Below are 114,436 nucleotides of genomic sequence, written 5' to 3'. Positions count from 1 at the left end.
GGTCAACGGCCGGTCCGACGGCCGGTTCTGGAGAGTCTGCCTCGACCCGGTCGAGAACCGCTCAAGGAACGCATGACGTCCGCACGAGAGGGGCCGGGAACCGGTGGCAAAGGTTTGCCCGCGTGTTGCCGCCGACCCTACGCTCGGTGCCGGTTACCCGACAGAATTGTTTCCCCGCGACCCCAGGGATGCCCATGCTGCGACAGCCCGCGTTCGGACACCGCCTCAGGAAGCTGCGGACGGCCCGGGGCCTGTCACAGACCGCGCTGGCCGGCGAGGGCATGTCCACCAGCTACCTCTCCCGCCTGGAATCCGGCGCACGCCAGCCCACCGACCGCGCCGTGGACTACCTCGCCGGCCGGCTGGGCCTGGAACCCGGCGACTTCCGCGAACAGGCCGCCGGCTCCCTCACCCACGCCCTGACCCTCGCCGCGTCCACCGGCTCCCACGACGCCGTCGAGGACCTGCGCCGGGCCCTGGCCGCCGAGGGCCACGAAAGCCCGCTGCTGCGCTGGCAGGCCCTGTGGCTCCTGGCCCGCGCCGCCCGCCTCCAGGGCGACCACACCGCCGAACGCGACCACCTCACCCGCCTCGTCGCCGCCGGCGAGGAAGTCGACGTCAGCGAGCTGCGCGTCCGCGGCCTGACCCGCCTCGCCCGCTGCCTGCGCTCCATCGGCGAGATCACCCCCGCCCTGGACGCCGCCGTCGAGGCCCACCGCATCGCCCTGGGCGAGCAGCTGGGCGTCGAGGACCGGGCCGCCGCCCTGCTCGCCCTGGTCTCCGTACAGGCCGAAGCCGGCCGCGTCGGCGACGCCCGCGTGTACGCCGACGAGCTGACCGCCCTCGTCGAGGGCCGCACCGACGCCCTGTGGGCCGAGGCCATGTGGACCTCCGCCGCCGTCCGCGTCCGCCAGGGCGACTACGCCGGCGCACAGGCCTGCCTGGACGAGGCCCTGGACCGCTTCGGCAGCCAGGAAGACCTCGTCCTGTGGATCCGGCTGCGCCTGACCACCGCCCGCCTGCACCTGCAGCGGCTGCCCGCCGACCCCGTCCGGGCCGGCCGCCGCGCCGCCGAGGCCGAGGCCGCCCTCGCCTTCGCCGGGACCCCCGCCCTGCGGCAGGACCTCACCGCCCTCAAAGCCGACCTCGCCTTCGCCACCGGCCACTACGACCAGGCCCGCACCCTGCTCGCCGAACTCGCCGCCGACCAGCTCCGGATGACCTACCGCGGCCGGGTACGGCTGGAGATCCTGCGCCACCAGCTGCTGATCCTGGGCGGCGACCCGGCCGGCGTGCAGGGCCTGCGGACCCTGGCCCAACAGGCCCAGGACGACGCCAACATCGACCTCGCCGCCGAGATCTGGCGGGTCCTGGCCGACGCCCTCACCCAGGCCGCCACCCCCACACCCCCCGCCACCCCCACACCCGCCACGCCCGCCGCGGCTCCCGCTGCTCCGGCTGTCTTCGCGCCGGCCGCGGCGCCCGCCGCCGGGGGTTGAGGAAGCCTCGAGTGCCCCGGTGCAGGCTGGAGCACAGCCGCACCGACGACCAGGAAGGGCCGGTCCATGTCCGCGCAGCGCGTGCACACCAGCGAGCAGACCGTGCCCGTGGCCGCCCCGGCCGGCGTGGTCTACGGCCTGCTCGCCGACGCCGTGCGCTGGCCGCTGCTGCTGCCCTCACCCGTCCACGTCGAGCGGATCGACTTCGACGGGGTCCGCGAACGGCTGCGGCTGTGGGACGTGACCGGCGAACGGGTCCGCTCCTTCCACCTGCGCCGGATCCTGCACCCGCACTCCAGGACCGTGGAGTTCGAACGCGAGGACACCGCCCTGCCCGGCACCCCCACCACCGGCACCTGGACGGTCCGCGCCCTCGACGACGCCCACTGCGTGCTGACCCTGCGCCAGGACCGCACCCTGGAACACCTCCCGGCCGCCGAGAGCGCCCGCAGCCGCCACCAGTGGCAGCAGGAGCCCGCCGCCGAACTCGCCCACCTCAAGGACATCGCCGAACGCTGGGAACACCTGGACTCCACCCTGCTGTCCTTCGAGGACAGCGTGCACCTGACCGGCCCCGCCGAGTCGGCCTACGACTTCCTCTACCGGATCGCGGACTGGCCCGAACGCCTGCCCCACGTGGAGGCGGCCACCGTCGTCGAGGACACCCCCGGCGTGCAGCTCGCCTCCGTCGACACCTGCGCCACCCCCGACGGCCGCACCCTCGCCACCCGGGCGGTACGCCTGTGCTTCCCCTCCGCCGCCCGCATCGTCTACAAGGAACTGGTGACACCCCGCCTGATCGCCGCACACAGCGGCGAGTGGTCCCTGATACCCGACGGCGACGGCGTACGCGCCGTCTGCGCCCGGCAGGTGATGCTCCGCGAGGAAGCCGTCGAAGAGGTCCTGGGCCCCGGCACCGGCCTCGCCGAAGCCCGCCGCTACGTGCGCACCTGGCTGGGACGGGCCGGCGCCCAGACACTGACCCTGGCCCGCTGGCACGCCCAGAACACGGTCCGCCGCCTGCGATGACAACCCGCGGACGGACACGGGCGGACGCGACACCGCGCGGGCACGCCCCACCGCGCGGACACACCCGCCCGCGCCGCGGTCCGCGCACCCGCGGGCACGGACGAGGAGACGACGGGTACGTGAGGGGCACGACGGTACGCGCAACCCAAGGAGGCCGCGGATGAACCCCGCCCGCTCCGGCCCGCCCGGAGCCCCCGCCGCACACACCCCCGCGCCCGCCGCACCCGCGCCCGGCGCGCCCCTGCACGTCCCCGGCCCGGACGGGCCCTGGGACGAGGCCGGCGACCGCCTCGACGACACCGGCCGGGCCGTGGTGTGCACGACGTGGGGGCAGTGGATGACCGCCGTGCTCCTGGACCCCGCGCTGCGCGAGCTCCTCGGCGAGGACTGGCCGCGCTACCGCCGCAGCCCGGCCGCGGCCGGGCGGATGCGGTTCGCCGTCTCCCGCGCCGTCGCGAAGTACGCGGCCGCCACCGCCCTGAACGTGCCCGCGCACACCCTGGACCCGGACCGCGGCCCCGGCGCACGGCACGTCCTGCGCGGCCCGGACGGGCAGGTCGACGTCGCCCTGGCGCACGCGGGCGAGCTGATCGTGGTCGGCGTCAGCCGCACCGGCCCGATCGGCGTCCACGCCCGGCACACCGACCGCGACAGCGACTTCGGGCCGCTCCTGGAACGGGTGTGCACCGCGCAGGAGGGCGCGGCGCTGGCCGCGCTGCCCGAGCAGGAGCGCCGGGCCCGCCTGCTGGCGCTGTGGGGCCTGAAGGAAGCCTGCGCCCGCGCCCTGGGCCCCGGCGCCGGGATCCCCCTGACCGGCTTCGGGTTCACCCGCGACGACCGCGGCCGCCTCACCCCGGCCCCGCTGGCGGGCACCGCGGGCTTCGCGCCCGGGCACTGGAGCGTGGCCGGACACCTCGTCCAGGACCGCTACCTGGTCAGCGAAGCCCACCACCACCGCCCCACCACCCCCGCCGCCGCCCTGCCCGCCCCCACCGCCCCGGCCGCCCCTGCCGTCCCCGCCGGTCCGGACGGGCCGCCGGCACCGGTCGACACCGGTTCGCGGGACGCTGCAGGCCCGCTCGAGGAACAGGGGCCCGGACCCGGCGCGCTACTACGCTTCCCGCGACCGGTCACCTCCGGCCGGGGCGAGGGAGGGCGTACGCCGTGAACCCGAGGAAACCCGCCGCACCTCCCCACCCGCACACCCCGCACCATCCGCCCGGCCCGCCCCACCTGCCGTGCCCGCCGGACCGTGTCCGTGCCGGGGCCTGAGGGGCACGGCCGCACCCGCCCGCCGGCCCGCACCGCCCGGAGGACCGGATGAGCGGTACGGGCACCGCGGACGGTCCCGCAACGCTCCTCGCGGTGGTGCACGAGGTGCTCCCGGGCGCGCCCGCGGGCGCCCTCGCCCTGGAACTGCGCGGGCTCCCCGACGACGCGCACGCCGAACGGTTCGCCGCGTGGATCGCCGGCCGCCACCGCCGCACCCACCTCACCCTGGAGAGCAGCGGGCCCGGCCGCCACACCCTGCGCCTCCTGCCCGGCACCCCCCTGCCCGGCAACCCCCCGCCGGACACGCCCCCCACCGCCCCCGCCCAACCCGCCCCGCTGCGCCCCGGACTGCTGGCCGACCTCCTGGGCCCCGGACCGGGAGCCGGCGACCCCGTCGCCCTGACCGGCCACCAGCGCGAGCTGCTCCTGGACTGCGCCGCCGGCCCGCCCGGCCGCGGAGGCGACCTGGAACAGGTGTACTGGAACTGGTCCGGCCCCCTGGACCGCGACCGTTTCCGCACGGCCTGGCAGTCCCTGTCCGCACGCGAGTCGGTCCTGCGGGCCGCCTTCGACTGGACGGCGCTGCCCCGCCTGGTCCTGCACCCCCGCGCCACCGTCGACATCACCCACCACACCCGCACCACCACCGCCTGGCAGGACCTCCTCGAAGCCGACCGCCGCCGCGGCCTGGACCCCGCCCGCCCGCCCCTGCTGCGCCTGAACGTCCTGGAAGGACGCGCGGCCGAACCCGCCCGGATCCTGCTGACCTGCCACCGCGCCCTGCTCGACGAACACGCCGTCCACCTCCTGCTCCGCGAGTTCTACCGCGCCTACCTGGCCGGGGGCCGCCTGCCGGGCGGCGAACGCCGCCCCGACCTGCGCGACCACGCCCGCTGGCTGGCCCGCCAGGACAGCACCGGCGCCCGCGAGCTGTGGACGCGCACCGCGCCCCCCGCCCGCCCGGCGACCGCCGCGGGCCGCCCCGGCCCCGGCACCGGCCAGAGCGGCGCCGGCCGCCTGCACACCCGCCTCGAAGAACCGCACAGCTCCCGCCTGCGCACCTGGGCCGCCGACCGGGGCGCCGGCGAGAGCAGCGCCCTGCACGCCGCCTGGGCCCTGCTGCTGTACCGGGCGGCCGGCCGGCCCGGCCCCCTGCGCGTGACGTTCGCGGTCCGCCTCCACGGCCGGGACACCGCCCTGCCCGGCGCCGCGGGCCTGCCCGGACCACCCGCGGGCCCCCTGCCGGTGACGGTGCGGGTCGACCCCGCCGCGCCCCTGGGAGAACTCCTGCACCAGGTACGCGACGCCCTCCTGGACCTGGCGGCCTACCCGTGGGTCAGCGCCGACCTCATCCGCGCCTGGACCGGCCGCCCGGGCCCGGCCCGCCTCGCCGACAGCGCCGTCTCCTTCACCACCCCGGCCGAACTCCCGCCCGCCGTACGCGCGGAACTCGCCGACCGCGGCGTCACCGCCGGCCCGCCGCGCACGACGGGCACCGCCACCGCCCTGCCCGTCACGGTCGGCGCCCGCCACGACAGGGGCGGCACACTGCTCCTGGACGCCGTCCACGACCGGGCACGCCTGGCCGACGCCGACGCCGCGGCCCTCCTGGCCCAGTGCACCACCCTGCTGCGGGGCCTGCCCGGCCTCACCGCCCCCCACTGCACCGTCGGCCGGGCCCTGGACCTCCTCGCCGGCACCGACCCCCCCGTCATGGCCCCCCGCCCGCCCGCACCCCCGCGCCCCGCCCCGGACACACTGCGCCCGGGCCGGCCCCCGGCCGCCGTGGTCTGCCTGCTGGCCGCCCCGGGCGTACCGGCCGGCGCCTACGCCCTGTTCGCCCGCCGCCACCGGGGCCCCGAGAGGATCGTCGTGCTGGAGTGCGACGGGCCGCCGTACACCGCCGTCCCCGCGGCGCTGGCAGGCCTGCGGGAGCCCGGCGGGCGGCTGGTGCTGGGCGGGTGCGGCCCCGGAGCGGGGGCGGCGTACGCGCTCGCACGGCTCCTCGCGGACGCCGGGGGCGCCGCGGTGAGCGTGCTCATGACCGGCCTGGCCGGCCCCGGGGACAGCGCGGACGCGCTCGCCCGCGGCCTCGCGGCCCTGCCGGCCGGGCGCCCCTGACCGTGCCCGGCCCGCCTGCGGCGCCCGGCCGGTCCCGGCCGGGCGGGGGAGAGGCGCCGGGGACACTCCCTAGGCGGCGAAGAGGTCGAAGGTGGAGGTGCGCCGCGGTCCGGCGAGGACGTCCAGGGCGGGGTCGACGGCGAGCATCGCCTGGTGGAGGCGCTGCAGTTGGGGTGAGGGCTCCACGCCGAGGTCTTCTATGAGGCGGGCTCTGAGTCTGCGGTAGACGTCCAGGGCGCCGGCCTGGCGTCCGGCGCGGTAGAGGGCGACCATGATCTGCGAGTGGAGTCCCTCGTGCTGGGGGTGGCGGGCCGTCAGATCGGCGAGTTCGGCGAGGAGTTCGCTGTGGCGGCCCAGGCGCAGGTCGGCGTCGATGCGGCGCTCCACCGTCACCAGGCGGCTCTCCTGCAGCCGCATCACCTCGATGTCGAGGATCGGCCCGACCCGTACGTCGACCAGCGCCGGGCCCCGCCACAGGTCCAGCGCGGCCCGGAAGCGGTCGGCGGAGACCCGGCTGTCGCCGGTCTCGAAGGCGGCCTGGCCCTCGCGCACCAGACGCTCGTAGTCGTGCACGTCGACGCTGTCCTCGGGGATCTGCAGCAGGTAGCCGCCGTGCCGGGTCGCGAGGACCTCCTTGGCGCCGCCGGGCGCGTCGGGCCCCATCGCGGTGCCCAGGCGCCGGCGCAGCTGGAGGATGTACGTCTGCAGGGTCGTCAGCGCGCTCTGCGGCGGCTGCGTCCCCCAGATCTCCTCCATGAGGGTGGGCACGGGCATGACACGCCCGGGATAGAGCGCGAGAAGCGACAGCACCTGCCGCGGCTTGCCCGCGGTCGGGACGATCGACCCCCCGTTGACCTCGGCACTCAACGGACCCAGCACCCGAATCCTCATGGTCTCCTCCGTACTCGTCGAGTCCCCTGGCTGTTTTTCCCAGATGGCCAGGGAACTGCCCCCGTTGCGGGCACGCTAGCCGGGGTGGACGCCGCCCATCCCCTTCCTGTAGCGGGCCTCAAGTCGCCTTCCAACCAGAGGCGTTGAGCGGACGGCGGCGTACGGAACACGCGGGGCACGGGCGGGCGCGGGCGGGTACGGCGGACCGGAGCGGCCGTGGCCGCGGAAGAGAAGCGGGGGAGCGGTCCGGGGGGAAGCGGGGGAGCAGGGAAGCAGGGGAGCAGGGGGGCGGGGGAGCGGGCCTGGTGGGGCGGGCCGGTTACGGCCAGTCGATGCGGCCGGCGGCCGGGGCGGTCACGGCCGCGGCCTGCGGGGCGGCGGAGACCGAAACCGGCGCGACCGGCCAGTCGATGGAGCCGCCGCCGTCGGCAGCGGCCACGCCGCCCGCGGTCAGGACGGCGGCCGTGGCGAGAGCGGCAGTGGCGACGACGCGGGCGATGTTCCTCATGGTGACCCCTCCAGGGCAACTTCGTGATCCTGCTTGGCAAGTCTTCTGCCAAGAAGATTGGCAACATCCGCTCGGAATTCACTCGTCAATCACTGGAGAAACGCTGGAGCACGGGCCGGAACACCCCCCAAAACCATCCCCGCACACCCCAGGAAAATCATCCCAACCACCCTGACCTGCACAGATATTGACGTGCCAGGAGTTGTTCCCCGTCTTGCCGGAATGTGCCAAGAACCCCCGGCTGGAGTTTCACCGGAGCGCGCATTGCCAAAGTCCCCGACGCCTGGGCAATGTATTGCCAAGCGTGATGGCAATACGTGGAACAACGGGGTCGTGGACGTGCCGCGGCCGACAGCGGGGGAGGCCCCTCATGAACGCGCCGACGCACCACGGACAGCGAACGGCCCACCTGGACACCGCCGGCACCGGCCCGATGCCGGCCGCCGTGAGCGCCGTCCTCGCCGACTGCACCGCCCGCGACGACCGCTTCGGGACCCGCGCACTGGAGGAACACCTCGCTGCCGCCGGCGGCCCCCCGGTCCGCGAACGCCTGGGCCGCCTCCTGGGCGTACCGGCCGCCGACACCCTCCCGGTCACCAGCGCCGCCGACGCCTTCGACGCCTTCGTCTCCCGCCTGGACCTCGGCCCCCGCGACCGGATCTGGACCACCCCCCACGAGGGCGTCGCCCACCTCGCCACCCTGCACGCCCTGCGCGACCGCACCCGCTGCCGCCTGGACGTCGTCCCGCTGCGCGCCGACGGCGACCTCGACCTGGACTGGATGCGCGCCCGCATCGGCCCCGACGTCGCCCTCGTCAGCGCCGTCCACGTCAGCGCCGCCTGCGGAACCGTCAACCCGGTCCGGGAGGTCGGCCGGATCCTCGCCCCCCACCGCGCCCGCTACGCCCTGGACGCCTCGCACTCCGCCGGCCGCCTCCCCCTCGACGCCGCCCGCATCGGCTGCGACCTGCTGACCGCCGACGGCTGGAGGTTCCTGCACGGCCCCCAGGACACCGGATTCGCCTACCTCCGCCCCGCCGCCCGCACCGCCCCCGGCCTCCCCGCCACCCTCCCCGCCCTCCCCACCGCCCCGGGCGGCTACCGCCGCCCCTCCCGCGCGGGCGGGCCGGCGCCCGCCGCCGTCGCCGCACTGAACACCGCCCTGGCCCACCACGCCGCGGCGCCCCCGCCCGCCGAGGACCTCCTGCCGCGGCTGCGCGCCGTCCTGGAACGCACCCCCGGCATCGCACTCCTCCCGGCGGGCCGCGACCGGGCCGGCATCCTGGCCTTCCGCCACCACGAGGTCCCCGCCGCCCGCCTGCGCCGCGCCCTGGCCCGCCACGGAGCCGTCCTGGCCAAGACCGTCGCGCAGGAACACCCGCTCCACCCGGCCGCGTCCGCCGGCCCCGCCGTCCGCGCGTCCGTCGGCTCCGCCACCACCGCACAGGACATCGACCACTTCGCACGGGCCCTGCGGGACGCCCTGCGCGAGGAACGCCGCCCCCGGACCCCCGCCGCCCCCGCCCCGGCCCTCACCGCCGCAGCCGCCGGCGGCGGCTCCGGGCGGCCGTCGCCGTACGCGGCGCGCACGGTCCGGCGCGGCCACCTCACCCTGCACCGCACGCCCTGAGACCCCCGCCGTCACCCCGAAACCGACCAACGGGCGGCCCGCCGCGGCCGCCGGACACCGAACAGCCGACCGCGGGGCCGCCCAACCCCCCTCTCGTGCCGGGCTCGAGCGGACTTCCACGATGTCTTGAGCCCCGCGCGCGACGGTGGCCGGATCCGGCCCCAGACCTGGAGGAGCCACATGACCACGAGCGACGCGCCACCCCTGCCGGTCCTGGACCGCGCGGCCGAACTGGCCGGAATCAAAGCCCTGGCGCTGGCCGGCCCGGACGTGCGGGCCACCGAACGCCAGCACGCCAAGGGCAAGCTCACCGCCCGCGAGCGGATCGACCTGCTGCTGGACCCGGACTCGTTCCACGAGATCGAAACCCTGCGCCGGCACCGCGCCAGCGGCCTGGGACTGGAGGACAAACGCCCCTACACCGACGGGGTGATCACCGGATGGGGCACCGTCGAGGGCCGTACCGTCTTCGTGTACGCGCACGACTTCCGCATCTTCGGCGGAGCCCTCGGCGAGGCCCACGCGGAGAAGATCCACAAGGTGATGGACCTGGCCGAGTCGACCGGCGCCCCGCTGGTCTCCCTCAACGACGGGGCCGGCGCCCGCATCCAGGAGGGCGTCTCCGCCCTCGCCGGCTACGGCGGCATCTTCCAGCGCAACACCCGCGCCTCCGGCGTCATCCCGCAGATCAGCGTGATGGTCGGCCCCTGCGCGGGCGGCGCCGCCTACTCGCCGGCGCTGACCGACTTCGTCTTCATGGTCCGCGGCACCTCGCAGATGTTCATCACCGGCCCCGACGTCGTCAAGGCCGTCACCGGCGAGGAGATCACCCACAACGGCCTCGGCGGCGCCGACGTCCACGCCGCCGTCTCCGGCGTGGCCGCCTTCGCCTACGACGACGAGGCGAGCTGCCTGGAAGACGTACGGCACCTGCTGTCGCTGCTGCCCGCCAACAACCGCGAGACCCCGCCGCGCGAACACGGCGGCGACCGGCCCGGCCGGCGCACCGACGCCCTGTCGCGGATCGTGCCCGCCAACCCCCAGCAGGCCTACGACATCCGCAAGGTCATCGAGGAAGTCGTCGACGACGGCGACCACTTCGAGATCCAGCCCGCCTGGGCCACCAACGTGGTCTGCTCCCTGGCCCGGATGGACGGCCACGTCACCGGCTTCGTCGCCAACCAGCCCGCCAGCCTCGCCGGGGTCCTGGACATCCACGCCAGCGAGAAGGCCGCCCGCTTCGTGCAGTTCTGCGACGCCTTCAACATCCCCCTCGTCACCCTCGTCGACGTCCCCGGCTTCCTGCCCGGCGTCGACCAGGAACACAACGGCATCATCCGCCACGGCGCGAAACTGCTCTACGCCTACTGCAACGCCACCGTCCCGCGGATCTCCCTCGTCCTGCGCAAGGCCTACGGCGGCGCCTACATCGTCATGGACTCCCGCTCCATCGGCGCCGACCTCGCCCTGGCCTGGCCCACCAACGAGATCGCCGTCATGGGCGCCGAAGGCGCCGCGAACGTCATCTTCCGCCGGGAGATCGCCGCCGCCGCCGACCCCGACGCGATGCGCGCACAGAAGATCAAGGAGTACACGGCCGAGCTCATGCACCCCTACTACGCCGCCGAACGCGGCCTCGTCGACGACGTCATCGACCCCGGCGAGACCCGCTCGGTCCTCGTCGACGCGCTGGCGATGCTCCGCCCCAAGTACGCCGACCTGCCGTCGCGCAAGCACGGCAACCCGCCCGTATGAGCGCCCCCGCCCCGCCGCCGGCCACGCCGGCCACCGCGGGTACCCCGGCGGGACCCCCCCCGCCCCCCGCCGCCCCCGCCCCGCCCCCCGCCCCGGCTCCCGGCCCCGGAACGGCGTCCGGTGCGGCGCCGGCCTGGCGGATCACCCGGGGCCGGCCCGCCGCCGAGGAGACCGCCGCCCTCCTGGCGGTCCTGACCGCCCTCCTCGACCGGCCCCCGCCCCCGCCCCCGCCCCCGGCCCCCCGCACCGAACCCTCCGTCTGGGACCGCACCCCGGCCGCCCCCCGCCCCGGCCGCCCCGGCTCCTGGCGCGGCCGCTGAACCCCGCCCGGCACACCCCCACCCGCCGGACGGCCCCCCCGCCCCGCCGCGGACACCCCCGGCGGGGGGCCGCCCGCCCCCCGCCCCCCCCCCCCCCCCCCCGGGGGCCCGCCCCCCCCCCCCCCCCGCGCCCCCCCCGGGGGGGCCGCCGCCGCGCCCCGCCCCCGCAGCCGCCTCCATCCGCCTTCCGCCACGCCCCGAGTGCCCCCCGGCACGCTCAGAGCGTCCTGGCGACGATGAAGGGATACGAGGAATGACGGTGAAGGCGATCGACAAGGCCCCCGAGAGGCCCGTGGCACTGGTCACCGGGGCCACCAGCGGCATCGGCCTGGCCGTCGCCCGCGACCTGGGCGCCCGCGGGCACCGGGTGTTCCTCTGCGCCCGCACCGAGACCGCGGTCAAACAGACCGTGGCCGACCTGCAGGCCGAGGGCTTCAGCGTGGAGGGCGCCGCCGCCGACGTACGCGACGCGGCCGCCGTACGGGCCCTGGTCGCCGCGGCCGTCGCGGCGTACTCGGACCCCGTCAGCATCCTGGTCAACAACGCCGGCCGCAGCGGCGGCGGCGCCACCGCCGGCATCACCGACGAGCTGTGGGACGACGTCATCGACACCAACCTCAACAGCGTCTTCCGCCTCACCCGCGAAGTCCTCAACAACGGCGGCCTGGGCGCCGAACCCTGGGGCCGCATCATCAACATCGCCTCCACCGCCGGCAAGCAGGGCGTCCTGCTCGGCGCCCCCTACTCCGCCTCCAAACACGCCGTGATCGGCTTCACCAAAGCCCTCGGCAAGGAACTCGCACCCACCGGCACCACCGTCAACGCCGTCTGCCCCGGCTACGTGGAAACCCCCATGGCCGCCCGCGTCCGCAGCGGCTACGCACAGGTCTGGGACACCACCGAGGAGTACGTACAGGAGCAGTTCGAGGCGAAGATACCCCTGGGCCGCTACTCCACCGCCGAAGAGGTCGCCGGCCTCGTCGGCTACCTCACCACCGACCTCGCGGCCTCCATCACCGCCCAGGCCCTCAACGTCTGCGGGGGCCTGGGCAACGCCTGAAACAGCCACACGCACACGCACACGCGGCGGCACGCACGAGGGGCCCCGGACGGCGACCGCCGCCCGGGGCCCCTCACCCGTGCCTCACAGCACCGTCACGGCCCCCGACACGTCCCGCACCACGGCACCCGGCGCGATCCCCGCGGACCGCCAGCCGGCCACCACACCCGCGTCCGCCGCCCCGTCCGCCAGCAGCACGTGCCGCAGCCGCGGCAAGCTCCCCGGCCGCGCCGCCGCCGCCAGCCGCGCGAACGCCGACGGCAGCTGCGTCACCACCGTCACCTCCCGCTCCGCCAGCAGCCGCGCCAGGCCGACCGCGTCACCCGCCGTGTCCCGGTCCACCACGACGGCGCACCCGCCCGACAGCAGCGGACCCCACAGCTCCCGCATCCCCACATCCAAACTCAGCGAGTGGACGTAGGCCCACACGTCCTGCGGACCCACCCCCAGCACCGGCACACAGCCGTCCACCCACGACAGCACGTCCAGGTGGGACACCGGCCGCACCGCCACCGCCCGGCCCGGAGCACCCGCCGACGGCAGCGCCAGGAACGCCGTGTCCGCGGCGACCTCCCGGCGCACCGCCGCATGCGGCCGGACCGCGATCACGAACCGGCCCGCCTTCGCCACCGGGATCTCGTCCCGCAGCAGCCCGCCGTCCGAGACGACCACCCCGGCCCCCGCGTCACGCATCAAGAACTCCTGCAGCCCCGCGTTGTGCCCGGGCTCCAGCGGCAGCACCGCCGCACCCGCCCGCAGCACACCCACCACGGCCGCCGCCGCCTCACACGAGCGCAGCACCCGCACCGCGACCGCCCCACCGGGACCACAACGCCCCGACAGACGCCGCGCGATGTCGTCCGCCAGCCACTCCAGTTCCAGATACGTCGCCTGCCCCTCCCCGTCACGGGCGGCGACCCGCCCCGGATGGCGCGCGGCCGCAGCCGCGAAACGGATGTCGATCCGGTCCCGGCGCACCGGCCACCCGTCGGCCGGGTCGAGCCCGATCCGTCCGAGCAGACCGGCCAGGTCGGCAGACAACTGGTCGAGCTCCGGATGGTCCGGAGTGGCGTTCATACGGCCTCCAGCGAGCGGGTCGGTACTCCGGCGCCGATCGTGCCCCGCCCGACCGGAGAACCGCTCAAGTCTCGCCGTACAGGACCGCTCGGCACCCGCTCGCAGCCCGCTCAAGACCCCCTCGAAGGCCGCTCCACGAAGAGTCGAGGACCGCTCGGAAGGCTATGGCCCGACCCCGCGGGGCATGCCTACGATTCCCTGGCTCATGCCGAAGCCACACTCTCCCCGTCCGCGCTCCGGGACACCACCCGTAGACGCACGCACATGGAACTGAGCTTTGTGGCTATGGCCCGTCTCACGAGACTGGACTTGACTGTACTCATGACTCAGAACACGCAGATCACCCTCGTCATCGGCGGACACGGCAAGACCGGCCGCCGCGTCGCCGACAAGCTCACCGCCCAGGGCCGCCAGGTCCGCATCGGCTCCCGCACCGGCGAGCCCCCCTTCGACTGGCACGAGCCCGCCACCTGGGACGCCGCCCTCGAAGGCGTCGACCGCGTCTACGTCACCTACTACCCCGACCTCGCCTTCCCCGGCGCCGCCGAGCAGGTCGGCGCGTTCTCCAAGGTCGCCGTCGCCAAGGGCGCCCGCCGCCTGGTCCTGCTCTCGGGCCGCGGCGAGGAGGCCGCCGAGGTCAGCGAGGACAACCTGAAGGCGTCCGGCGCCGACTGGACCATCGTCCGCTCCAGCTGGTTCAACCAGAACTTCTCCGAGAGCTTCTTCCTCGAGCCCGTACTCGCCGGCGAGATCGCCCTGCCGACCGGCGACGCCGTGGAGGCCTTCGTCGACGCCGACGACATCGCCGACGTCGTCGTCGCCTCCCTCACCGACGACAAGCACATCGGCAAGACCTACGAGCTCTCCGGCCCCCGCCTCCTGAGCTACACCGACGTCGCCGCCGAACTCTCCAAGGCCACCGGCCGCGACATCAAGTACATCTCCGTCACCAACGAGGAGTACCGCGCCGTCCTGCGCGAGAACGACCTCCCCGAGGAGTTCGCCGACCTGTTCACCATGATCCTCGACGGCCGCAACGCGCACCTGGTGCACGGAGTCGAGGAAGCCCTGGGCCGCAAGCCCAAGGACTTCGCGGAATTCGCCCGCGACGCCGCCGCCGCGGGAGTCTGGAACGTCTGACCACACCACCGCCGGCACCGCCGGCAGCACCCCCGTCACTCCCTGACCGGGCGGCGACTCTGGTACGGCCGCCGCCCGGTGCTCGGAAACGACCCAGGGGACGCACACGCGCACCGCGCACGACCGACCGGCAGGAGGCTGCCATGCCCGCACCCCAGTCGTACTCCAGCGAACACGGCCTGGACACACTGCCCCCCTACTTCCACGGCTTCGCCCTCATGCACATCGCGATGCGGCGCGACGCGGCCCGGCTGCGCACCGCCGCCCCCGCCTGGAACACGGCCGGCACCCCCTGGTGGCAGCGCCTGCGCGAAACCATCGAATGGCACCACACCAGCGAGGACGACGTCCTGTGGCCGGGACTGCGCCGCAAGGACCCCGACTTCGACGCCCAGGCCCGCGAACTCCACGAGGACCACGAGGAACTCGACGCCGCCATGGACGCCGTCTCCACCGCCATCGCCCACCGCGGCGACGGCCTGGTCCGCGCCTCCCACACCTTCGAGTCGGTGCTCCGCGACCACCTCCGCGACGAGGAACGCATCATCTTCCCCGTCTTCGAACGCCTCGGCGAACGCGCCTACCTCGCCGAGGAACGCAAAGTCGTCGCCAGCGCCCCGATGCGCGTGATGACCCACCTCCAGCCCTGGATGTTCGACGGCGCACCACGCCGCTCCGTCGCCCACGTCTCCGCCACCATCCCGCCGCCCGTCCGCCTCATCGGGGCGACGCTCCTGCACAAGCGCTACGAGCGCACCCTGAAGGGAATCCTGAAGTGACAGCCACGACCACCCAGTCCGTCACCCTGGTCGCGGCGACGGTCGGCACCGGACTGATGGCAGGCCTCTACTTCGCCTTCGACATCTCCGTGATGCCGGGCCTGGGCCGCGGCGACGACCACACCTACGTCACCGCCATGCGCAACATCAACGAAGCCATCGACAACGGCCTGTTCGGCCTCCTGTTCCTCGGCGCGTTCCTCGCCACCGGCCTCGCCGCCGTCCAGCAGCAGCGCGGCGGCCGCCCCGACGCCGCCCGCTGGGGCTGGGCCGCGTTCGCCCTCTACGGCCTCTCCCTGGCCGTGACCGCCGCCGTCAACATCCCCCTCAACAACCAGCTCGCCCGCGCCGGCGCCGACGCCGCCGCCGCCCGCACCCGCTTCGGCGGACGCTGGGCCACCGGCAACCTCGTACGCACCGCGGCCTGCACGGCGGCCCTCGCCGCCCTCGGCCGCGCCCTGACCCTCCACGGCCGCGGATCGGCATAACCCCGCCCGCCGGCGCCCCCCACGCCGCCACGGCCACCGCACCACCCGCACCACCCCCGTGAACGGCGCCCGCTCTCTATTCTCCGTCCCCCGCGGGAGAGCGGGCGCTTCGCCGTTCCCCCGGAGAGGATGTACGCATGGACACGCTGACCGGCCTCCTCGAAGGCCCCAAAGCCCGGGGCGCCTTCCTCCTCAAATCCGTCTTCAACCCGCCCTGGTCCCTGCGCGTCGAAGACCGGGCCCCGCTCTCCGTGGTCACCATGGTCCACGGCGACGCCTGGCTCATCCCCGACCACGGCGACCCCGTCCCCATCCGCCCCGGAGACGTCGCCGTCGTCCGCGGCCCCGACCCCTACACCGTCGCCGACACCCCCACCACCCCCGTCCAGATCACCGTCGGCCCCGAACAGCGCTGCAGCACCGAAGAGGGCCAGGACGTCACCGACACCATGGCACTGGGCGTCCGCACCTGGGGCGACACCTTCCAGGACGCCGGCTCCGCCGTCATGCTCAGCGGCACCTACCAGGCCCCCAGCGAGATCGGCCGCCGCCTCCTCAGCGCCCTGCCCTCCCTGCTGGTACGCCCCGCCGAAGCCGCCGACAACACCCTGGTCACCCTCCTCACCTCCGAGATCTCCAAAGACGAACCCGGCCAGGAAATCGTCCTGGACCGCCTCCTGGACCTCCTCCTCATCGGCGTCCTGCGGACCTGGCTCGCCGCCCCCGCCAGCGGCGCCCCCTCCTGGTACCGCGCCCAGGGCGACCCCGTCGTCGGCCCCGCCCTGCGCCTCCTCCACGAGAACCCCGCCCACGGCTGGACCGTCGCCGAACTCGCCCTGAAAGTCGGCGTGTCCCGCGCCTCCATGGCCCGCCGCTTCACCGACATCGTCGGCGAACCCCCGGTCGCCTACCTCACCGGCTGGCGCCTCGCACTCGCCGCCGACCTGCTGCGCGAACCCGACGCCACCGTCGCCACCGTCGCCCGGCGCGTCGGCTACAGCTCCGCCTTCGCCCTCTCCACCGCCTTCAAACGCGTCCGCGGCGTCAGCCCCCAGGAATTCCGCACCGGCACCGGACCCGACACCCCGCAGGAAGCCCCCCGCACCCCGCGCACCGTCGTCCTGCCCGCCCCCTGACACCCGCCCGCCCCGACCCCGCGGCCCTGCGCGGCGGGCGGGGCGGGCGGGGCGGGTGCGGCCGCTACCGGGCCGGCCCGCGGACCACCGCCGTCAGCACCAGCCCGCCCCCCGCCAGCCAGCGGCCCCCGTACACCGGATCCACCGGCGCCGGCACCGGCGGCCGCATCGTCACGGCGAACGTCCCCGCCGGGGACAACACCAGCGAGGCGTCACGGAACCCCAGCCAGATCCCCGTCGCCGGATACCACGCCTTGTACGCGGCCTCCTTCGCGGAGAAGAACACCCGCTCCCACGGCACCGACGGGTCCGCCGAGGCGAGCGCCGCCAGATGCGCACGCTCCGCCGACGACGCGATCAGCCCCAGCACCCCGGCCGGCAGCGGCCCCGCCGGCTCCGCATCGATGCCCACCGCCGCCGCCACCGACGCCGGAGCCGCCACCGCCGCCCGGTAGCCCTCGCAATGGGTGATGCTCCCCACCACCCCCGCCGGCCACCCCGGCGCACCGCCCGCCCCCGGCAGCATCGCCACCGGACGGCGCCGCAGCTGCGCCAGACACCGCCGGGCACACGCCCGCGCCGTCGCGAACTGCCGCCGCCGGCCCTCCCGGCGGCCCTCCATCACGGCCGCCTCCGCCGCGAACAGCACAGCGGGCGCCGCGTCGTCGAAAGCCTCCGACGACGTGACGCCCGGGGGGAGGAGTTCCTCGATCATCGCGAAGCGAGCTCCGACACGGCCGCGACCGCCACCAGCGGACGCTCCAGCGGCAGCATGTGCCCCGCACCGGGAACCCGCTCGAACCGCGCACCCGGCAACACCTGCGCCAGGACCTCGGCCAGCTCGACAGCGATCACCTTGTCGCCCTCACCGTGCAGGACCACCGCCGGAACGCGCACCGACTTCAGTGCCTCGCGCACGTCCCAGCCCCGCGTGCAGCGGAAGAAGTCCGCCCGCACCCGCGCCGCCGTCGCCGCGAACAGCTGCCGGTTCACATCCAGCACCACCGGATCCACCCCCTTGCCCATCGTGGAACCCAGCAGCTTCCCGCCCAGCCACGGCCGGCGCAGCGCCCACGAGAACACCGGGTTGCCCATCATCTTCACCTCGCTCTCCGGCGTGTCCTGACCGTGCGCCGCCGTCCCCAGCAGCACCAGACCGCGCAGCCGGCCCGCCGACGGAGACGTCGCCGCGTACGCCAGCGCGGCGAACCCGCCGCCCGAATGACCCACGACCACCGCCTCCCGCGCACCCGTCTCGCCCAGCACCGACGCCAGGTCCGCACCCAGCCGCTCCACCGACACCGGCGTACGGCCCAGCGTCGAGGCACCGTGCCCGCGCTGGTCGTACAGCACCACCCGGTGCCCGGCCCGGATCAGCCGGTCCGCGACCGTCCCCCACACCCGGCGCGAATGCGCCCAGCCGTGGACCAGCACCACGTCACCGGCCGCCGCCGTGCCCGCCAGCGGCGCCAGCACCGTCACCGCCAGCTCCGCACCGTCGTCCGTACGGACCGTCACCTCGTGCGTGACCTCCGAAGCCGTACTCACCGCCGCACCCCCGACAGCTGCCGGTTCAGCGACTCGAACGCCGCCAGCGTGCCCTTGGAATGCTCCGCACCCAGGTCCGCGACCTTCGCCAGCACCTTCAGCCAGCCGTGCGGACTGCCCGTGAAGTGCATCGCGATCCGCGTCCGGCCGTCCGCCAGCGGCTCCAGCACGAAACTGCTCGGACCGCGGAACACCCCCGACACGTACTCGATGTCCAGACGCCGGCCCCGCTCCACCGCCACCGTCCGCGACGTGAAGCGCAGCTTCAGACCCCCCTTGTCGGAGCCCTTGGTGTGCACCGTCACACCGACCTCCCCGCCCACCGCGTCCGGCGCACCGGACACCGACGTGAACGTGTTGTGCGGCACCCACCACTGCTTCGCGCCGCGGAACTCCGAGACCAGCGCCTCCCAGACGTCATCCGCCGGGGCGTCGATCACCGCCTCGTCGATCAGGTCGTACGTCGTCATCTCCAGGCCTCCAACTCGCTACAAGGGGACAAAAAACGGGACGGCGGGGACGGGGATGCCTCACCCCGCCCCCGCCGCCGGGACCACACGGCCGCCACAGCAGCCGCCGACCGCCACCGTCAGGCGAAGAAGCCCTGACCCGGCGTGAACATGCTGTTCGGGTCGTACTTCCGCTTCGCGTTGACGAACCCGGTCCACCGGTTGCCGAAGTGCTTCTTCCAGTCCGCACCCGACATCGGGATCGAACCCACCAGGTAGCGCTTCGCGCCCAGACCCACCGCGATGTCGTACAGCCGCCGGTTCTGGTCGATCATGCCCTGGATGTTCGGCTCACCCGGGTTCGGGAACCGCAGCAGGTCGAACAGGTAGACCACCGACTCGTTCGGCATCACCGCCAGCGGCCGCTTGATCTTCGACGAGAAGAACGGGTAGAACAGCAGGAACCCCCCGCCCAGCGAACTCGCGTCCAGCTCCTGCTCCACCCGCTTCATGAACGCCTTCGTCTTCGACGCCGGCAGGAACATGCTCAGCCACGGCTTGGGCGTGTACCAGTGGCCGCCCTCCTTCAGGTACGCCTCGTACGCGTCGAGCCGGAACATGTAGTCCCGGTACGTCACGTCCTCGATGACCGCCTCCGCCCGCACGTCCTTCAGGTCGCACAGCAGCCGCGTCCGGTTCGGCGGCGTCGTGTTGTACGTCGCCCCGACCTCCAGCTTGTACCGCCAGCCCGAGTTGTCCGGAGTCCGCTGCATCTCACCCGCGTGGACCTCGAACCGGCCGTCGGCCAGCACCCGCTCGGAGTCGATCAGGTACTGCTCCACCGTGTTGTAGTACAGGCTGAAGATGACGGCCCGCTTCGGCGCCGGAATCAGCTTCACCTTGGCCCGCACGATGATGCCGACCTGACCGCCGCCCGACAGCGCCGCGTTGAACAGGTCCGCACGCACCGACGCCGTCGCCGTCACCAGCTTGCCGTCACCCGTCACGATGTCGATCGACTGCACCGTGTCGCACAGCAGACCGTACCGCTGCACGGTCCCGCCGATCCCGCCGATGCTGATCGTCCCGCCCACCGAGATGTACAGGTAGTCGGGCAGCGCCGGCGGCGTCTTGCCCACCTGCAGCGTGGCGTCCGTCAGCTGACCCCACGTCACCCCGGCCTCGACCACCGCGTGGTCGCTGCCGATGGACACGATCCGGGACATGCCCTTGGCGTCGATCGAGATGCCGCCCGGCACCCGCGCCTGGCCGTACACCGAGTGCGACTCGATGTCGTCACCCGTACCGCCCTGACCGTTGACGGCGACCTTGATGCCGTTGGCACGGGCGTAGTTGACGATCGTCACGATGTCGTCGACACCGCCGGGACGCAGCACCGCCCACGGCTTGCTCGGCGCACCGTCGAAGAGGTGACCGAAGTCGTTGGCGAAGGCGTCCACCGTGGCCGGTGTCGTCTCCAGGGTGCCGGTCAGGCCCGGCACCGGAACCACATCGGGGTTGCCCGCCGCCTCCGCGGCGGTCGCCCACGTCTGGTCCACCACGTTCCAGCCGACGACGGCCACGGCCGTCGCCGCCATACCGCCGAGGACCCGGCGGCGGGAGGGCTCGGCGCTCGCGCCGGCGTCGGTTCTTGGGGTGCTGCTCATCTGCGTGCGTCTCCTACTGGTGAGGTACCGGCTGGGTGCTGCGCACCCGGGAAGCGAGCTGGTACTCGCTCAGGTCCAGGCGCTTGGTGCCGCGGCGGAAGCGCCAGGTGTACGTCGGGAAGATCGACGTGTTGCGGCCGTTCGCGTCGAGGTACCAGCTCTTGCAGCCGCCCGACATCCAGACCGTGCCCTCCAGATGCCCGTCGAGCTTGCGGTTGTAGGCGTCCTGCGCCTCCCGGCGCACCTCGATGCTGGCCAGGCCCCGCTTCTCGGCCTGCTTCAGCGAGTCCACGACGTACTGGACCTGCGCCTCGATCATCACGGTCTGCGAGGAGTGCCCCAGCGCCGTGTTCGGGCCCAGCAGCATGAACAGGTTGGGGAACCCGGCGATCGTGGTACCCCGGTGCGCGGACATGCCGTCCTTCCACGCATCGCGCAGCCGCACCCCCTCCCGCCCCCAGATCCGGCGGGCGACGGGCCGGTCGGTGGCCGTGAAGCCCGTACCCAGGATGATCGTGTCGACCTCGCGCTCCACACCGTCGGTCCCGACGATCGACTTCGCCCGGACCTCCGCGATGCCCTCGCTGACGATCTCCACGTTGGGCTGCTGGATCGCCGGGTACCACGTGTTGGAGAACAGCAGCCGCTTGCACGCCACCAGGTAGTCGGGCGTCAGCCGGGCCCGCAGCGCCTCGTCCGGCACCGACTTCGCCAGGTGGTCGCTCGCCATCTTCTGGACCTTCTCGGCGAGCTTGGGCCGCTTCCAGAAGAACGCCAGGACCTCCCGGCCCCACTGGTTGAAGCCCCGCCGGAACTGCTGGTAGCCCGGCAGCGAACGCAGCATCTTCGTGTGCAGCTCGCTGTTGGCCTTGTCGGGCTTGGGCCCGACCCACGGGGGAGTGCGCTGGTAGAGGTCCAGCTGCCCGACCTCGGGCTGGATCGCCGGCACGAACTGGATCGCCGAGGCGCCCGTACCGATGACGGCCACGCGGCGGCCGGACAGGTCGTGGTCGTGGTTCCAGTTCGAGGAGTGGAAGACCGTCCCCTCGAACCCGTCCAGCCCCTTGATGTCCGGCACCGCCGCCTCACTGAGGTAGCCCGTACCGGTGACCAGGAACTGGGCCGTGTACCGGCCCTGCGAGGTCTCCACGACCCAGTGCCGCTCGCCCTCGTCCCAGCGGGCGGCCTCCAGCTCGTGCCCGAACCGGATGTGCGGACGCACGCCGAAGCGGTCGGCGGTGTCCCGCAGGTAGGCGTACAGCTCGTCCCGAGAGGCGAACGTCGACTTCCACTCCGGGTTCCGGGCGAACGAGAACGAGTAGAGGTGGGACATGACGTCGCACGCACAACCCGGATAGCTGTTGTCGCGCCAGGTGCCGCCGACCTCGTCGGCCCGCTCGAACACCAGGAAGTCGTCGATGCCCGACTGCAGCAGCCGGATGGCGGTGCCCAGGCCCGAGAACCCGGTGCCGATGACCGCGACCCGCAGATGCCGGGTCGGGCCGCGGCCGCCGGGAGCCGGCTCGGTGCCCGTACGTGCCCCGCCGTCCTTGGCCGGCTCGAGAATGCTCGTCACGTCTGGCTCCTTAGCGGCGCGTGATGGTGACGCGGAAGTTGTTGAAGAACTTGTCTTCGAGCGTGTACGCGAAGATGTCCAGGTAGCGCTCGAAGCGCGAGACGACCTCCTCGCCCTCCAGGGCCACGGCCTCGTCCCGGCGCTCGGCCAGCAGCACCAGCCACGCCCGGCACGCCATCGCGAACGACTCGCGCTCGTTGACGACCTCGTCGATCTCGAAGAGACCCTCCGCCGCCGCGCTCAGCTCGCTCAGGTGCGGGATGTGGCAGCCCTCGAACTCCGAGCGCTGCAGGAACTTCAGGTCGTCCAGCAGCGCACGCGTCATCGGCAGCGCCTCGGCCGTCATCGTGTGCAGCACGAACTTCGCACCCGGGTTGAGGGCGTTGGCAACCTGCTGGAAGAAGAACCGGTAGCGCTTGGTGCGCTCCTTCGGCGGCAGGTTGGAGGACACGAAGTGCTCCAGCGCGTTGATGCAGAACGCCGCGTCGTACTTCTCGCTGTCGTCGGCGACCTTGTAGTCCGCCCAGCTCTGCACCAGCGTGGTGATCCGCGGGTTGTCCAGGCCGGCGATGAACGCCTCCTGGGTCCGCGACAGCGTCAGGCCCACGGCCTGCCCCGCACCGTGCACGGTGGTCAGACGGTTGAGCATCGTGCCCCAGCCGCAGCCGATGTCCAGGACACGCCCGGTGGCCGGGCTGACGTTCGCGAGCTCGGCGAACTTGTCGAGCTTGCGGTACTGAGCCTCGTCGAGCGCGGCGTTGAGGTCCTCGCCGGCCTCCCAGTAACCGCCGGAGTACATCATCGAGGGGCCCAGCAGGAGCCGGTAGAAATCGTTGCTGACCTCGTAGTGGTGCCTGATCGCATCGACCTCGGGGTCCACCGACTTGGGGGCGACCGTTGTCATCCTGATCCTCTTTCCTGCGTGTCCGGCGGGCCGTATTTCCTAATTCGCGTCCGAGGAAACCCGATGCCCCGCAAGGCCCGCGCAAGACGGGCCGCATTCAAGACAGCAGGCCGTGTTGCGCCTTCCTTGCGGGGGCGGATATTTCATCGCTATCGAAACCAGACACGCACTGCCGAGTTGCATTGCCGAGAGAGGACCGACCCCATGTCGCTGCCCACCATCGAAGAACTGGCGAGCCAGCTCGAGGCCGTTTCGGGTGCCGCGGAGGTCAGCCCCGACGCCCCGCTCCAGCACATCGCGGACGTCGACTCGCTTGACCTGATGGAGTGGCTGTACGGATTCCAGAACCAGTACCCGCACATCCCGGCCGACGAGTCCCTCTTCGCCGACCTCGACGACACGACGACCCTGCGCGACGTGTACGCGAAGATCGTCGACCTCGTCCCGGCTCAGGCGTAGCGAGGGGTGACGTGACCGGCTTCGACATCACCGGGTGGGGCATGTCCGTACCCGAACGCGTCGTCACCAGTGCCGAGCTCGCCACGCGCTTCGGCGTCGACGAGCACTGGGTCGTCAGCCGCTGCGGCATCCGCGAGCGGCGGGCGGTCAACCCGGGGCAGACCACCGCCTCCCTGGCCGTCGAGGCCGGCCGGCGCGCGCTGGACAAAGCGGGCCTGACCGGCGCCGACATCGCCCACCTCATCGTGGCGACCGCCACACCCGAGCAGCCGTCCCCGGCGACGTCCGCGTTCGTCCACCACGAACTGGGCATCTCCGGGAGCGCGCACGACGTCAACTCCGAGTGCGCGGGATTCGTCTACGGGCTAGTGTCCGCGATGGCCCTCATCGCCATCGACCCCCGGCCGATCCTGCTCATCGGATCCGACACCCACACCCTGACGGCCAACCCGGCCGACCGGGACCTGTCCATCCTCGTCGGCGACGGCGCGGGCGCGATCGTCCTCCAGCCGGGCCCCGAGAACCGCGTCAAGGCGTGGAACCTGGGCGCCGACGGCGCCTGCACCGGCTCCCTGAAGGTCCTCGCCGGCGGCAGCCGGATGCCCACCACCCAGGAAACCCTGGACGCGGGCCTGCACTACGCGCAGATCAACGGCAACGAGATCTACCTCAACGCCGTCCGCTACACCGTGCGCACCGTCCGCGAGACCCTGGAGAGCGCCAAGGTCGACGCGGCCGACATCGACCACGTCGTACCCCACCAGGCGAACATCAGGATCATCAACTCGATCCTCTCGCACACCGGGCTGCGGCAGGAGGCTCTGATCACCAACCTCCAGAAGTACGGCAACACGGCCTCGGCGTCGATCCCCATCGCGCTGACCGAGGCCCTCGAAGAGGGCCGCATCAAGGCCGGTGACAAGGTCCTGCTGGCCGGCTTCGGAGCCGGCATGACCTGGGGTTCGATCCTCATGGAATGGGGCGGTGTCGCCGCATGAGCAAGAAGAGCACCGGCCGGCGCCCGGACTCCCCGGTCGCCCTGGTCACCGGCGCGTCGGGCGGCCTCGGCCAGGCCCTGGCGCTGGAACTGGACGCACTGGGCTGTCGGGTCGCCGTCCACTACAACAGCTCCAGGGAGGCCGCCGAGGCCGTCCGGGAGAAGCTGTCCAACCCCTCGGCGCTGGTCACCGGCGACGTCGGCTCGTGGGAGGCCACCCAGGCCCTCTACGAGCAGATCTCCGCCGAACTCGGCCCGGTGGACGTCCTCGTCAACAACGGGGCCATCCGCAAGGACAGCCTCATGGCGATGCAGAACCCCGCCGACTGGGCGCAGGTCATCCAGACCAACCTCATCGGCTCGTTCCACACCGCCCGCGCCTCGGTGCCGTACATGCTGCGCCAGCGCTGGGGCCGGGTGATCAACATCGTGTCGCCGTCCGGCATCATCGCCACCGCCGGCCAGACCGCCTACTCGGCCTCCAAGGCGGGCCTCATCGGCTTCACCCGCACCCTCGCCGCGGAGTGCGGCCGGCGCGGGGTGACGGTGAACGCGCTGTCACCCGGCTTCATGATCACCGGTATGACGAACACCCTCCCGGACCGGGTGATCGAGGGCATGGAGGACAAGGCCCCCATTCCCCGCTTCGTCACCGTCGAGGAGGTCGCCCGCAGCGCCGGCCTCTTCCTCGACCAGGACTGCATGACCGGCCAGGTCATCAGCATCGACAGCGGCGTCTCCATCACCTGACCCCCGCCGCACCCCCGGCCCCGGCCCCCCACCCCCCAGGGAGGCCGGGGCCGCCCCACGTCCCCGCCCGGCGCCGCACCGGCGTACGGGCGCACCGGCGTGTGCGGCCGCCCCCCGGCCCGGCGCCGCACCCGCACCCGCACCCGGCGCCGCACCCGCCCCCGCACCCGGCGCCGCACCCGGGCCGCGCCCGGGTCCGGGCGTGCGAAGGCCGCCGCCGCGGACTCCGCGGCGGCGACCCCCTGCCCCCTGCCCCCTGCGACCGCTCAGGCGGCGGGGGAGGAGCGCACCGGGTGCGTCACGCACCCGTGGTCGGCCAGCGAGCACGGCCGCGGCGCCGGCGCCCGGTGGTCCACCTCGAAGACCCCCATCAGCACCGGGTCCAGACACGTGAACGACCGCAGCGCCGGCCGCGGCTCCGGCGTCCGCAGCAGCTCCAGGTACGCCGCCTCCGTCTCCGGAGCCGGATCGATGCCCAGCTCCTCCGCCAGGACCTCCCGCAGCTGCTGGTAACTGCGCAGCGCCTCCGCCCGGTTCCCGGCCCGCGTGTGCGCCGCCATCCGGCAGCGGTAGGCGCTCTCCCGGAACGGAGCCCGGCGCACCGCCTCCTCCGCGTACCGCAGCGCGTGGTGCTCGTCGCCCAGCGCCGAGGACGCCAGGCTCGCCGTCTCCAGCGCCTTCAGCCGCAGCTCCTCCAGCTGCTCGCGCATCGCGTTGACCCACTCGCCCTCGTGCGAGGGCAGGAACGAACCGCGCAGGTTCGACACCGCGCCGGCCGCCAGCTGCTGGGCCACCGCGAAGGCGCCCGCCGCGTACGCCTCCGACGCCTCGGCCACCGCGATCTCCGCGCACTCCACGTCCACGGCCGCGTCCTGCGGGATCCGCAGCAGGTACCGGCCGCTCTGCGCGACCAGCGGAATCACCCCCGGCTGGTCCTGCGGCGTCGAGACGAACGTACGCACCCGGCTCACCAGGCTCCGCAGCGCCGACGCCCAGGTGTCCGGCAGCCCCTCGGGCCACACGGTTTCGGCCAGCTGGTCGCGGTCCGTCCCCCCGTTGCGCTCGATCAGCAGCCGGGCGAACGCCACCTGCGCCTGGGCGCTGGAGAGGTGCTGCGGCGGTGCTCCGTCCGGCTCGATCGTGACAAGACCTATCAGTCTGATCAGCACTATGCACTCTCCGAAACGGTCGGCTTCCGGCCGTGTCCCCCTAGTTCGTGCGATTCAGAGGATACCGGCGGGCCGTCTCCGCATGTCAACAGCGGTCGGCAAACATTTCCCCGCGAATGAAACCCCAGGTCCGGGCAATCCCTTTGCGTCTTCGAGTGCCGCTGTAGCCCCGCTGTGGTTCCACTGTGGCCCCGCTCTTGCGCCGCTATTGCGCCCCACGAGCCTTAATGGAATTCCACTAGAGCCCCGCCGGAACAACGGCGGAGTACAGATGGAGTTCCGGGTCCGCCGGACGATCGCGAACGAGGAGAAGAACGTGAACGCATCCGCTGCCTGGAGCCGACTCGAGCCGAAGCTGGCCTATTTCAGGGACCGCGTCCAGTCCCTGGAGTACGAGCCCAACCGCAAGAACAGCTTCGTCGCCTACACCGTCGAGCGCGACTCCGCCTACGCGGACCAGGACGGCCAGCGCCTCCTCATGATGTCCGGCTACAGCTACCTCGGCCTGGCCGGCGACGAACGCGTCGTCTCGGCCGCCAAGGCCGCCGTCGACCGCTACGGCACCGGCAACCACGGAGTGCGCGCCCTCGCCGGCTCCACCCCCCTCCACGAGGAACTGGAGGCCGAGGTCGCCAAGTTCGCCGGCCGCCAGCAGGCCCTCGTCTTCGGCTCCGGCTACGCCGCCAACGTCGGCACCGTCGGCGCCCTGGTCGGCCCCGGCGACACCGTCTTCATCGACAAGTACGACCACGCCAGCATCGTCGACGGCTGCAAGCTCTCCGGCGCCACCGTCACCCGCTTCCGCCACAACGACGTCGCCCACCTGGAGCGCCGCCTGGCCGCCGCCCCCGACACCGGCGTGCGCCTCGTCATCGTCGACAGCGTCTACTCCATGGACGGCGACATCGCCCCCCTCGTCGACCTCCGCAAGGTCTGCGACGCCCACAACGCCCTGCTGATGGTCGACGAGGCCCACGCCCTCGGCGTCATCGGCGCCACCGGCAAGGGCATCGAGGAGCACTTCGACTACGAGGTGAAGGTCGACGTCAAACTCGGCACCCTCTCCAAGGCCATCCCCTCCATGGGCGGCTGGGTCGCCGGCTCCGCCGAACTCATCCACCACCTCAAGTACGCCGCCCGCCCCTTCCTCTTCTCCGCCGCCCTGGGCCCCGCCCAGTCCGCCGCCGCCCTGGAGTCCCTGCGCATCCTGCAGCGCGAGCCCGAGCGCGTGGAGTTCATCCAGCGCGAGTCCGAGCGCTTCCGCACCACCCTCCACGACGCCGGCATCAGCACCGTCGACAGCGAGACCGCCGTCGTCCCCGTCATCGCAGGCTCCGACACCGCCGCCTACGACTACGCCACCGTCTGCCGCAAGAACGGCGTCATCGGCCTCCCCGTCGTCACCCCGGCCGTCCCCAACGACCTGGCCCGGCTGCGCATCGCCATCACCGCCGCCCACACCAAGGCCGACCTCGAATTCGCCGCCGAGGCCTTCATCAAGTCGGCACGCGAGTGCCGCATCATCTGACGCCCCACGACGACCCCACACCCCCAAGGGAGCACACATGCCTGGACCGTCCAGGGGCAGTTCGGCGCGGCCGCCCGTAGCCATCACCGGCATGGGCGTGGTCACCCCCGGCGGGTGCACCCCCGACGACCTGTGGGACACGCTGCGGGCCGGCCGGTCCACCGCCGCCACCCTCACCCACTTCGACCTCAGCCGCCACCGGGTCCGCATCGGCTGCCGCGTCCGCGGCCTGGACGGCCTCGCCGGCCTCGTCCCCGCCAAGGAAGCCCGCCGGATGGACCCCTTCGCCCACTACGGCACCGCCGCGGCCCTGGCCGCCCACCGCGACGCCGGCTCACCCACCGCGGAGCCCGGCCGCACCGCCATCGTCGTCGGCAACGCGGTCGGCGGCCGCGCCACCAGCGACCTGGAGTCCGCCCACTTCACCGAAGGCGGCCCCGCCCGCGTCAACCCGCTGATGCCGCTGATGACGATGCCCAACGCGGCCGCCGCCCACATCGCCATCCGCCTCGGCTGGACCGGCCCCGCCCTGACCGTCGCCAACACCTGCGCCAGCGGCGCCGACGCCATCGGCCACGCCCTGATGCTGCTGCAGACCCACCGCGCCGACCTCGTCATCGCCGGCGGCGCCGAACACACCCTCACCCCCGTCACCCTGGCCGGCTTCGGCAACCTCAACGCCGTCTCCTTCCGCAACGACGACCCCGAACGCGCCTCCCGGCCCTTCGACAAGGACCGCGACGGATTCGTCATGGGGGAGGGCGCCGGATTCGTCGTCCTGGAACGCCTGGACGACGCCCGCGCCCGCGGCGCTACCACCTACGGCCTGGTCGCCGGATACGCCGCCACCGCCGACGCCCACCACCTGGCCATGCCGCTGCCCGACGGCGCGGGCGCCGCCGCCGCCATGGCCGGCGCCATCGCCGACGCCGGACTCGACGCCCACGACATCGTCCACGTCAACGCCCACGGCACCTCCACCCCCCACAACGACCGCTCCGAAGCCGCCGCCCTCACCAAGGTCTTCGGCACCGCCCAGCCGCCCGTCACCGCACCCAAGTCGGTCATCGGCCACCTCATCGGCGCCGCCGGCGCCGTCGAACTCATCGCCACCGTGCAGGCCATGCGGCACTGCGAGGTGCCCCCCACCGCCAACCACGAACAGCAGGAGCCAGGAATGCACATCGACGTCGTCCACGGCGCCCCCCGCGCCGTGCGCTCCGGACCCGCGATCACGAACTCCTTCGGGTTCGGCGGCCACAACTCCTCCGTGGTGGTGGTCCCCGCATGACGCTCCTCACGCTCCCCTCCCCGGTCCGCACGCTGACCGTCACCGAACCGCAGATCACCGACTACCGCGGCGCCGCCCGCCGCGGCCTGCCCACCGCCCGCCCCGGCCAGGCCTCACCCGTCCACACCTTCGTCCTGGCCCACACCCTCGCCGAACAGACCGTCGCCGCCCTCACCGCCGGCGAACCCGGCCCCGTCTCCGTGGTCCACCTCGGCCAGGACATCCGCACCCAGCGCCCCGTCCGCCCCGGCGAGGAGGTCACCGCCCGCCTCGACGTCGCCGGAATCCGCAAGGAACCCCGCGGCGCCCGCATCGCCCTCAGGATCCGCCTCACCGGCGAGGACGGCCCCGAACCCTTCGCCGAACTCCTCATCTCCGCCCTCCTCGTCGGCGCCACCACCCTCGAACCCTTCGGCGACATCACCGGCGGTACCCCCGCCGCCCCCGCCCCCGACGGCACCGGCACCCCCCACAGCGCCGTCCACACCCTGACCACCGACTGGATCAGCACCTACGCCCACGCCTCCGGCGACCTCAACCCCATCCACCTCGACGCCCGCGCCGCCCGCGCCGCCGGCTTCGACACCGTCATCGCCCACGGCATGAGCGTCGTCGCCCTCGCCGTCGAAGAGGCCGCCGACCGCTTCGCCGACGCGGACTCCGCCCGCGTCCGCGGCCTCGGCTGCCGCTTCTCCGCCCCCGTACCCCCCGACGTCCCCCTGGAGATCACCCTCCAGCCCGACGCCGCGGCCCGCGTCATCCGCTTCACCTGCAAGACCCCCGCCGGCACCGCCGTCAAGAGCGGCTGGATCGAACTCGACCAGCCCGCCCGCCCCCAGGGAGGCGACCACCCGTGACCACCACCCCGGCCGTCGAACTCGGCCTCCTCGGCGGATTCCTCACCCAGGTCCGCGACCGCCCCCACGCCACCGCGCTCCTCTTCAACGGCGAGGAGACCACCTACCGCGCCCTCTACGAACTCGCCGGCCGCGAACGCGAACGCCTCGCCCGCCTGAACCTGCCCCCGCACACCCCCGTCGGCATCCTCGCCGACAAGTCCCCGGCCACCGTCGCCCTCGTCCTGGCCTGCCTCCTCGCCCACCGGCCGCTGCTCCTGCCCTCACCCGCCCTCGCCGACACCCTCCTGGCCGACCTCTTCGCCCAGGCCGGCGTCGCCCACGTCCTGGCCCCCGGCGGCGAACCCGCCCGCCTGGCCCCCAGCCCCCACACCCCCGCCCAGCCGCTCCCCGCCGACGAGGCCGCCGACACGGCCCTGATGCTCACCACCTCCGGCTCCACCAGCCTCCCCAAGATCGTCCCGCTGAGCCTGGACGCCGTCGACCGCTTCACCCGCTGGGCCGGCCACGCCTTCGACATCGGCCCCGGCCGCACCGTCCTGAACTACGCCCCCCTCAACTTCGACCTCTGCCTCCTGGACGTGTGGACCACCCTGGCCCGCGGCGGACGCGTCGTCCTCGTCGACCCCGCCCTCGCCGCCCACGGCCGCCACCTGCGCGACCTGGTCCTGCGCCACGACGTCGACATCGTCCAGGCCGTCCCGATGGCCTTCGGCCTCCTCCAGGACGCCGCCGCCAAGACCGCCGACACCTTCCCCGGCGTCGACCACGTCATGTTCACCGGCGACGCCATCCCCGACCGCACCCTCGCCGCCCTGCCCGTCCTCTTCCCCACCGCCCGCATCCACAACATCTACGGCTGTACCGAGACCAACGACAGCTTCATCCACGAACTCGACACCACCACCACCCCCTTCCCGCCCGTCCCCATCGGCCGCCCCCTGCCCGGAGTCCACGCCCTGGTCCTGGACCCCGACACCCAGCGGCCCGTCGAAGGCCCCGGCAGCGGCGAGCTCTACGTCTCCACCCCCTTCCAGACCCGCGGCTACCTCGACCGCACCCGCCACGCCGACAAACTCACCGCCCACCCCCTCGGCCTCGACGACCGCCGCTGGTTCCGCACCGGCGACCTCGTACGCCGCGACGCCACCGGCACCCTGCACCTGACCGGACGCACCGACTTCCAGGTCAAGGTCCGCGGAGTCGCCGTCAACACCGCCGAGATCGAACGCGTCCTGCAGGAACACCCCGACGTCCTGGAAGCCGGCGTCGCCGCCCTGCCCGACCCCATCGCCGGCCGCAAACTCATCGCCGGCGTCCAACGCGCCCCCGGCTCCACCCTCACCGGCCTGCAGCTGCGCACCCACTGCGCCCGCCACCTGCCCCGGGCCGCCGTACCCCACCAGCTCACCCTCACCGACACCCCCCTGCCCAAGACCGCCACCGGCAAGGTCGACCGCAAAGCCCTCGACCGCCTCGACCAGCTCACCTCCACCACCGCACACGCCACCGCACCCGCCGCACCTCTCGTCTAAGGAACCCGCCATGAGCAACGTCACCACCATCAAGAACTTCGTCATCACCGAGTTCCTCCCCGGCACCCCGGCCGCCGAGCTCGCCGTCGACCACGACCTCCTCAACGACGGCGTCATCGACAGCCTGGGCGTCCTCAAGCTCATCGCCTGGGTCGAGGACCGCTTCGAACTCGCCATCGGCGACGCCGACCTGGACCCCAACAACTTCCGCAGCGTCGAGGCCATCGACGCCTTCATCGCCGACTCCCGCCGCACGGCGGCCGCCTAGAACCACCGAACCACCCACCCGCCACCACACCGCACCGCACCGCACCGCACCACACCATCCCGACGCAGACGAGACGGAGAGCGACCGTGCACGACGCACTCACCACCCTGCTGGAACAGCAGGCCCCGGTCGGCCGGGAGGCCTGGCGGTCCTGGTGGGACCAGCTCGGCGACGGCAGCCTCGACCGGGCCCAGGTCCTCGCCCTGCTGGCCTCCCTGACCAGCCGCCTGCCCGACCACCAGACCCTGCGCCACCTCCTGGACTCCCTCGCCGAGCGCAGGCCCGCCCCCCAGGCCACCACCCCCTGGGAGAACACCGTCAACGTCGTCGGCACCGGCGGCGGACCCCGCACCTTCAACATCTCCACCGCCTCGGCGTTCGTCTCCGCGGCCGCCGGCGTCAACGTCGTCAAGACCGGATCCCGCGCCTACACCAGCTCGCTCGGCTCCGTCGACCTCCTGGAACGGCTCGGGATCCGCCTGACCTCCTCCCACACCCAGACCGAGGACACCCTCGCCGCCCACGGCATCGCCTTCGCCGGACCGTACGTCTACCCCACCCAGCTCACCCGCCTCGCCCGCACCACCGCGCCGCTGAGCATGAAGCCCTTCGGCCGGTTCCTCAACGCACTGGGCCCCTTCCTCGCCGAACTCCCCGTCACCGCCCAGCTCACCGGCGTCTCCGCGGCCGCCCCCCTGGACACCCTGCGGGAACTCGCCGCGACCACCACCACCCGCCGCATCTGGCTCGCCACCAACGACACCGGAGCCGACGAGCTCCTGCCCTTCGCCACCAACACCATCCACACCGAAACCGGCCACACCCGCACCATCCGCCCCGGCGAACTCACCCCCGCCGACGGCTCCTTCGGCGACCTGCGCCCCGCCGCCGACCCCACCGGCGCCGCCGCGCACTTCCGGTCCGTCCTCGCCGGCACCGCCGGCCGGGTCGCGACCCGCACCGTCAGCCTGGGCGCCGCCGCCCTCATCGTCGCCTCCGGCACCCGCCGCGACTGGCCCTCCGCGGTCTCACTCGCCGAGGACGCCGTCCGCTCCGGCGCCGCCCACGACCTCGCCCGCCGCCTCGCCGCCACCCCGGCCCCCCGCACCCTGGCGGCAGCCCGTGCCTGACACCACCGCCCCCACCGCCACGACGGCCCCCGCCCCCTTCTTCACCCGGCGGACCCCCGGCCGGGGACCCGGACTCGCCCTCTTCCTCAACGCCGGCGACCCGCCCCTGCCCGTCCTGCGCGACCTGGTCCTCATGCTCGACGAGGAGAAGGTCGACTGCCTCGAACTCGCCGTCCCCTTCCCCGACTCCGTCACCGACGGCCCCGTCATCCAGCGCTCGGCACGCCGCGCCCTGGACCGCGGCGGCGCAGGCCTGGACGACGTACTGGCCTTCATCGCCGACGTACGCCCCCACCTGGCCCACCTGCGGATCGCACTGCTCGCCGACTGGAGCCACTCCCTCAAACACCGCGACCTCGCCGACGCCACCCGCGACATCGCCGCCGCCGGCGCCGACGGACTCCTCATCCACGCCCTGCCCCCGCGCCTGCGCCAGAGCCACCTGGAGAGCGCCGCCGCCGCAGGACTGCCCGTCGTCACCACCTGCTACACCAAGAGCCCGCCCGACACCCAGGCCCAGGCCGCCGCACACGCCTCCGCCTACCTCTACCTCGTCGCCCACTACGGACGCAGCGGGACCGCACCCGCCGCCGGCCACGCCCAACTCGCCCAGGCCGTCACCGCACTGCGGACCCACACCAGCTCCCCGATCGCCGTCGGCTTCGGGGTCAGCACACGGCAGGACGTCCAGGCCGTCGGCGCATCCGGCGCCGACGCCGCGATCATCGGCTCCGCCGCCGTCGCCGCCGTCGAACGCGCCCAGGAAGCCGGCCACGACGTGACCGAAGCCTTCCGCGCCTTCGTCCGCTCGGTCCTGCCCCCCGCACCGCACCACCCCTGACCCACCCGCACCCACCCGCACCACCCAGGAGCTCCACCCCTCATCCGCACCATCCGCGCACCACCACACACCGGGAGACCGCCATGATCGTTCGCGACATCGAGTCCGTGAAGACCGTCGAGTGGGGCAACGGCCTCAGCCGCCGCTTCCTCCTCGCCGAGGACGGCCTGGGCTACTCGCTCACCGACACCACCGTCCTGGCCGGCACCAAGTCCCGCCTGGAATACGTCAACCACCTCGAGGCCTGCTACTGCATCGAGGGCTCCGGCGAGGTCATCGAACTCGACGGCACCTCGCACGAGATCGTCCCGGGCCGCATGTACGCCCTGGACCAGCACGACGCCCACTTCCTCGTCGCCAGCCCCCACGAGGACCTGCGCCTGGTCTGCGTCTTCTCGCCGGCCCTGCGCGGCGACGAGGTCCACAGCCTCGACGCCCACAGCTCCTCCGCCTACTGAGCCACCCCCCGGGCGCCCCCGGCGCCGCCAAACCGCCAGCAACCGACACAAAGGGGTCCGTCGTGATCCGTTGGAACGCCGACCAGGCAGATCTGCGCGAAGGCCTGGAGCGGTGGGGAGACGCACTCAGCGCAGACCACATCGAACTCGACGAGCAGTCCGCCTTCTCCGAGGACAAGTGGAAGCTCGTCCAGAAGACCGGAATCCTCTCACTGCCCTTCCACGAGGACTACGGAGGCCTCGGGCAGTCCCTCCTCACCACCATGTACGTCCTGGAAGGCCTCGGCGAGTACAACCGCGACGCCGGCCTCAGCTTCTCCGTCACCACCTCCATCTGCTCCACCGGCATCCCCGTCCAGCAGTTCGGCACCGTCGAACAGAAAGAGCGCTACCTGCCCCAGATCTGCTCCGGCGAGGCGATCGGCGCCCACGCCATCACCGAAGCCGAAGGCGGATCGGACGCCATGGCGATGGGCACCAGGGCCGTCCGCGACGGAGACGACTTCGTCATCAACGGCAGCAAGGTCTTCGTCACCAACGGACCGGTCGCCGACGTCATCGTCGTCTACGCCCGCACCCACCCCGACGGAGGCCCCCTGGGCACCACCGCCTTCCTGGTCGACCGCAACACCCCCGGAGTCAGCGCCGGCCGCCCCATCAAGAAGATGGGCCTGCGCACCTCACCGCTCAGCGAGCTGTTCTTCGACGACGTACGGGTCCCCAGGACCGCCGTCCTGGGCCGCGTCGGCGGAGGATTCATGGTCCTGGACCACGTCATGAAGCGGGAGATCCTCCTCTCCTTCATCGTCAACGTCGGCGAGATGCAACACCGGCTGCAACGCTGCGTCGACTACGCCAAGACCCGCACCTCCTTCGGAAGGGCGATCGGTTCGTACCAGACGATCGCCAACAAGATCGTCGACACGAAGATCCAGCTGGAAACCGCCCGCAAGTGGCTCTACGACACCGGCGAGAAACTCGAAGCCGGCGAGAACATCACCGCCGACCTCGCCATCGCCAAGATCGTCACCAGCGAGTCCAACCTCGCCACCAGCCTCACCGCCGTACAGATCTTCGGCGGCCACGGCTACATGTCGGAATCCGGACTGGAGCAGGACGTGCGCAACGCCGTCGGCGGCACGATCTACTCCGGATCCAACGAGATCCAGTACAACCGCATCGCCTCGACCCTGGGACTCGGCAAGTGAGCACACACCCCCTGTCCCGGACACTGCTGAAGGTCTGCGGGGCCACCACCCCGCACGACATCGAGGCGGCGGCGGCCGCCGGGGCGGACTGCGTCGGCCTCTGGCACGGCGTACCCGGCGGCCCGTCCGAGCTGGAACCGAACGCGGTCGCCGCCCTCGCGGCGGCGGCCCGTTCGGCCGGCCTCCTGCCGGTCCTGGTGACCTTCCTCGCCGACCCCGCCCACCTCGCCCACCTCGTGCGGGCCACCGGCGCCGGCTGGGTCCAGCTCCACGCCTACCAGCCCCCCGCCACCGTACGGGCCCTGCGCGAAGCCCTCCCCCCGGGCGTCGGCATCGTCAAGGTCCTCCACGTCCAGGAAGACGGCGGCTGCGTCGAACGCCCCCTGATCGGCGCCTACGACCGCGCCGGCACCGACCTGTTCCTCCTCGACACCGCCACCGGCGACGGCCGCATCGGCAGCACCGGCCGCACCCTGGACCCGGCCCGCCTGACCGCCCTCCTGCCCCGCCTGACCCGCCCCTTCCTCCTGGCCGGCGGCCTCACCCCGGCCCACCGCCCCGCCTACGAGGACATCGTGCGCCACCCCGGCTACCGCGGCATCGACGTCGACACCGCCGCCCGCGACCACACCACCGGCGCCTTCGGCGTCCCCGAGATCACCGCCCTCGCCCGCGCCTGGCGCACCGGAACCACCCCCGACCCCGACCACCGCCCGCTGGAGCTGTCGCGATGACCAAGCAGAACCGGACCGGCTTCCCTTTTCTCGAGGCCCTCCTGGCCTCCCCGGCCCCCGTGGTGATGGAGGTGAAACGACGCGACGCCCACGGCTACGACATGCTCGGCGGCCGCACCCCCGCCGCGATCGTCGGCGCCTACGAAACCGCCGGCGCCCCGTGCGTCTCCGTCGTCACCGGCCGCTGGTTCGGCGGCTCACCCGCCCTCCTGCGCGACGTCGCCGCCCTCACCGACCTCCCGATCCTCCAGAAGGACTTCATCACCCGCAAGGACCAGATCCACACCGCCCGCGAACTCGGCGCCTCCGCCGTCCTGCTCACCGCCGCCCTCCTGCCCGCCTCCAGCATGCGCACCCTGGTCACCGAATGCCTGCGCACCGGCCTGACCCCCTTCGTCGAGATCACCCAGGAATCCGAACTCGCCTCCGTCCACCACCCCCAGGAATGCGTGATCGCCGTCAACAACAAGGACATCAAGACCCGCGAACGCGGCGCCGGCGACCTCGGCCGCTCCCTGGACCTCCTGCCCGCCCTCCAGAGCGCGGGCACCGCCTGTCCCGTCAGCGCCAGCGGCATCGACAGCCCCGCCACCGCCGCCGGACTCCTCGACGCCGGCTTCCGCGGCCTCCTCGTCGGCACCTCCCTGCTGCGCACCGGATCACCCGCCCACTGGGTCGACACGATGGCCGGCGCCCGCCGAGGGCTGGCCGTACGGTGACCCGCCCGCCCACCGTCCACGCCCACACGCTCCACGCGGCGGGCATCGAACTGTCGGCGCTCCTGGCGCTCCCCGGGACCACCCCGCCCCGCTCCACCATCCTGGCCATCCACGGCCGGGGCATGCGGGCGGCGTACTGGAACTCCTTCATCCCCCTCGCCACCGCCGCCGGCCACGCCGTCCTCGCCGTGGACCGCCCCGGCTACGGCGCCTCCGCCGGCCACCTCCCCGACGGCCAGACCCTCGCCGAACAGGCCGAAACCCTGCACGCCGCCCTCAAGGAACACGCCCGCACCCACGACACCGGCGCCGGCTTCCACCTCCTGGGCCACTCCGACGGCGGCAAGGTCGCCCTCCACACCGCGGCCACCGCCGGCGCCCTGCCCCTGCTGGGCCTGGACACCTCCGGCACCGGCTACCAGTACGACCCCCAGGCCCTGCACTTCCCCTCCACGCTCGGCGGCGGCGCCACCAAACTCAACTGGGGCCCCCTGAACCTCTACCCCCGCGGCACCTTCCAGGCCAGCCGCGCCCTCCTCGCCCCGACCCCGCCCCGCGAATCGGCGGAAACCATCCACTGGCCCCGCCAGTTCGAAACCCTCGCCCCCGACGTCCGCATCCCCGTCCGCCTCACCTTCGCCGAACACGAAGCCTGGTGGCACCTGGACGACACCACCCTGACCGCGATGACCTCCCGCCTCACCCGGTCCCCGTCCGTCACCGTCGACCACCTGCCCGCCGCCGGCCACAACATCAGCCTCGGCCACACCGCCGACACCTACCACCAGCGCGCCCTGGCCTTCCTCGACACCTGCCTCACGTCCGCCGCCCCGGCCCACCGGGCCCCCTCACACGACTGACCGCACCCCCGTGGAGCGGGTGCGGTCAGCCGTCGGTCACCGGGCCGGGGGAGCGGTCAGACCGCCACCACCCGGCTCACCAGCTGGTCCCGGATCCGCGACGGGATCCCCGGCGCGAAACGCTGCAGGTAGTGGTCCAGATGGGCATCGTCACCCACCAGGAACGGGAGGTCGAACACCAGCAGCTTGCGGACCGCCAGCAGCGGCAGCGGAGCCCGCAGCGGCCGGAACGCCTCGTTGTACAGGCCCGGCTCCTCGCACACCGGATGGAACTGCCCGATCATCAGCCCCTCCGCCACGAACTCGTCCTTCGCCTTGCGCTGCAGCTCGTCCAGCTCCACCGAGTCCGTCGGATCGAACCCCGGCAGAACCAGCAGGATCGTCAGCAGCTCGCGGTCCTCCGGCGACAACGGCTCCGAGAGAACCGCGTGCCGGGTCCGCAGCGAATCGACGGCCAGCGCCAGGTTGTCGCAGTCCGCGGACGGCAGCGCCAGATGGAACAGCTCCTTGCGCAGCGAGGGCTGCGTGTACGGGCACACCGGGCCGGTACGGCCCAGCTCGGGGTGGCTGGACACCAGGAAGTCCCGGCTCCACAGCAGCACCTGTAACAGCGGGCCCAGGGCGTCCGCCGGGACGTCGCCCCGGGCCACCTCGCCGGTGGTCCAGGAACGGATCAGGTCGTCGCCCCTCATCGGGGATCCCTCCACATCGGTCGCAGGACGGGCCCGCCGCCGGGCAGCGCCAGGTCCCCGCCGAGGCGGGCGAAACCGGCCCGCCGGGTCGCGGCCTCACCACCCGGCGAGCTGGCCTCGGTGTACAGGCCGACGCCCTCGGCGTCCGCACGGCCCGCCATCACGCCCAGCAGTCCGGACATCAGGCCGGACTGCTGGCGGCCGGGACGGACCGCCCCGAACGACACGTAGTAGTGCGGGCCGTGCGGGTGCGCCTGCGCCTGGAGGGCGGCGATGGTCCGCAGCGCCTCCACGTGCCCGCCCAGGGCCGCGGCGAACGCCCCGTCCAGGGCGGCCTCGTCGGGCTCCGCGCCCGGCGGCAGGAACAGGAGCACCGCATCACCGCCGGGGCTGGTGAGGACCCCGTCGTAGGAGGCGGACAGATCGACGAACACCCGGAAGAACCCCGGCAGCAGCTCGGCTCTGCGCTGCTCGTCGGGGATCATCCAGCGGGTCAGGGCGTCCTCCTGGAACGAGGACGCCAGCAGGGCGCACAGGCGGTCGGCCTCCGGCCGGCCCAGCCGGCTCGCGGCGGGCGGATCGGTCGGCGTCGGGGGCGGCGCGGTCGGGGACAAGGCAGGACCTCCGGATCGGAAAAAGGGGGAGACGGAACAGCGGAAAAGGGAAGGGGGACGGGAGCCGTTCAGGAACGGGAGAGGAACCGGGACGGGAAGCGGCACGGGGAAACCGGGGGAGGGGCCGCAGCCCACCGGGGAAACCCGGAACAGCGCAGAGGCAGGGACAGGAGCGAGGGCAGGGGGCGGGGGCGCGGCACGGTACGGGGCCGGTCCGGTCCGGGCCGGGTCAGGCCGGGACGCGGCCCAGCGCGGCCAGCTCCGCCACCCGGGCGTGCAGCACCGGCAGGTAGTGCTCCGACTCCGGCTTGATCAGCACGCTGCGCACCAGCCGCGCCGCCTCCGCGTCCCGCACCACCCCCGGATGGCGCACGGCGAACGCCTCCGCGTCCGCCCGCAGCACGCTCAGGAACACCGGATCCGACTCCGCCGTCATCCCGTCGCGCAGCAGCCGGTCACTGGCCGCGTCGATCGAGGACAGCGAACCGGCGGCCGTCACCGGGAAGTACGTCACGATGTCCAGGTCCGGCCGCTGGTACAGCTCCAGCGCGTCCGACGCCTCCAGCAGGTCCGCCCACCGCAGCGCGGCCCGCCGGTTCGCGGCGAGGATCCGCCCGAAGCCGTCCACGGTCAGCGGCAGCAGCTGCAGCGTCAGCCACAGCCCGGCCGCCGCCGCCCCCGCCCGCGAGCACTCCAGGCTGATCTCGCCCAGGTGCAGCTCGGCGTCGGTGAAGTACGTGTACGGCGAATCGTGCGCGAAGTGCCGCCCGGCCCGCGGATCGGGGAACAGCACCGCCCCGCAGCCGTACGGCTGCAACCCCTGCTTGTGCGGGTCCACCACCACCGAGTCGCACTCGGCGATCGCCCGCCACGGGGCCGCGTCCAGACCCCCGGCACCCGCCCGGCCCAGGATCGCGTAGAACCCCCCGTACGCCGCGTCGACGTGCACCCGGGCCCCGTACCGGCGCGCCAGCGCCAGCACCTCGTGCACCGGGTCCACCGCCCCCAGCCCCGTCGTGCCCGTCGTCACCACCACCGTGCCGATCCGGCCGCCCCGCAGCGCATCCTCCAGCGCGCCCAGGTCGATCCGCCCGCGGCCGTCCGCCGCGATCCGGTGACCCTCCATGCCCAGCACGTGGCACATCCGCTCGTGCGTGTAGTGGCACTCGGAGCTGTAGGCCACCCCCCGGTCCGGGTGCAACTGCCGGGCGACGTACAGGGCCTCCAGGTTCGCCATCGTGCCGCTCGTCGTCAGGTGCCCGACGTGCGACGCCAGACCGAACATGCCGGCCAGCTCGGCGACCGCCTCCCGCTCCATCTCCGTCGTCGCGGGACCGCCCTCGGCGGCATGGTTGTTCGGGTTGAACAGCATCGCGGTCAGATAGCCGGTCACGGCCGCCGGATGCGGCGGCTTGACCATCTGCCCGGCGTAACGCGGGTGGAAGAACGGATAGTTGTGGTCCATCCGCTTCGCGAGACGGTCGAAGGCCTCGGTGAACGCCTCCGGACGGACCCGGTGCGCCTCATGGGACTCGTACGGGCCGAACTGCCCGCCCCACCGCTCCGCCACCCCCAGCGCGCGCGGCAGCCAGTCGCGTAAGTCGTGCAGGTCGTGCAGGTCCACGGGAGCCTCCCCAGCACCGCCCGGGGGCGGCGCGAGTCGCGCGTACGCGGTCGTACGTACGCACGAGGAGCGTTGCCCAGCCCCCGCAAGGCCCGCGCAACGCCGCACCCCGCACACCATCCCGGCTCGAGCCGTCCGCAAGCCGCGTCTGGTGCACTCGCGGCCCGACACCCGCGTGGAGCCTTCCACCGCCGGCCGCCCGCGGCACCGGCCCGCCGCGGCCGCCCGCGCGCACCCACCCCGCCCCTTCCCAGGAGGACACCCCATGGTCACCAGACGCAGCCTGCTCAGCGGCGCCATCGCCGCGACCGGCGCGGGTCTGCTCACCACCGGAGGACTGACACCGCTGCTCAGCACCGGCTCCGCGCAGGCCACCGCCCCCGCCGGGACGAAGCCGGTCACCCTCCCGCCGCCCTTCACCGTACGGATGCCCCTGACCCCGGTCCTCGCGCCGGTCTCCACCCTCGGCGGCCAGGACACGTACGCCGTCACCATCAAGGAAGCGGCCCGGGAGATCATCCCCGGAGTGCAGACCAAGGTCCTCACCTACGACGGCCACTTCCCCGGACCGGTCCTGCGCGCCCGCAGCGGCCGCAAGGTCGTCATCCGCCACCGCAACACCCTCACCATGCCCGTCTCCGTCCACCTGCACGGCGGCAACGTCTCCCCGGAGAACGACGGCGGCCCCATGGACACCTTCGCCCCGAACACCTCGCGCACCTACACCTACCCCAACCAGCAGGCCGGCGCGGGCCTCTGGTTCCACGACCACGCCCACCACATGGAGTCCGAACACGTCTTCCGCGGCCTGTCCGCGACCTACCTCCTCTCCGACGACACCGAGCGCTCCCTGCCGCTCCCCGCCGGCCAGTACGAGGTCCCCATCGCCCTGCGCGACGCCCGCTTCGACGAGAGCGGACAGCTCGTCTACGTCATGGACGACGTCTTCGGCCGCACCACCGTCCTCGCCAACGGCCGCCCCAGCCCCTACTTCGAGGTCGCCGCCCGCAAGTACCGCTTCCGGCTCCTGAACTCCTCCAACATGCGCTTCTTCCAGCTCCGCCTCTCCGACGGCGGCCCCCTCACCCAGATCGGCACCGACGGCGGACTGCTGGAGCGCCCCTTCACCACCGACACCGTCGGCCTGTCCCCGGCCGAACGCGCCGACGTCGTCATCGACTTCTCCCGCTACCCGGTCGGCACGAAGATCGTCCTGGAGAACACCCTGGGCCCCGGCACCCCCGACCAGGTCGGCAAGGTCCTGCGCTTCGACGTCGTACGGACCGCCCCCGACCCCAGCCGGATACCGGGCCACCTGCGCACCCTGCCGGCCCTGCGCCCGGCCACCGTCCAGCGCTCCATCGTCCTCAGCATGGACGAGGACGGCCGCCAGGAGCCGCGGGGGTTCATGGACGGCCAGGTGTGGGACTACCAGCGCATCGACCAGACCGTCGCGCACGGCAGCTCGGAGATCTGGACCGTCACCAACACCAACAAGCTCGCCCCGCACAACTTCCACATGCACCTGGTCCAGTTCCGCGTCCTGGAACGCAACGGCGCCCCCGCGGGACCGGCCGAGTCCGGGCCGAAGGACACCGTGCGCCTCTTCCCCGGCGAGAGCGTCAAACTGCACGTCACCTTCGACACCTACCGCGGCACGTACGTCTACCACTGCCACCTGCTGGACCACTCCGCGATGGGCATGATGGCCAACTTCCGCATCCGCTGACGCGGCCCCGACCGCGAAGGCGGCCCGGCCGGGACAAGCGGGCCGCCGCGGGGGCGGGGGAGCGGCCCGCCCCGCTCGACGCGCGCTCAAGGACGAGCCGAGGAACGAACGGAAGGATCCTCGACAACAGACCATGTCCGGCCGTGTCCCCCACGAGTCCCCGCATGAGTCCGAGCACCACCCCACCGCGCCAACGCCCCGCACCACGACCCCGGGAGGCAGGTCAGAGCCCTCACCCCGCCCGTCCCGTCTCTGCGCGCCGCCCCGGCGGCGCGCCCCCCTCAAGCGGTTTTCTGGCCGTCCTAGGGCACCGGACGCGATCATCGGCACCACCGGGACACGGCTCCGCCCGCGCGGCGGACCCGCCCCCGCAACGCCCACGACCCGCCCCGCACTGCAATTCACGACCCGCGACTCACAACCGCAACTCACGACCCAGGAACCGGATGCCGAAAGGGAAGAGGAGGGAAGCGATGGCCGCCACCGTGGCCATGACCGTGGTCGTCACCCCCGGCCCCCCGCCCTCCCTCGACCTCCACGGCACCCTCACACCCGCCGCGCTCAGGGCCGCCCTCGCCGCCCTCCCGCCGTGCACCCCGACCCTGCACCGGCACACCCCGCACCACCACACCCTCACCCTCCCGCCGCCGCCCTTCCCCGCCGGCCGCCTGTCCGACCTGCTGACCGGCGCACCCGCCGGACACCCCCGCAGCACCGCGGACCACCCGGCGCACCCCGCCCGCCGCCCGGCCGGCCCCGGACCCCGCACCGCGCTGCCCGCCACACCCCTGCAACGCCACGCACTGCTGGACGCGATGACCCACCCCGGCGCCGGCCTCCACGTGGAACAGCTCCACTGGCGCTGGCACGGACCCCTGGACGCCCGGCGGTTCACGGCCGCCTGGCAGACCCTCTACGACGGCGAAGCGGCCCTGCGCACCGCACTGGCCGCACCCCCCGCACCCGGGACCGGCCCCCTGATCGCCGTCCACCCCCACGCCGTACCCCAACTGGAACGCCACGCCCGCGGCAGCGCCGACTGGCACGCCCTGCTGCTGAGCGAGCGCATGCGCGAGTTCGACCTGTACCGGCCCGGCACGGCCCTGCGGATCGCCCTGCTCGAAGAACCGGACCGGGTCCACCGCGTCCTGCTCACCTACCACCAGGCACTCCTCGACGGCTGGAGCGCCCGCCTCCTCCAACGCGCCCTGTACCGCGCCTACCTCGCCGACGGCCGCCCGGCCGGCCGCGGCCGGCGGCCCGACATCCGCGACCACCTGCGATGGACCGCCGGGCAGGACCCGCAACCCGCCCGGGCCTACTGGTCCCGCGCCCCGATCCCCGCGGACGCGGCCCGCCTGCCGCTGCGCCCGCCCGCCCCGCCCGCCCGCCGCGGACACGGGCGCACCCGCCGCCGGCTCACCCCGTACGAGGCCCTGCGCCTGCGCAACTGGGCCGCCGACCGCGGCGCGACGGAGAGCACCGCCCTGCACGCCGTCTGGGCCCTCCAGCTCCACCACGCCGCCCCCCGCCCCGGCACGGTCGCCTTCGCGGCCGCGGTCTCGGGCCGCGGCATCCCCCTCCCCGGCGCCGACCGCCTCCCCGGACCGCTGCGCAGCGCCGTCCCCCTCCACGTCCGGATCGACCCGGCCGCCCCGCTGACCCGGCTCCTGGCCGACCTGACGGCCCAGGCCCTGAACGCCTCGTCCTACGAATGGATCGCCCCGACCCAGTCGACCCACTGGTCCCGCCCCACCACCCCGGCCCCCGCACCCGGCGCATGCGCCCCGGGCCGCCGGGCCCCCGACACCGCGTCGGCCTCCGGCACCGCGTCGGCCTCCGGCACCGCGTCGGCCTCCGGCACCGCGTCGGCCCCCGGCACCGCGTCGGCCCCCGGCACCGCGTCGGCCCCCGGCACCGCGTCGGCCCCCGGCACCGCCCCGGGCCCCGCGGCAGGCACCAGCCCCGCGGCAGGCGCCGGCCGCCCCGCCGTGCCCACCGGCTTCGCCGCGGGTCGCGGCGACACCGGCACCGCCCCCGGCCCCGCCGGGGCCTCCCCGCAGAGCCCCGCCGCAGGCGGACCGGCAGGCGGACCGGCAGGCGTGCCGGACGGTGGCGGTCCGCCCGGCGAGCCGGCCGTCCCCGAGTCCCTCATCGTCTTCGAAGCCCACGCACCCGCCGGGACCGCCGGCGACCCCGTCCACGCCGAGCTCGCCGCCGAAGGCGTCCACGTCGGACCCGCCGAGGCCGTCGCCGCGCACACCGCGCTGCCGTTCGCCGTCACCGCGCACCACGACGCCGACGGCGGACTCGTCCTCACCGCCGTCCACGACCGCGCCCGCGTCACCGACGCCGACGCCGCCGAAACCCTCGCCCAGACCGCCCGCATGCTGCGCGAACTGCCCTCCGCCGCACGGGAACCCGCCACCGTCGGCGACGCCCTGACCCTGCTCGCCGCCACCGGCGGCAGCCCCCTGCCCCGCGCCACCCCGCCCGCCGCCCGCACCCTGCGCATCCTGCGCGCCGCCGCCCGCGCCGGGGCCGGCACGATCTGCCTGCTCCCGCCGCCCGAGGCGCCCCCCGGCTGCTACGACGCGCTCGCCGCGGCCTACCCCGGACCGCAGGCCCTGGCCACCCTGCGGCCGCCCGCCGACGTGCGGACCGCTCTGGCCGCGCTCCGCCCCGCCCTCGCCCGCGGCGAACCGCTGCTGCTCGGCGGGTTCACCGGCGCGGGCACCCTCGCCTGCGAGGTCGCCGAACGCATCGCCTCGCACGGCTGGCACCCGCCCCTCGTCGTGATCGGCGCCGCCGCCCCCACCGCCCCCGGCGGCCCCGACCCCGTCCGGGCCCTCGCCCGGACCCTGGAGACGGCCGCGGCCGCCACCGCCCGACCCTGACCGCCCCGACGACCCGTCCACCAACCACCAGGAGTGACATGTCCCGCCGCCTGTTCACCTCGGAGTCCGTGACCGAGGGCCACCCCGACAAGATCGCCGACCAGATCAGCGACACGATCCTCGACGCGCTCCTCACCGAGGACCCGACCTCCCGGGTGGCCGTGGAGACCCTCATCACCACCGGCCTCGTCCACATAGCCGGCGAGGTCACCACCCAGGCCTACGCACCCATCGCCCAGCTCGTCCGCGCCAAGATCCTCGACATCGGCTACGACTCCTCCACCAAGGGCTTCGACGGCGCCTCCTGCGGCGTGTCGGTGTCCATCGGCGCACAGTCCCCGGACATCGCGCAGGGCGTCGACACCGCCTACGAGAAGCGCGTCGAAGGCACCGACGGCGGCGACGAGGACGCCCTCGACCAGCAGGGCGCCGGCGACCAGGGCCTGATGTTCGGCTACGCCTGCGACGAGACCCCCGAACTCATGCCGCTCCCCATCCACCTCGCGCACCGCCTCGCCCGCCGCCTCTCCGAGGTCCGCAAGAACGGGACCATCCCCTACCTGCGCCCCGACGGCAAGACCCAGGTCACCATCGAGTACGACGGCGACCAGGCCGTCCGCCTGGACACCGTCGTCGTCTCCACGCAGCACGCCGCCGACATCGACCTGGAGGCGCTGCTGGCCCCCGACATCCGGGAGATCGTCGTCGAGCACACCCTGCGCCGCCTCGCCGAGGACGGCATCAAGCTGGAGACCGAGGGCTACCGTCTCCTGGTGAACCCCACCGGCCGCTTCGAGATCGGCGGCCCGATGGGCGACGCCGGCCTCACCGGCCGCAAGATCATCATCGACACGTACGGCGGCATGGCCCGCCACGGCGGCGGCGCCTTCTCCGGCAAGGACCCCTCCAAGGTCGACCGCTCCGCCGCCTACGCGATGCGCTGGGTCGCCAAGAACGTCGTCGCCGCCGGCCTCGCCACCCGCTGCGAGGTCCAGGTCGCGTACGCCATCGGCAAGGCCGAACCGGTCGGCCTGTTCGTCGAGACCTTCGGCACCCACACCGTGCCCACCGACCGCATCGAGCGGGCCATCACCGAGGTCTTCGACCTGCGCCCCGCCGCGATCATCCGCGACCTGGACCTGCTGCGGCCGATCTACGCCCAGACCGCCGCCTACGGCCACTTCGGCCGCGAACTCCCCGACTTCACCTGGGAGCGCACCGACCGCGCCGAACGCCTCAGGACCGCCGCCAGCGCCTGACGCCGCCCCGCGGCCCCCGGGCCGCGGGCCCGCCCCGCCCTGCCCCCGCTCCACTCCGCCCCGCCGACATCAGTCCAGCTCACAGGAGTCCACGTGCGTATCGCGGTGACCGGATCCATCGCCACAGATCACCTCATGGCCTTCCCGGGCCGGTTCGTCGACCAGCTGCTCCCCGACCAGCTGGAACACGTCTCGCTGTCCTTCCTCGTCGACACCCTCGAGGTGCGGCGGGGCGGAGTCGCGGCCAACATCGCCTACGGTCTCGGCGGCCTGCGCCTGGAGCCCGTCCTCGCGGGCGCCGTGGGCCCCGACTTCGCCGAGTACGAGGTCTGGCTCAAGGAACACGGCGTCGACACCGGCGCGGTGCACGTCTCCACCGAGCACCAGACCGCCCGCTTCATGTGCATGACCGACCGGGACACCAACCAGATCGCCTCCTTCTACGCGGGCGCGATGGCCGAGTCCGGCCGCATCGACCTCGGCGCCCTGCACGCCCGCACCCCCCTGGACCTGGTCCTCGTCTCGCCCAACGACCCGGCCGCGATGGTCCGCCACACCGAACAGGCCCGGGAACTGGGCATCCCCTTCGCCGCCGACCCCTCGCAGCAGCTCGCCCGCCTCACCGGCGAGGAGGTCCGCAGCCTGGTCACCGGCGCCCGCTGGCTGTTCACCAACGAGTACGAGTCCGCCCTGCTCCTGGAACGCACCGGCTGGAGCCGCGCCGACGTCCTGGGCCGCGTCGGCACCTGGATCACCACCCTCGGCGCGCAGGGCGTCCGCATCGACGCCGAGGACCGGCCGCCGCTCACCGTCCCCGCCGTCCCCGACGCCCGCGTCGAGGACCCCACCGGCGTCGGCGACGCCTTCCGCTCCGGGTTCCTGGCCGCCGTCAGCTGGGGACTGCCGCTGGAGACCGCGGCCCAGCTCGGCTGCACGCTGTCGGCCCTGGCCCTGGCGGCCGTCGGCTCGCAGGCGTACGAGATCGACCCCGGCCGGCTCCTGCACACCGTCCGCACGGTGTACGGGGAGCGGTCGGCCGCACTGCTGGAGCCGAAGCTGGGACAGCCGGCATGACCACGAACGCGCAGACCCGGGCCGACGCCCTCCGTGAGGCGCTCGCGACCCGTGTGGTCGTGGCCGACGGGGCGATGGGGACGATGCTGCAGGAGCAGGATCCCTCGCTGGAGGACTTCCAGCAGCTGGAGGGCTGCAACGAGGTGCTGAACGCGACGCGGCCGGACATCGTGCGCACGGTCCACGAGGCGTACTTCTCGGTGGGCGTGGACTGTGTGGAGACGAACACGTTCGGCGCGAATTTCGCGGCGCTGGCGGAGTACGACATTCCGGAGCGGAACTTCGAGCTGTCGGAGTCGGGTGCGCGGATCGCGCGGGAGGTCGCGGACGAGTTCACGGCCTCGACTGGGCAGCAGCGGTGGGTGCTGGGCTCGATGGGGCCGGGCACGAAGCTGCCGACGCTGGGCCACATCGGTTACGCGCAGATCCGCGACGCCTACCAGACCAACGCGGAGGGTCTGATCTCCGGCGGCGCGGATGCGCTGCTGGTGGAGACCACCCAGGACCTGCTGCAGACGAAGTCCTCGATCGTCGGCGCGCACCGGGCGATGGCTGCGCTGGGCGTGTCGGTGCCGCTGATCTGCTCGGTGACGGTGGAGACGACCGGCACGATGCTGCTGGGCTCGGAGATCGGCGCGGCGCTGACGGCGCTGGAGCCGTTGGGCATCGACATGATCGGCCTGAACTGCGCCACCGGCCCCGCCGAGATGAGCGAGCACCTGCGCTACCTGGCGCGCAACGCCCGCATCCCGATCTCCTGCATGCCCAACGCGGGCCTGCCCGTGCTGACCAAGGACGGCGCGCACTACCCGCTGTCGGCCTCCGAGCTGGCGGACGCGCAGGAGACGTTCGTGCGCGAGTACGGGCTGTCGCTGGTCGGCGGCTGCTGCGGCACCACCCCGGAACACCTGCGCCAGGTCGTCGAACGCGTCCGCGGAGCCGTACCCGCCGCCCGTGACCCGCACCCGGAGCCCGGCGCCGCCTCCCTGTACCAGACGGTGCCGTTCCGGCAGGACACGGCGTACATGGCGATCGGCGAGCGGACGAACGCCAATGGTTCGAAGAAGTTCCGCGACGCGATGCTGGAGGCGCGCTGGGACGACTGCGTGGAGATGGCCCGCGACCAGATCCGCGAAGGCGCCCACATGCTCGACCTGTGCATCGACTACGTCGGCCGCGACGGCGTCGCCGACATGGCCGAACTCGCGGGCCGCTTCGCCACCGCCTCCACCCTCCCCATCGTCCTGGACTCCACCGAAGTCCCCGTCCTGCGCGCCGGCCTGGAGAAGCTCGGCGGCCGCGCCGTCATCAACTCCGTCAACTTCGAGGACGGCGACGGCCCCGAGTCCCGCTTCGCACAGGTCACCCGCCTCGCGCAGGAGCACGGCGCCGCGCTGATCGCGCTGACCATCGACGAGGAGGGACAGGCCCGCACCGTCGAGCACAAGGTCGCCATCGCCCAGCGCCTGATCGCCGACCTCACCACCGGCTGGGGCATCCGCGAGTCCGACATCCTCATCGACACCCTGACCTTCACGATCTGCACCGGCCAGGAGGAGTCCCGCAAGGACGGCATCGCGACGATCGAGGCGATCCGGGAGCTGAAGCGTCGCCACCCGGACGTGCAGACGACGCTGGGTCTGTCGAACATCTCCTTCGGCCTGAACCCGGCCGCCCGCGTCCTGCTGAACTCGGTGTTCCTCGACGAGTGCGTCAAGGCCGGCCTGGACTCGGCGATCGTGCACGCCTCGAAGATCCTGCCGATCGCCCGGTTCGACGAGGAGCAGGTCACCACCGCCCTCGACCTGATCTACGACCGGCGCGCCGAGGGCTACGACCCGCTGCAGAAGCTGATGGCGCTCTTCGAGGGCGTCAACACCAAGTCCCTCAAGGCCGGCCGCGCCGAGGAACTCCTCGCCCTGCCCCTCGACGAGCGCCTCCAGCGCCGCATCATCGACGGCGAGAAGAACGGCCTCGGCGCCGACCTCGACGAAGCCCTGGAGACCCGTCCCGCGCTGGACATCGTCAACGACACCCTCCTGGAGGGCATGAAGGTCGTCGGCGAGCTCTTCGGCTCCGGGCAGATGCAGCTCCCCTTCGTCCTGCAGTCCGCCGAAGTCATGAAGAACGCCGTCGCCCACCTCGAACCCCACATGGAGAAGACCGACGCCGACGGCAAGGGCACCATCGTCCTGGCCACCGTCCGCGGCGACGTCCACGACATCGGCAAGAACCTCGTCGACATCATCCTCACCAACAACGGCTACAACGTCGTCAACATCGGCATCAAGCAGCCCGTCTCCGCGATCCTGGAAGCCGCCACCGAACACCGCGCCGACGTGATCGGCATGTCCGGCCTCCTCGTGAAATCCACCGTGATCATGAAGGAGAACCTCCAGGAGCTCAACGCCCGCAAAATGGCCGCCGACTACCCGGTCATCCTCGGCGGCGCCGCCCTGACCCGCGCCTACGTCGAGCAGGACCTCCACGAGATCTACGAGGGCGAAGTCCGCTACGCCCGCGACGCCTTCGAGGGCCTGCGCCTCATGGACGCCCTCATGGGAGTCAAACGCGGCGTCCCCGGCGCCACCCTGCCGCCCCTCAAGCAACGCCGCGTCGCCCGCCGCGACACCGGGCCCGCCGAACCCGAGGAGGCCGCCGAGCTCGGCTCCGTCCGCTCCGACGTCGCCGTCGACAACCCCGTCCCCGCCCCGCCGTTCTGGGGCACCCGCGTCGTCAAGGGCATCCCGCTCAAGGACTACGCCTCCTGGCTCGACGAAGGCGCCCTCTTCAAGGGCCAGTGGGGCCTCAAGCAGGCCCGCAACGGCCCCACCTACGAAGAACTCGTCGAGAGCGACGGCCGCCCCCGCCTGCGCGGCCTCCTCGACCGCCTCCACACCGAGAACCTCCTCGAAGCCGCCGTCGTCTACGGCTACTTCCCCTGCGTCTCCAAGGGCGAGGACCTCATCCTCCTCGACGAACGCGGCAACGAACGCACCCGCTTCACCTTCCCCCGCCAGCGCCGCGGCCGCCGCCTGTGCCTCGCCGACTTCTTCCGCCCCGAGGAATCCGGCGAGACCGACGTCATCGGCCTCCAGATCGTCACCGTCGGCAACCGCATCGGCGAAGCCACCGCGAAACTCTTCGAGGCCGACGCCTACCGCGAATACCTCGAACTGCACGGCCTGTCCGTCCAGCTCGCCGAGGCCATGGCCGAGTACTGGCACGCCCGCGTCCGCTCCGAACTCGGCTACGCGGGCGAGGACCCCTCCGACGTCGAGGACATGTTCGCCCTCAAATACCGCGGCGCCCGCTTCTCCCTGGGCTACGGCGCCTGCCCCGACCTGGAGGACCGGGCGAAGATCGCCGAGCTCCTCCAGCCGGAGCGCATCGGCGTCCACCTCTCCGAGGAGTTCCAGCTCCACCCCGAGCAGTCCACCGACGCCATCGTCATCCACCACCCCGAAGCCAAGTACTTCAACGCACGCTGAACCCCGCGATCCGGAAAGGAGCCCGACATGCCGGCAGCCGTGGCCGTCACCGCCGAACGCCCCCGCACGTCCGCCCCCGCCACCCTCGGCGTCCGCGAGCTGCTGGCCCAGGGCCGGCAGACCTTCTCCTTCGAATTCTTCCCCCCCAAGACCGACGCCGGCGAACGCACCCTGTGGGCCGCCATCCGCCGCATCGAACCGCTCGCCCCCTCCTTCGTCTCCGTCACCTACGGCGCCGGCGGCTCCTCCCGCGACCGCACCGTCGAGGTCACCAAACGCATCGCCGCGGAGACCACCCTGCGCCCCGTCGCCCACCTGACCGCCGTCGGACACTCGATCACCGAACTGCGCCACATCATCGGCCAGTACGCCGACGCGGGCATCCGCGACGTCCTCGCCCTGCGCGGCGACCCGCCCGGCGACCCCAAGGGGGAGTGGACCGCCCACCCCGAAGGCCTCGACCACGCCCACGAACTCGTCAGCCTCATCCGACGGCTCGGCGACTTCACGGTGGGCGTGGCGGCCTTCCCCGAACGCCACCCCCGCTCACCCTCCTGGAGCCAGGACATCCACCACTTCGCCGCCAAGTGCCGGGCCGGCGCCGACTACGCCATCACCCAGATGTTCTTCCACGCCGAGGACTACCTGCGCCTGCGCGACCGGCTCGCCTCCGTGGGCTGCCTGACCCCGGTCATCCCCGAGATCATGCCCGCCACCGACTTCCGCCAGATCCGCCGCTTCGCCGAACTCAGCGACGCCCGCTTCCCCGACGCGCTCGCCCGCCGGCTCGAAGCGGCCCAGGACGACCCCGCCGAAGGCCACCGCATCGGCGTCGCCTACGCGACCGCCATGTCGGAGCGCCTCCTCGCCGAGGGCGCACCCGGCCTGCACTACATCACCCTCAACAAGTCCACCGCGACTCTAGAGATCCATCAGAACCTGAACGTCAGCCCGAACCCAGCCACCACCATCACGGAGTAGATCCCATGGACTTCAAGGTCGCCGACCTCTCCCTCGCGGACTTCGGCCGCAAGGAGATCACCCTGGCCGAGCACGAGATGCCGGGTCTGATGTCGATCCGCGCCGAGTACGCGTCCGCCCGGCCCCTGGCCGGCGCCCGGATCACCGGCTCCCTGCACATGACCGTGCAGACGGCCGTGCTCATCGAGACCCTCGTCGCCCTCGGCGCCGACGTCCGCTGGGTGTCGTGCAACATCTACTCGACGCAGGACCACGCGGCCGCCGCCGTCGCGGTCGGCCCGAACGGCACCCAGGACAACCCGCAGGGCATCCCCGTCTTCGCCTGGAAGGGCGAGACGCTGGAGGAGTACTGGTGGTGCACCGAGCAGGCGCTGACCTGGCCCGGCCACACCGGCCCCAACATGATCCTCGACGACGGCGGCGACGCCACCCTCCTCGTCCACAAGGGCGTCGAATACCAGAAGGCCGGCGCCGTCCCCGACCCCTCCACCGCCGACAACGAGGAAATGGCCCTCGTCCTGGCCCTGTTGGGCAAGACCGGCATCGACTGGGCGGCCCTGGCCGCCGACATCCGGGGCGTCACCGAGGAAACCACCACCGGCGTCCACCGCCTCTACGAGATGCACCGCGACGGCACCCTCCTCTTCCCCGCCATCAACGTGAACGACGCCGTGACCAAGTCGAAGTTCGACAACAAGTACGGCTGCCGCCACTCCCTGATCGACGGCATCAACCGCGCCACCGACGTCCTCATCGGCGGCAAGACCGCCGTCGTCTTCGGCTACGGCGACGTCGGCAAGGGCAGCGCCGAGTCCCTGCGCGGCCAGGGCGCCCGCGTCATCGTCACCGAGATCGACCCGATCTGCGCCCTCCAGGCAGCCATGGACGGCTACCAGGTCGCCACCCTCGACGACGTCGTCGAAACCGCCGACATCTTCATCACCACCACCGGCAACAAGGACATCATCATGGCCTCCGACATGGCCAAGATGAAGCACCAGGCGATCGTCGGCAACATCGGCCACTTCGACAACGAGATCGACATGGCCGGCCTCGCGAAGATCGACGGCATCGTCAAGGACGAGGTCAAGCCCCAGGTCCACACCTGGAAGTTCCCCGACGGCAAGGTCCTCATCGTCCTGTCCGAGGGCCGCCTGCTGAACCTCGGCAACGCGACCGGCCACCCCTCCTTCGTCATGTCGAACTCCTTCGCCGACCAGACCCTGGCCCAGATCGAGCTGTTCACCAAGCCCTCCGAGTACCCCACCGGCGTCTACGTGCTGCCCAAGCACCTCGACGAGAAGGTCGCCCGCCTGCACCTCGACGCCCTCGGCGTCCGCCTCACCACCCTGCGCCCGGAGCAGGCCGCGTACATCGGCGTCGACGCCGCCGGCCCGTACAAGCCGGACCACTACCGCTACTGACCCGCCCGCCCCGGCCCACGGGCCGAACAGATCGCGCCACCGGCTCTCGAACTTCCCTCGAGAGCCGGTGGAACCCCGTGGCCGGCCATCCCGGGGAGTGTCACGATCGGATGTCCGAGCCGAGGGCGAGCAGTACTCCCACCACCGCAGATGAGGATGTCCCATGAACACCAACCCGGCCGGTAGCCCCCCGCACCACCCTGCCGGCGGCCCGAGCCCCTACACGGCCCCTCCGGGCTACCACACCCAGCACCAGCCCCAGCCGCAGTACCAGCCGCCCGCACCGGCGGCCACCGCACCGCGCGGCAAGGCGGCCACAGCGCTGCTCCTGGTCTCCACGGTCCTCGTGGGCCTGATGGCGGGCCTCTTCTTCGCCTTCGACGTCTCGGTCATGCCGGGTCTGGCGGCGGGCGACGAACGCACCTACGTCACCGCGATGCAGGCCTTCAACAAGGCCATCGACGGCAACGGCCTCTTCGGCATGGCGTTCGTCATCGCCCTGCTGGCCTCCGCCGCCTCGGCGGTCGTCGAGTTCCGCAAGGGGCGCCGCGGCGTGGCGATCTGGGTCGCGGCGGCCACCGTGGCCTACTTCGTCGTCCTGATGATCACTTTCTCCGTGAACATCCCCCTCAACAACGAACTCGCCGACGCCGGCGACGCCGCGAAGATGACGGACTTCTCCGTCGTCGACAAGTTCAAGGGCACCTGGGTCTCCACCAACATCGTCCGCACCCTGCTGTGCACGGTGGCCCTCACCGCCCTGTCCCGCGCCCTGATCCTGTACGGGCGCGCCACCCGCTGACCCGCCCCGCCGGCCCCGACGGGGTCCTTGAGCCCCCCACCCGCGCCACCACGAAGTCCCCCGGCCCACCCGACCGGGGGACTTCGCGCACACCGCACCCACCGCACACCGCGGGGACGGTGTGCGCGCCGCCGCTCAGCCCGCCCGGCCGTGCAGGACCAGCGCCCACGCCAGGAACCCGACCGACGCCGTGCACAGCAGGGTCCGCCACACGTTGGCACGCGCCCAGGGCCCCTCGAAGGCACGGCGCACGGCGGCCGGATCGCTGATCCGCGCGACCGGGCCGGCCTTCTCCAGCACGTTGTTCAGGGGGATGTTCACCTTGTTGGTGACGCCCATCGAGACGACGTAGCAGACCAGCGCCGCGATCAGCGGCGGCAGCACCTCGCGCCCGTCGGACGGGATGTGCAGGGCCAGCGCCAGAGCGGTGAACAGGAACGCGCCGATGTAGCCCAGCACGAACCACCCGTTGAGGATGGCCACGTTGATGCGCTGCATGACCTCGATCACCGTACGGTCGTCGGTGCGCTTCAGGCCGGGCATCACGGAGACGGCGAAGCCGTAGAACAGGCCGCTCACCAGTCCCATCGAAACGGTCGCGGCGATGAGCGAGGCAAGGCGTGCGGTCTCCATCGGGTGTCCCCCTGCTCGTCCGTCCGCGGAGTATCTCGGTCATCGATTCTTCGGGAACGGGTCATCAAATCGTCAAGTCAGGGCGACTATACGGGCGGTAGCGCCCCGGCGGCCGGTCCATTCGAGCGATCCTCCACCGCCTCTTGAGCCCCGCGCACACCCGTCCCCGCGCCCGGCCGCCACCCGCACACCCCCGGCCCGGCCGCAGCCGCTTCCGCCCCGGCACCTCGGGACGCACCGCCGCCGCTCTCCCCGCTCCCGGCTCCGCACGTCGGCCGCCGACCCACCGGGACCGCCGGCGGCACGGCCCCGGAGCCCTCCCCGGAGCCCTCCCGGAGGCCGGCCGCGCAGCCATCCGCGCCGCCCGCCCGCCGAGCCCTTCCCGCAGCCGTCCCCGGGGGCCGTCCGCACCGGCCGGGCGGCGGTCACCGCAGGACCGGAGCACCCGCCCGCCGGACACCCCCCACCCGCCGCCCGGACACCCGGGCGACCGCCCGGCCCCGGACGGCGTCCATAATCTCCACCATGTCCCGCGAACGTGTACCCGACATATCCGTGATCATCGCCGCCTACAACGCGATGCCCTACCTGACCGAGTGCCTGGACTCGGTCGTGGGCCAGACCCTGGGCCTGGACCGGATCGAGGTCATCGCGGTCGACGACGGCTCCACGGACGGCAGCGGCGCGGAGCTCGACCGCTACGCCTCCCTCCACCCGCAGATCCGGGTGGTGCACCAGGCGAACTCCGGAGGCCCCGGCGGCCCCCGCAACCGGGCCCTGGACCTGGCCCGCGGCCGGTACGCCTTCGCCCTGGACGCCGACGACTACCTCGGCCCCGAGGCCCTGGAGCGGCTCCTGCGGATGGCCGACACCCAGAACAGCGACGTCGTCCTCGCCCGGCAGGTCGGCCTCGGCCGGACCGTCTCGGAGAAGGCACACCGCCACGCCCCCGAAGCCGACCTCTACACCTCCGAGGTCTACCGCTCGCTGCACAGCGCCAAGCTCATCCGGCGCGAGATCATCGAGGACGGGCCCGTCCGCTACCCCGACGACCTCTGGTACGGCGAGGACCAGGTCTTCGTCACCGCCGTCTACCTGGCCGCCCGCAAGATCTCCGTGGTCGGCGACTACGACTGCTACTTCCTGCGCCGCCGCGAGGACGGCCAGAACATCACCTCCCGCAGCCGGTCGGCCGGCGAGACGGTCCGGCACATCGAACGCGTCATGGCACTGGTCGCCGACCGGGTCCAGGACCCCGTCGGCCGCCGCCGCATGATCGGCCGCCACTTCCGCAGCCTGATCCGCACCGCCCTGCGCCCGGCGGTGACCGCCCGCCACGACTACCCGGAGTTCACCGCGGAGGTCTACGCCCGCGGCCGGGCGCTCGTCCAGGAGTACTGGACCCCCGACATGGGCGAGGAACTGCCCCGGATCGACTGGATCCGGCTGTACGCGTTCGTCAGCTGCCCGCCGGGGGCCTTCGAGCAGCTGATGGAGTACGACCCGGCGAAGGAGCCGCCGGTGGACCTGGCCGAGAACGGCAGGGTCTACCGGTGCTTCCCGCTGTTCCGCGACACGGCCGCCGGCCTGCCCGACGTCCTCTTCGACGTCACCTCCAAACTCCGGGCCCAGCACCACCTGGCGACGATGGCCTTCAAGGGCAGCCGGATGCTCCTCACCGGCCACGCCTACGTGGAAACCCTGGGCGCGGGACCGGCGCCCGGCGCACTCGTGCTCCGCGAACGCGACAGCGGCCGCGAGCACACCGCCGAAACCGTCCCCGTCGCCTCACCCGACCTGGGGGAAGGCCTGGAGACGGCCGGCTTCCGCACCGAGATCAACCTGGCCGCGGTCGACGCCGGCGGCCCGCTCGGACCGGGCACCTGGGACGTGTTCCTGGACGTACGGGCCGCGGACGTCACCCGCCGGGTACGGCTGGGCCGCAAGTACGCCCCCGACCTGGACCGCACGGCCCGCCGCGCCCGCGTCCTGGCCCAGGACCCGCAGGGCGGCACCGAACTGGCCGTGTCCCCGTACTTCACGGTCCACGACAACCTCACCGTCGAGGTCGTCCGGCGCTTCCCGCCGACGGCGGGCTGAGCCCCGCCTGCCTGGACCGGCAGTACCGTCCGGCAGGAGCCGGCGGCCGCGTACGGAAGGAACCCCATGGCCCGCATCACCCTCGTCCAGGGAGACATCACCGCCGAGCGGGCGGACGCTCTGGTCAACGCCGCGAACTCCTCCCTGCTCGGCGGCGGGGGAGTGGACGGGGCCATCCACCGCCGCGGCGGCCCGGAGATCCTGGAGGCCTGCCGCGCCCTGCGCGCCTCGCACTACGGCAAGGGCCTGCCGACCGGCCGGGCCGTCGCCACCACGGCGGGCCGCCTCCCCGCCCGCTGGGTGATCCACACGGTGGGCCCGGTCTGGTCCCGCGAGGAGGACCGCAGCGACCTGCTGGCCTCCTGCTACCGCGAGTCGCTGCGCGTCGCCGCGGAACTGGGGGCCCGCACGGTCGCCTTCCCCGCCGTCTCCACCGGCATCTACGGCTGGCCCATGGACGACGGGGCCCGCATCGCGGTCGAAACGGCGCGCGCCGCCGCGGCCGCGCCGGTGGAGGAGGTCCGCTTCGTGCTCTTCGACGCGGCGGCCCACGCGGCCTTCGCCGAGGCCCTGGCACACGCCGAGGGACGGTGAGGGCGTACGCGCCACCGGACGCGGCGGCTCGGTACGCCGGCGGCTCAGGGCGCCGTGGAGCCGCTCGCGCGGACGATGCCGTCGAGCTCGGTGTCGATCCACTCCTGGTCGGCCCCGCGCGCCCGGACGGGGGCGACGGAGTTCTCCACGACCGCCCAGCCCTTGCCGCCGTCGGGGGAGGTGACCTCGACCAGCCGGTGGTCGAGGTGGCCGGTGATCATCACCGCCATCAGGGACAGGTACTCACGCTGCAGTTCGGGGGCGAGCTCGCCGTCCCCGGGCAGCTCCAGCACGGCCTGGTGACCGTCCCCCAGCAGCCGGCAGGTGGTCTCCACCGCGCGGATGAGCAGAGCGAACCGCTCACCGCTCAGACGCGCCCGCAGAACCTCCAGGTAGGCACCCAGTACGTCGGGCCCCTCGCCGTCCCCCGGGTCCGCCGGATGGCTCTCGGTCATGTCCCACCCCTCCCCGGACGGCCGTGTCCCCCCGCAGTCTAGGCAGCCTCCGTCACCCCCAGGGCGGTCTTCGGCCATGCGCCCCGACCCCCGGCCCGGCCGCCGCGGGACCCCCGGGACGGAAGGGGCCGGGGACACGCGTGTGCCCTCCCGCGGCCCCCGCGCGCACGCCCACCGGCGTCGAATATGCCATAAAGATATTCGAAACGAATGCACTTTCGGTATTTTCGGGATGAATTAAGTATCATCCCTCGTCCCACATTGACAGCCCGCTGCGCTCTGAGAGTTAATTACTTCGCGGGTGGCCGGATGTGGTCGCGTGTCGGCGGGAACTGGTCGCTCCACGACCACATCCTTCCGACGGCGTCAGCGTGCCGCCGTGGCGATGCCGCAGCAGAGAGGTGTTTCCGGGGCGGGACGATCACGATTGTAGATTGAGCGGGTATTGGCGAATCAGATTCTTTTATGGGGGGATCAATGACCCAGCTCGACTCTTTCTCCGTTCCTGATTTCCACCTTCCGTTCGGGAACTCCAAGCACCCCCAGGCCGCGCGGGCCAACGCCGAAGCCACGTCCTGGGTGGTGCGCCACGAACTCGTCACCGACGCCGTGGAGCAGTTCGCCGGCATCGGCTTCGGCCACCTCGCGGGCCGCGTGAGCGGTGACGTCCCTTACGAAACCGTCGTCTTGCTCGCCGAATGGATGGCCTGGTCGTTCGTCCTCGACGACCAGCACGACCACCTCATCCGCACCGGGGAGGTCGCGGCCTGGCGCCCCGTCGCCGCCGCGATCACCGAGCACCTCCGGACGGGGCGGATCACCGGCACCGAGGCCCGCGGCAACCCGCTGGTGAGCGGGTTCACCGACCTGTGCGACCGCATCCTGGACGGGATGGGCCCGCTGACCGCGGCCCGCTACCGGGCCCACGTCCCCCTCATGCTCGGCTCCCTGGACCAGGAGGCGGGCAACCGCGGGGCATCCGGCGGCGCCGGCCGCCCGGCGGTCCAGGACTACGTCCTCATGCGCCGCCACAGCTCCCAACTGCTCCCGATGATGGACATGGTGGAGGCCGGCCTCGGCCTGGAGGTGCCGCAGCACATCCACGACCTCCCCGACTACCAGGCCCTCATCGCCAGCGCCGTCGACATCATCTCCTGGGGCAACGACGTGTTCTCCCTGCCGAAGGAGCACGCCTGCGGCGACAACAACAACCTCGTCGCCCTCATCTCCGCCTGGGAGGGCTGCTCGCTCGCCGACGCGGTCCGGGACGTCGAGGGCCGCATCCAGACCCGCATCGAGGAATATCTGGCCGGAGAACGACGCCTGTTCGAGGCCCTGGACGCCCACGGCGGGACGGAACCGTCGGTCCGCGCCGCCGTCACCCGCTGCGTGCGCAGTTACGAGGACTGGATGATCGGCGCGGATCTGTGGCAGCGTTACGAGTGCACGCGGTACAGCGACGAACGGTTCGCGGCCGGGCTGGAGTCTGCGTACACCCGCCCGGACCTGGTCTCCGTGGCATGACAGGGAGTCCGACCATGGCGCATCCGCAGCAGTCCGGCCCGGCGGTCCAAGCCCCCGTGGCCCCGGGGCGGTTACCGCTCCTGGGCCACGTACTGCACCTGTGGCGGGAGCCGATCGCGTTCCTGGAGTCCCTGCGGGACCACGGCGGGGTCGTACGCCTCGACATAGGCACCTGGCCCGTCCACGTCCTCACCAGCCCCGAGCACGTCCACACCGTACTGGTCCAGCAGGCCCAGAAGTTCGGCCGCGGCCGGGTCTTCGACCGGCTGCGCCCGATGTTCGGCAACGGCCTCGTCACCACCGACGGCGACTTCCACCGCAAACAGCGCCGGATGATCCAGCCGGCCTTCCACCGCACCCACATCGCCCGGTACGCCGAGGTGATGGGCCGCCAGGCGGAGGAGATGACCGCCTCGTGGACGGCGGGCCGGGAAGTCTCCATGGTCACCGAGACCCGCCGGTACGCACTCTCCTCCGTCGCCGAGATGATCTTCTCGGGGGACCTGAGCCGCCCCGCCGTCGACGAGGTGCACCGCTCGCTGCCCGTCGTCCTGGAGGGCATGCTCGTCCGCGCCGTCATGCCCAAGTCCCTGGACCGGCTGCCCATTCCGCTCAACCGGCGGTTCGACGCGGCCGCCGCCCGCCTGCGCGCCATCATCGACCAGGTGATCGCCCAGTACCGCGCCGAAGGACAGGACCGCGGCGACCTGCTGTCCCTGCTGCTGTCCAGCACCGACCCGGAGACCGGCGCGACGATGAGCGCCGAACAGGTGCGGGACGAGGTGATCGCCATCATGTTCGCCGGTACGGAGACCTCGGCGACCACCCTCGCCTGGATCTTCCACGAACTCGGCCGCCACCCCGAGGTGGAGAAGCGCCTGCACGACGAGGTCGACGCGGTGGTGGGCCAGGGCCCGGTCCGCCCCGCCGACCTCTGCCGGCTGACCTACACCAACAACGTCTTCCAGGAGGCGCTGCGCCTGCACTCGCCGCTGCTCTTCACCCGGCGGTCCCTGGTCCCCCTCACCCTCGGCGGGGTCGCCATCCCCGCCGGGGCCGAACTGGGCTACAGCCCCTACGCGTTGCACCGCGATCCCGCGCTCTTCCCCGACCCGACGGTCTTCGACCCGGACCGCTGGCAGGAGGACGGCGGCGACCGGCCGCGCGACCACCGCTACGTCCCGTTCGGAGCGGGCCAGCACAAGTGCATCGGCGACTCGTTCGCGGTGGCCGAGATCCTCACCGCGGTGGCGAGCGTCGCCTCCCGCTGGCGGCTGGCCCCCGCCCCGGGCGTCACGGTGCGCGAGGTCCCCGCCGGCATCCCGCAGCCCAGCGAGCTGCCCATGATTCCCGTCCCGCGACGCTGACGGAATCCGACCGATCGCGTTCTCCACCGGTGCGATTCCCGCCAATTGTTCAACACAACAGCGCAATGAAGTGGGCCGAGGGTACAGGATTGTCCCCGTACGAGTGGCGAGATACCGCATTAAAACGTTAAGACGCACCATCTCGCTCCCGCGCCGTACACTCGGCCGCACGCGCAGGAGGGGGCAAGCAGCAATGTCACATGTCACGGAACCCAGAGGAGGGGCTGTTCAGCCCCTCCTCGAACGGGAAGCCGAGATCCTGGCCATCCACCGCGCGGTGGACGACCTCTACGGCACCTCCGCCCGCGGCCCCGCCGCCCGCCGCGGGGGAGTGCTGACCTTCGCGGGATCACCCGGCATCGGCAAGACCACCCTGCTCGCCGAAGCCCGCCGGCACGCCGCCGCACGCGGCTGCACCGTCCTGTCCGCCCGCGGCGGCGAACAGGAACGCCAGGTCCCCTTCCACGTGATGCGCCAGCTCATCCAGCCGACGTTCGCCGCCATGAGCGAGGACGAACGCCGCGACGTCCTCGGCACCTGGCACAGCATCGTCGCCCCCGCGCTCGGCCTCACCGCCGCCCCCAAAGGCCCCACCGCACCCGACCCGCAAGGCGTCCGCGACGGCCTGGACTGGGTCGTCACGCACTTAACCGTCCGCAGCGCCCCCGTCGTCCTGGTCCTCGACGACGCCCACTGGGCGGACGCCGAATCCCTGGCCTGGCTCACCGCCTTCGCCGCCCGCGCCGAAGAACTCGCCATGCTCATCATGGTCGCCTGCAGGCCGGACGAGATCCCCGCCGACGCCGCCTCCCTGCGCGCCCTCATGGGACGCCAGGGCACCCGCCCCCACGAACTCGCCTCCCTCACCACGAGCGGCGTGGCACGCATCGTCCGCGACACCCTCGGCGAGAACGCCGACGACATGTTCTGCCGCGAATGCTGGGCGATCACCGGCGGAAACCCCTTCGAGGTCGTCGAGCTGGTCATGAAGGGCCGCGACCGCGGACTCAAGCCGTTCCAGGACAACCTCCCCCAGCTCCGCGACCTGGCCTCCGCCGTCAAGGGCAGCGGCCTCATCGACCGCATCGAACAACTCGGACCCTCCACCGTCCGCCTCGCCTGGGCCGCCGCCGTCCTGGGCACCGCCGTCCCCATCAGCATCGTCGGAAGCGTCGCCGCCCTCGGCGAGGCCCAGGCCGCCCAGGCCATCGAACAACTCCGCACCGCCCGCATCCTGACCGTCCTCACCAGCCTGCGCCGCAAGGAAGTCGTCGACTTCTTCCACCCCCTCATCGCCACCGCCGTCTACCGCTCCATCCCGCCCGGCGTCCGCGTCGCCATGCACGGCATGGCCGCCCAGGCCCTGGTCGACGACGGCCACGGCGCCGGCGCGGCCGCCCGCCACCTCCTGGAAATGCACCCCGAAGGCGACCCCTGGGTGGTCCAGCAACTGCGCCAGGCCGCCCGCGACAGCTTCTCCGCGGGCGCCCCCGACGCCGCCCGCCGCTACCTGGCCCGCGCCCTGCGCGAACCGCCCGAGATCGAGGACCGGGCCGAAGTCCTCTTCGAACTCGGCTCCGCCAACCTCCTGCACGATCCCCTCACCACCATCAACCAGCTCAGGACCGCACTGGAGGAGCCCAAGACCGAGCAGAACCTGCGCGAGGCGATCACCTACCGCCTCGCACAGGCCCTCGGCCACACCGGCCAGCTGGAGCAGGCCGCCGCCCTCCTCGCCGAGGAAGCCCGGCGCGCCACCAGCGCCCGCACCCGGCTGCGCATGCAGGCCGAGCAGTTCAAGTGGAACTCGGTCCGCGTCGACGAGGAGAACTCACCCGCCCGCTCCCGGCTCCTGGCCCAGTTCGCCAAACGCCTCACCGGCCGCGGCCTCGCCGAGCGGCACATCCTGGGCCTGCGGGCCTGGGACGCCGCCCTGCGCGGCGAATCCGCCGCCACCGCCCTGGAGTACGCGGAACAGGCCCTGGACGGCGGCATGAGCTGGACCGACCAGGACTTCGGCTTCGAGGTGCCCGTCGTCGTGGCCCTCACCCTCATGTACTGCGACCAGCCGGGCCGCGCCGAGGAACTCTTCAACAGCGCCATCGTCGACTTCGAGTCCAAGGGCTGGCGCGGCGCACACCTCTCCTTCGTCTACACCCTCCTCGGCTACGTCCGCTACCGCCGCGGACGCCTCGCCGAGGCCGAGGACTTCGTCCGCAACGGCCTGCAGATCGCCGACCGCATCGGCCAGGACATCCCCGCCCAGTGGTACGCGATCGGCACCCTCATCGAGACCCTCCTCGCCCGCGGCAACGTCACCGAGGCCAAGAAGGTCGCCCGCACCTACAAACTCGCCGACGGCTTCCCCAAAGCCGTCGTCTACCCCGACCCCCAGGCCGTCTGGGGCAAACTCCTCCTGGCCCAGGGCCGCATCGAGGAAGCCGAACACCACCTCACCGACGCCGGCAGGCGCCTCGACCTCCGCGGCACCCGCAACCCCTCCTGGAGCCCCTGGCAACTCGACCTGGCCCTCGCCCAGGTGACCCACGACCCCGAACTGGCCCGCGCCACGGCCACCGAAGCCGTCGCACGCGCCCGCGCGTTCGGAGCGCCCAGCACCATCGGACACGCCCTGCGCGTCGCGGCGACCGCCACCGACCCCGCCCGGGCGGCCGTCCTGCTCCAGGAAGCCGTCGAACGCCTCGAACAGTCCCCGGCCGCCTGCGAACTCGCCCACGCACTCGTCGACCACGGCATCGCCCTGCACACCATGGGCGACCCGCACCAGGCCGCCCAACAGCTCTACCGGGGCATGGAGACCGCCTCCGCCTGCGGCGCCGACGCACTCGCCGACCGCGCCCGCGCCCAGCTCGCCTCGGCCGGACTGCGCCCGCGCCGCCTGTACACCTCCGAACAGGACACCCTGACCGTCGCGGAGAACGTCGCGGCCCGCCACGCCGCCCGCGGTCTCGACAACCCGGCGATCGCCAAGGAGATGTACACCGACGCCCACACCGTCTCGGAGCTGCTGTCCGCGGTCTTCACCAAGCTGGGCACCGACCGCCCCGGCCTGCGCCGGGCCCTGGAGGAATGACCCCCGCTCCCGGGCGGCGGCCCCCGCCGCCCGGGAACGGCCCGGTCAGAGCCGCCCGGCCCCCGCGAACGCCCCGCCCGCGCCGAACACCAGGGCGGCGAACCGCTCGCCGATGCGGCGGTGCGCCGCCGCGTCCGGGTGCAGCCCGTCGGGCAGCGGCAGTTCCGCGAAGTCCGCCTCCCCGTACAGCGCCCGCCCGTCCAGATAGTGCAGGTTCGGGTCCCCGGCCGCCCGCTGCCCCACCAGGCGGGCCAGTTCCTCCCGGATGACGTTCAAGGTCAGCTTCCCCGCCGCCCGCTCCGCCGGGTCACCCGCGGCCAGGAACCGGATCCTGCCCTCCGCGAGGCCCCCGAAGTCCGGGACGCTGGGCCCCGGGGTGTCCTCGTGGACCGGACACAGCACCGGCGACACGACCAGCAGCGGAACCTCCGGATGGCCCTCGCGGACGGTGTCCAGGAAGCCGTGCACCGCCGGCCCGAACGCCCGCAGCCGCATCAGGTCGGTGTTCACCAGATTGATGCCGATCTTCACGCTGACCAGGTCCGCGGCCGTGTCGCGCAGGGCCCGCGCGGTGAACGGATCGAGCAGGGCACTGCCGCCCAGCCCCAGGTTGGTCAGCTCCACCCCGCCCAGGGACGCCGCCAGCGCCGGCCAGGTCGAGGCGGGACCCGCGGCGTCCGAACCGTGGCTGATCGAGCTCCCGTGGTGCAGCCACCTCGTACGGCCCCCCGGCACCACGAGCTCGACGGGCGCGTCGGTGCGCAGCGCCACCAGCCGGGTGACCTCGTTGTACGGCAGCCAGACCTCGACCTCCTTGACCCGGTCCGCGAGCCCGGAGAACCGGACGGTGCCGGCCGGCCCCGACCGGGTCCGCACCGACCCCGTGGTCAGGTCCACCGTGACGACGTCCCCGCCGTCCACCCCGGCCCGCCCCGCCGGCCGGCCGTCCACCAGCAGGTCGTACACCCCGTCGGGCCGCGGCGGGGCGCCCGCGTACCGGGTCACGGTGCGGTGCGCGTCCACCTCGACGGCGGTCGCCCGGGTACGGAACACCAGCCGCACGCCGGAGGGCTGGGACTCCGCCATGGCCAGCTGCCCGTCGGCGCACTGCGCGCGGGCCCGCGCGGGCAGCCGGTGCGGCAGCACCCCGCGCTCGGTGTGCTCCAGCTCCAGGGCGCCGCGCAGCAGGCCCTCGGTGATCGGCGTGGTGGTCCACCGCGCGGCCGGGGCCGGCACACGGGACTCGGGAAGATCGTCGGAACGCTCGCTCATGCCCGCATTGTGCTGGGCCGGTGCCCGGCCGGCGCAACGGCTTTCCGGCCGCAGCCCGCGACCTGGGACCGGCCCCCCGTACCGGGGCGCCGTCCACGGGCCGCGGCACGGGACAGGGCCCGGCGGGATGGGGGGGGGTATCCGGCCGGGCCCTGGTCTGGGGCGGGGGAGCCGGCGCCGCTGCGCCGGGGTTCGTACCCGCACCCACATGTTCGCCCCACAACGCGGTGCGGTGCCAGCCGGAGCGTGGCATTCGGCCTACCGCCCGCCGCCGGGAACTACGCGGACTGCGCCGGGACGGGGCCGGCGTCCGCAGCCGCCGGGGCGGCGGCCACCCGGGTGTAGTAGACGGAACGGCCCTGCTTGGAACGTTCCAGCAGACCGCGGGCCACACCCTGCTCCAGGGTGTTGCGGATGATGGTCGGCTGGACCTTGCGCCCGGGGTGCGCGGCGCCGACGGCGTCGGCCACCTCACCGACCGACTTGGGCTCCGACTCACCGGCGACGGCCGCCGTGACGAGGTCGAGCCAGGACGGCCCGCCGGCGTCCTTCTTCACCGCGTCCTTCTTCACGGCCTGCTTCTTCACGGCCTCCTTCTTCACCGCGCCGCCGGCCGCGTCCGCGGTCTTGCGCGTGCGCGCGGGCTTCGCGGCCACCGCGTCCTTCGGCTCCGCCGCCTTCCCCGCACCCCGCGGCGCCCTGCGCGCGGACGGCACCGCGGCACGCTTCGCACCGCGCTTCGCGGCCGGCGCGGACACCGGCTTCACCGAGACGCCCAGGGCGTCCTGCATCTTCAGGAGGACCTTCTCGCTGTCCTCCAGCTGCGCCAGCTCCTGCTGCAGCCGCAGCAGTTCGGCCCGTGCCTGCTCCTGGGCCGCGTGGTTGGCCGCGAGGTCCCCGGAGATCTGCTGGGCGTACCCGTCTTCGACGCGCGTGGCGTTGGTCGCTGAACTCATGTGTTCCTCGTCGTCTTTCGTGAGGGAGAAGCGTGACGCGATGGTACGCACCACACCTGCCCGTGACACGGGATCGCGCACACGGTGCACCGCGGAACACCCTCCGCGTCCAGCCACTATGCCCCGTCGGCCGCACACCCACGCACCCCGCACACCCTCCCGTTTCCCACACATGTACGGGTGGCGCCCCCCGCCTCCTGCGGCCGAACCACCACACACACCACAGCCCGTAGACCAACTCCGATGTCTCGCAACGGAATTGGCCACACCCCCGGCCCTCCGGCAGCGGCTCCCCGTTTCTGCGCGTCCGGCAGGCAGATGTCGTTCAACGTGAGGGAACAGACGCCGTGCGCATCGGGGGCCCACCACGGCCGCACCGCACAAGGTCCCCCGAAAAAAGAAGGGGGCAGGGAAGTGTGAACCCGCGGGGGCTCCGCACCGTCACACTCGTTCCTGCCGTGCGGGTGTACGAAACGACTTCGACGACACCCCCCCCAGGACGGTTCCGCCCGGCCGGCGAACCCTCGGCGCCGACATCCGCCGCGGCCCGCCCCCGCGGCCCCCCGCCGCTTCCGCCGTTCGCCGGACCTCCGGAGCCGGGGCGCAGGATTTCCGTCCGTACGGGGTGAGACCTGCGGCTCCGGGGTGACGTGAGGCGGTGCCGGATCGTTTCAGCCGATGTGAACGAGAGATTCCGCTTTTCTGCGGCCCGGCCCTGTCACCCGGCGACCCGGACGGCCGTCCGGCCACCCCTGCGCACCCCCGCCCCGTACCGCACCCGTCCCGCGGCGCCGTACGGGGGTACGGCATGAGCGCGCGGTCCTTCTACTGGTGCCAGGAGTGCCGCCTCCCGCTGTACGCCACCAGCTCGGGCGCGGCCCTTGGCGCACGCGACTGGGAGATCGACCACCAGGTGCCCGGCGACTGCGTCAACGGGCACCTGATGCCGCTGTCCGGCACGGCCGCCGGACCGGAGGACCTGCCCCACGCCGCACGCGTCCTGCGCCTCTTCGGCTGCTGAACCCCGGCGCACGGCCGGGGCCGGGGGAGGGGCGGGGCGTCCGGCACCGGGCGGCCCCGCCGCGGCGCCGCGCCGGGGCGGTGATGACGGAAGGATCACGGCCCGCCACGGCGGCCGGTTGGGGTCGTTGGGCCGGGTATGGACCAGAGAACCGTTACGCCGCAGGCGGGCCTCGCCGAGCTGCCGGCGCCCCGCCGGCCGGCCTCCGAGTCGCCGATCTACGACGCCCTCGAACGGCAGTGGCTCCGGGAAGGCCGCGAAGTCCCCCGCCCGGAGGGCCCTCCCCGGGGCGGCCGGCACCGGGCCGACGCCGGGGACCTGTTCCGCCGCGCCTGAGCACCGCACCGGGCCGCAACAGACGGATCCCCAGCCGCGTGATGACGGGGGGCGTCATCGCGCGGCTGGGGCCGCTGCGGGGACCGCGCCGCTCCTCGCCGTCTCCCGTACCCCGCGTATGACCCGGCTGCCGCCGCCCAAACAGCGCGCCGCGCACCCTACGGCCGCGGCGCCAGCGTCAGAGCCGGGACGCAGCGGTGGAACCCGTTGGACGACAGGGCCGGGAAGTCCCGCACCCGGCGCCACTGCGCGGTGTCGGAGCCGACGCCGGGACCGGGCGCGGCGAGCGCCGCCACGTGGTCCTGCTCGCCCTCCCACTCGGCGTAGTTGAGCATGCGGGTCCCGTCCGCGGAGAGGTGGAAGTTGCCGGAGAGCAACCCGGCCGCCGGCGCCGGGTCGGTGGCCTGCGCCTCGAGGACGAGGTCGACGAACGCGCGCGCCGCGTCGGCCGTGCCCGGATCGAAGCGGGCCTCGACGACGACCACGCAGCCGGGGGTCGTGTCCGCCGCGCCCACCGACCGGTAGGGCCGGTAGCCCTCCGGGCCCACCCGCACGATGCCCGGCACCGCCGCGTCCACCTCGGCGTTGCGGTCCTCCCGCGCGGTGCGGAAGAACTCCTCGTACGCCGCCTCGTGCGTCCACTGCGAGTAGTGGACGAGGCTGTCGCCGTCCGTCCCGGCCAGCACCGTGTACGACAGGAGGGCCTCGGCCGGCCAGTCCCGGTTCTCCCAGGCCGCGGCGACGGCGTCCACGGCGGCCCGCTGTCGCCCGGGAGTGCCCACCCGCCACGTGCTCGCCTTGACGGCGCCGACTCCGGTACGGGCGAAGTCGGGGCGGGTGACGGGCCGGACGGCGGCTGACTTCACGATGGGTTCCCTTCCGCAGGACGCGCCCGCAGGACGCGACGACACCCCCAGCCTGCTCCCTCAAGTACGGTCGAGGTCAAGGGGACCGGCCCGGCCCCCGAGGGCGGGAACGGCGCCAGGCCGCCCCCGCCGCCGCCCCCGCAGGCCTTCCAGGAGACGCCCCGTGCCCGCAGAGCCCGAGCTCCCGCACCGCGCCTACGCCGAGGCCGTCGCCGCCCTGGACGGGCCCGGCGGCGCCTACGCGCCGGACGAGTGGTCCGCGGAGGAGGAGGCGGGCCGCCTGGAGGCCGGCTTCTCCTACCGGCGCACCGGGCCCACGACGGTGGTGCGCGACGGCCTCCCGGTCACCGTCGCGCCCGTGCTCGACGCGCAGGAGTGGCCGTACGGCATGCTGCTGTTCTGGAACTCCGTCGACGGCTGGAGCTACGCCGCCCTGACCGACGAATGGGGCGGCGTCGACTTCGCCGAGCCCCTGCCCGTGGACCGGCTGGCCTCCCCGGCCGCGCTCCGGTCCCTGCTCCCGCTCCTCCTGGCCGGCGACGACGAGGACCTCCCCGTCCGCACCGAACGCTGGGAGCACCCCCGCGGCCCCGCCCTCGCCCGACTCCTGTCAGCCGCCGACACGGCCCGCGCGCACCGCGGAGCGGACCCCGGCCGGGCCACCTGACCCGGGCGGCCCGTCAGCAGCGCCGGCCCCGGCACGGTACGGGCGCCGGGTGCGCGCCGGCCGTCCCGCCGCGCAGGAACAGGGCGGCGGCGAAGGTGGCCGCGATCCCCGCCGCCACCCCGTACAGGGCCGTACTGATGCCGCGCGCCGTCCCGTCGCGCAGCTGCTCTCCCGTCGCGCCGTCGAGGCCGGCCGTCGCCACGAGGACCAGGACGGCGAGCCCCACCGCCGCACCCATCCCCGAACCGGTGGCGGCGATCCCCGAGGCGATGCCCTGCTCGCGGTCGGACACACCGGTCCCGGCGGCGATGAACATGGCCGTGAACACGATCCCGTCGCCGACGCCGAGCGCGACGAGCCCGGGCAGCAGCGAGGCGTACGAGCCGTCCGGGGAGATCGCCCGGCCCAGCAGGACGGCGCCGACCGCGCCGGTGGCCAGCGCGCCGAGCAGCGTGGCCTTGAGGCCGAACCGCGTCACCAGCCGGCCGGCCGTCGCCGACGCCGCGACGACGACCGCCGTCGGGACGAGGAAGCCGACCCCGGTCCGCAGGGCGTCGTAGCCGAGCACCTCCTGGAAGTGGATCGACAGGAAGTACAGAACCGAGCCGAACGTCGCCATGAACATGAACGCGATGACGAAGCTCGTCACGAGGCTGTTGTTGGCGAGCAGCCGGGGTGGCACGAGCGGGTCGCCGCTGCTCCGCTCGACGAGCGCGAACACCCCCAGCAGCAGGAGACCGGCCGCCGCGCTCACGAGGGTGCCGGGCGAGTACCAACCCAGTTCCGGCCCCTGGACCAGTGCGAACACGACCAGCGTGACCCCGAGGGTGACGCTGAGCGCACCGGGCAGGTCGAACGTGCGTCCCCCCTCGCGCGGTGGATCCCGGGGGATCAGCGCGAACGTCAGCAGCAGGGCCGGACCCGCCAGGGCGACGTTGACCAGGAACACGGCCTGCCAGCCGAACGCGTGCGTCAGCAGCCCCCCGAGGAGTACGCCGATCACCAGACCGGCCGCACCGGCACCGCCCCAGATCCCCAGCGCACGGTTGCGCAACGGCCCTTCGGCGAACGTGACGTTGATGAGCGCCAGTGTGGTGGGGAAGACCAGCGCCCCGCCGAGCCCCTGGAACGCCCGGGCCGCGAGGAGCGTTCCGGGCCCGGTGGCCAGCCCGCCCGCGAGCGCCGCCCCGGCGAAGAGGGCGAGCCCCGCGGCCAGCACCCGGCGCCGCCCGACGAGGTCCGCTGCGCGGCCGCCGAACAACAGGAACCCGGCGGAGGCCACCGCGTAGGCGCTGATCACGGACTGCAGCGTCCGCGCGGAATAGCCCAGGTCGCGTGCGATGTCGGGCAGCGCCACGACGACGATGTACTGGTCGAGCGAGACGATCAGCATGGCGAACGACAGCAGTGCGAGCGTCGCCGCCCCACGGTCGCGGCCGAGCCCGCCGCGCGCCGACGCCCCGACAGATGCCACAGCAGAACTCCCCGGCGGAGCCTCACACGTCACTGACGGTCAGAACCTACCATTCCGTCACAAACCCAAGAAAAGCAGCGGACCGGCCGGCATGCTCCCCTGAACCACCCGGACCGGGCTCACCTCGCCCCGCCTCACTTCGCTCTGGTGCCTGCGCGGCGTCGTTGCCGCCTACCGCCCCGGCGCCCGGCGGACGAAGACGACCGGCGTACGCCGACCGTCCTCCGCGTCCGGCCCGGGGCGGGGTTCAGTGGCCGGCGGAGGCCTTCACCACCGCCACCGCCGTGCCGATCGCCGCATCGATCGCACCGGCCAGCAGGGCGAACGCCGTTCCCCCGCCCATGCGGAGCCCGCCGTAGCACCCCCACGCGAACAGGGTGGCGACGTTGACGCCGGCCGCGGTGAGCAGGGCGGTCTCCAGGCCCATCGCGCCCAGGGCCGACACGCCGATCAGGACCAGCGGTCCCACCGCGGACAGCAGCAGGGGGCTGCTGACGAAGAGCATCGCGCGCAGCTCCCGTCCCGTCGCCAGGGCCCCGTTCGTCACCCGGTGCGCCTGCTGGTCGGCGACCAGCGCGGCGAGCCACAGGCCCAGCGACGCGGTCGCCACGGTCGCCACGGCGCCCAGGACGTCCACGTGGCTGCCGGCGGCCAGTCCGATGACCACCGAGATCATGGTGATCGTCGCGTACAGGCGTTCCTTGAGCTGGGCAGCGGCCGCCTTCGGGTCCGCCGCGTGTTCCGTCACCCGCCCCACCGTAGGGGCCGGCCCCGCCGCAACGGCGGAACCACACCGTCGGGCCGCGGCCGCCGGAGCCGCCCGGGCCCGGAGCGGCCCCCGCCCCCCGGCGTGGTGGCGCGGCCCGTGGCAGGGTGGTGGCATGGCCATCGAGGTTCGCCCCGCTTCGGTCTTCGGGGACGTCCGCACCCTGCTCGGCCCCAAGTCGCCCGGAGCCAACGTCTGCTGGTGCCTGAGCTACCGGATCCCCTCCGCGCTCAACCAGGAGCTCCGCGGGCCGGCCCGCGGCGAGTACGTCGCCGGCCTGTGCCGCACCGGGCCCCCGCCGGGGGTGCTCGCCTACGACGGCGACGAGCCGGTCGGCTGGGCCGCCGTCGCGCCGCGCGCGGACACCTCCTTCGCGCGCAGCCGCAGGATCCCGCACGTCGACGACCTGCCGGTCTGGTCGCTGTGGTGCGTCCGCGTACGCCCCGGCCACCGCGGGAAGGGGATCTCGCACGCCCTCATCGCCGGCGCCGTCGACTTCGCCCGCACCGGCGGCGCACCGGCGGTCGAGGCCTACCCCCTCGACAACGGCGCCGCCCGGGTCGACCTGACCATGGCGTACGCCGGGCTCCGGAAGAACTTCGAACGGGCCGGGTTCGCGCACGCCGCCGACACCACCTCGGTGCTCGCCGGCCACCCCCGCGTCCTGATGCGGCTCGACCTGCGCTGACGCACGGGAAAGGGCCGGCCGGGCGCCCGCGGGCACCCGGCCGGCCCTTTCCCGCAGGAGCCGGTGGGAAGACGTCAGTCGGTGCCGGACTCCATCGCCGCGCGGTCCAGCATCACGTCCTCGTCCGAGACCTCGCCGCGGGAGGCGATGGCCTCGGCGCCGCCCTCCTGCAGGGTCCCGATCAGCCCGGTCGCGGCCGCCTGGGCGGCGCCGATGGCGGGGTGCCCGGTGCCGATCAGGCCGAGCGCGGCGTACTGCTCCAGCTTGGCCCGGGAGTCGGCGATGTCGAGGTTGCGCATGGTGAGCTGGCCGATCCGGTCCACCGGGCCGAACGCCGAGTCCTCGGTGCGCTCCATGGAAAGCTTGTCCGGGTGGTAGCTGAACGCCGGGCCCGTGGTGTCGAGGATCGAGTAGTCCTCACCGCGCCGCAGCCGCAGCGTCACCTCACCGGTGACGGCCGCGCCGACCCAGCGCTGCAGCGACTCGCGGACCATCAGCGCCTGCGGGTCCAGCCAGCGGCCCTCGTACATGAGCCGGCCCAGGCGCCGGCCCTCGTTGTGGTACTGCGCGAGGGTGTCCTCGTTGTGGATCGCGTTGACCAGGCGCTCGTACGCCGCGTGCAGCAGGGCCATGCCGGGCGCCTCGTAGATGCCGCGGCTCTTGGCCTCGATGATCCGGTTCTCGATCTGGTCCGACATGCCCAGGCCGTGGCGGCCGCCGATGGCGTTCGCCTCCATCACCAGGTCGACGGGGGAGGAGAACTCCTTCCCGTCGATCGTCACCGGGCGGCCCTGGTCGAAGCCGATCGTCACGTCCTCGGTGGCGATCTCGACCGACGGGTCCCAGAACCGCACGCCCATGATGGGCTCCACGGTCTCCACACCGGTGTTCAGGTGCTCCAGCGTCTTGGCCTCGTGGGTGGCGCCCCACAGGTTGGCGTCGGTGGAGTACGCCTTCTCCGTGCTGTCGCGGTAGGGCAGCTCGTGCGCCAGGAGCCACTCCGACATCTCCTTGCGACCGCCCAGCTCGGTCACGAAGTCCGCGTCCAGCCAGGGCTTGTAGATCCGCAGGTGCGGGTTGGCGAGCAGCCCGTAGCGGTAGAACCGCTCGATGTCGTTGCCCTTGAACGTCGAGCCGTCGCCCCAGATCTGCACGTCGTCCTCGAGCATCGCCCGCACCAGGAGGGTGCCGGTGACGGCGCGGCCGAGCGGCGTGGTGTTGAAGTAGGCGCGACCGCCCGAGCGGACGTGGAACGCACCGCAGGCGAGGGCGGCCAGGCCTTCCTCCACCAGCGCCGCGCGGCAGTCGACCAGGCGCGCGATCTCGGCGCCGTACGCCTTCGCCCGGCCGGGCACCGAGGCGATGTCGGGCTCGTCGTACTGGCCGATGTCGGCGGTGTAGGTGCACGGGACGGCGCCCTTGTCGCGCATCCACGCGACCGCGACCGAGGTGTCGAGGCCGCCTGAGAAGGCGATGCCGACGCGCTCGCCGGCGGGAAGGGAGGTGAGGACCTTAGACATGGGAAGATTATGCATGACTGCGTATGTTCATGCAAAACCGGTCGGGTGACCGCGTGGCCGGACATGCGAGAACCCCGCGGCGCCGGAGGCGGGCGGGGTGGGGCGGGGAGGGTGGGCCGTACGCGCGCCCGGGGGGACGGGACGTGCGCGTACGGCGCTCCACCGGGCGGGCCTGCGACAGGGGGGGGTGTCGTGCCGGCCCGCTGACACCCGCGTTTCCCGTTTCCGCCGCCCCAAACGGGGGTGCGCACATCCGGCTGCCGCAGACCTCCCGCCGCCGGACGGCCGGCCCGCCGGACCCCGGGCCGCACCCCGGGGCAGCCGCGGGGCGCGGTCCCGGGCAGCCGCGGGCGCGGCACTCCGGCGCCCGTACAACACGGCCCGCGACCGGGCCCGTTGGGCGATTCCCCCGCCGTTCCGGGAGCCGGGGGGCGGCAGTATGCTCCTGGTGCCCGGCGCGGCCCGCCCCGCCGGCGCCCCACCCCCGCCGCGCCGCACGTGTGGCCCTCCCCGGAACCGGAGCACGGCGATGACGGCCCACGCGTACGGATACCAGGTCCTGCCGGGCGCGGCCCTGGACACCCCCGGAGTGGAGGAAGTCCTGCGGCGCCGGGAACGGGGCCTGCGCCGGGGCTCGCTGTGGCTCGCGGCGCAGCTCCTCCTCCTCGCGGCCGCACTCCTCCTCGCCGGCCCCGGATCGCCCCTCGGCGCGGCCGCGGCGGCCCTGCTCGCCCCCGCTGCCGCGGTGACGGCCGGCCTGCTGCTCCTGTGGCGCGGGGCCCGGCGCAGGGAACGCCTCGCCCTCGCCACCTATGGCTGGCAGGTGTGGCCCTGCCGGGCCGAGGGCGTACGGGTGGTCTCCGCGGACGGCGACCGCCGGCGGGGGAGGCGCTGGGGTACGGAGGGCCGCGTCGTGCTGCTGGGGCCCGACGGCCGCAGCCACTGCTCCTTCCCGCCGCCCGAAGACGGGTGGGACGGACCCGAGGTGCCCCGGCAGCACCCCCGGGAGCAGGTGTGGTTCGCCGGTGACACCCGCTTCGGCGGCGTGCTCGCCGCTCCCGGAGGCCTCCCCTTCCGCTACGTCCTGCGCGCCAAGCCCGGCAGGCGCGCGGGCACGGCCGCGGAGGACGAGGCGGCCCGCCGCGCCGGCCTGATGCGCTAGAGCGTGCCTCCCGGACCGACCCGGACCGACCCGGCCCGGACCGGCCCGGGGGTGGCGGGGGCCGTCAGTGTCCGCCGCCGAAGTCCCAGGCCTCGATGTCGCGGTAGCGGATCGGCCCCGGGCCGCGGCCGATGTTGCTGCCGACCAGGTGCAGGCGCGCGGCCTCCCACCGGCGGCCGGCGAACGCGGCGAGCCCCGCGGCGGCCTCCACCGCGCCGGACGGATCGCCCCGGCGCGCCCGGGCCAGCGTCAGATGGGGGCGCAGCGGCCGGTCCGCGAAGGCGATCCCGCACTCCTTGACCACGCCGCGCACCCCGGCGGCGAGCAGGTGCAGCCCCTCGGCGTCCCCCTCGATCCCGCTCCACAGCACCCGCTCGTCGAAGTGCCCGCCGCCGCGCAGCGCGAGGCGTACGGGACGGCTCGCCGCCGCGAGGTCCGCGAGCGGCGCCCGCAGGGGCGGCACGGCCCCCGCCGGGAGCTCGCCGAGGAACGCCAGCGTGATGTGCCAGTCCTCGACGCGGTTCCACCGCAGCTGCGGGTACGCGGCGTAGGCGGGGCGCAGCGCCCGCACCAGCTCCTCCTTCGCGTCGTCGGGCGGGGCGAGCGCGATGAAGACGCGGACGGTCGCGGCCGGGGTCTGTTCGTTCACCAGGACTTCGTACCCTGCCCGGGCGGTCCCCGTCACCTCCGGCCCCCGGTGGCCGGGCCGGTGCCCGGCCGGCCTGTGCGCCCGGTGTGTCGCAGGTCACGGGAAGGGAGTGTGCGGTGCCGGACAGCTCATGGAGGTGAGCACCCAATTGCGAACCCGGATACGGGCCGGGGATTCGAGCGCGTTCGCGGAGCTGTTCGACAGCCATGCCCGCGCGGTCTACAACCACGCCTTCCGACTGACCGCCGACTGGTCGACGGCCGAGGACGTGATGGCCGCGACGTTCATGGAGGCGTGGCGGCTGCGCGAACGGGTCGAGCCCGAGGGCGGATCCCTGCGGCCGTGGCTGCTGGGCATCGCCACCAACACCGCGCGCAACCAGTACCGGAGCAACCGGCGCTACCGGGCGGCGGCCCTCGCGGCCGCGGCGGCCGAGCTGTCGGTCCCCGACCACGCCGAGGAGGTGGTGCGGCGGGTCGACGACCGGCGCCGCCTCGCCCGCGCCCTGACCGCCCTCGCCTCGCTGCGCCGGACCGAGCGCGAGGTGGTGGCGCTGTGCCTGGGTGAGGGCCTGGACTACGAGTCCGCGGCGCGGGCGCTGGGGGTCGCCGTCGGCACCGTCGGCTCCCGCCTGTCCCGGGCACGCAGGAAGCTGCGCGCACTCGCGGCGGACGGTGCGGACGGGCTGGACGCGGCGGCTGCCGGTACTGCCGCTGCAGGTGCGGCGCCGGAGAAAGGACGCGGAATACGGGAAGGCGCCGGTCCCGGGCGACAGACAAGGGGTGACCACGTACCCGTGGTCCGGCCCGCGCAGGGAGGAAACCGATGAACGCGAACGCGAACACGTCCGGGCAGGGACCGGCCGGACCGGACGAGAGCGCACAGCTCCTGTCCTGGACGGCGCGTGACCTGCCCGCGGGCCGCCACCGATTCCACAAGGAGCGTCTGATGGCCCGGATCCAGCACGAACAGCGTACGGAGGCGACAACACCCTCCGGGACGCGGCGCTTTCGGCTGCCGCGCCCGTCGATCACCCTGCCCCTGGCGGCTGCCGCCGTGGCCGGGGCGGTCGTGGTCGTACTGGCCCTGCCCGCCGGGGGGCCCGGCGCCCTCGCCGCCGGACCGGTCATGACCACTCCGGTCGGCGCCGCGACCACCCAGGGCGTACCGGAGCTCCTGGACCGGATCTCGCTGGCGGCGGCCGGGGGGCCTCGCCCCGCGGTCAGGCCCGGCCAGTACATCTACATCGAGTCCCAGACCTCGGAGACCTTCCTGAAGACGGTCGACGGCAAGACCACCCTGGCCGGCTACCCGCTGCACCGCCGCCAGATGTGGAACTCCCCCGACGGCACCAAGGGCTGGCTGATCGACCCCGCGAGCGAACCCAGCCCCGGGGGAGAGACGCTGAGCCTGCCCGACGAGCGCGGCCGGCCCCCGGTGGCCACCCTGAACACCCCTTCGTACGACTACCTGAACACGCTGACCACCGACCCCGACGAACTGCTCGCGAAGATCTACCGGGAGACCAAAGGGAAGGGGCGCTCACCCGACCAGCAGGCCTTCACCACCATCGGTGACCTGCTGGGCGGGACCTACCCGCCCGCGCAGCTGTACCCGGCGCTGTTCCGGGCCGCAGCGAAGATCCCCGGCGTCGTCGTCGTGCAGGACGTGGCGGACGCGCTCGGCCGGCGGGGTGTGGGGGTCGCCCGGCAGGACGGGGACAGCGGACAGCGAGAGGAGTGGATCTTCGACAGGACGACCCACGTCTTCCTCGGTCGGCGCACCGTCCAGGTCACCGCGGACCCCGGAGCGGAGGTCGTGATCCCGCCCGGCACGATCACCTTCACCAGCGCGATCACCCGCAGGGCCGTCGTCGACGGCATCAGGCAGACCCCGTCGAACGGGGGCTGACGGACCCGCGGGGAGCCGCGCCGGTCCCGGCCGGCCCGGGGTCCGGGGCGTCCGGAACCGGCCCGCGCGCGGCTCAGGCCTTCAGGGCGCGGCCGGCGACGGCCAGTGCGAGACGGCGCGGGGCGAGGCGGGAGGCCAGCGCGGAGACCCGGTTGCCGAGGCCCGCGACCATGCTCGGCGGGGTCGTGCCGCGTTCGAGGGCGCGGCGGGCGGCGGAGACGACCTGGTCGGCCGTGGCGATCCTGCCGACGACCGCGTCCCGGCTGCCGACCACGTCGAAGAACTCGGTGCCGGTCGGCCCGGGGGAGACGGCGAGCACCCGCAGCGCGGAGCCCCGGGTCTCGTAGGCGATCGCCTCGGTGAGGCTGAGCACGAAGGCCTTGGTCGCCCCGTAGAGCGCCATCGACGGGGTGGGCTGGTAGGCGGCGGTGCTGGCGAGGGTGACCAGCGCCCCCCGGCCGTCGGCGGCCAGGTCGGGCAGGAAGGCGCGGGTCAGCCCGGCCACCGCCGTCACGTTGAGCTGGATCATCCGGTCGACCTGCGCCGGATCCTGCTCCAGGAAGGGGCCGTAGCTGCCGAAGCCCGCGTTGTTGACCAGCGTCTGGACCCGGATCCCGCGGGCGGCGAGCTCCGCGTGCAGGGCGGCCCCCGCCCCGGGCAGCGCCAGGTCGGCGGCGACCGGGACGGCCCGGACCCCGTACCGCTCCTCCAGCTCCCGCGCCAGCTCCTCGAGCCGGTCCAGACGCCGGGCGACCAGCACCACGTCGGCCCCGCGCGCGGCCCACTGGCGGGCGAACTCGGCGCCGAGCCCCGCGCTCGCCCCGGTGATCAGGGCCACCGTGCCCCGGTAGGTCATCGACATGTCGGCTGCTCCACTTCCACGGATCGCGTCATAATCAATGTAGGCATCGCCACCATTGTAGTCAACGACAACATCGAAGCAGAGCAGAGGGGAGACCGTCGTGCCCGACGGCCCGTACCACCACGGAAATCTCAGGGCCGCCCTGCTGGAACGGGCGGAGACCGTCCTCGCCGCCTCGGGGGCGGACGGCCTGACCCTGCGCGGCCTGGCCCGCGAACTCGGCGTGAGCCACGCCGCGCCGGCCCGCCACTTCCGCGACCGCCAGGCCCTCCTGGACGCACTCGCCGTCAGCGGCTTCACCACCCTCAACGACCGCCTGCGCACGGCCGCCCGATCCGCCGGACCCGTCGGGGCGCGCCTGGCCGCACTGGGCCGGGCCTACGTGGACTTCGCGGTCGGGCACACGGCGCTGCTGGACCTGATGTTCACCGCCAAACACGCCGACGACCCCAGCGCGGAGCTGCGCGACCTCGGCCACGAGAGCCTGCTGACCGTCGCCCGGCTGATCACGGAAGGGCAGCAGGCGGGCGACGTGCGCCCGGGCGATCCCGTCCGGCTCGCACAGGTCGCCTTCTCGGCCGTCCACGGCCTGGCGACCCTCGCGGTCGCCTCGCTCCTCGACGACACCCCGCTGTCCGAGGCGACGGAACTGGCCCTGGAGGTCCTGCTGGCCGGCCTGCGGCCCGGAACCTGAACCACGGCCCCGCAGACCGGCCCCCGAGCGGGCGCCGGCCCGCCGCGCGGCCCGCCCTACGGGTGCGCGGCGCGGGGGAGGGCAGGGCGAAGCGGTCGAGGGGGAGGGTAGACGCTACTCCCACGAGATGCCCCGTGGTGCGTCCTCGGCCCATTTCACGTTCCCGCCGGCGGATTCGCGCGAGACTTCTCCCCGCGGGCGAACCGCCCCGGGACCACCGGTGAGCCGTGGAGAGAAGGGACAGGACACGCGTGAGCGCATCCGCGAAGGCCGGCGCATTCTTCGTACGGGACGCCGACGACCCCGCCGCGGCCGCGGCGCCGCTGGACGTCGCGGTCATCGGCGAGTCGATCACGATCGTCCTCGCACCGAGCGAGGGCCTGCCCCCCGCCGCACTGCGCCGCCTGTGGTTCCTGTGGCTCAGCGGGCACCTGGGCCTGCTCATGCCGCTGGCCGCCCGGCCCGGGCAGCGCCCGGACACCGCGACCCTGGAGGACACCCGGCGCGTCCTGGCCGACGGACTGCCCGACGACGGGCCCGCCGCGTACGTGCAGCTCCAGGAACTCGCCCGGACCTGCCGCTTCTTCCTGGGCCTGGCCACGGACCGGCCGACGCCCGCCCGGTGAACGCCCCGCCCCGCGGCCGGGACTCGCCCCGCACCCGGTCGCGGGGCGGGGCGCCGCTCAGCCGGTCGGCGCCTGGGGGAGCGCGGTGAAGGTGGCCTCGGCGAACTCGGTGACCTCCGAGAACCCGAGCCTGCGGTAGAGCCCGACGGCCGTGGCGTTGTCCGCCCGCACGTTCAGCCCGATGTGGTCCACGCTCTTCCCGAGCCGCCGGCACAGCGCCGCGACACAGGCCCCGCCCGCGCCCCGCCCGCGCACCCCGGGATGCGTGGCGACGTTCCCGATCGCGGCGACCCGGTAGGCGGCCGAGTAGACGTGCACGCCCGCGACGGCGACGAGCCGCCCGTCCTGCCGCGCGCCCACGTACTGGCCGGTGTCGAGCATCCGGTGGTCGAACCAGTTGCCCGGGTACGCCTGCTCGAACAGCGCCAGCAGCTCCGGCAGATCGCTCCGGTCCAGCGGGGCGGGCTGCCACGGACCGTCCGGGTGCCGGGCGGCCCGGCCGGGATCGGTGAGCGCCATCCGCACCAGGGTGCCGTGCGGCCGGACCGCGTACGCCGACTCCAGCACCTTGCCGGCCGCTCCGGTGAGGTGCCCGAAGAAGCTCCGGGGCAGGACCGGCAGCAGCGCCTCGGCCAGCTCCTCCAGCCCGGCGGCCTGTCCGGGGCGCGCGAAGCCGAGCAGGGTCGGGACGTCGCCGACCGCGTACAGCAGGGCGACCGGGCCGTCGTCCGACACCGTGTACCAACTGGTGTGCGGCCACAGCAGGTCGTCGAGGTCGCCGAGTTCCATCAGGTGCATCGCCGGGTCGCGCCCGAAGCGGTCGGCCAGGGCGGATCGGTCGTGAAGGCTGCGCAGGGTCACCCGCCCACCCTACGGCGGCCCCGAACCGCCCCCGAACCGGCCCCGGCGGGCCCCGGGGCGGTGCGCCCCGGCCCGGGATCCGGCCCGGCCGCTCCCGTTTGTCCCCTGCCGGACGGGTAGGGGCGGGGGAGACGGACACCCGGACCGGAGGAGGACGAGCACATGCCCGCAGAGCAGTGGCCCGAGCTGGTGGGACGCACGGCGGACGAGGCGGTCGCGGAGATCCGCCGCACGCACCCGGACATCACCCAGGTCCCGGTCGTCGCGGACGGCTCCCTGGTGACGATGGACTTCCGGGAGGACCGCGTCCGCGTCTTCACCGACGCCGAAGGCCGCGTCACCCGGGCTCCGCGCATCGGCTGATCCCCGCCGCACCCCGCCCGCCGCACCCCGCCCGCCAACCAGCGTCCCCCCGGAGGCTGTTGACGCGGAGCAGACGCGCGCCCACACTAGTCTGAGAACGAACTAGTCGGGTTCCCGGAGTAGCGAACTCCGGGAGTGCAGAACGGAGATGGCTGTCGGTGGCCGGTACGGAGCCCATGGCCGGATGGCTGCGCGGGGTACTGCCCCTCGCCCTCGCCGCCGTCCTCGCCGAGGGCGACCGGCACGGCTACGCACTGGTGCAGGAGCTGGCCGCACGGGGTTTCGGCACCGTCCGCGGCGGCGCGCTGTACCCGGTGCTCGGCCGGCTGGAGACCGACGGGACGGTGGAGGCCCGGTGGGAACCGGGAGAGGGCGGGCCGGGCCGCAAGGTCTACCGGCTCACCGACGCCGGACGCGCCCGGCTGCGGCAGGAGACCGCCGGCTGGCTGCAGTTCTCCGACGCCATGGCCCGGCTCCTGCCCCCCGGCGTCGAGGAGACCCATGAATGACCCCGCCACCCGGTGGAACGCGCGGCTCCGACTCGCCCTGGCCGCGCACTCCGTGGACGCCGCCACCGCCGACACGGTGCTGGACGAGGTCGCGCAGCACTGCGCGGACAGCGCGCAGGACCCCCACGACGCCTTCGGCCCGCCGGAGGAGTACGCCGCCGCCGTGGCCCGCGAGCGCCTCCCGCCCGAGGAACACCTGCGCCGGCTCCACGGCGGCCCGACACCCCGGGAGGCACTGCGCACCGCCGCCGCCCCGGTCGGCCTGGCCGCCCTCACGGCCGGCGCCGGCCTGTGGGCGGTCCACGGCCTCATGCTGCCCGTGACTCCGGCCGGCCTGGCCGGCGCCGCACTCATCGCCGCGGCCCTGGCCGGCGGCGGCCTCGCGGCCACCGCCCGCAGCCGCCGGCGCCGCGCACGGGGGTGGGCGGCCGTGGCCGCGGCGACGCTCCTCGGCGCGGCGGCCCTCACCTCCCTGCCCGCGCAGCCGCTCGGCCACCTCCCCACCCCGCTCCTGTGCCTGCCCGGCCTGGGGGGTGTCGTCACACTCGTTCCTGCCGTGCGGCGCGCCCTCCGGGCGTACGAAACGACCGTGACGACACCCCCTCGCCCTCCTCTGTCCGGCCCCCCGGCCACACCGACCGAAGACCCCGAAGGAATCACCGTGAAACCCGAGACCGACGCCCCCACCACCGAAGAACGCGCCCTCTGGCCGGCCCGCCTGACCGGGCTCCTCGAAGAGCGCCACGCGATACCCCGCCCGCGCGCCGCGGAACTGACCGCGGAGGCCGCCGGCCACCTCGACGCCACCGGACGCGCCCCCGAGGAGGAGTTCGGCCCCGTGGAGCTGTACGCGCTGCGCCTGTCCGAGGGGGAGGCCCCCCGCCGCCCGTGGTGGAAGCGGGGCGCCGTCCCGGACGCCGTCCTCGCCGTCCTCCTCACCGTCTACCTGGTGGCCGGCCTCGCCTCCGGCGGCCCGCTCTGGCAGACCGTGCTGGCGGCCGTGGCCCTCGCGGTGAACCTCGCGCTCCTCGCCACCCGCCTCGCGCGCGGGCGCACCCCCGGCCGCCCCGGACGGTAGCCCGCGCGAACGGCCGCCCGCCGGGGGCGACCGCCGGGGGCGGTGTCGTACGGCTGACCGCGGGAAGGACGCCGTCGCCGTACCTGCCGAGCCCCCTGTGTCCCTGTGTCCCTGCGCCGTTGCGGACACCCCGCCCGCCGGGGCATCACGTACCCCGCCCGCCGACCCGCCCGCGGTCAGCCGTACAACACCGCCCCAGCCGTCACCGGCCGCCGCTGCCGGACCGCTCCGCGACCGCCCGCGACCGCCCGCGACCGCTCGCGGCGGCCGGTGCGGCGCCGTGCGCGGGAGGGCGGCGTACCGGCGTACCGTCCCGGACGGCTCACGGGGCGCGCCCCCGCCGTCCCCGGCCCGGTCCCTCCCCGTCCCCTCCCCGGTCCACGCCGCACCACCGGGCGGCCCGCGTTCCCGCCCGGTCCGAACCTCCCGCCTTCCCCACCTGCGAGGCCCGCCATGCCCCAGACCGACTCCCGCTTCAGCATCCTGTCCGAGGAATTCGCCGCCGACCCCTACCGCCACTTCGCCCACCTGCGGGACCGGGCGCCGGTGCACTACGAGCCCGCGACCGACAGCTACTTCCTCTCCCGGTACCGCGACGTGAAACGGGTGCTGAGCGACCACGAGGCGTTCAGCACCGAGACGCTCCAGGCGCGCGCCGAACCGGTGATGCGCGGGCCGGTCCTGGCCCAGATGACCGGCGCCGAGCACACCGCCAAACGGAAGATCGTCGTCCGCGCCTTCACGGGACCCGCCCTGCACGAGCAGGTCCAGGCTGTACGCACCAACACCGCCGAGCTCATCGCGCCCTTCCTGCCCCGCGGCCGGGTGGACCTCGTCAACGACTTCGGCAAGCCCTTCGGCGTCCGCGTGACCCTCGACATCCTCGCCCTGGACAAGGAGGACTGGCAGCGGATCACCGCCTGGCACAGCGGCGTCGCCGAGTTCGTCACCAGCATCGTCCTCACCCCCGAACGCCGCCGCCACTGCCTGGACTGCGCCGAGCAGCTGGAGGCCTACCTCCTCCCCGTCATCGGACAACGCCGCCGCCACCCCGGCGACGACCTCATATCCAGGCTGTGCACCGCCGAGTTCGACGGCGTCGCCATGACCGACCGCGACGTCACCGCGCTGATCATCAACGTCCTGGTCGCCGCCACCGAACCCGCCGACAAGACCCTCGCCCTGCTCTTCAAGCACCTGATCGACCACCCCGACCAGCTCGCCCGCGTACGGCAGGACCCGGCCCTGCTGCCCGCCGCGATCGCCGAGACCCTGCGCTACACCCCGCCCGTCCAGCTCATCCCCCGACAGGCCGAGCAGGACACCGTGTTCGCCGGTACCACCGTCCCGGCCGGAGCGACCGTCTTCTGCATGATCGGCGCGGCCAACCGCGACCCCGAGGCCTTCACCGCCCCGGACACCTTCGACATCGACCGCCCCGACCTCGGCGCCGCCCGCTCCTTCACCGCCGCCGCCCAGCACCTGGCCTTCGGCACCGGACTCCACCAGTGCGTCGGCGCCGCCTTCGCCCGCGCCGAGATCGAGACCGTCGCCGCGACGCTCCTCCCGCTCCTCGACCAGGTCCGCCACAGCCCCGGACCCCCCTACCGGGAGACCGGCCTCTACACCCGCGGCCCCGCCTCCCTGCCGCTGGACTTCACCCCCCTCACCCACGGCCCCGGCCGGAACTGACCACCACCCCCCTCAGGAGAACCACCGCCATGACGCCGACCGACATCACCCGCGCCCTCCACGACCTGCTCTTCACCCCCCTCCCCAGCCTCGACGAAGCCCTCGACCGGCACTTCACCCCCGACTACCGCCAGTGCACCGACGGCGTGTGGAGCGACCGCGCCGCCTTCGCCCAGCACATGACCCGCCTGCGCTCCCTGGTCCGCACCGGGAACGTCGAGGTCCACGACGAACTCCGCGACGCAACCCGCTACGCCGACCGCCACACCGTCACCGTCACCCAGCACAACGGCCAGACCTCCCGCATCGAGGTCCACCTCTTCGCGGAGTACGCCCCCGACGGGCGCTTCCGGCGCGTCGTGGAGAGCACCCGCCACGTCGACGGCCGCTCCGACCACGGGAACCTGGCACACGTCAGATAGCAGTTCAGGCCAACTTCCGAATCCCGAACGGTTGTTAGGATCCTGCACGAGTGACCGCCGGCCGACGGCCCGCTCGGCGTCCCCACCGGACGCGTTCCACCTCGGCCGAGAAGGCCTGGCCGACGACCGGCCGACGCGGAGCCCCCACCCAGCGCACCGGCTGACCACCACCCGCGCGTGCCCCGCGCCGGACCAGCCGCCGGCCGGCCCGCCAGAGAATGATTCCGGACAGGGGTCCCGCTCCAGGGACCGGGGGAAGTGAGCCGTCATGGCGTCTGTGGGAGAAAGACTGCGCACCGCGCGCACACGCGCGTTCATCGGCCGCGAAGGGGAACTCGCGCGCTTCGACCAGGCGCTGGCCGGGGACCCCCGCGCCCCCTTCGCGTTCTACGTGTACGGCCCGGGCGGCATCGGCAAGTCGGCGCTGCTGCGCTGCCTGGCCGACCGCGCCCGGGCCGGCGGCCGGCCGCTCGTCGAACTCGACGGCCGCTTCGTCAGCCGGGACCCGGCCGACTTCGAGCGCGCCGCCGGCGCCTTCCTGGACGTACCGGGCACCGTCCTGTTCGTCGACTCCTTCGAACACTGCCAGTGGCTGGAGAGCTGGCTGTGGCAGAACTTCCTGCCCCGCACCGCGGACGACGCCCTCGTCGTCCTGGCCGGCCGCCACGCCCCCCAGCCCCAGTGGACCGCCGACCCGGCCTGGTCCGGCCTCCTGCACCTCGCCGAACTGAACCCCTTCTCCGAGGAACAGGCCCGCAGCCTCCTCACCGCGTCCCGGGTCCGCCCCGAACTCCGCGACCGCGTCCTGAACTTCGCCGGGGGCAACCCCCTGGCCCTGTCCCTGGCCGCCGCCGCCGGAAGCGACAGCTGGAACCCGGAGCAACTCTGGGCCCCCTCGGCCGGCATCCTGCGCACCCTGCTCGCCGGACTCATAGGGGAGGTGCCCACACCGGCCCACCGCCGCGCCCTGGAAGTCGCCGCCCAGGCCCACTCCACCTCCGAGGAACTCCTCGCCGCCGTACTGCCCGACGAGGACGCCCACCCCCTCTTCGACTGGCTGCGCGACCTGCCCTTCATGGAATCCACCCACCGCGGCCTGCACCCGCACGACGCCGCACGCGAAGCCCTGGCCGCGGACCTGCGCTGGCGGGCCCCCAACGCCTTCACCGCGATCCGCCGCCGGCTCGCGGACGAATACCTGCGCCTCCTGCGCGAGGCCCCCGAAGAACGCGTCTGGACCGTCACCGACGAGCTCTTCTACCTCTTCCGCGAGACGGACATCCTCACCCGGGTCCGCACCTGGTCCCGCGAGGACGAAGTCCACGACCGCCCCCTGCACCCCGACGACATCGATGTCATCCTCCGCATGGCCGAAGAGACCGAAGGACCCGCCGGCGCCGACGTCGTCCGCTACTGGGCACTGCGCCAGCCCGAGGCCTTCAGCGTCTACCGCCTCGTCAGCACCGGCGAGACCGTCGCCTTCACCGCCCGCCTCGCCCTGCCCGCCCCGCCCGCCCCCGCCGACCTGGCCGCCGACCCCGTCGTGGCGGCCGCCTGGCAGCACACCCAGAGCACCGACCCCGTGAAACCGGGGGAGCACATCGGCATCAGCCGCTTCTCCGTCTACCCCGGCCGCTACCAGGTCCCCTCCCGCGTCATCGACCTCAGCAGCTCCCGCGCCCAGGCCGAGGCCGCCCGAGCCCACGGCCGTGCCTACGGCTTCGCCGTCTTCCAGGACGCCGACACCTGGGCCGCCCGCGTCAAGGGCACCCTCGAAGACACCGGGGCACGCCCCCGGGTGGGAGAGCACACCTACGGCCTCTTCGGCGTCGACTGGCGCCAGGTACCCGTCGAGGCCTGGATCCGCCGCTTCATCACCGCCACCGACGCACCCGCCCGGCCCAGACCCGCCGGCCTCACGCGCACCGCGTTCGACCAGGCCGTACGCGAAGCCCTCGCCCACTGGCGCGACCCCGCCGCCTTCGCCGCCTGCGCCCTGACGCGCGTCCGTCTCGCCGCCGACTCCCAGGACCCCGCCGCGGACCTGCGCACCCTGCTCCGCCAGAGCGTCGACGACCTCGCCCTCGACCCGCGCGGAGTACGGGCCCGCGAGGCCCTGACCGCGGGCTACTTCTCCGGCGCCCCCACCCAGGAAGCCGCCGCCCGCCGCCTCGGCCTCCCGTACGGCACCTACCGGCGCCACCTGCGCCAAGGCCTGGACCTGCTCTGCGAAGCCCTCTGGCGCCAGGAACTCCACAGCCACTAGGGGATCCGCCCACCGGCGGGACCCGCGCCGCACGCCGCGTACCGCCACGGCCGGGCCGGCCGGTGGACAGGAGCGGACAGCACTGGACAGCGGTGGCCCCCGCCGGCCATGGAAGGTGGACACCGCCCGGCACGAGGCTGTGCGTCATGAACCCAGGACGCACGAAGGACCGGCCCCCCACCCCCCCGCCCCACCGGGGAACCGTGCTCGCGGCGCTCGCCGCCGCGCAGTTCACCGTCATGCTGGCCACCTCGATCGTGAACGTGGCACTGCCGCAGATCCGCGGCGGGGTGGGCCTTTCGGACGGCGGCACGACCTGGGTGGTCAACGCGTACGGCCTGGCGTTCGGGGCGCTGCTGCTCGCCGGAGGCCGCACGGCCGACCTCCTCGGCCGCCGCCGGGTGCTCATCGCCGGCCTCGCGGTGTTCGCGGGGGCCTCCCTGGCGGCGGGACTGGCCGCCTCCCCGGCCGTACTGATCGCCGCCCGCGCCGCCCAGGGACTCGGCGCCGCCGCCATCGCCCCCGCCGCACTCGCCCTGACGATGGACCTCTTCCCGCCCGGCCCCGGCCGGGGCCGGGCCCTGGGGGTGTGGGGCGCGGTCTCCGGCGCCGGGGGAGCGGGCGGCGTCCTGCTCGGCGGCGTGCTCACCCAGGCGTGGGGCTGGCCCTGGATCTTCCACGCCGTCGCGCTCGGAGCGGTACTGGTCCTCGCCGCCGTGGCGGCGCTCGTGCCCCGCGCCGCCGGCCGCGCCGCCGGGCGGTTCGACCTGCCGGGCACCGCCACCGTCACCCTCGCCCTGACCTGCCTGGTCTGGGCCCTGACCAGCGCACGCGGCAGCGGCTGGACGGACGCCCGGGTCCTGGGCGCCCTCCTCGCCTCGGGCGTCCTCCTCGCGGTCTTCGCCGCCGTCGAGCGCCGCCGGCCGGACGCGCTGATACCGCCGCGCCTCTTCGCGGCCGGCCGGGTCACCGCCGGCAACCTGCTGATGGCACTGCTGGGATCCGTGTGGATCGCCCTGTTCTTCTTCCTGCCGCTCTACCAGCAACAGGTCCTCGGCATGAGCCCGCTGGCCACCGGCGCCGGCCAACTCCCGCTCGCCCTGGCCAACATCCTCGGCGCCGTCGCCGCGCCCCGCGTCTCCCGCCGCATCGGCGCCACCGCCACCGTGACCGCGGCCCTCCTCACCGAGGCCGCCGGCCTGCTGTGGCTGTCCCGGATGAGCGCCGACGGCAGCTACGCCGTCGACGTACTGGGCCCGAGCATCATGGTCGGCCTCGGCCTGAGCATCGCCTTCGTCCAGCTCACCGCGCTCGCCGTGGACGGCGTCCCGGGACGGGACGCGGGCCTGGCCGGCGGACTGGTCAACACCACCCGCCAGGTCGGCGGCGCGATCGGCCTCGCCGCCCTCGCCACCCTGGCCGGCTCGGTCACCACCCGCGCCGCCGCCCACCAGCCCCACCTGGAAGCCCTCACCGCCGGCTACCGGGCCGCCTTCGCGGTCTCCGCCGCAATCCTGGCCGCCACCGCCCTCCTCGCCGTGCCCCTCACCCGCCCGGCCCGCCGCACCGAACCCACCCCGCCGCCCGCCCCCACCCGACCGCCCTGCCCGGACCGTGCGGACGACCCCGTGTCCGCACCCTGACCCCGCCCCCGCCCCCGCCCCCGCCCCCGCGCCCTGACCTCGCCCTCGCCCCCATGACCCCGCTCCGAGAAACGCAAGGACCCCGCATGCACACCATCGACACCACCGCCCCCGTCGTCGTCCGCCTGACCACCCGGATCGACGCACCCCTGGCCACCGTCTGGGCACTGCACACCGACGTCGACAACTGGCCCTCCTGGAACGACGGCATCGACCGGGCCGCCCTCGGCGGCCCGATGGCCGCCGGCACCGACTTCACCTGGCTCACCCACGGCATGACCATCACCTCCACCATCCGCGAACTCGTCCCCGGCCGGCGCATCCTCTGGGGCGGCACCGTCCAGGGCATCGTCGGCATCCACGCGTGGACCTTCGAGCAGACCGACACCGGCACCGTCGTCCACACCGAGGAGTCCTGGAGCGGAGCCCCCGTCGACGCCGCCGCCGACGAACTCGCCACCGCCCTGAAGACCTCCCTGCAGACCTGGCTCGACTGCCTCAAGTCCCGCGCCGAACAGCCTGCCTGACGCTCCCTCACCCACCACCCCCGACCACACCGAGGACCCACGATGACCACGCTCCCGCCCTACCTGACCGGCCACTACGCCCCCGTCGCCGACGAGATCACCGCGACCGGCCTCACCGTCGAGGGCAGCCTGCCGCCCGAGCTGACCGGCCGGCTGATCCGCAACAGCCACAACCCCAAGCCCGGCATCACTCCCACCCACTGGTTCAAGGGCAGCGGCATGGTCCACGGCATCCGCCTGCGTGACGGCCGCGCCGAGTGGTACCGCAACCGCTGGGTCCACACCCCCGCCCTCGACGGCGCCCCGTACATGACCGAGCGCGGCCCCGACCTGACGGCCAGCACCGCCGGGACGCACGTCATCGAGCACGCCGGACGGCTCCTCGCGCTCAGCGAGGCCGCGCTGCCCTTCGAGCTGACGGCCGACCTGGAGACGGTCGGCGCCCACGACTTCGGCGGGAAGCTGACCTCCGCCATGACCGCGCACCCCAAGGAGGACCCGGTCACCGGGGAGCTCCACTTCTTCGGCTCCTCCCCGTTCCCGCCCTTCCTGATGTACTACGTCGCCGACGCCAAGGGGGCCGTCACCCACAGCTTCGAAGTCCCGGGAGCCACCGCCTCCCTGAAGCACGACTTCGCCATCACCCGCCACCACGTGGTCTTCATCGAGGGCAACGTCACCTTCGACCCCACCGAGCACTCCGGCATCCCCTACGCCTGGAGCGACGACCAGCCCTCCCGCATCGGCGTCATGCCCCGCGGAGAGGACGGGGCCCGGCACATCCGCTGGTTCTCCATCGAACCCGGCAACATGCTGCACGTCGCCAACGCCTACGAGGACGGCCGGGGCCGCATCGTCCTGGAGGGCCCCACCGTCGACCGCGAGGCCTTCCGGCTCTCCTGGAACTGGTGGGTCGGCGCCCCCGACCGCGGAGCCGAGCCCAACACCCGCTCCCACACCCGCCGCTGGGTCATCGACACGGCGGCCGGCACCGTCGACGAGCAGATCATCGACGACCTCGCGGTCGAGTTCCCGACCCTCAACGAGAACTACCTGGGCGCCGAACACCGCTACCAGTACGCGGTGTCCTTCCCCGACCAGCAGGGCTTCGGCGGCTACGGCGTCGTCAAGTACGACCGCACCACCGGCGCCCGCCGCATCCACCAGGTCGGCGACGCCCGCCTGCCCAGCGAGGCCGTCTTCGTCCCCGCGGCCGGCGCCACCAACGAGGACGACGGCTACCTGCTCACCGTGGTCTCCGACCTCAAGCAGGACGCCTCACAGCTCCTGGTGCTGGACGCCGCCGGCCTCGACCGGGTCGCCACCGTCCACCTGCCCCGCCGGGTGACCGCGGGGATCCACGGCTCCTGGATCCCCGACAGCGCCCTGGACGGCAGCGGCCACTGACCCGCCCCCGGGGGCGCGGCCCGCACCGCACCCCCGGGCCGCGCCGCCGCCGGCGGCCGCCGTGCGGCGCCACCGATCCGCCGCACGGCCCGTTCCGCACGGCCCCGTTCGCCCTGCCCCACCCGTACGCGCACCCGACGACGACACCACCCCGGAGGGGTCCCACCATGTCCGGCCACGCCACCGCATCGCTGCCGCCCGTCTCCCGCGCCCGTCCCGCCGGCCGTCCGCACGAGGTCGACAACCGCGCGGCCTACCTCAGCTTCGGACTCGCCTACGTCCTGGGACACGGCGCCGCCGCAGCCTCCCAGGGCGACGCGCCCCTGCTCGACCTGCCCGGCTGGCTGCCCACGGCCCTCCTCGGAACCGGGCTCACCGCCGGCATCGTCCAGTCCACCGCCGCCGCACTGCGGGCCCAGCGCGGGGCCGCCGCCCCCGAGGTCCTCTCCGGCCGGCTGCTCGGCGCGGCCTGGATCGCGGCCTTCACCGCCCTGTTCCTCGCCATCACCGGCCTTACGTCCGTCCTGGACCTGCCGGAACTCCCGTCCGTCCTGTGGCCGGCCGGCTCCGGACTCGTCGTCGGCCTGCTCTACCTCGCCGAAGGCGCCGTACGCCGCAACGTGCTGCACTACGCCCTCGGCGTCTGGCTCGCGCTGACCTCCACCGCGGCGCTCTCGTTCGACACCCCCGGCCTCTACGGGGTCCTCGCCGTCGCGGGCGGCGGCGCCTACGCCCTCGCCACGGTCCTGGAACACCGCCGCCTGCGGCTCCCCGAACACCCCGCCCGCCCCTGACGCCCCACCGGCCCGACCGGCCCCCCTCGACACCTGCGTGCCGAGGGGGGCCGAGCCGTTGCGGGCCGGGGCCGGGGCCGCTACGCGGTGGGCCGGCGCCGGCGGCCGGTGCCCGCCACGAGCGCGGCACCCATGGCGAGCGCCACGCCGGAAGCACCGAGGGCCCAGCTCGTGGCCGAGTCGGTACCGGTCTGGGCCAGCTGGCCTCCGGAGCCGGCGGTGGAGGTGCCGGTGCCGTTCGTGCCGGTGCCGACCGGCTTGGCACCGCCGTCCGGGGTCGGCTGGTTGCCGCCGGAGCCGGAGCCGGAGCCGGAGCCGGTCCCGGTCCCGGTGCCGTTCCCCGTCCCGTTGCCGTTGCCGTTGCCGTTGCCCGTGTCCGTGCCGCCGCCCGTGCCCGCCTTGTGCACCGACGTGGACTTGACGACCATGTCCGACTCGACCGAGTGCTCCGCGTCGTTGTTGTCCGCGTACAGGATGACGGCGATCGGGCTGTCCGGAGTGTCGGCCGCGGCCCTGACCCGCAGCTGGATGTCGAACTTCGCGTTCTTGCCCACGGCCCACGTGAAGACGGCCCCGGGGGTGTGACCGAGGCGGTCCTTCTCCAGGGGCACCCACGCCGTGCCGTTCCAGGCCTCGATGTCGAAGTGCTTCGCCCGCAGCACGTTCTTGCCGTCGGGGAACAGGAAGAACGAGAAGGTGTACGTGCCGATCGCCTCCTTGCCGGAGTTGTCGACGTGCAGCGCCAGCTTCTGCCAGTCGCCGCCGGCCACGAACCCGCCCGGGGGCAGACCGTCGAGCCCGAGCTTCGGGCCCTGGCGGACCGTCTGCCGGTCGGCCGCGGTGAGCTCGGTCCTGTGCGTGACGCGCGGCGCGCTGCCGCCCTCGGCCGTCGTGTCCAGGGACAGGCGCGTGGCCGGGGCGTCCTTGGCGAACTTCATCCGCAGCCGCAGGTCGAAGACCTCGTTCTTCTCGATGTCGACCTCGGCCAGCGAGAAGCTCCAGGCCTCCTCCGAGCCGTACGCCTCGACCCCGTGCCAGCCCCAGGTGCCGCCGGCGCCCGGCGCGTACACCTCCAGCCGGGCGTCGCCGTCCTCGAAGGCGGTGGTGTCGAGCGTCCACAGCGCCATTTCGAGGCTGTAGTTGTCGATGCTCCCGCGGCCCGCGTTGTCGACGTGGAGGGCGAACTCGCTCCAGTCGGCGCCGGCCTTGAAGCCCTTCTTCGGCAGGCCGGTGAGGGACAGCCCGGGCAGGCCGGCCTTGACGCGGTCGCCACCACCGGACTCCCGCTCCCGGCCCGCGTCCGCCACCGTCCCCTGCCGGCCGTCCTCCTGCGCGGCGGGCGCCGGCGACTGCGGGGCCGGCGCGGCGGCGGCCGGCGGCAGGCCGGTCTCGTCCTTCGGCGCCGCGTCCGGGGCCGTCACCGCCGGGCGCGCCGCGCCCCGTCTGCGACGGCCGCGAGCCGGGCACACTCCCCACGGGGCAGGGGCCTGCCCGCGGCGGAGCGCCGGCGGAGACGAGCGGGGTGGCCAGGTGCGGGAGCAGTCGTTCGGTACCGGGAAGACGGTGGTGCGCCGGGACATGTACCGGGGCCGGGTGTGGAGCGAGCAGGCGCTGCGCGTCGTCGCCGACACCCCGCGGGCACTGGTGACGGCCTGCGCGCCGGGCGCACAGGCCCGCTGGCCGGCCCTGTACGCCCGGGCCCACGCCGAGGGCGACCGGTCGGGGCGCGCCGCGGCCTTCGAGGCGCTGGCGGCGGGGGAGTGGGAGCTGGCCCCCGTGCGGTGGCGGGAGACCGAGGTGCTGCTGTGGAAGCCGCCGGAGGCCTGGTTCAGCATCAACGCCTTCTACACGGCGGCCGGTCTGCGGAACTGGTACGTCAATTTCGAGCGCCCCGCGCGCCGCACGCAGGCCGGGTTCGACACCTTCGACCTGGCCGTCGACCTCGTCATCGGCCCGGGCCTGGACCGGTACGCGTGGAAGGACGAGGACGAGTACGCCCACGTGCGGCGGCTCGGCGTCGTCACCGACGCCGAGCACCGGGAGGTGGAGGCCGCCCGCGGCCGGGTCCTCGCGATGCTCGCCGACCGCACGGGGGTGTTCGCGGACGCCGCGACGTGGTCCGCCTGGCGCTGGGACCCCGGCTGGCCCCTGCCGCGCCTGCCCGCCGGGGAGTCCGGAGCCCGGACCGTCAGGGCCGCAGGCCCGCCCGCCTGACCGCGACCGCGCAGAGGTCGGCGATCACCTGCGGGTCCCCGCGGCGCCAGCCGTCGGCGAGGCCGCCCTCGGGGGCCGGCAGCGCGGCGAGGTCGCCCAGCGGGCCGGTGAGGGCGCGCAGGGCGAGCAGGTCGCTGCCCCCGGGCGCGTCGAGGAGGCGCCGCACGGTGGCGCCGCGCCGGATCCAGCGCAGCCGCGGGGGGAGCCACAGCAGCAGGACGACGGCCACGGGGACGACGATCAGGGCCGTGGTGGTGAGCGTGGCGACCTGGTCGACGGTGTGCTGGAGCGACTGCCCGGCGTCGGCGAAGCCGGTACCGGCGTCGGCCGCGGACCGCAGCGGCTTCTCCAGGAGGCCGCCGACGAGCGGTACGTCCGAGGCCGCGTCACCGGCGTTGCCCAGCGCGGCGGCGAGGCTGTCGCCCGACCTCTCCACCTTCCGCCCCGGCTCGGCCAGCAGCATGATCGCATCGCGGACGGTGAGGGCGAACCACACCGCGGCGGCGATCAGGGCCAGGGCGATCAGGTCCCCGAGCACCTGGCGGTTGCGACGTGCGGGGGTCTGGGCGTACAGGCGCATCAGCGGGCTCCCGTTTCGGGTCGTGGCGTCGAGGAGGACAGGGCGCCGCCGGGCGTGAGACCGGTGGCGCCCGGCCGACCGTACGTCCGACTCTTCCACCGGCCCCCGCGGGCAAACGTCCGTGACGCCGTGCGGGCCACCACTCGGAGGCGGCCCGCACCGCCGTGCTCCCCGCACACCAGCCCGCGTCGCCCCCGGCAAGGCCGTGCCGCGCCGGCAGCCCCGGGTGGACAGGGGTGGACAGTACCGGGCGGCCAACGGCCCCGCAGGACCTGGAGAGTGGACAGCGCCTGCGGGAAGTCTGTGCGCCGTGAACACCCCACGCACCCGTACCCCGAAGGAGCACCGGCCATGACCTCCCTCCCGCTGCGCACCCTCACCGTGCTGGCCGCCGCCGCGGCCCTCGGCGCAACCGCCCCCACCGCCCACGCCGCCCCCACCGCCCACGCCGCGCAGGACGCCCACCACGCACCGGGGATCGTCACCGCCTGGGCCCGCGCCTGGAACGGCACCGACCCCCAGGCCCTCGGCGCCCTGTTCACCGCGGACGGCACCTACACCGACGAAGCCGTGGCCGTCACCTTCCGCGGCCGCAAGGAGATCGCGGGGTGGAAGGCCCGCGCCGACAGCCTCATGGACAACGTCCACGTCACCGTCCGCACCACCCGCCTCGACCGGAACCGCGTCACCGTACGGGCCGTCTACTCCGGCCACCTCAAGGGCGCCCCCAAGCCCTTCGCCGTGCCGATGACCACCGTCCTCGACCTCGACCGGAACCGCTGTCGGATCACCGCCGACCGGGACCACTACAGCCTGGCCGCCGTCCTCGACCAGTCCGGCCTCCCCGCCGACTGGACCCCGCCCACCCCCTGACACCCCCGCACCGGGCCCGGACACCTGCCGGACACCCCCCGCCGCCGCACCCGTTCGGGGCGCGGCGGCGCAGGGCGTACCGGGCCGGAGGATCCTTTCGCCGGTACGACTGATCCCCCCGTGCGGGTGGACCCCGCGCACCACGCCGGACCCGACCCGGCTGCCACCCCTATAAAGAGGCCCGTCACCTCGACCGACTGATGGGACCTCACCATGCTGAAGGCCGCTCTGCGCGTGCTCGCCGCCGCCTCCCTCGCCTCCGCCGCCGCCGTCGCCCCGGCCGCCGCCGTCTCCCCGGCCCCGGCTCCGGCCGCGGTCCGGGCCGCCGCCGCGGACGACCTGACCACCCCGTGCGGCCCGACGGTCGAATACCGGGCCTGGGACTGGTGGCGTACGACGACCGCCCCGTCGATCGCCCGCCCCGTCGCCGCGGCCGCCACGGCGGAGCGCTGGCAGTGGCGCACGGACGTCAACACCCTGTGGCGCGGCGACACCCGGGAGACGGTCGAGGCGATCTTCGAGAGCGGCTTCACCCCCCGGGGCGAGCAGGTGACCCCGCTCGCCGAGTACATCGTCAAGGGCGGCGGCCAGAACAGCGCCCACCTCAGCACCAGCTGCGAGAAGTGGGTCGCCCAGAAGTTCGCCACCTACGGAAGCACCAAGACCGGCTGGGTCTACGAGATCCACGCGCCCGGCGGCATCGACGTGAACGCCACCGCCCGCCTCAACGACTACAGCTCGCCCTACCTGTGGAACAAGGAGATCGACTTCCCCGGCGGAATCAAGGGCAACTACATCAAGGGCGCCTGCAAGTTCCGGCTGACCCACACCGACCCGCAGACCAAGGTCAGCACCTTCGAGGAACTCGGCTGCAAGGAGAACGCCGGCTTCGCCCCCTACCGGACGGACGCCGCCGCCCTCGCCGCCCGCTGACCCCTGCGGGGCCGCGCCCGGGCAGCAGCACCCCCCTGGCGCGGCGGCGGGCCCGCCTCAGGTGCGCGGGGGGTGCGCGGCGGTGTCGAGGTAGAAGGCGTCGATGCTCTGCACGGCCTGCTCGAACTCCTCCAGGTTGACCGGCTTCGTCACGTAGGCGTTGGCGTGACTGCCGTACGCGCCCGCGACGTCGTCCGGCGCCGCGGACGTGGTCAGCACGACCACCGGGATCGTCTGCAGGCTCTCGTCGCTCTTGAGGACCTTGAGCAGGTCCCGCCCGTTCATCCGCGGCATGTTGAGGTCGAGCACGATCAGGTCGGGGCGCACGCTCCCCGGGGCGCGCAGGTGCTCCAGCGCGGCGACTCCGTCGGTGACCTGGACCAGGTTGCGGGCACCGCGCTCGGAGAGGGCCTCCTCGATGAGCATGGCGTCGGCGATGTCGTCCTCGACCAGCAGGACGTCGAAGGGCCGGGCCGGGTCGGTCGTCATCGGGCGCTCCGCAGGTGCTTCGTCGGTGTGGTTGAACAGCCCCGGCCACCGCTGCCGGGCGCCCTGACGGGTCATCCCGCAGGCGGCGCCGATCTGCGGATAACCCGCGCCCGCACGGGCGGCGGCCCCGGCCGCGTCCCGCTGGAGCCGCTCGGCGGCCTGCTGGAGCTGGTCCAGCACGTGGAGCAGCGACAGGGCCGCCGCGGGACCGCCCGCGGAGGGCTGCGCGGGGTCTTCGAGCAACTCGATGGCAAGGCGCCGCGCGAGACTGCCGACCGCCGCGTCCGCGACCGCGGCCGTCTCCGGCGCAGTGGTCCGCAATACGAAGTTCTTGCCAGGCATACCCGCACCTTAGGCCCATGACCGGCCCACGACAACAAGGGTTGTCGCCACCCCTTTAGAGTGAGCGCTGCGCCGTACGGAAGACGGCCGTCACAGCGGAGGGGCTCAGACGATGACCGGCGACGAAAGGCGGCCCCGCACACGGCGGGCCGCCTCCTGGACGACCCGGCGCTGGCTGCGCGTGGGCGTGACCCTGTCGCTCACTGTACTGGCCCTCCTCGGAGCGACCGGCGCGTGGGTGCTCGCCCGGACGGCATCGATCAGCGCCGAACTCGTCGACGTCCGCTCGCCCGCCCTGAGCACCTCCTTCCGCCTCGAATCCGCCCTGCTGAACCAGGAGACCGGCATCCGCGGCTACGGCGCCACCGGCATACCGGACTTCCTCCAGCCCTACCGGCAGGGCCTCACCGACCAGCAGACCCACACCGCACAGCTCGCGCAGCTCCTCGCCGGCGACACCGCGGGCCTGCGCGGCCTCAAGAGCGTCCAGGACGCCGCGGAGCAGTGGCAGGACAAGATCGCCCGCCCGATCGCCGCCGCACCGCCCGGAACGCCCACCCTGCTGGCCACCGAACGCGCCGGCGACGGCAAAGCGGCCTTCGACACCCTGCGCACGGCCGTGGCCGACCAGCAGGAACGGCTGCGCACCGAGCGCCTGCGCACCCGCGACGACCTCGCCGCCACCATGCAGCTGCGCAACTGGGTGTTCACCGCGATCGCCCTCGTCATCGCGGCCCTCGCCGGCCTGGTCTCCGAAGCCCTGCGCCGGGGCATCACCACCCCCCTGGAACAGCTCGGCGCGGACGCCCGCACCATCGCCGACGGAGACTTCGACCACCCCATCACCCCCACCGGCCCCGCCGACCTTCGCCGCCTCAGCGGCGAGATCGACTTCATGCGCCGGCGCCTCGTACGGGAACTGGCCTTCACCGAGGAGGCCCGCGTCCGCCTCGACGCCCAGGCGGCCGACCTCCAGCGCTCCAACTCCGAGCTGGAGCAGTTCGCGTACGTCGCCTCCCACGACCTGCAGGAGCCGCTGCGCAAGGTCTCCAGCTTCACCCAGCTCCTCCAGCGCCGCTACGGGGGACAGCTCGACGCCAAGGCCGACCAGTACATCGACTTCGCCGTCGACGGCGCGAACCGCATGCAGACCCTCATCAACGACCTCCTCGCATTCTCCCGCGTGGGCCGCGTCCACCACACCCAGCAGGACGTCGACCTCGACGCGGTGCTCAAGCGGACGCTGTCCGCTCTCGGCGTCGGCATCGAGGAGGCGGGAGCCGTGATCACCCACGACCCGCTCCCGGCCCTCACCGCCGACCCCACGCAGATGGGCATGCTCTGGCAGAACCTGATCGCCAACGCCGTCAAGTTCCGCCGCCCCGGCCACCCGCCGCGCATCCACGTCACGGCCGGCCGCGAGGGCGGACTGTGGCGGTTCACGGTCACCGACAACGGCATCGGCATCGACCCCGAATACGCCGAGAAGGTCTTCGTCATCTTCCAGCGCCTGCACACCAAGGACGCCTACAGCGGAAGCGGCATCGGCCTGGCGATGTGCAAGAAGATCGTCGAGTTCCACGGCGGCACCATCGCCGTCGACCCCGGCCACCGCGACGGCACCCGGATCACGTTCACCCTCGCCCCCGAACCCCCCGCGGCGGCCACCCCCTCCGCCCTCCCGGAAGCGACCCGGCCCGGCACGGAGCCCACGCCGTGACCACCACCCGGGCCGACGCCCCCGACGCCGGCCCGCCCGACCCGGGGTACCGCATCCTCCTCGTCGAGGACGACCGGGGCGACGCCCTGCTCGTCGGCGAACTCCTCCACGACACCGGCCTGCGCTTCGAACTCACCACCCGCACCAGCCTCGCCGACGCCCGCACCGAACTCACCACCCGCGCCATCGACTGCGTCCTGCTCGACCTGCACCTGCCGGACGTGTCCGGCACCGACGCGGTCGCCGCCGTCCGCGGCCTGGCCCCCCACACCGCGGTCATCGTCCTGACCGGACTCTCCGAGGAACGGGCCGGCGCCGACGCCCTGGCCGCGGGCGCCCAGGACTACCTCGTCAAGGGCAAGGTCGAAGCCGAACTCCTGCACCGGACGGTCCGCTACGCCGTCTACCGCAGCCAGACCGAACGCGCGAGCGCCGAAGCCCACACGGCCCGCCTGCGCGCGCAGGAGAACGCCCGCCTGGAACGCGGGCTGCTGCCCCGGCCCATCCTCAACACCTCCCACGTCACCGTGACCACCCGCTACCTCCCCGGCGCCGAAACCGCCCTCCTCGGAGGCGACTTCCTCGACGTGGTCGAAGACGACGACGGACTCCTGCACGCCGTCGTCGGCGACGTCAGCGGACACGGCCCCGACGCCGCCGCCCTCGGCGTCTGCCTGCGCATCGCCTGGCGCTCGCTGATACTCGGCGGCCACCAGGGCCCCGACCTCCTCCACCTCATGGAACGCATCCTGATCGCCGAACGCGGCACCCAGCCGCTCTTCGCCACCTGCACCCTGCTCACCCTCGACCGGGACGCCGCGACCGCCACCGTCCACCTCGCCGGCCACCACGACCCCCTCCTCACCACACGGGAGGGCACCCGCGAAGTGCCCGCCGCACACGGCATCGCCCTCGGCATCGTCCCGGGACGGCCCGCCTGGCCCGCCACCGAGATACCGCTCCCGCCGGCCGGAGCCCTGACCCTCTACACCGACGGACTCACCGAGGGGTTCAACGGCGCCGGCACCGGCCGCCTGGGAGTCGAAGGGCTCCTCGCCCTGATCGAACGGCTCCCGCAGACCGACCCCGCCGCCCACACCGACAGCCTCATCGAGGAGGCCCACGCCCTGAACGCCGGCCGCCACTCCGACGACCTCGCCGTCCTGCGCCTGGACTGGAACCACCGCACACCCTGAACGCACCCGCTCCGTTCCCGGCGGCGAGGGCCACGGGCGAGGGCGGTCCGGGCCGGCTCCGCGAACGCCCCTGCGGCGCGAGGCGGGGGAGCGGCGACCCCGCGAGCCGGTGCCCGTTCACCCGGCGGCGCCGCTTCCGGTCTGCTCCGCGGCCCTGCGCCGCAGCACGCCCTCCACCCGAGCCCGCCACAGCCCCAGCGGCTCCGGCAGGCCGACGCCCACCAGGGGCGTCCCGGCCGGGGCTCCCTCGTGGCCCCGGCCCGCCTTCTGGTTCCTCTCGTACAAGCTCACCAGGTGGGCGAGCCGCGGCATGTCCCGGCGCAGCCGGTCGGCCCGATCAGGGGTCAGGAAACCGTGGTTGACGACGAACCGGCCGTCGTCACGGGCCGTCGTCACGTACATGAGGTGGCCGTCCGGCGACCAGAAGTACCGGATGTGGGGGTCCCGGCTCCAGCCCGGCGGCGACGGGTACCGGGACAGTGCCTCGTCACGGGCCGCCTTCTGCTCGTGGGTCATCCACGACCGCACCCGCCCCGCGTCCTGGTACTCCTCCTCGGTGAGCTGCACCCCGAACTCCCAGAGCCTGGGCAGTACCTCCAGCTGGGCGACCTCCTGGAGGTACTGGGCCCGGGCCCGGGCGTCCCCCCGGCGGCCGGCGGCCTCCGCGTCGTGCCGGCAGCCCTCCAGCCCCCGCTCCTGGTCGAACTGCAACAGGGCCGCCCAGTTGAGCTGTTCCGCACCGGCCATGCGCGCCTCCCCCCGGCCCGGTCGAACCGGGCCCTCGCCGAACCCGGGCGCCGCCGGTCCGCCGACGCCCCCTTCCCGCCCACCGCATGATCCTCCGCCCGGAGGGCCCGCACCAGACGGACCGGCCGGAGCCCGACACCCCGCCGCATCCACCTCCCGGCGCAGGAGACCGCACACCGCCCTCCTGCTCAAGTCGCAGGGCCGCGCACCGCAATTCATCATCAGGACGCACGGGCCGACGACCGGGCGCCGCGATGATTTCGTTCATGGATCAAGAACTCGGCACCCTCGTCCAGCAGACCGCCGACCGGCTGGCCGACCGCCGCGTCGGCGTGGTGGTGGCCGCCCTCGCCGGAGACCGCGCAGAGATCAGAGGCGCCGGCCGCACCGGCACGGACCACGCCCACGCACCGGGCCCCGACACCCTCTTCGAGATCGGGTCGGTGACCAAGGCGTTCACCGCCCTGGCCCTGGCCCGGATGACCGTGACCGGCGAAGCGGACCTGGACGAACCGCTGAGCGACCTGCTGCCCGACGGCACGGCCGTCCCCTCACGCGGCGGCCGGCGCATCACCCTGCGCCACCTCGGCACCCACACCTCCGGCCTGCCCCGGCTGCCCAAGGGCATGCTGCTCCCGGCCCTGCTGCGCCCCTCCACACCGGACCCGTACGCCCACTGCAGCTCCGAGCGGCTCCTGTCGGGGCTGGCCCGGACCCGCCTGGGCGCCGTACCGGGCGCCAGGTTCCGCTACTCCAACCTCGGAAGCGGACTGCTGGGACTGGCCCTGGCCCACCGGGCCGGCACCGACTACGAAACCCTCGTCACCCGGACCGTCCTGACCCCCCTGGGCATGGGGGACACCGTCGTGCACGTGGACGCCGCACGCGCGCAGCGCTCCGCCCGGGGCCACGACCGCCGCGGCCGGCCCACCCCTGCCTGGAACCTCGCCGGCCTGGCCGGAGCCGGCGGCCTGCGGTCCACCGCCACCGACCTGGCGGCCTTCGTACGGGCCCAGCTCGACGGCGGCCCCGAGCCCCTCGCGGACGCGATCCGCCTGAGCCGGGACGTGGAGTACCGCAAGAGCCCCTTCGCCCGGGTCCACCTCGGCTGGATGGCCCACCGCCTCCACCCCCGCCAGGGCGCCCGCCTCCAGATCTGGCACAACGGCGGCACCGGCGGGTTCTCCTCCTTCGTCGCCTTCGACCCGGAGAAGCGGCTGGGGGTCATCGCCCTCGGCGCCACCCCGCGCCCGGTCGACCGGCCCGCCTTCGACCTCCTGCACACCCTGCAGACACGGCACGCGACCACGCCCCGCTGACCCCGGGCGGGGTCAGGGAGCGATGATGCGGAAGGGGCGGCTGTACGCGTCGAGCATGCCCTGGCTGGTGACGAGGATCAGGTACTCGCCCGCCGGGACGCCGGCGGGGACGGTCACCTTCACGGACGTCTCGTGCGAGGGAAGGCCGGTGGCGAGGACGGCGCGGGTCACGGTGGCGGAGCCGGCGCGCCGGACGAGGTGGACGTCGACGGGGTCGACGGGACCGGTGATGAACCAGCGCACGAGATGCTCCCGCCCGGCGGTCCACACCGCGCCCTCCGCCGGCGCCTCGACCAGCAGGTCGTCCGCGGCCAGCAGGGCGGCGGCGCCGGGCCGGCTGAGCCGGGAGTTGACCATCGTCGTCATGCGGCGCAGCACGGCGCGCAGGCCGGTGGGGGCGGCGGGGTTGTCGCTCACGGATGTCGTCCAGGGATCGGGGCGGCCGGTTTTCTCCCTTTCACCCTAGAAAAGGGGCAAGGGTGGCCGTATCGGCTCAATGGCCGATCCCGGCCGGCCCCCTGGACTGCGGGGCCGGCCGGGGCGGGGAGAGGGGTGCGTCAGTGGCTGCGGCGCCCGGCCACGAGCCGGTACAGCAGGAGCAGGACGACCGAGCCCGCGACGGCCGCGATCCAGGTGGAGAGGTGGAAGAAGCCGTTGATCGATTCGACTCCGAAGATGACCTTGCCGAGCCAGCCGCCGAGCAGGCCGCCGGCGATGCCGATCAGCATGGTGATCAGGCAGCCGCCGGGGTCGCGGCCGGGGGTGATCGCTTTGGCGATGGCGCCGGCCAGCAGTCCGATCAGGATCCAGGCGATGATTCCCATGGCGTGTCCCCTCAGCCCTTCAGCTCGGCCAGCAGGGCCGTGCAGAACGCGGGCAGGTCGTCCGGGTTCCGGCTGGTGATCAGCGCGGAGGGCGCCGCCGTGCAGACGTGGACCTCCTCGTCCACCCAGGTGGCGCCGGCGTTGACGAGGTCCGTGCGCAGGCTGGGCCAGGACGTCAGCGTGCGGCCGCCCAGGACGCCGGCCTCCACCAGCGTCCACGGGGCGTGGCAGATCGCCGCGACGGGCTTGCCCTGGTCGAAGAAGCCGCGGACCAGTGCGACGGCCTCCTCGTTCACCCGGAGCGCGTCGGGGTTGGCCACGCCGCCGGGCAGCACCAGGGCGTCGAAGTCCTCGGCCTTCGCCTCGCCCACGGTGAGGTCGACGGGGAACGTGTCGGCCTTGTCCAGGTGGTCGAAGGCCTGGACGCGGCCCGGCTCGGGGGCGATCAGCGTGGGACGGCCCCCGGCCCGGGAGACCGCCTGCCACGGCTCGGTCAGTTCGACCTGTTCGATGCCCTCGGTGGCCACGAGGAACGCCACACGCATGGAATGTCTCCTTCGAAAGGGAAAGTCGCGATCTGTCTATCGACTGTCCCACGATCAAAAGATGAAACATCGGACATACGGACCGGTCGAGGACCCGGTTTCACCCGAGAGCCGGGATGCCCCGGAGGGGCCGGGGCCGGTCCGGGGGCCGGAGACCCGGGTCCGCTCCCGGCGTCAGGAGACGGCGTACCACTGACTGGCCCAGCCGGTGTTGATGGTGCTCACGGACTGTGCGCTCAGGTCCACCCGGGGCGGCAGCGCGGTCTGGCCCGTCAGGATGGTGCTGTAGCGGAGCTTCGGCGCCGTCAGCCCGGCGTTGACCGAGATGCCGGCGCCCGTGGACTTCAGGGTGAGCCCGTTGGTGGCCCAACTGCCGTTCAGGAGCAGGGCGATGAAGTAGGTTCCGGGCGCGGCCTCGAACGGCTTCTCCAGAGCCAGGGGCTTGGCGATGGCATCGGTCATCAACTGGGACGAGATGTCGGGCGTGGTCCCGAGCAGCGCGCCGTCCTCCCCGTACACACCGAGGCGGCAGTTGGCGAGCTGCGCGTTCGGGTCGATGCCGGCCAGGCCCAGCCAGACGTTCGACCAGGTGATCCGCTCGCGCAGGACGAGCCGCACCAGGGTGATCCGCCCGCCGACCCCCGCGGCCGACTGGGCCGTGACGTGACCCGCGTCGTTGGGGTCGCCGGTCCAGGCCAGCAGGTTCTGGTCCTGCGGCCGCGGCCCCTCGAACCCGCCACCGGCCCCCGCCCCGGACGCGGAACCGGAGCTCTGAGCGGGCACGGTCACGGGCGCGGAGGCCGTGGACGCCGCGGTCCCGTGCCCGTCCCCGGCCGGAGCGCCGGTGCAGCCGGCCAGGACGAGGAACGCCACGAACGCGGCACCGAGGCCGGTCACGACGGTACGGGTGCGGGTACGGGTACGGGTGCGCATGGTCCCCCCATGTGGTGCGGATGATCGACGGACATGGTCACACGGGCCGTACGGCGCGCGTACGGCAGGCCGCCGCGCACGGCCCGCCGCCACCGCACCCCGCACCCCGCCACCGCCCGCCGCACCCCGTACGCCGGCACCTCGTACGCAGGCACCCCCGGAGGCCGCCTGCTGCCACCGGCCGCCGGACGCTGCCCGTTCGGCCGTCCCACACTGCCCGGCAGGACCTGGTACCGCCCGTGCACCGCAACGTATCCAGGGGTAGTCGCCGAACCCACGCCACCAGGGGCCCCCTTGCGCCACCACACGACCGCCACGGCCGACGGGCCCGCACGTGCCGCGCACCGGCGGCCGCCCCGCGGGCGAGAGGGAACCGCAGCGACACGGACACACCCCCGTACGGGCCGGCCCCGCGCCCGCCCGTATCCACTCCTGAGCAGGGAAAATCTTGCGAAAATTGCCAAAGAAGGCGTACGCCACGCCCGTTGCCCTCGCGGCCGCCGTCGCCCTGACGGCGGGCATGACCGGCCCCGTGTCCGCCGCCCCCGGCGGCGACCCGGCCTCCGCGGCCTTCGCCAAGGGCCTCACGGCGGACGGCACCACCGTGCACACCGTCCCCCTGGTCACCGGCGACCGGGTCCTCGTGGACTCCCGCGGCCGGATCGGCGGCATCCAACGGGCCAAGGGCCGGGAGGACATGCCCTTCTTCACCCAGGTCCACGACGGCCGCACCTACGTGGTCCCGCGTGACGCCCGGAAGCTGATCGCCGACGGCACGCTGGACCAGCGGCTGTTCGACATCACCGAACTCGCCAAGCCGGAGAGCCGCGAGGCCCACCGGGCCGGGCTCAAGGTGATCGTCGGATACCGCGGAGCCGAGGCCCCCTCCGCCCGCGCACACGTGCGGGCCTCCGACGGCACCACCGTCCGCCGGACCCTGTCGGCCCTCGACGCCGACGCCGTCACCAGCCCCGCCGCCGGCACGGGCGCCCTGTGGCAGGCCCTGACCCGCCCCCAGGGCGACGGTACGGCCGCCGCCACCTCCGGCATCGCGCAGATCTGGCTGGACGGCGTACGGAAGGCCTCGCTCGACCGCAGCACCGGCCGGATCGGCGCCCCGGCGGCCTGGGCCCGCTCCTACGACGGCACCGGCGTGAAGATCGCCGTCGCGGACACCGGCATCGACGCCACCCACCCGGACCTGGCGGGACGCGTGGCCGCGGAACGCAACTTCAGCGCCTCCCCGGACACCCGCGACCGGGTCGGACACGGAACCCACGTGGCCTCCATCGCGGCCGGCACGGGGACCAAGGACGCCCGGTTCAAGGGCGTCGCCCCCGGAGCACAGCTGATCAACGCCAAGGTGCTGGACGACCGCGGGAACGGCGACGACTCCGGCATCATCGCCGGGGTCGACTGGGCCGTCGCCCAGGGCGCCGACATCATCAACATGAGCCTGGGCGGCCCCGACACCCCCGGGATCGACCCGATGGAAGCCCAGATCAACAAGCTCTCCGCCGAGAAGGGCATCCTGTTCGCCGTCGCCGCGGGCAACAGCGGCCCCGGCCGGGGCACGGTCGACTCCCCGGGCAGCGCCGACGGAGCCCTGACCGTCGGCGCCGTCGACGACGACGACGCGATCGCCGACTTCTCCGGCGTCGGCCCCCGCACCGGCGACCACGCCGTCAAGCCCGACATCACCGCACCGGGCGTGGAGATCACGGCAGCCGCCGCGCAGGGCACCGGGGGACAGGACCCGCTCGGATACGTCAGCAAGAGCGGCACGTCGATGGCCACCCCGCACGTCGCGGGCGCCGCCGCCATCCTCAAGCAGAAGAACCCCGCCTGGACGGGCGCACGGATCAAGGCCGCCCTGACCGGCTCCGCCAAGGACGGCGCCCACACGGTCTTCCAGCAGGGCGCGGGCCGCCTCGCGGTCGACCGGGCGATCGACCAGAGCGTCGTCTCCGAACCGGCCTCGATCAGCCTGGGCACCCAGCAGTGGCCCCACACCGACGACACACCCGTCACCGGCCAGGTGACCTACCGCAACAACGGCACCACCGCGCTCACGCTGGACCTGTCGCTGACCACGCCCACCGGCGGCGACGCACAGCCCGCCCCGGCAGGGTTCTTCACCCTCGGAGCCCAGCGGATCACGGTCCCCGCGGGCGGCACCGCCGCCGTCGGCCTGACCGCCGACACCCGGCTCGGCACCGCCGACGGCTCGTACTCCACCACCGTCGTCGCCTCCGGAGCCGGCCAGAGCATACGCACCCCGGCAGCGGTGGAACGCGAGGCCGAGTCGTACGACGTCACCTTCAAGACCCTCGGACGCGACGGCGCGCCCAGCACCTCCTGGCAGGCCGACCTGAAGGGCTACGAAGGCCTCGCCACGGGCCGGCGGACCTTCCCCGACCTGTCCTCGGGCACCGCCACCGTCCGGCTGGCCCGCGGCACCTACAACCTCTCGGCCGACATGCTGGTGGACCCCGCCGCCCCGCGTAAGGGCGCCGACCTCCTCCACCACCCGCAGTTCTCGGTGACCGGCCCCACCACCGTCACCCTCGACGCCCGGACCACCCGCCCGGTGACGGTCAAGGTGCCGGACGGCAACGCCCGCCCGACGCGCGCCGGGATGATGTACACCCTGAGCACCCCCGAGACGTTCCTCATCGAAGGAGTCGAGCTCACCACCTTCGACCACCTGCGCACCGGCTACCTCGGGGCCCCGATGGCCGACGGCGCCCTCACCCAGCAGTGGTCCGCCCACTGGGAGCACGGCGCCAGCGAGTACAACGTCCTCACGGGCGGCCCGGTCCGGGAACTGGCCACCGGCTACGGCAAGACGTACCGGACCAAGGACATGGCCCTGGTGAAGACCCGGATCGGCTCGTCCCTGCCCGGCCTCGACGGCGCCCTCGCGGCGCACGGCATCCTCGACAACGGGGGCGGCGTCGAGGCGCCGTACTCCCTGCGGCCGGCGCCGGGAGCGCGCAACGTGTACCTGTCCACGGGGGACGGGGCCGCCTGGAACATCGCCGCGGGCATCCTCGGCGCGCCGGACCCGGCGGGCCGACGCGGCTTCGACTCGCTCTACCAGCTCGGCGACTCCCGGCGGTTCACGGCGGGCAAGACCTACACCGAGGACTTCAACCTCGGCGTGCAGGGACCGCTGCTGAACGAGAACGACGGGATCGTGCGCGACGGCGACGACCTCTACGGATCGCTGACGCTGGCCGCCGACGGCGCGGGCCACTCCGGCTTCGTCGGGTACGCGGCCGCGAGCACCACCCTCCACCGCGACGGCGCGCCCCACGAGAAGAAGGACGCCGCCATCGACCGGACGTCCTTCACCCTGCCGGCGGAGTCCGCCGCGTACACGCTGGAGACCACGATCGACCGGAACCCGGCGTACAACCGCGCCGCGACCCGCATCGACGCCTCGTGGACCTTCACCTCGGCCCGCACCGACACCCCGACGAAACTGCCGGTCTCCACGGTCCGCTTCCTGCCGCGCCTCGCGCCGGACGCCACCGTCCCGGCGGGCGCCAAGCAGACCTTCCCCGTCCTGGTGCAGGGCGCGGCGGCGGGCACCCACCTGAAGAGCCTCCAGGTCCTGGTGTCGTACGACGGTACGAAGTGGACGCCCGCCCCGGTCGCCGCGGACAAGATCACGGTGCGCGCCCCGGAGAAGGGCAAGGCGCTCTCGCTGAAGGCCGTCGTCACCGACAAGGACGACAACCGGTCGACGGTCACGATCCACAACGCCTACTTCGGCAGGTGAGCCACCCCGCGGCCGCACCCCGGGTGCAGGCCCCGACCGGCTGACACCCGGCCCGGGGCGGCCCGGGAAGGCGCTGCGGCCCGCCGGAACCCCGGTTCCGGCGGGCCGCAGCGCCGCCGCGGAGCTCCCGGGCGGCACGCCGCCCACCGGCCGAACGGGTGGAGGGCCGCATGACCCCCGCGCCCGAGGGCAGGCGACCACGGTATGAACCAGCACGCAGAAGCCGACCGCGCCCCCGGCTCCGGCCGTCGCAGCGACGGCTGCCGGCCGGCCGTGACCACGCCGTCCGCCGCCCGCCGCACCGTCGCCGACCTCCTGGACCGCGCGGGCATCAGCCTCGAGAGCGTCACCGCGGCGGACGCCCTGCTGGTCACGACGGAACTCGTCACGAACGCCATCCGCCACGGCGGCGGCATCACCCGCTTCCACACCGCCGTCACCGACGACGCCCTGCACCTGTCCGTCAGCGACGCGAACCCCCGCGCCCCCTTCCCCCGCCCCACCGGCCCCGGCCTCCCCGGAGGGTACGGATGGCCGCTCGTCCAGCGCCTCACCGAACGCGTCGACGTCCGCGCCCGCCCCGGCGGCAAGACCGTCCACGCCGTCCTGCGCCTGCTCTGAGCACCCGACCGGACGGCGCGTACGCCGTCACGGCGACGGCAAGGCCGACGCAGGCGGCTCCGGCGGCCGCACCCGCGCGGCCCCCGACCGGCTGCCGGGGCCCAGCAGCACGGCGGCCGAGGCGATGAAGACGGCGGACGCCTCCTTGGCCGCATGCCGCCGCGCGTCCAGCTCACTGCGGTCCGTGGCCCTGCGCAGCGCGTACGTGGCGTCCGCGGCCCGCTGGGCGGGGCCGGCCAGCTCGGGCACCAGGACCTGAAGGCGGATGTGGGGCGCGGTGACGGCCGCCCGGGTTTCGTGAGACCTCGTCTGGGCCTCCAGCTGGTGCTCGGTGCCCGCCTCGGCCAGGGACAGGCGCTCCCGGTGGAACATTGCGGAGCGGTGCGCGTCCAGGGCGGCCGCGAAGCCGGTGACGGCGCCGAGCTGGTCCTGGCGGTGGCTGTCCGCGCGCTCCTCGGCCCGGGCGGACCGCGCCGAACGCTGCTGGAGGAGTCCGGCGGTCAGCGCGCCGGCGAGGGTGCCGAGTACGGCGACGATCGAAGGCCATAGGGACATCGGGTCCTTGAGTCCTCTCGGGGAGTCGGTTGCGACGGCGAGGCCGGCGGCGGACGACGTACCCGGGTTCCCTGCCCGGCCGGAGCCGGTCGGTACCGCGGACGGCGCCCGGGCCCGTATCCCCCGGAGAGAGGGACGCCCGTGCGGTCGCAACGACCCGTCACCCCGCCCGAGTTCCCTCCACGGGCGTGGCGGTCAGGACCAGGACGGCCTGGTCGTCGTCGATGTCGTGGCCGCCGGTGAAGGCGCGGACGGCCCGGTTCAGGGCGTCGACGATGTGCTGCGGGGACGGCCGGCGCCGTACACCGGCCACGGCCTCGGCGAGGCGCTCCTCGCCGAACTGCTCGCCGCTGCCGTCACGGGCCTCGGTGATGCCGTCCGTGTAGAGCAGCAGGCTCTCCTGCGGCCGCAGGAGAACACGGCGCAGGGTGACGTCGGCGTCGCGGGAGATGCCGAGCAGGGAACCGGGAACCTCGACGGTGTGGACGCGGTGCCCGGCGTCGAGGTGGAGGGGCATGGTGTGTCCGGCGCGCACCAGCTCGATGTCCAGGCCGTCGGGGGTGGGGGTGAGCTGGCCGTAGACGAGGGTGACGAAACCGGTGCCGTGGCTGCCGGGACGGTTGATCAGGGCCCGGTTGACGGCGTGGACGACAGCCTCGGGCCCGGACAGCAGGGGGGCGACGGCGCGGGCGGTGTGACGGACCAGCGCGGTCGTGGTCGCGGCGCGGGCCCCGCGTCCGCAGACGTCGCCGAGGAGGAACGCCCAGCGGCCGTCGTCGAGGGGGAAGACGTCGTAGAAGTCCCCGCCGACGTCCAGGCCCTCCCCGGCGGGGTGGTAGTGGGTGGCGACCTCGGCACCGGGCACGGCCGGCAGGTCGGGCAGGAGGAAGCCGGCCTGCAGATCACGGGCGAGGGCGACGCGGTGGGTGTACTGGCGGGCGTTGCGCGCGGCCGAGGCGCTGCGCCGGGCGAGTTCCTCGGCCAGGGCGACGTGGTGCCCGTCGAAGGTGTGCTCGCCGGTGGACAGCAGGGTGACGGTACCGAAGGCCTCCCCCCGCTCCAGCAGGGGCACGCAGATGTAACCGGTGACGCCCAGCTCGTGCCAGGGCCCGGGCCCGGTGGGCGTGCGGCGCGCGACCTCGCTCACCCCCGACGCCATGACGCGGGCCACCGCGTCGTCGGCGGCGTCGTAGACGGGGATGTGGGTGGCGAGGAGGTCCTGCCGGCGCCGGGTGGGGGCGGCGGTCGCGACGCGCCGCAGCCGTCCCCCGTCGACGATGTCGACCGCGCACAGGGGCGCCAGCCTCGGGACGCAGGCGGCGGCCAGGCTCCTGAGGCTCTGGGCGGCGTCCAGCTCGGACCCCAGGGCGGTACTGGCCTCCAGCAGGAAGGCCAGGTCGTCGCGGGCGGCCTTCTCCCTCGCCTCCGCCGCCTGCCGGGCCTGCTCGGCCTGGTGGCGCTCGATGGCCAGGGCGGCCGTGTCGGCGAAGAGCCGGGCCAGGGCCAGGTCGGCTTCCTGCGGGACGCGCGGAACCCGGTGGTACATGGCGAAGGTGCCGAGCAGGGAACCGTCGCGGGCCAGGATCGGGGTGGACCAGCAGGCGGCGACGCCCGCCTTGACGGCCAGGTCCCGGAAGTCGTCCCAGAACGCGTCGGTGGCGATGTCGGTGACGATCACGCTCTCGCGCCGGTGGGCCGCCGTGCCGCACGAGCCGACGCCCTCACCGGTGGCGATGCCGTCGATGGCCTCGTTGTAGAAGTCGGGGAGGCTGGGCGCCGCCCCGTGCCGCAGGTGGCGGCCGTCGGCGTCGGCCAGCAGCACCGACACCAGCAGCTCCTCGGGCGCGAGCTCCTCGATGACGAGCGCCATGCCCTCCAGCACCTCGCCCATCGGGGCCTGCCGGGCGATCTGCTCCAGCAGCGCACGGTGCTCGGCCGTCAGCCGGCGGGCCTGCTTGACCTGGGTGGTCTCCACCCCGATGACCCGTACGCCCATGGTGTTGCCGCCGGCGTCCAGGCGGGGCTCGTAGGTGAAGTCGAAGAACGCCTCGCGCGCCTGCTCGCCCCGGCCCAGCAGCATCCGGGCGTCGCGGCCGGTGTGGGCCTTCCCGGTGCGGTACACCTGGTCCAGGAGCGCGATGAAGCCCTGCCCGACGAGTTCGGGCATCAGCTGCCCCAGGGGCAGTCCGGTACGGGTGCGCTCCCCACCGCCGATCGCGGTGAAGAACGCGGGGTTGGCCGCCTCCAGCATGTGCGCCGGCCCCGCCAGGGAGGCGAACACGGCGGTCGACTGCCCGAACAGGGCCCGTACGTCGTCGTCGGCCCAGCCCCCGCTCCGGGCGCGCGCCCCCGTCGCGGCCTGCGTCAGGCCGGTTGCCGGCTGCTCCGGGACCCGTGTCATGCGTTCTGCCCCCCATGGTGCCGTGCCGGATGCCCGCGACCGTCGCCGGTGCCGGTGGAGCGGACCCCGCCCTGCAGGGCTTCGGACACCTTCGCATGCACGGACAACACCTGGTCCAGTCCCGTCAGGGCGAACAGCCGCGTCACGCCAGGGGCGTCCCTCCCGTACCCGCTGTACCGGCTCTCATCCCCTCCGGCGCCCCCGCACCTGTACCCCTGCGCGAACCGGCGGCCGCCGCCACGGGCGTCGGCCGCCGGTCGCCGGGCGGGGTCAGGGTCAGCGCTGGCCGGCCGCACGGGGCCGGTGGATCTCGGTGCGCCCCCTGTCGATGAGCTGTCGTCCCGCCGTCCGCAGCCGGGTGTCCCTCAGGGCCTTGCCGTCGGCTTCCTGCTTCATGCCGCGGAGCACTTTGACCCCGCCGCTGATCTTGCCCATCGGATACTCCCTCGGAACGGTGGAAGACGGCCTCGCGCGCGTGCCGCCCGCTGTGTCCACCGCGGGCGACCGGCGCACAGACGTTATTACCGTCATATACCCGGCAAAACGTACAAAGGGCATCCGATGTGTCCGGGAGCACGCCGGGGGAGCGCGGGAACCCGGCCCCCGCGGGGTAGGCCGTGAAGGGCGCGGCGGGGCGTCGGGCCCGGTCACGGGCGCCGTGCAGACGACCATGGAGCGGTACGGGCCCCGTCGGGAGTCCCGACCGAAAACGGAGGAGTGAACGGATGCCGAACGAGCGAGCCGGGCAGCCGGCGCGGACGCAGGACCTCATCGACGTGTCCCGCCTGGTGACCGCCTACTACGCCCTGCACCCGGACCCCGCCGATCCGGCCCAACGCGTCAGCTTCGGCACCTCGGGACACCGGGGCTCGTCCCTCGACACGGCCTTCAACGAGGACCACATCGCCGCGACGAGCCAGGCCATCTGCGAATACCGGGCCCGCCAGGGAGTGGACGGACCCCTGTTCCTCGGCGCCGACACCCACGCGCTGTCCGAGCCCGCCCGCGTCACCGCCATCGAGGTCTTCGCCGCCAACGGCGTGAGCGTCCTCGTCGACACCACCGACGGCTACACCCCCACCCCCGCGGTCTCCCACGCCATCCTGGCCCACAACCGCGGCCGCACCGGCGCCCTGGCCGACGGGGTGGTCGTCACGCCCTCGCACAACCCGCCCCGCGACGGCGGCTTCAAGTACAACCCGCCCCACGGCGGACCCGCCGGATCCGAGGCGACCGACTGGATCCAGGAACGGGCCAACGAGATCATCACCGGCGGCTCGAAGGAGGTACGGAGAATCCCGTACCGCCGCGCCCTCGCGGCCGCCACCACCGGCAGGTACGACTTCCTCGGCAACTACGTCCGCGACCTCCCCTCCGTGCTCGACCTGGACGCCGTCCGCGCGGCGGGCGTGCGCATCGGCGCCGACCCGCTGGGCGGCGCCTCCGTCGCCTACTGGGGGCGCATCGCCGAGGAGCACCGCCTGGACCTGACCGTCACCAACCCGGAAACCGACCCCACCTGGCGGTTCATGACGCTGGACTGGGACGGGAAGATCCGGATGGACTGCTCCTCCCCGTACGCGATGGCCTCCCTGATCGAGGGAAGGGACCGCTTCGACCTCACGACCGGCAACGACGCGGACGCCGACCGGCACGGCATCGTCACGCCGGACGGCGGACTGATGAACCCCAACCACTACCTCGCCACCGCGATCGACTACCTCTACCGCCACCGCGAGGGCTGGCCCCAGACCGCGGGCATCGGCAAGACGCTCGTGTCCTCGGGGATGATCGACCGGGTGGCCGCCGACCTCGGACGCGAACTGGTCGAAGTACCCGTCGGCTTCAAGTGGTTCGTGGACGGCCTGGCCGGCGGCACCCTCGGCTTCGGCGGCGAGGAGTCCGCCGGCGCGTCCTTCCTGCGCCGCGACGGCTCGGTGTGGACCACCGACAAGGACGGCATCCTCCTCGCCCTGCTCGCCTCGGAGATCCTGGCGGTGACGGGACAGAGCCCCTCCGAGCGGTACGCCGGGCTCACCGCCAGGTTCGGCGAACCCGCCTACGCACGCATCGACGCACCCGCCACCCGCGAGGAGAAGGCCGTGCTCGCCCGGCTCTCCCCGGACCAGGTCACCGCGGACACCCTGGCCGGCGACCCGGTCACCGGCGTACTGACCACCGCCCCCGGCAACGGCGCGGCCTTCGGCGGCCTCAAGGTGAGCACCGACCGCGCCTGGTTCGCGGCCCGCCCCTCGGGCACCGAGGACGTGTACAAGATCTACGCGGAGTCGTTCGACGGCCCCGACCACCTCGCCGAGGTCCAGGAAGCGGCACGATCCGTGGTCTCGGCGGCCCTCTCCGCCTGACGCCTGACGCCGGGTGCCTGACGCCGGGGGACGGCCCCCGGCGTCAGGCCCGCCGAACCGCTGCGTCCGTGCGACCCCAGGGGGACGGAGGTCGCTCCCGGGTCGGACGAGAACCCCTGAGGAGTTACCGATCGGGGCGGATGGCCCGGACGGGACCGGAAGCAAGGATGAGGGCAACCCCGCCAACGGGGCCCTCAACCACCCGGAGAACCCGATGACTTCACTGCCCCGCCCCCGGACGATGGCCCTCCCGGCCCTGCTCGCCGCCCTCGCCGTCGCCTTACCCCTGAGCGCCGCGCCCGTCGCCTCCGCCGAGCAGCGTACGGACAAGACCGCGTACGCGAGCGTCACGGGAAGCGCGGAGTTCTTCCTTCCCTACTACCCGGACCGCGACGTCCGTACGTTCCGCTTCGACGCGCAGGCGGCCCCGTACAGCCGGCCGCTGCCCGGGATCCCCACGGGACTCCCCACCGATGCGCGGGGCACGGTCTTCGTCTCCCACTACTCCGCCGAGCAGGACAAGACCTACACCTGGGAAGGCCGGGTGGACTGCCTGGTCACCGGCCCCCGCACCGCGACGCTGACGGCGGTCATCACCAAGGTGAGCCCGGGCGGCCCCGACGACGTCGGCAGGCGGATGGGGTTCAGCGTCTACGACGGCGGCAAGGACAAGGGACGCTCCGGCGACCGCGTGGGCTTCTCCTGGAACGGCGTGAACCTGCTGCGCGACACCGATCTGGAGGAAGCCGAGGTCGGCACCTGCATGGCCCCCGCCGCGTACGCCCCGGTGACCAAGGGCGGCTACACGGTCAAGCACGCCGAACTGCTTCCCCGCCCGACCCGCTGACGGCCGGGCGGGTTCGGGTACGCGGGCATGGCGGGGGGGGGGGGGGGGCCCCCCCGCCCCCCCGCGCCCCCCCCCGCCGCGGCCCCCAGCGCGGGGCGGCGGGGT

Annotated in this window: 104 protein-coding genes; 69 read left to right on the top strand and 35 right to left on the bottom strand. The window is 73.8% G+C overall.

Going from position 1 to position 114,436, the window contains the following annotated elements:
• Positions 1-194 precede the first annotated feature (194 nt).
• The 4 genes from ACZ6S8_RS28290 (at position 195) to ACZ6S8_RS28275 (ending at position 5,921) form a co-directional block, all read left to right on the top strand.
• Positions 195-1,499: a helix-turn-helix domain-containing protein gene (locus ACZ6S8_RS28290; RefSeq protein WP_469460225.1), complete on the top strand. Its 1,305-nt coding sequence runs from the start codon at positions 195-197 to the stop codon at positions 1,497-1,499.
• Between the two features lie 66 nt (positions 1,500-1,565).
• Positions 1,566-2,528: an SRPBCC family protein gene (locus ACZ6S8_RS28285; RefSeq protein WP_469460224.1), complete on the top strand. Its 963-nt coding sequence runs from the start codon at positions 1,566-1,568 to the stop codon at positions 2,526-2,528.
• A gap of 160 nt (positions 2,529-2,688) precedes the next feature.
• Complete coding sequence (locus ACZ6S8_RS28280) at positions 2,689-3,696, top strand: 4'-phosphopantetheinyl transferase family protein (RefSeq protein ID WP_469460223.1); 1,008 nt, start codon at positions 2,689-2,691, stop codon at positions 3,694-3,696.
• Positions 3,697-3,848: 152 nt separating this feature from the next.
• A complete protein-coding gene (locus ACZ6S8_RS28275; protein ID WP_469460222.1) occupies positions 3,849-5,921 on the top strand; it encodes a condensation domain-containing protein in 2,073 nt (690 codons plus the stop codon).
• A 69-nt stretch (positions 5,922-5,990) separates the two neighbouring features.
• On the opposite strand, the gene ACZ6S8_RS28270 is transcribed toward ACZ6S8_RS28275, so the two are convergent.
• Both ACZ6S8_RS28270 and ACZ6S8_RS28265 read right to left on the bottom strand, forming a co-directional pair.
• Positions 5,991-6,812 (bottom strand): AfsR/SARP family transcriptional regulator, encoded by an 822-nt coding sequence (locus ACZ6S8_RS28270; RefSeq protein ID WP_469460221.1) that lies wholly within the window; start codon positions 6,810-6,812, stop codon positions 5,991-5,993.
• Positions 6,813-7,131: 319 nt separating this feature from the next.
• Positions 7,132-7,320 carry a hypothetical protein gene (locus ACZ6S8_RS28265; protein ID WP_469460220.1) on the bottom strand — a complete coding sequence of 63 codons (189 nt, stop codon included), beginning with the start codon at positions 7,318-7,320 and terminating at the stop codon, positions 7,132-7,134.
• Positions 7,321-7,690: 370 nt separating this feature from the next.
• Between ACZ6S8_RS28265 and ACZ6S8_RS28260 the strand changes: the two genes are divergently transcribed.
• From ACZ6S8_RS28260 to ACZ6S8_RS28245, 4 genes are all read left to right on the top strand, one after another.
• Positions 7,691-8,950 (top strand): aminotransferase class V-fold PLP-dependent enzyme, encoded by a 1,260-nt coding sequence (locus tag ACZ6S8_RS28260; protein ID WP_469460219.1) that lies wholly within the window; start codon positions 7,691-7,693, stop codon positions 8,948-8,950.
• A 180-nt stretch (positions 8,951-9,130) separates the two neighbouring features.
• Positions 9,131-10,705 carry an acyl-CoA carboxylase subunit beta gene (locus ACZ6S8_RS28255; protein WP_469460218.1) on the top strand — a complete coding sequence of 525 codons (1,575 nt, stop codon included), beginning with the start codon at positions 9,131-9,133 and terminating at the stop codon, positions 10,703-10,705.
• Positions 10,702-11,025: an acyl-CoA carboxylase epsilon subunit gene (locus tag ACZ6S8_RS28250; RefSeq protein ID WP_469460217.1), complete on the top strand. Its 324-nt coding sequence runs from the start codon at positions 10,702-10,704 to the stop codon at positions 11,023-11,025. Before ACZ6S8_RS28255 ends, ACZ6S8_RS28250 begins: the two co-directional genes overlap by 4 nt.
• Before the next feature lie 253 nt (positions 11,026-11,278).
• Entirely contained in the window at positions 11,279-12,085 is an 807-nt protein-coding gene (locus ACZ6S8_RS28245; protein WP_469460216.1) for an SDR family NAD(P)-dependent oxidoreductase, read from the top strand.
• A gap of 84 nt (positions 12,086-12,169) precedes the next feature.
• Here ACZ6S8_RS28245 and ACZ6S8_RS28240 read toward each other — a convergent pair whose 3' ends face one another.
• On the bottom strand, positions 12,170-13,162 hold the full coding sequence (locus ACZ6S8_RS28240; RefSeq protein WP_469460215.1) for an AMP-binding protein: 993 nt from the start codon (positions 13,160-13,162) through the stop codon (positions 12,170-12,172).
• Between the two features lie 321 nt (positions 13,163-13,483).
• Here ACZ6S8_RS28240 and ACZ6S8_RS28235 point away from each other — a divergent pair, with 321 nt between their 5' ends.
• From ACZ6S8_RS28235 to ACZ6S8_RS28220, 4 genes are all read left to right on the top strand, one after another.
• Complete coding sequence (locus tag ACZ6S8_RS28235) at positions 13,484-14,302, top strand: NAD(P)H-binding protein (RefSeq protein WP_469460214.1); 819 nt, start codon at positions 13,484-13,486, stop codon at positions 14,300-14,302.
• A gap of 143 nt (positions 14,303-14,445) precedes the next feature.
• A complete protein-coding gene (locus ACZ6S8_RS28230) occupies positions 14,446-15,081 on the top strand; it encodes a hemerythrin domain-containing protein (protein WP_469460213.1) in 636 nt (211 codons plus the stop codon).
• The gene (locus tag ACZ6S8_RS28225; protein ID WP_469460212.1) at positions 15,078-15,569 is read left to right on the top strand and encodes an anthrone oxygenase family protein; all 492 of its coding nucleotides are present in this window, start codon (positions 15,078-15,080) and stop codon (positions 15,567-15,569) included. Before ACZ6S8_RS28230 ends, ACZ6S8_RS28225 begins: the two co-directional genes overlap by 4 nt.
• Before the next feature lie 137 nt (positions 15,570-15,706).
• Positions 15,707-16,705: an AraC family transcriptional regulator gene (locus tag ACZ6S8_RS28220; protein WP_267844131.1), complete on the top strand. Its 999-nt coding sequence runs from the start codon at positions 15,707-15,709 to the stop codon at positions 16,703-16,705.
• A 64-nt stretch (positions 16,706-16,769) separates the two neighbouring features.
• On the opposite strand, the gene ACZ6S8_RS28215 is transcribed toward ACZ6S8_RS28220, so the two are convergent.
• The 6 genes from ACZ6S8_RS28215 to ACZ6S8_RS28190 form a co-directional block, all read right to left on the bottom strand.
• Entirely contained in the window at positions 16,770-17,420 is a 651-nt protein-coding gene (locus ACZ6S8_RS28215) for a 4'-phosphopantetheinyl transferase family protein (protein WP_469460211.1), read from the bottom strand.
• Positions 17,417-18,253 carry an alpha/beta fold hydrolase gene (locus ACZ6S8_RS28210; protein ID WP_469460210.1) on the bottom strand — a complete coding sequence of 279 codons (837 nt, stop codon included), beginning with the start codon at positions 18,251-18,253 and terminating at the stop codon, positions 17,417-17,419. Before ACZ6S8_RS28210 ends, ACZ6S8_RS28215 begins: the two co-directional genes overlap by 4 nt.
• Positions 18,250-18,723, bottom strand: coding sequence for an SRPBCC family protein (locus ACZ6S8_RS28205; protein ID WP_469460209.1), 474 nt, complete (start codon positions 18,721-18,723; stop codon positions 18,250-18,252). The genes ACZ6S8_RS28210 and ACZ6S8_RS28205 overlap by 4 nt, the downstream gene beginning before the upstream one ends.
• 119 nt (positions 18,724-18,842) lie before the next feature.
• Positions 18,843-20,369, bottom strand: a complete 1,527-nt coding sequence (locus ACZ6S8_RS28200; RefSeq protein ID WP_469460208.1) for an FAD-binding protein — start codon at positions 20,367-20,369, stop codon at positions 18,843-18,845.
• A gap of 13 nt (positions 20,370-20,382) precedes the next feature.
• Positions 20,383-21,945 (bottom strand): flavin-containing monooxygenase, encoded by a 1,563-nt coding sequence (locus tag ACZ6S8_RS28195; RefSeq protein ID WP_469460207.1) that lies wholly within the window; start codon positions 21,943-21,945, stop codon positions 20,383-20,385.
• Between the two features lie 10 nt (positions 21,946-21,955).
• Positions 21,956-22,849, bottom strand: coding sequence for a class I SAM-dependent methyltransferase (locus ACZ6S8_RS28190; RefSeq protein ID WP_383923458.1), 894 nt, complete (start codon positions 22,847-22,849; stop codon positions 21,956-21,958).
• 204 nt (positions 22,850-23,053) lie between these two features.
• Between ACZ6S8_RS28190 and ACZ6S8_RS28185 the strand changes: the two genes are divergently transcribed.
• The 3 genes from ACZ6S8_RS28185 to ACZ6S8_RS28175 are packed head-to-tail and all read left to right on the top strand — an operon-like array spanning position 23,054 to position 25,055.
• Entirely contained in the window at positions 23,054-23,308 is a 255-nt protein-coding gene (locus ACZ6S8_RS28185; RefSeq protein WP_030390264.1) for a hypothetical protein, read from the top strand.
• A gap of 11 nt (positions 23,309-23,319) precedes the next feature.
• Positions 23,320-24,306 (top strand): 3-oxoacyl-ACP synthase III family protein, encoded by a 987-nt coding sequence (locus ACZ6S8_RS28180; protein WP_469460206.1) that lies wholly within the window; start codon positions 23,320-23,322, stop codon positions 24,304-24,306.
• Complete coding sequence (locus ACZ6S8_RS28175) at positions 24,303-25,055, top strand: SDR family NAD(P)-dependent oxidoreductase (RefSeq protein WP_386534943.1); 753 nt, start codon at positions 24,303-24,305, stop codon at positions 25,053-25,055. Before ACZ6S8_RS28180 ends, ACZ6S8_RS28175 begins: the two co-directional genes overlap by 4 nt.
• A 266-nt stretch (positions 25,056-25,321) precedes the next feature.
• Here the strand turns inward: ACZ6S8_RS28175 and ACZ6S8_RS28170 are convergent, their stop codons facing one another.
• Positions 25,322-26,224, bottom strand: a complete 903-nt coding sequence (locus tag ACZ6S8_RS28170) for an AfsR/SARP family transcriptional regulator (protein ID WP_469460205.1) — start codon at positions 26,222-26,224, stop codon at positions 25,322-25,324.
• Between the two features lie 316 nt (positions 26,225-26,540).
• Here ACZ6S8_RS28170 and ACZ6S8_RS28165 point away from each other — a divergent pair, with 316 nt between their 5' ends.
• The 12 genes from ACZ6S8_RS28165 (at position 26,541) to ACZ6S8_RS28110 (ending at position 37,653) form a co-directional block, all read left to right on the top strand.
• Complete coding sequence (locus ACZ6S8_RS28165; RefSeq protein ID WP_384029428.1) at positions 26,541-27,752, top strand: aminotransferase class I/II-fold pyridoxal phosphate-dependent enzyme; 1,212 nt, start codon at positions 26,541-26,543, stop codon at positions 27,750-27,752.
• A 37-nt stretch (positions 27,753-27,789) separates the two neighbouring features.
• The gene (locus ACZ6S8_RS28160) at positions 27,790-29,043 is read left to right on the top strand and encodes a beta-ketoacyl-[acyl-carrier-protein] synthase family protein (RefSeq protein ID WP_469460204.1); all 1,254 of its coding nucleotides are present in this window, start codon (positions 27,790-27,792) and stop codon (positions 29,041-29,043) included.
• On the top strand, positions 29,040-29,900 hold the full coding sequence (locus ACZ6S8_RS28155; RefSeq protein ID WP_469460203.1) for a MaoC/PaaZ C-terminal domain-containing protein: 861 nt from the start codon (positions 29,040-29,042) through the stop codon (positions 29,898-29,900). The genes ACZ6S8_RS28160 and ACZ6S8_RS28155 overlap by 4 nt, the downstream gene beginning before the upstream one ends.
• Complete coding sequence (locus ACZ6S8_RS28150) at positions 29,897-31,435, top strand: AMP-binding protein (RefSeq protein WP_469460202.1); 1,539 nt, start codon at positions 29,897-29,899, stop codon at positions 31,433-31,435. Before ACZ6S8_RS28155 ends, ACZ6S8_RS28150 begins: the two co-directional genes overlap by 4 nt.
• Positions 31,436-31,445: 10 nt before the next feature.
• Complete coding sequence (locus ACZ6S8_RS28145; protein WP_469460201.1) at positions 31,446-31,703, top strand: acyl carrier protein; 258 nt, start codon at positions 31,446-31,448, stop codon at positions 31,701-31,703.
• 86 nt (positions 31,704-31,789) lie between these two features.
• The gene (locus ACZ6S8_RS28140) at positions 31,790-32,833 is read left to right on the top strand and encodes an anthranilate phosphoribosyltransferase (protein WP_469460200.1); all 1,044 of its coding nucleotides are present in this window, start codon (positions 31,790-31,792) and stop codon (positions 32,831-32,833) included.
• On the top strand, positions 32,826-33,674 hold the full coding sequence (gene trpA, locus ACZ6S8_RS28135) for a tryptophan synthase subunit alpha (RefSeq protein ID WP_469460199.1): 849 nt from the start codon (positions 32,826-32,828) through the stop codon (positions 33,672-33,674). The genes ACZ6S8_RS28140 and trpA overlap by 8 nt, the downstream gene beginning before the upstream one ends.
• An 83-nt stretch (positions 33,675-33,757) precedes the next feature.
• Positions 33,758-34,132 (top strand): ectoine synthase, encoded by a 375-nt coding sequence (locus ACZ6S8_RS28130; protein ID WP_030721055.1) that lies wholly within the window; start codon positions 33,758-33,760, stop codon positions 34,130-34,132.
• A gap of 62 nt (positions 34,133-34,194) precedes the next feature.
• Positions 34,195-35,340 (top strand): acyl-CoA dehydrogenase family protein, encoded by a 1,146-nt coding sequence (locus ACZ6S8_RS28125; RefSeq protein WP_386534920.1) that lies wholly within the window; start codon positions 34,195-34,197, stop codon positions 35,338-35,340.
• Positions 35,337-36,074: a phosphoribosylanthranilate isomerase gene (locus ACZ6S8_RS28120; protein WP_469460198.1), complete on the top strand. Its 738-nt coding sequence runs from the start codon at positions 35,337-35,339 to the stop codon at positions 36,072-36,074. The genes ACZ6S8_RS28125 and ACZ6S8_RS28120 overlap by 4 nt, the downstream gene beginning before the upstream one ends.
• The gene (locus ACZ6S8_RS28115; RefSeq protein WP_469460197.1) at positions 36,071-36,793 is read left to right on the top strand and encodes a beta/alpha barrel domain-containing protein; all 723 of its coding nucleotides are present in this window, start codon (positions 36,071-36,073) and stop codon (positions 36,791-36,793) included. Before ACZ6S8_RS28120 ends, ACZ6S8_RS28115 begins: the two co-directional genes overlap by 4 nt.
• Entirely contained in the window at positions 36,790-37,653 is an 864-nt protein-coding gene (locus ACZ6S8_RS28110) for an alpha/beta hydrolase (protein ID WP_469460196.1), read from the top strand. Before ACZ6S8_RS28115 ends, ACZ6S8_RS28110 begins: the two co-directional genes overlap by 4 nt.
• 56 nt (positions 37,654-37,709) lie before the next feature.
• Here ACZ6S8_RS28110 and ACZ6S8_RS28105 read toward each other — a convergent pair whose 3' ends face one another.
• The 3 genes from ACZ6S8_RS28105 to ACZ6S8_RS28095 all read right to left on the bottom strand — a co-directional run bounded on the left by ACZ6S8_RS28105 (position 37,710) and on the right by ACZ6S8_RS28095 (position 40,583).
• The gene (locus ACZ6S8_RS28105; RefSeq protein WP_469460195.1) at positions 37,710-38,345 is read right to left on the bottom strand and encodes a DUF6875 domain-containing protein; all 636 of its coding nucleotides are present in this window, start codon (positions 38,343-38,345) and stop codon (positions 37,710-37,712) included.
• Positions 38,342-38,959 (bottom strand): hypothetical protein, encoded by a 618-nt coding sequence (locus ACZ6S8_RS28100; protein ID WP_469460194.1) that lies wholly within the window; start codon positions 38,957-38,959, stop codon positions 38,342-38,344. The genes ACZ6S8_RS28105 and ACZ6S8_RS28100 overlap by 4 nt, the downstream gene beginning before the upstream one ends.
• A 229-nt stretch (positions 38,960-39,188) precedes the next feature.
• Positions 39,189-40,583, bottom strand: a complete 1,395-nt coding sequence (locus ACZ6S8_RS28095) for a pyridoxal phosphate-dependent decarboxylase family protein (RefSeq protein ID WP_469460193.1) — start codon at positions 40,581-40,583, stop codon at positions 39,189-39,191.
• A 265-nt stretch (positions 40,584-40,848) separates the two neighbouring features.
• On the opposite strand from ACZ6S8_RS28095, the gene ACZ6S8_RS28090 reads away from it, so the two are divergent.
• The 8 genes from ACZ6S8_RS28090 to ACZ6S8_RS28055 all read left to right on the top strand — a co-directional run bounded on the left by ACZ6S8_RS28090 (position 40,849) and on the right by ACZ6S8_RS28055 (position 54,240).
• A complete protein-coding gene (locus tag ACZ6S8_RS28090) occupies positions 40,849-42,312 on the top strand; it encodes a multicopper oxidase family protein (RefSeq protein ID WP_469460192.1) in 1,464 nt (487 codons plus the stop codon).
• A 473-nt stretch (positions 42,313-42,785) separates the two neighbouring features.
• Positions 42,786-45,209 carry a condensation domain-containing protein gene (locus tag ACZ6S8_RS28085; RefSeq protein WP_469460191.1) on the top strand — a complete coding sequence of 808 codons (2,424 nt, stop codon included), beginning with the start codon at positions 42,786-42,788 and terminating at the stop codon, positions 45,207-45,209.
• Positions 45,210-45,247: 38 nt separating this feature from the next.
• A complete protein-coding gene (metK, locus tag ACZ6S8_RS28080) occupies positions 45,248-46,468 on the top strand; it encodes a methionine adenosyltransferase (protein WP_469460190.1) in 1,221 nt (406 codons plus the stop codon).
• A 93-nt stretch (positions 46,469-46,561) separates the two neighbouring features.
• Positions 46,562-47,542 (top strand): carbohydrate kinase family protein, encoded by a 981-nt coding sequence (locus ACZ6S8_RS28075; protein WP_469460189.1) that lies wholly within the window; start codon positions 46,562-46,564, stop codon positions 47,540-47,542.
• A complete protein-coding gene (gene metH, locus ACZ6S8_RS28070) occupies positions 47,539-51,033 on the top strand; it encodes a methionine synthase (protein WP_469460188.1) in 3,495 nt (1,164 codons plus the stop codon). The genes ACZ6S8_RS28075 and metH overlap by 4 nt, the downstream gene beginning before the upstream one ends.
• 27 nt (positions 51,034-51,060) lie before the next feature.
• Positions 51,061-52,014 (top strand): methylenetetrahydrofolate reductase [NAD(P)H], encoded by a 954-nt coding sequence (gene metF / locus ACZ6S8_RS28065; RefSeq protein ID WP_469460187.1) that lies wholly within the window; start codon positions 51,061-51,063, stop codon positions 52,012-52,014.
• Between the two features lie 5 nt (positions 52,015-52,019).
• A complete protein-coding gene (gene ahcY, locus ACZ6S8_RS28060; RefSeq protein ID WP_469460186.1) occupies positions 52,020-53,438 on the top strand; it encodes an adenosylhomocysteinase in 1,419 nt (472 codons plus the stop codon).
• 163 nt (positions 53,439-53,601) lie between these two features.
• Positions 53,602-54,240, top strand: a complete 639-nt coding sequence (locus ACZ6S8_RS28055; protein WP_469460185.1) for an anthrone oxygenase family protein — start codon at positions 53,602-53,604, stop codon at positions 54,238-54,240.
• Between the two features lie 135 nt (positions 54,241-54,375).
• Here the strand turns inward: ACZ6S8_RS28055 and ACZ6S8_RS28050 are convergent, their stop codons facing one another.
• The gene (locus ACZ6S8_RS28050) at positions 54,376-54,873 is read right to left on the bottom strand and encodes an anthrone oxygenase family protein (protein ID WP_469460184.1); all 498 of its coding nucleotides are present in this window, start codon (positions 54,871-54,873) and stop codon (positions 54,376-54,378) included.
• A gap of 525 nt (positions 54,874-55,398) precedes the next feature.
• Between ACZ6S8_RS28050 and ACZ6S8_RS28045 the strand changes: the two genes are divergently transcribed.
• The gene (locus tag ACZ6S8_RS28045; RefSeq protein WP_469460183.1) at positions 55,399-56,973 is read left to right on the top strand and encodes a glycosyltransferase family 2 protein; all 1,575 of its coding nucleotides are present in this window, start codon (positions 55,399-55,401) and stop codon (positions 56,971-56,973) included.
• Between the two features lie 66 nt (positions 56,974-57,039).
• Positions 57,040-57,567: an O-acetyl-ADP-ribose deacetylase gene (locus tag ACZ6S8_RS28040; protein WP_469460182.1), complete on the top strand. Its 528-nt coding sequence runs from the start codon at positions 57,040-57,042 to the stop codon at positions 57,565-57,567.
• Positions 57,568-57,611: 44 nt separating this feature from the next.
• On the opposite strand, the gene ACZ6S8_RS28035 is transcribed toward ACZ6S8_RS28040, so the two are convergent.
• Entirely contained in the window at positions 57,612-58,022 is a 411-nt protein-coding gene (locus ACZ6S8_RS28035) for a hypothetical protein (RefSeq protein WP_469460181.1), read from the bottom strand.
• Positions 58,023-58,499: 477 nt separating this feature from the next.
• Here ACZ6S8_RS28035 and ACZ6S8_RS28030 point away from each other — a divergent pair, with 477 nt between their 5' ends.
• The 3 genes from ACZ6S8_RS28030 to ACZ6S8_RS28020 all read left to right on the top strand — a co-directional run bounded on the left by ACZ6S8_RS28030 (position 58,500) and on the right by ACZ6S8_RS28020 (position 64,007).
• Positions 58,500-59,546 carry a terpene synthase family protein gene (locus tag ACZ6S8_RS28030; protein ID WP_469460180.1) on the top strand — a complete coding sequence of 349 codons (1,047 nt, stop codon included), beginning with the start codon at positions 58,500-58,502 and terminating at the stop codon, positions 59,544-59,546.
• 14 nt (positions 59,547-59,560) lie between these two features.
• Positions 59,561-60,913, top strand: coding sequence for a cytochrome P450 (locus tag ACZ6S8_RS28025; protein ID WP_469460179.1), 1,353 nt, complete (start codon positions 59,561-59,563; stop codon positions 60,911-60,913).
• Between the two features lie 193 nt (positions 60,914-61,106).
• A complete protein-coding gene (locus tag ACZ6S8_RS28020) occupies positions 61,107-64,007 on the top strand; it encodes a helix-turn-helix transcriptional regulator (RefSeq protein WP_469460178.1) in 2,901 nt (966 codons plus the stop codon).
• Between the two features lie 45 nt (positions 64,008-64,052).
• Here ACZ6S8_RS28020 and ACZ6S8_RS28015 read toward each other — a convergent pair whose 3' ends face one another.
• Positions 64,053-65,279: a GDSL-type esterase/lipase family protein gene (locus ACZ6S8_RS28015; protein WP_469460177.1), complete on the bottom strand. Its 1,227-nt coding sequence runs from the start codon at positions 65,277-65,279 to the stop codon at positions 64,053-64,055.
• A 278-nt stretch (positions 65,280-65,557) separates the two neighbouring features.
• Positions 65,558-66,235, bottom strand: a complete 678-nt coding sequence (locus ACZ6S8_RS28010; RefSeq protein WP_469460176.1) for a hypothetical protein — start codon at positions 66,233-66,235, stop codon at positions 65,558-65,560.
• Between the two features lie 808 nt (positions 66,236-67,043).
• Here ACZ6S8_RS28010 and ACZ6S8_RS28005 point away from each other — a divergent pair.
• Positions 67,044-67,256, top strand: coding sequence for a hypothetical protein (locus ACZ6S8_RS28005; protein ID WP_469460175.1), 213 nt, complete (start codon positions 67,044-67,046; stop codon positions 67,254-67,256).
• A 138-nt stretch (positions 67,257-67,394) separates the two neighbouring features.
• Positions 67,395-67,592, top strand: coding sequence for a hypothetical protein (locus tag ACZ6S8_RS28000; protein ID WP_469460174.1), 198 nt, complete (start codon positions 67,395-67,397; stop codon positions 67,590-67,592).
• A gap of 158 nt (positions 67,593-67,750) precedes the next feature.
• Here ACZ6S8_RS28000 and ACZ6S8_RS27995 read toward each other — a convergent pair whose 3' ends face one another.
• The gene (locus tag ACZ6S8_RS27995) at positions 67,751-68,458 is read right to left on the bottom strand and encodes an antibiotic biosynthesis monooxygenase (RefSeq protein WP_469460173.1); all 708 of its coding nucleotides are present in this window, start codon (positions 68,456-68,458) and stop codon (positions 67,751-67,753) included.
• Positions 68,459-68,621: 163 nt separating this feature from the next.
• On the opposite strand from ACZ6S8_RS27995, the gene ACZ6S8_RS27990 reads away from it, so the two are divergent.
• Entirely contained in the window at positions 68,622-69,125 is a 504-nt protein-coding gene (locus ACZ6S8_RS27990; protein WP_469460172.1) for a hypothetical protein, read from the top strand.
• 13 nt (positions 69,126-69,138) lie between these two features.
• Here the strand turns inward: ACZ6S8_RS27990 and ACZ6S8_RS27985 are convergent, their stop codons facing one another.
• Both ACZ6S8_RS27985 and ACZ6S8_RS27980 read right to left on the bottom strand, forming a co-directional pair.
• Positions 69,139-70,599 (bottom strand): MFS transporter, encoded by a 1,461-nt coding sequence (locus tag ACZ6S8_RS27985; RefSeq protein ID WP_469460171.1) that lies wholly within the window; start codon positions 70,597-70,599, stop codon positions 69,139-69,141.
• A gap of 247 nt (positions 70,600-70,846) precedes the next feature.
• Positions 70,847-71,347, bottom strand: coding sequence for a hypothetical protein (locus tag ACZ6S8_RS27980; RefSeq protein ID WP_469460170.1), 501 nt, complete (start codon positions 71,345-71,347; stop codon positions 70,847-70,849).
• Between the two features lie 133 nt (positions 71,348-71,480).
• Here ACZ6S8_RS27980 and ACZ6S8_RS27975 point away from each other — a divergent pair, with 133 nt between their 5' ends.
• On the top strand, positions 71,481-72,053 hold the full coding sequence (locus tag ACZ6S8_RS27975) for a GNAT family N-acetyltransferase (protein WP_469460169.1): 573 nt from the start codon (positions 71,481-71,483) through the stop codon (positions 72,051-72,053).
• A gap of 74 nt (positions 72,054-72,127) precedes the next feature.
• Here the strand turns inward: ACZ6S8_RS27975 and argG are convergent, their stop codons facing one another.
• A complete protein-coding gene (gene argG / locus ACZ6S8_RS27970; RefSeq protein ID WP_469460168.1) occupies positions 72,128-73,573 on the bottom strand; it encodes an argininosuccinate synthase in 1,446 nt (481 codons plus the stop codon).
• A gap of 529 nt (positions 73,574-74,102) precedes the next feature.
• Here argG and ACZ6S8_RS27965 point away from each other — a divergent pair.
• Entirely contained in the window at positions 74,103-74,735 is a 633-nt protein-coding gene (locus tag ACZ6S8_RS27965; protein WP_469460167.1) for a hypothetical protein, read from the top strand.
• 64 nt (positions 74,736-74,799) lie between these two features.
• On the opposite strand, the gene thpR is transcribed toward ACZ6S8_RS27965, so the two are convergent.
• The gene (thpR, locus tag ACZ6S8_RS27960; protein ID WP_469460166.1) at positions 74,800-75,384 is read right to left on the bottom strand and encodes an RNA 2',3'-cyclic phosphodiesterase; all 585 of its coding nucleotides are present in this window, start codon (positions 75,382-75,384) and stop codon (positions 74,800-74,802) included.
• A gap of 148 nt (positions 75,385-75,532) precedes the next feature.
• Here thpR and ACZ6S8_RS27955 point away from each other — a divergent pair, with 148 nt between their 5' ends.
• Positions 75,533-76,213, top strand: a complete 681-nt coding sequence (locus ACZ6S8_RS27955; protein ID WP_469460165.1) for an RNA polymerase sigma factor — start codon at positions 75,533-75,535, stop codon at positions 76,211-76,213.
• Positions 76,210-77,295 carry a CU044_5270 family protein gene (locus ACZ6S8_RS27950; RefSeq protein WP_469460164.1) on the top strand — a complete coding sequence of 362 codons (1,086 nt, stop codon included), beginning with the start codon at positions 76,210-76,212 and terminating at the stop codon, positions 77,293-77,295. The genes ACZ6S8_RS27955 and ACZ6S8_RS27950 overlap by 4 nt, the downstream gene beginning before the upstream one ends.
• Before the next feature lie 73 nt (positions 77,296-77,368).
• On the opposite strand, the gene ACZ6S8_RS27945 is transcribed toward ACZ6S8_RS27950, so the two are convergent.
• Complete coding sequence (locus ACZ6S8_RS27945) at positions 77,369-78,157, bottom strand: SDR family NAD(P)-dependent oxidoreductase (RefSeq protein ID WP_469460163.1); 789 nt, start codon at positions 78,155-78,157, stop codon at positions 77,369-77,371.
• Between the two features lie 100 nt (positions 78,158-78,257).
• Here ACZ6S8_RS27945 and ACZ6S8_RS27940 point away from each other — a divergent pair, with 100 nt between their 5' ends.
• The gene (locus ACZ6S8_RS27940) at positions 78,258-78,851 is read left to right on the top strand and encodes a TetR/AcrR family transcriptional regulator (protein ID WP_469460162.1); all 594 of its coding nucleotides are present in this window, start codon (positions 78,258-78,260) and stop codon (positions 78,849-78,851) included.
• Positions 78,852-79,102: 251 nt separating this feature from the next.
• Complete coding sequence (locus ACZ6S8_RS27935) at positions 79,103-79,477, top strand: DUF6415 family natural product biosynthesis protein (protein ID WP_469460161.1); 375 nt, start codon at positions 79,103-79,105, stop codon at positions 79,475-79,477.
• Between the two features lie 57 nt (positions 79,478-79,534).
• Here the strand turns inward: ACZ6S8_RS27935 and ACZ6S8_RS27930 are convergent, their stop codons facing one another.
• A complete protein-coding gene (locus tag ACZ6S8_RS27930) occupies positions 79,535-80,338 on the bottom strand; it encodes a GNAT family N-acetyltransferase (RefSeq protein ID WP_469460160.1) in 804 nt (267 codons plus the stop codon).
• A gap of 162 nt (positions 80,339-80,500) precedes the next feature.
• Between ACZ6S8_RS27930 and ACZ6S8_RS27925 the strand changes: the two genes are divergently transcribed.
• The 10 genes from ACZ6S8_RS27925 (at position 80,501) to ACZ6S8_RS27880 (ending at position 91,039) form a co-directional block, all read left to right on the top strand.
• Positions 80,501-80,701 (top strand): serine protease inhibitor, encoded by a 201-nt coding sequence (locus ACZ6S8_RS27925; RefSeq protein ID WP_469460159.1) that lies wholly within the window; start codon positions 80,501-80,503, stop codon positions 80,699-80,701.
• Positions 80,702-80,859: 158 nt separating this feature from the next.
• The gene (locus ACZ6S8_RS27920) at positions 80,860-81,210 is read left to right on the top strand and encodes a PadR family transcriptional regulator (protein WP_469460158.1); all 351 of its coding nucleotides are present in this window, start codon (positions 80,860-80,862) and stop codon (positions 81,208-81,210) included.
• The gene (locus ACZ6S8_RS27915) at positions 81,203-82,288 is read left to right on the top strand and encodes a hypothetical protein (protein ID WP_469460157.1); all 1,086 of its coding nucleotides are present in this window, start codon (positions 81,203-81,205) and stop codon (positions 82,286-82,288) included. Before ACZ6S8_RS27920 ends, ACZ6S8_RS27915 begins: the two co-directional genes overlap by 8 nt.
• A gap of 453 nt (positions 82,289-82,741) precedes the next feature.
• Complete coding sequence (locus ACZ6S8_RS27910) at positions 82,742-83,980, top strand: cytochrome P450, cyclodipeptide synthase-associated (RefSeq protein WP_469460156.1); 1,239 nt, start codon at positions 82,742-82,744, stop codon at positions 83,978-83,980.
• Positions 83,981-84,009: 29 nt separating this feature from the next.
• Positions 84,010-84,402, top strand: coding sequence for a nuclear transport factor 2 family protein (locus ACZ6S8_RS27905; protein WP_469460155.1), 393 nt, complete (start codon positions 84,010-84,012; stop codon positions 84,400-84,402).
• A 268-nt stretch (positions 84,403-84,670) separates the two neighbouring features.
• On the top strand, positions 84,671-86,668 hold the full coding sequence (locus tag ACZ6S8_RS27900) for an AAA family ATPase (RefSeq protein WP_469460154.1): 1,998 nt from the start codon (positions 84,671-84,673) through the stop codon (positions 86,666-86,668).
• Between the two features lie 146 nt (positions 86,669-86,814).
• Positions 86,815-88,311 (top strand): MFS transporter, encoded by a 1,497-nt coding sequence (locus ACZ6S8_RS27895; protein WP_469460153.1) that lies wholly within the window; start codon positions 86,815-86,817, stop codon positions 88,309-88,311.
• A gap of 86 nt (positions 88,312-88,397) precedes the next feature.
• Positions 88,398-88,838: an SRPBCC family protein gene (locus tag ACZ6S8_RS27890; RefSeq protein WP_469460152.1), complete on the top strand. Its 441-nt coding sequence runs from the start codon at positions 88,398-88,400 to the stop codon at positions 88,836-88,838.
• A 42-nt stretch (positions 88,839-88,880) separates the two neighbouring features.
• Positions 88,881-90,245: a carotenoid oxygenase family protein gene (locus ACZ6S8_RS27885; RefSeq protein ID WP_469460151.1), complete on the top strand. Its 1,365-nt coding sequence runs from the start codon at positions 88,881-88,883 to the stop codon at positions 90,243-90,245.
• Between the two features lie 167 nt (positions 90,246-90,412).
• Positions 90,413-91,039, top strand: a complete 627-nt coding sequence (locus tag ACZ6S8_RS27880) for an ABC transporter permease (RefSeq protein WP_469460150.1) — start codon at positions 90,413-90,415, stop codon at positions 91,037-91,039.
• Positions 91,040-91,119: 80 nt separating this feature from the next.
• Here ACZ6S8_RS27880 and ACZ6S8_RS27875 read toward each other — a convergent pair whose 3' ends face one another.
• Positions 91,120-92,460, bottom strand: a complete 1,341-nt coding sequence (locus tag ACZ6S8_RS27875; protein WP_469460149.1) for a hypothetical protein — start codon at positions 92,458-92,460, stop codon at positions 91,120-91,122.
• Positions 92,461-92,569: 109 nt separating this feature from the next.
• Here ACZ6S8_RS27875 and ACZ6S8_RS27870 point away from each other — a divergent pair, with 109 nt between their 5' ends.
• Positions 92,570-93,253, top strand: coding sequence for a ribonuclease FAU-1 family protein (locus tag ACZ6S8_RS27870; protein ID WP_469460148.1), 684 nt, complete (start codon positions 92,570-92,572; stop codon positions 93,251-93,253).
• Here ACZ6S8_RS27870 and ACZ6S8_RS27865 read toward each other — a convergent pair.
• Positions 93,228-93,833, bottom strand: a complete 606-nt coding sequence (locus ACZ6S8_RS27865) for a hypothetical protein (protein ID WP_469460147.1) — start codon at positions 93,831-93,833, stop codon at positions 93,228-93,230. The genes ACZ6S8_RS27870 and ACZ6S8_RS27865 overlap by 26 nt on opposite strands.
• A 351-nt stretch (positions 93,834-94,184) precedes the next feature.
• On the opposite strand from ACZ6S8_RS27865, the gene ACZ6S8_RS27860 reads away from it, so the two are divergent.
• Positions 94,185-94,706 (top strand): nuclear transport factor 2 family protein, encoded by a 522-nt coding sequence (locus ACZ6S8_RS27860; RefSeq protein WP_469460146.1) that lies wholly within the window; start codon positions 94,185-94,187, stop codon positions 94,704-94,706.
• A gap of 213 nt (positions 94,707-94,919) precedes the next feature.
• On the top strand, positions 94,920-95,639 hold the full coding sequence (locus ACZ6S8_RS27855; protein WP_469460145.1) for a scabin-related ADP-ribosyltransferase: 720 nt from the start codon (positions 94,920-94,922) through the stop codon (positions 95,637-95,639).
• Positions 95,640-95,696: 57 nt separating this feature from the next.
• Here the strand turns inward: ACZ6S8_RS27855 and ACZ6S8_RS27850 are convergent, their stop codons facing one another.
• A complete protein-coding gene (locus ACZ6S8_RS27850) occupies positions 95,697-96,470 on the bottom strand; it encodes a response regulator (RefSeq protein ID WP_469460144.1) in 774 nt (257 codons plus the stop codon).
• Positions 96,471-96,582: 112 nt separating this feature from the next.
• Between ACZ6S8_RS27850 and ACZ6S8_RS27845 the strand changes: the two genes are divergently transcribed.
• Positions 96,583-98,190, top strand: a complete 1,608-nt coding sequence (locus tag ACZ6S8_RS27845; RefSeq protein ID WP_469460143.1) for a sensor histidine kinase — start codon at positions 96,583-96,585, stop codon at positions 98,188-98,190.
• Entirely contained in the window at positions 98,187-99,386 is a 1,200-nt protein-coding gene (locus tag ACZ6S8_RS27840; RefSeq protein ID WP_469460142.1) for a PP2C family protein-serine/threonine phosphatase, read from the top strand. The genes ACZ6S8_RS27845 and ACZ6S8_RS27840 overlap by 4 nt, the downstream gene beginning before the upstream one ends.
• Before the next feature lie 117 nt (positions 99,387-99,503).
• Here the strand turns inward: ACZ6S8_RS27840 and ACZ6S8_RS27835 are convergent, their stop codons facing one another.
• A complete protein-coding gene (locus ACZ6S8_RS27835; protein ID WP_469460141.1) occupies positions 99,504-100,133 on the bottom strand; it encodes a hypothetical protein in 630 nt (209 codons plus the stop codon).
• Positions 100,134-100,399: 266 nt separating this feature from the next.
• On the opposite strand from ACZ6S8_RS27835, the gene ACZ6S8_RS27830 reads away from it, so the two are divergent.
• Positions 100,400-101,452: a serine hydrolase domain-containing protein gene (locus ACZ6S8_RS27830; protein ID WP_469460140.1), complete on the top strand. Its 1,053-nt coding sequence runs from the start codon at positions 100,400-100,402 to the stop codon at positions 101,450-101,452.
• 12 nt (positions 101,453-101,464) lie between these two features.
• On the opposite strand, the gene ACZ6S8_RS27825 is transcribed toward ACZ6S8_RS27830, so the two are convergent.
• The 4 genes from ACZ6S8_RS27825 to ACZ6S8_RS27810 form a co-directional block, all read right to left on the bottom strand.
• Positions 101,465-101,869 (bottom strand): GPI anchored serine-threonine rich family protein, encoded by a 405-nt coding sequence (locus tag ACZ6S8_RS27825; protein ID WP_469460139.1) that lies wholly within the window; start codon positions 101,867-101,869, stop codon positions 101,465-101,467.
• Between the two features lie 140 nt (positions 101,870-102,009).
• A complete protein-coding gene (locus ACZ6S8_RS27820; RefSeq protein WP_469460138.1) occupies positions 102,010-102,276 on the bottom strand; it encodes a GlsB/YeaQ/YmgE family stress response membrane protein in 267 nt (88 codons plus the stop codon).
• An 11-nt stretch (positions 102,277-102,287) separates the two neighbouring features.
• Positions 102,288-102,821, bottom strand: a complete 534-nt coding sequence (locus ACZ6S8_RS27815; RefSeq protein ID WP_469460137.1) for a type 1 glutamine amidotransferase domain-containing protein — start codon at positions 102,819-102,821, stop codon at positions 102,288-102,290.
• Between the two features lie 174 nt (positions 102,822-102,995).
• Positions 102,996-103,754 carry a hypothetical protein gene (locus ACZ6S8_RS27810; RefSeq protein ID WP_469460136.1) on the bottom strand — a complete coding sequence of 253 codons (759 nt, stop codon included), beginning with the start codon at positions 103,752-103,754 and terminating at the stop codon, positions 102,996-102,998.
• 520 nt (positions 103,755-104,274) lie between these two features.
• Here ACZ6S8_RS27810 and ACZ6S8_RS27805 point away from each other — a divergent pair.
• The gene (locus ACZ6S8_RS27805) at positions 104,275-107,541 is read left to right on the top strand and encodes a S8 family peptidase (RefSeq protein ID WP_469460270.1); all 3,267 of its coding nucleotides are present in this window, start codon (positions 104,275-104,277) and stop codon (positions 107,539-107,541) included.
• A gap of 204 nt (positions 107,542-107,745) precedes the next feature.
• Entirely contained in the window at positions 107,746-108,162 is a 417-nt protein-coding gene (locus tag ACZ6S8_RS27800) for an ATP-binding protein (protein WP_469460135.1), read from the top strand.
• Positions 108,163-108,189: 27 nt separating this feature from the next.
• Here the strand turns inward: ACZ6S8_RS27800 and ACZ6S8_RS27795 are convergent, their stop codons facing one another.
• From ACZ6S8_RS27795 to ACZ6S8_RS27785, 3 genes are all read right to left on the bottom strand, one after another.
• On the bottom strand, positions 108,190-108,717 hold the full coding sequence (locus ACZ6S8_RS27795) for a hypothetical protein (protein ID WP_469460134.1): 528 nt from the start codon (positions 108,715-108,717) through the stop codon (positions 108,190-108,192).
• A 160-nt stretch (positions 108,718-108,877) separates the two neighbouring features.
• Positions 108,878-111,118 carry a SpoIIE family protein phosphatase gene (locus tag ACZ6S8_RS27790; protein ID WP_469460133.1) on the bottom strand — a complete coding sequence of 747 codons (2,241 nt, stop codon included), beginning with the start codon at positions 111,116-111,118 and terminating at the stop codon, positions 108,878-108,880.
• Between the two features lie 276 nt (positions 111,119-111,394).
• Entirely contained in the window at positions 111,395-111,553 is a 159-nt protein-coding gene (locus ACZ6S8_RS27785; protein ID WP_469460132.1) for a hypothetical protein, read from the bottom strand.
• Positions 111,554-111,843: 290 nt separating this feature from the next.
• Between ACZ6S8_RS27785 and pgm the strand changes: the two genes are divergently transcribed.
• Together pgm and ACZ6S8_RS27775 are read left to right on the top strand one after the other, a co-directional pair.
• Entirely contained in the window at positions 111,844-113,484 is a 1,641-nt protein-coding gene (gene pgm, locus ACZ6S8_RS27780) for a phosphoglucomutase (alpha-D-glucose-1,6-bisphosphate-dependent) (protein ID WP_469460131.1), read from the top strand.
• Between the two features lie 214 nt (positions 113,485-113,698).
• Complete coding sequence (locus ACZ6S8_RS27775) at positions 113,699-114,331, top strand: hypothetical protein (protein WP_469460130.1); 633 nt, start codon at positions 113,699-113,701, stop codon at positions 114,329-114,331.
• Positions 114,332-114,436: the final 105 nt, after the last annotated feature.

The sequence above is a fragment of the Streptomyces sp. NPDC048461 genome, from assembly GCF_055587105.1.
Note: the sequence above shows the minus strand (reverse complement) of the source record. Positions and strands in the feature narration are given on the sequence as shown.

Bases quoted from the DNA above. Each gene is read 5' to 3' on its own strand.
- ACZ6S8_RS28090 (WP_469460192.1), top strand. From the start codon at position 40,849: ATGGTCACCAGACGCAGCCTGCTCAGCGGCGCCATCGCCGCGACCGGC.
- ACZ6S8_RS28285 (WP_469460224.1), top strand. From the start codon at position 1,566: ATGTCCGCGCAGCGCGTGCACACCAGCGAGCAGACCGTGCCCGTGGCC.
- ACZ6S8_RS28145 (WP_469460201.1), top strand. From the start codon at position 31,446: ATGAGCAACGTCACCACCATCAAGAACTTCGTCATCACCGAGTTCCTC.
- ACZ6S8_RS27855 (WP_469460145.1), top strand. From the start codon at position 94,920: ATGCTGAAGGCCGCTCTGCGCGTGCTCGCCGCCGCCTCCCTCGCCTCC.
- ACZ6S8_RS27880 (WP_469460150.1), top strand. From the start codon at position 90,413: ATGTCCGGCCACGCCACCGCATCGCTGCCGCCCGTCTCCCGCGCCCGT.
- ACZ6S8_RS28205 (WP_469460209.1), bottom strand. From the start codon at position 18,723: ATGACGACGTACGACCTGATCGACGAGGCGGTGATCGACGCCCCGGCG.
- ACZ6S8_RS28020 (WP_469460178.1), top strand. From the start codon at position 61,107: ATGTCACATGTCACGGAACCCAGAGGAGGGGCTGTTCAGCCCCTCCTC.
- ACZ6S8_RS28025 (WP_469460179.1), top strand. From the start codon at position 59,561: ATGGCGCATCCGCAGCAGTCCGGCCCGGCGGTCCAAGCCCCCGTGGCC.
- ACZ6S8_RS28105 (WP_469460195.1), bottom strand. From the start codon at position 38,345: ATGAGGGGCGACGACCTGATCCGTTCCTGGACCACCGGCGAGGTGGCC.
- metF (WP_469460187.1), top strand. From the start codon at position 51,061: ATGCCGGCAGCCGTGGCCGTCACCGCCGAACGCCCCCGCACGTCCGCC.
- ACZ6S8_RS27775 (WP_469460130.1), top strand. From the start codon at position 113,699: ATGACTTCACTGCCCCGCCCCCGGACGATGGCCCTCCCGGCCCTGCTC.
- ACZ6S8_RS28185 (WP_030390264.1), top strand. From the start codon at position 23,054: ATGTCGCTGCCCACCATCGAAGAACTGGCGAGCCAGCTCGAGGCCGTT.
- ACZ6S8_RS27890 (WP_469460152.1), top strand. From the start codon at position 88,398: ATGCACACCATCGACACCACCGCCCCCGTCGTCGTCCGCCTGACCACC.
- ACZ6S8_RS28245 (WP_469460216.1), top strand. From the start codon at position 11,279: ATGACGGTGAAGGCGATCGACAAGGCCCCCGAGAGGCCCGTGGCACTG.
- ACZ6S8_RS28030 (WP_469460180.1), top strand. From the start codon at position 58,500: ATGACCCAGCTCGACTCTTTCTCCGTTCCTGATTTCCACCTTCCGTTC.
- ACZ6S8_RS27850 (WP_469460144.1), bottom strand. From the start codon at position 96,470: ATGCCTGGCAAGAACTTCGTATTGCGGACCACTGCGCCGGAGACGGCC.
- argG (WP_469460168.1), bottom strand. From the start codon at position 73,573: ATGTCTAAGGTCCTCACCTCCCTTCCCGCCGGCGAGCGCGTCGGCATC.
- ACZ6S8_RS28290 (WP_469460225.1), top strand. From the start codon at position 195: ATGCTGCGACAGCCCGCGTTCGGACACCGCCTCAGGAAGCTGCGGACG.
- pgm (WP_469460131.1), top strand. From the start codon at position 111,844: ATGCCGAACGAGCGAGCCGGGCAGCCGGCGCGGACGCAGGACCTCATC.
- ACZ6S8_RS27785 (WP_469460132.1), bottom strand. From the start codon at position 111,553: ATGGGCAAGATCAGCGGCGGGGTCAAAGTGCTCCGCGGCATGAAGCAG.
- ACZ6S8_RS28190 (WP_383923458.1), bottom strand. From the start codon at position 22,849: ATGACAACGGTCGCCCCCAAGTCGGTGGACCCCGAGGTCGATGCGATC.
- ACZ6S8_RS28050 (WP_469460184.1), bottom strand. From the start codon at position 54,873: ATGGAGACCGCACGCCTTGCCTCGCTCATCGCCGCGACCGTTTCGATG.
- ACZ6S8_RS28260 (WP_469460219.1), top strand. From the start codon at position 7,691: ATGAACGCGCCGACGCACCACGGACAGCGAACGGCCCACCTGGACACC.
- ACZ6S8_RS27805 (WP_469460270.1), top strand. From the start codon at position 104,275: ATGACCGGCCCCGTGTCCGCCGCCCCCGGCGGCGACCCGGCCTCCGCG.
- ACZ6S8_RS27975 (WP_469460169.1), top strand. From the start codon at position 71,481: ATGGCCATCGAGGTTCGCCCCGCTTCGGTCTTCGGGGACGTCCGCACC.
- ACZ6S8_RS28160 (WP_469460204.1), top strand. From the start codon at position 27,790: ATGCCTGGACCGTCCAGGGGCAGTTCGGCGCGGCCGCCCGTAGCCATC.
- ACZ6S8_RS28055 (WP_469460185.1), top strand. From the start codon at position 53,602: ATGAACACCAACCCGGCCGGTAGCCCCCCGCACCACCCTGCCGGCGGC.
- ACZ6S8_RS28240 (WP_469460215.1), bottom strand. From the start codon at position 13,162: ATGAACGCCACTCCGGACCATCCGGAGCTCGACCAGTTGTCTGCCGAC.
- ACZ6S8_RS27800 (WP_469460135.1), top strand. From the start codon at position 107,746: ATGAACCAGCACGCAGAAGCCGACCGCGCCCCCGGCTCCGGCCGTCGC.
- ACZ6S8_RS27965 (WP_469460167.1), top strand. From the start codon at position 74,103: ATGACGGCCCACGCGTACGGATACCAGGTCCTGCCGGGCGCGGCCCTG.
- ACZ6S8_RS27885 (WP_469460151.1), top strand. From the start codon at position 88,881: ATGACCACGCTCCCGCCCTACCTGACCGGCCACTACGCCCCCGTCGCC.
- ACZ6S8_RS28175 (WP_386534943.1), top strand. From the start codon at position 24,303: ATGAGCAAGAAGAGCACCGGCCGGCGCCCGGACTCCCCGGTCGCCCTG.
- ACZ6S8_RS27815 (WP_469460137.1), bottom strand. From the start codon at position 102,821: ATGCGTGTGGCGTTCCTCGTGGCCACCGAGGGCATCGAACAGGTCGAA.
- ACZ6S8_RS28255 (WP_469460218.1), top strand. From the start codon at position 9,131: ATGACCACGAGCGACGCGCCACCCCTGCCGGTCCTGGACCGCGCGGCC.
- ACZ6S8_RS27945 (WP_469460163.1), bottom strand. From the start codon at position 78,157: ATGTCGATGACCTACCGGGGCACGGTGGCCCTGATCACCGGGGCGAGC.
- ACZ6S8_RS27900 (WP_469460154.1), top strand. From the start codon at position 84,671: ATGGCGTCTGTGGGAGAAAGACTGCGCACCGCGCGCACACGCGCGTTC.
- ACZ6S8_RS28115 (WP_469460197.1), top strand. From the start codon at position 36,071: ATGACCAAGCAGAACCGGACCGGCTTCCCTTTTCTCGAGGCCCTCCTG.
- ACZ6S8_RS27905 (WP_469460155.1), top strand. From the start codon at position 84,010: ATGACGCCGACCGACATCACCCGCGCCCTCCACGACCTGCTCTTCACC.
- ACZ6S8_RS28045 (WP_469460183.1), top strand. From the start codon at position 55,399: ATGTCCCGCGAACGTGTACCCGACATATCCGTGATCATCGCCGCCTAC.
- metH (WP_469460188.1), top strand. From the start codon at position 47,539: ATGACCACGAACGCGCAGACCCGGGCCGACGCCCTCCGTGAGGCGCTC.
- ACZ6S8_RS27915 (WP_469460157.1), top strand. From the start codon at position 81,203: ATGAATGACCCCGCCACCCGGTGGAACGCGCGGCTCCGACTCGCCCTG.
- ACZ6S8_RS28000 (WP_469460174.1), top strand. From the start codon at position 67,395: ATGGACCAGAGAACCGTTACGCCGCAGGCGGGCCTCGCCGAGCTGCCG.
- ACZ6S8_RS27795 (WP_469460134.1), bottom strand. From the start codon at position 108,717: ATGTCCCTATGGCCTTCGATCGTCGCCGTACTCGGCACCCTCGCCGGC.
- ACZ6S8_RS28235 (WP_469460214.1), top strand. From the start codon at position 13,484: ATGACTCAGAACACGCAGATCACCCTCGTCATCGGCGGACACGGCAAG.
- metK (WP_469460190.1), top strand. From the start codon at position 45,248: ATGTCCCGCCGCCTGTTCACCTCGGAGTCCGTGACCGAGGGCCACCCC.
- ACZ6S8_RS28155 (WP_469460203.1), top strand. From the start codon at position 29,040: ATGACGCTCCTCACGCTCCCCTCCCCGGTCCGCACGCTGACCGTCACC.
- ACZ6S8_RS28220 (WP_267844131.1), top strand. From the start codon at position 15,707: ATGGACACGCTGACCGGCCTCCTCGAAGGCCCCAAAGCCCGGGGCGCC.
- ACZ6S8_RS28250 (WP_469460217.1), top strand. From the start codon at position 10,702: ATGAGCGCCCCCGCCCCGCCGCCGGCCACGCCGGCCACCGCGGGTACC.
- ACZ6S8_RS27860 (WP_469460146.1), top strand. From the start codon at position 94,185: ATGACCTCCCTCCCGCTGCGCACCCTCACCGTGCTGGCCGCCGCCGCG.
- ACZ6S8_RS27835 (WP_469460141.1), bottom strand. From the start codon at position 100,133: ATGGCCGGTGCGGAACAGCTCAACTGGGCGGCCCTGTTGCAGTTCGAC.
- ACZ6S8_RS27820 (WP_469460138.1), bottom strand. From the start codon at position 102,276: ATGGGAATCATCGCCTGGATCCTGATCGGACTGCTGGCCGGCGCCATC.
- ahcY (WP_469460186.1), top strand. From the start codon at position 52,020: ATGGACTTCAAGGTCGCCGACCTCTCCCTCGCGGACTTCGGCCGCAAG.
- ACZ6S8_RS28275 (WP_469460222.1), top strand. From the start codon at position 3,849: ATGAGCGGTACGGGCACCGCGGACGGTCCCGCAACGCTCCTCGCGGTG.
- ACZ6S8_RS28200 (WP_469460208.1), bottom strand. From the start codon at position 20,369: ATGAGCAGCACCCCAAGAACCGACGCCGGCGCGAGCGCCGAGCCCTCC.
- ACZ6S8_RS28085 (WP_469460191.1), top strand. From the start codon at position 42,786: ATGGCCGCCACCGTGGCCATGACCGTGGTCGTCACCCCCGGCCCCCCG.
- ACZ6S8_RS28265 (WP_469460220.1), bottom strand. From the start codon at position 7,320: ATGAGGAACATCGCCCGCGTCGTCGCCACTGCCGCTCTCGCCACGGCC.
- ACZ6S8_RS28215 (WP_469460211.1), bottom strand. From the start codon at position 17,420: ATGATCGAGGAACTCCTCCCCCCGGGCGTCACGTCGTCGGAGGCTTTC.
- ACZ6S8_RS28130 (WP_030721055.1), top strand. From the start codon at position 33,758: ATGATCGTTCGCGACATCGAGTCCGTGAAGACCGTCGAGTGGGGCAAC.
- ACZ6S8_RS28010 (WP_469460176.1), bottom strand. From the start codon at position 66,235: ATGAGTTCAGCGACCAACGCCACGCGCGTCGAAGACGGGTACGCCCAG.
- ACZ6S8_RS27830 (WP_469460140.1), top strand. From the start codon at position 100,400: ATGGATCAAGAACTCGGCACCCTCGTCCAGCAGACCGCCGACCGGCTG.
- ACZ6S8_RS28005 (WP_469460175.1), top strand. From the start codon at position 67,044: ATGAGCGCGCGGTCCTTCTACTGGTGCCAGGAGTGCCGCCTCCCGCTG.
- ACZ6S8_RS27790 (WP_469460133.1), bottom strand. From the start codon at position 111,118: ATGACACGGGTCCCGGAGCAGCCGGCAACCGGCCTGACGCAGGCCGCG.
- ACZ6S8_RS28040 (WP_469460182.1), top strand. From the start codon at position 57,040: ATGGCCCGCATCACCCTCGTCCAGGGAGACATCACCGCCGAGCGGGCG.
- ACZ6S8_RS27810 (WP_469460136.1), bottom strand. From the start codon at position 103,754: ATGCGCACCCGTACCCGTACCCGCACCCGTACCGTCGTGACCGGCCTC.
- ACZ6S8_RS28270 (WP_469460221.1), bottom strand. From the start codon at position 6,812: ATGAGGATTCGGGTGCTGGGTCCGTTGAGTGCCGAGGTCAACGGGGGG.
- ACZ6S8_RS27925 (WP_469460159.1), top strand. From the start codon at position 80,501: ATGCCCGCAGAGCAGTGGCCCGAGCTGGTGGGACGCACGGCGGACGAG.
- ACZ6S8_RS27895 (WP_469460153.1), top strand. From the start codon at position 86,815: ATGAACCCAGGACGCACGAAGGACCGGCCCCCCACCCCCCCGCCCCAC.
- ACZ6S8_RS27910 (WP_469460156.1), top strand. From the start codon at position 82,742: ATGCCCCAGACCGACTCCCGCTTCAGCATCCTGTCCGAGGAATTCGCC.
- ACZ6S8_RS28035 (WP_469460181.1), bottom strand. From the start codon at position 58,022: ATGACCGAGAGCCATCCGGCGGACCCGGGGGACGGCGAGGGGCCCGAC.
- ACZ6S8_RS28015 (WP_469460177.1), bottom strand. From the start codon at position 65,279: ATGAGCGAGCGTTCCGACGATCTTCCCGAGTCCCGTGTGCCGGCCCCG.
- ACZ6S8_RS27950 (WP_469460164.1), top strand. From the start codon at position 76,210: ATGAACGCGAACGCGAACACGTCCGGGCAGGGACCGGCCGGACCGGAC.
- ACZ6S8_RS28280 (WP_469460223.1), top strand. From the start codon at position 2,689: ATGAACCCCGCCCGCTCCGGCCCGCCCGGAGCCCCCGCCGCACACACC.
- ACZ6S8_RS28230 (WP_469460213.1), top strand. From the start codon at position 14,446: ATGCCCGCACCCCAGTCGTACTCCAGCGAACACGGCCTGGACACACTG.
- ACZ6S8_RS27865 (WP_469460147.1), bottom strand. From the start codon at position 93,833: ATGCGCCTGTACGCCCAGACCCCCGCACGTCGCAACCGCCAGGTGCTC.
- ACZ6S8_RS27845 (WP_469460143.1), top strand. From the start codon at position 96,583: ATGACCGGCGACGAAAGGCGGCCCCGCACACGGCGGGCCGCCTCCTGG.